Origin of the sequence: Klebsiella sp. D-Nf1 (genome assembly GCF_002810515.1) — a bacterium.
GTDB classification, from domain to species: domain Bacteria; phylum Pseudomonadota; class Gammaproteobacteria; order Enterobacterales; family Enterobacteriaceae; genus Klebsiella; species Klebsiella variicola.
In genome coordinates, this window is sequence record NZ_PIOK01000004.1 from 230687 (window position 1) to 344315 (window position 113629).

Below are 113629 nucleotides of genomic sequence, written 5' to 3' on the forward strand. Positions count from 1 at the left end.
TCGGTAAAGGCGAAGAAGACCGGCGTCATCGCGCCGACGTCCTGAATAAAGGTCGAGATATACAGCAGGTGGCTGTTGATGCGGAACAGTTCAGACAACATCACGCGGATCACGTTGACGCGATCCGGCACGGTGATCCCGGCCAGTTTTTCCACCGCCAGCACGTACGGCATCTCGTTGACGCAACCGCCGAGATATTCGATGCGGTCAGTGTACGGGATATAGCTGTGCCAGGACTGGCGTTCGCCCATCTTCTCGGCGCCACGATGGTGGTAACCGATGTCCGGCACGCAGTCGACGATCTCTTCGCCATCCAGCTGCAGAATAATACGGAATGCACCGTGGGCAGACGGGTGGTTCGGACCGAGGTTGAGGAACATGAAGTCCTCGTTGTCGGTGCTGCGCTTCATGCCCCACTCTTCCGGTTTGAAGGTCAACGCTTCCATCTCCAGATCCTGCTTGGCTTTGGTCAGCTCAAACGGATCGAATTCGGTAGCGCGCGCCGGATAGTCTTTACGCAGCGGATGGCCTTCCCAGGTCGGCGGCATCATGATGCGGCGCAGATTCGGGTGGCCATCGAAGGTCATGCCAAACATTTCCCAGGTTTCACGCTCATACCAGTTGGCGTTGGGGAACAGTTTGGTGAAAGTCGGCAGATGCAGATCGTTTTCAGACAGCGCCACCTTGAGCATGATGTCGCGGTTGCGGTCGATAGAAATCAGATGATAGAAAACGGAAAAATCCGCGGCGGGCAGGCCATCGCGGTGCGTGCGCAGACGTTCGTCCATGCCGTGCAGGTCAAACAGCATCACGTAAGGCTTCGGCAATTTCTTCAGGAAATCACCCACCTCAAGCAGTTGCTCACGCTTCACCCACACCACTGGTACGCCGGTGCGGGTTGGCTGAACGGTAAAGGCATCCGGCCCAAAGCGGTTGCGCAGTTCGCCGATCACCGGGTCATCGAGGTGATCGCGGGTTTGCCAGGCTGGTGCGGCGTCATGCGCGGTTAAATCGGTCATATTGTTCACCATTGCAAAAGGTCCGTGGTGACTGCCGGGCGAGACTTCGCGTTGTTGTAGATTGATTTGCGAAGTGGTATTCCCGCCCGCAGGCGCAAATTAAATCTCGTCCGGCGTCCGCAGATTGGTCACTGCAATACGTTCGCCGCGTTTACGCTCGCGTTCCGACTGCATATTGGCGCGATAAACGCCCTGATCGCCAACCACCCATGAGAGCGGACGACGTTCTTTACCAATGGACTCCTGCAGCAGCATCAGCGCCTGCATATAGGCCTCCGGACGCGGCGGGCAGCCCGGGATGTACACGTCGACCGGAATGAATTTATCCACGCCCTGGACGACAGAATAGATGTCGTACATGCCGCCGGAGTTAGCGCAGGCGCCCATGGAGATCACCCACTTCGGCTCCAGCATCTGATCGTACAGACGCTGAATAACCGGCGCCATTTTGGTAAAGCAGGTTCCAGCGACCACCATCAGGTCCGCCTGACGCGGAGAGGCGCGCAGAACTTCTGCCCCAAAACGCGCAACGTCATGCACCGCAGTGAATGACGTCACCATTTCCACATAACAGCAAGAAAGGCCGAAGTTATACGGCCAAATTGAGTTCTTACGGCCCCAGTTCACCATGTCATGCAGCGCGTGCTCGAGTTTCCCCATATACACGCTTTTGTTGACTTCCTGCTCCAGGGGGTCGGTGACGATCTCCTGTTTCTGCAGGGGGTAACGGTCGTTCTCACCGTTAGGATCTATGCGGGTGAGCGTATAATCCATCTTATTGCCTCGCTTTTACTGCATATGACGGTTAGTGGGACTGTCTGTTTCCGGATTAACCAGCGTGCGACGGGAACGCGCAGGCGTCCAGTCCAGTGCGCCGATGCGAACGAGATAAACCAGACCAGCCAGTAGCACTAAAATGAAAATTGCGGCTTCCACAAAGCCGACCCAGCCGCTCTCGCGGATAGAAGTCGACCATGCGTAGAGATACAGGGCTTCCACGTCGAAGATAACGAAGAACATGGCAACCAGATAAAACTTCGCAGAAAGACGTAAGCGGGCCGAACCAACGGAGTCGATCCCCGATTCAAACGGCGTGTTTTTGCTACGCGCGCGCGCGCGACCGCCAAGGTACCAGCCGCCGACGAGCATGAGGCAGCACAGGCCGATAGCGATGATGAGAAATATAGCGAATGCCCAATGATGAGCGATGACTTCAGTGGATGTTGACATACGCATTGCTTAACCAAAAAAGTGTAGCGCCAAAACCCTCTGCTCTTACTGGCAGATGAACGCCACAGCGTTTCACGGGAGGAGTAAAAAAAACCGTGCAAAAAAGCGTCCCTGGTTGATGTGAGAAGCCCAGATGCCGTGGCTTTTTACCCCTTTCTTTAACCTTTTGTCAACTTTAACAAAAGTTTTCATAACATTAATTTACATTGGAATCTTTTCATTAACATTAAATGCCCTTTTATGCGAAATAACCTTGCATACTGTTCGGTTTTAGTGTTGTTGAATCGTGTCCGTTTCCGTCGTAAATCAAAAATCCCTTCTATTTTGACAGGATTTAGCCTCGATTCCTCCCCCCAAAGAGGGGTATTTTCTTGATCTGTGACACGGTTTTGTTAATTACCCCAGGAAATCGGCAACAATCCGTCCGGTTTTTTAACATTAGCAGGAAGTGTTGAAAGTGCAGGGAAAAGTCGACAAGGTGAGCGCTCGGTCACGCCAATACGCTGATTTTTCAGGAAAGAAATAAAAAAAACATTCAAAACATCAATAATAGTGCAAAAAAAAGAGCCACCAGGCGGGAAACCCTCCCCGGAGGCTCTTTTTGCCCACTTACATTCTGTTACCAGTTTTTGTGATCTTTGTTAGCAAAATTGCCCTCACAAAATGAAGGTGTTATCTCCCTCTTCCGGGGTAAGTGCCGGCCCCGTTCGCCAGGGGTCGCTCTCCTGACTCAGCGACTGAAAAATCACCTGCGGCAGCTCGCTCGCTGTCTGTGGATTGCAACTCACCACATACCGGGTATCCGGCAGGCTCGGCAATCCATCGCTGATGCCAGCCACGCGCAAATCGGGGCTCATCATTTCGACGGGTCGCGCGGTGACGCCCAGCCCAGCTTTGACCGCCGCTTTCACCCCGGAGAGAGACGAAGCGCCATGGGCCAGATGCCACGAGACGCGGGCAGCCTCCAGCGCGGCAATAATATCCTGGCGGAATGGACCTGGCTCTTCGAGCAGGATCAGGGGAATAGACTCCCCCTTCGCCAGCACATATTCCGCCGCACAGTACCAGAGGGTCGGTGACGTTCTCAGGGTGAAAGAGGTAAAGCCGGGAGGCTGATGGGTGGTCAACGCCAGATCAATCAGCCCCTCGGCCAGCATCGTCATAATTGCGGCATGAGGATGGACTTTGATCTCCAGCGTCATTCTGGGATAGAAGCAGCCGATGCGGTTTAACAAAAACGGCAGGATGGTATCAGCCGTTTCTTCCGAGGCACCGATGGTCAGTCCCCCCTGCAGGCTGCCATACATTAACGACATGCAGGCCTCATCGTTAAAGCGCAGGATTTTGCGAGCATACCCCAGCAGCTGGATCCCCTGCTCAGTGAGCAGTTTATTGCGGCCGTGACGGGCGAAAAGCTCTTTGCCAACCAGTTGCTCGAGGCGTTGCATTTGCTGGCTGACCGCGGACTGGGTACGACACACTGCGGCGGCGGCGGCGGCGAAGGTGTTCAAATCAGCGACTGCCACAAAGGTGCGCAGCAGATCGAGATCAAGGTTGAGTATCGGACGTGTTGTATTAATCATATTTCTTCACTTACAGGTGGCTAACGCTGACCTGCCTTGTTGATGCTTTACGCCAGGTTTCCGGCTATTCCCTGAGCCTCGTGCTCACCGTCAGATGGCGGATAAACAACTGGACGAACGTTATTACATGCTAAAGTACTCGTCTGGGCAAATGCGCAGAACCACGGAGTAATATATTGTTCGTATTTCTCATTGTTATTTATTACCACGGTCAGTCAGGCGTCATACGTCGCGCCGAAAGACTGGCCAGTGGTGGTGAGAAAGCCTCTCTTCCACCGCACGTTTACGCAGGGAAGGATGAACAACAAAATTCTGCAATAACAATATATTAAGTATCAATCCAACCGGAGTGCTTACCGGATACCACTGATATTAACGGCGATATTCTAACCGATTCCCGTCCTTTTTATAAGCCTAAATAAGGATTAACTCAGATAATTTTAAATTTTTTTCAACATTTTATATAAATTAACAAACCTCAGATTATTACCTGTCAAAAATAATAATAATGCACTCGTACGCTGTTTTTTATTGATATTATTTAACATCCAAATTACAAATGAGCCGATATTGCATTAAGGATAGCGTTTTTTAGCCCACCAACATTCTTCGTTCGCCCCTCTCCCTCACAAACAAACCAGATAAATGATGGCAAAAACGGCATATCGTCTACATATACGACCAAAAAACCACCATAAACAGGTAGAACATACAATCTAAAACCGTAAGCGGCAGATAAATCAATTACGCTTAAAATCCTGTGTTAGCAAAATCTTCTCCTGCAAAGCCTTCAAAACAGCGGGGATGCGGAGTACATTGTTCCGTGCTGACTTCCACGGCAGGGAGTGGCGATAACAGCTAAAAGGTCAAGATTCATGTCCCCCATCGAAAAATCCAGCAAGTTAGAGAACGTCTGTTACGACATCCGTGGCCCGGTTCTGAAAGAAGCGAAACGTCTTGAGGAAGAAGGCAATAAAGTTCTGAAACTGAACATCGGCAACCCGGCGCCATTCGGCTTCGAGGCCCCTGACGAGATCCTCGTCGACGTCATCCGCAATCTGCCTACTGCCCAGGGTTACTGCGATTCGAAAGGGTTGTACTCGGCGCGCAAAGCCATCATGCAGCATTACCAGGCCCGGGGAATGCGTGATGTCACGGTAGAAGATATTTACATCGGCAACGGCGTGTCCGAACTGATTGTGCAGGCGATGCAGGCGCTGTTAAACAGCGGCGATGAGATGCTGGTTCCCGCGCCGGACTACCCGCTGTGGACGGCGGCGGTGTCGCTTTCCAGTGGCAAAGCGGTCCACTATCTGTGTGACGAATCCGCTGACTGGTTCCCGGATCTTGACGATATCCGCGCAAAAATCACGCCGCGCACCCGCGGGATCGTGATCATTAACCCCAACAACCCCACCGGCGCGGTCTATTCCAAAGAACTGCTGCAAGAGATCGTCGAGATCGCCCGGCAGCATAACCTGATTATTTTCGCCGATGAGATCTACGATAAGATCCTCTACGACGAAGCCCAGCATCACTCGATTGCTGCTCTGGCACCGGATCTGCTGACCGTGACCTTTAACGGACTGTCGAAAACCTACCGTGTTGCCGGCTTCCGTCAGGGGTGGATGGTGCTGAATGGCCCGAAAAAACACGCTAAGGGCTATATCGAAGGCCTGGAGATGCTGGCGTCGATGCGTCTGTGCGCCAACGTGCCGGCACAACATGCTATCCAGACGGCGCTGGGCGGCTACCAGAGTATCAGCGAATTCATCATCCCCGGCGGGCGCCTGTATGAACAACGCAACCGCGCCTGGGAGCTGATCAACGATATTCCGGGCGTCTCCTGCATGAAGCCAAAAGGCGCGCTGTACATGTTCCCGAAAATTGACGCCAAACGCTTCAATATTCACGACGACCAGAAAATGGTGCTCGACTTCCTGCTACAGGAGAAAGTACTGCTGGTACAGGGCACCGCGTTCAACTGGCCGTGGCCGGATCATGTGCGCATTGTGACGCTGCCTCGTGAAGACGACCTGGAGATGGCGATCTCCCGCTTTGGCCGCTTCCTCTCCGGCTACCACCAGCTTTAATCGCTCCGCCGCCGGCATTTGCATCCGGCGGCGATCCCTGCGCACAATGGAACCCGATGTTGTCACTGATTAAGGGTTCCTATGAGTCAGAGTCATTTCTTTGCCCACCTCTCCCGCCTGAAACTGATCAACCGCTGGCCACTGATGCGCAACGTGCGCACCGAAAATGTCTCCGAACACAGTCTGCAGGTGGCGATGGTCGCCCATGCGCTGGCGGCAATTAAAAACCGCAAATTTGGCGGCCAGGTCAACGCCGAACGTATTGCCCTGCTGGCGATGTACCATGACGCCTCCGAAGTATTAACTGGCGACCTCCCTACCCCGGTGAAATATTTCAATTCCCAGATTGCCCAGGAATATAAGGCGATTGAGAAAATTGCTCAGCAAAAGCTGGTGGATATGGTCCCTGACGAGCTGCGCGATATTTTCGAGCCGCTGATTGATGAGCATCACTACAGTGAGGAAGAGCAGTCGATCGTTAAACAGGCTGACGCCCTCTGCGCTTACCTGAAGTGCCTCGAAGAGCTGTCTGCGGGTAACAACGAATTTCTGCTGGCCAAAGGCCGTCTGGAAAAGACGCTGGCGTCGCGGCGAAGCGCAGAGATGGATTACTTTATGCAGGTGTTTGTCCCGAGCTTCCAGCTGTCGCTGGATGAAATAAGTCAGGATTCGCCACTGTAATTTTTCAGGCCGGGCAGCGGTTGCGCCCTACCCGGCCTGACACCCTTAAAACGGAAACAGCACCGGGATCAGCAGTACGCAGACCACCATCACCAGTACGGTGAAGGGCACGCCAATCTTCACAAAGTCGCTGAAGGAATACTTACCCGGGCCAAGCACCAGGGTGTTGACCGGCGAGGAAACCGGAGTCATAAACGCCGCCGAAGCCGCCATCGCCACCACCATGGCAAAAGGATAGGGCGACACCCCCATCGACTTCGCCGCTGCCAGGGCTATGGGCGCCATCAGGACCGCGGTCGCGGTATTAGAGATGAACAGGCCTATCGCCGCGCACATTACAAACAGGCAGCCGAGCATCAGATAAGGCCCCTCGCTTCCGGCGACGTCCATCAGTCCCTTGACCACCAGATCTACCCCACCGGTTTTCTGCAGCGCCAGGGCAAACGGCATCATCCCGACAATCAAAATAATGCTCGGCCAGTGGATCGCCTTATAGGCGCTTTCGGCGTTGATGCAGCGGAATTTCCCCATCAGCAGGCAGGCGATGATCGCGGCAATCGGATTGGGAATTTCATCGGTGAGCATCAGGGCTACCATCAGCACCAGACAGAAAATCGCGTGCGGAGCCTGGCTGTGCGCCGGCGAAGCGTCATCCACTTCAACCGGCATATTGAGCACCACGAAATCCCGCCCACGCTTCGCCAGCAGGGCAATTTGCCGCCAGTTACCGACCACCAGCAGGATATCGCCGAGCTGCAGCGGCTCATCGACCACGGAACCATCCATCGCCTCGCCATCGCGCTTCATGCCGACGATATTGAGACCAAACCGGGTGCGGAACGCTATCTCACGCACCGTTTTCCCAATCATCTCCGAATCCGGGATCAGCGACACCTCCGCCATGCCCACATCCAGCGCCTGATCGGCAAAATACTCGCCGCGCAGCACCATCGGCTCGAGCATCTGCTCACCACAGAACTGGCGTAAGTCGATATCGGAGGCGGACATATCGATCAGCAGGACGTCACGGGCGCGGAATTCCGATACCCCGTTGACGTTAACAATCACCCGACGGAACCGCCGCCAGCGTTCGACGCCGATGACGTTGGCACAGTACCGCTCACGCAGTTTTAAATCATCAAGACGCTGGCCGATCATCGGCGAACCAGGACGGATCGCCAGCCGGCGGGCGCGGCCAGTGAGGTGATATTCGCGGATCAGATCGCGGAAGGTGCTTCTTTTACGGCCATCACGCGCGGATTCGCCATTCTCTGTCTTCAGCATAAAGCGCACCGCCAGCATATAGACGATGCCAAGGATCAGCACCACCAGGCCAATCGGCGTGACGCTGAAAAAGCTGAAGCCGTGCAGCCCTTCGCGCAGCAGTTCACTGTTGACCACCAGATTGGGGGGCGTTGCGACCAGGGTCATCATCCCGCTGATAAGCCCGGCAAAGCTGAGCGGCATCATCAGCCGCGAGGGAGAGGTATTCATCCGCGCCGACACGCTGAGCACCACCGGAATGAAAATGGCGACCACCCCGGTTGAACTCATAAACGCACCCAGCCCGGCGACGGTGAGCATCAGGTAAACCAGCATCTTGGTTTCGCTGTTGCCCGCCACACTCACCAGCCACGCCCCCATCTTGGTGGCCACCCCGGTACGAACCAGGCCATCACCGATAATAAACAGGGCGGCAATCAGGATCACGTTAGGATCGCTGAACCCGGAAAACGCTTCATTCAGCGTCAGCGTGCCGCTGAGGACGAAGGCGACAATGACCATCAGGGCGATAGCATCCATGCGCACCTTGCCGGTAGCAAACAGCACAACCGCGATAGCCAGAAGGGATAAAACCCAAATCAATTCACCGTTCACAACGTTTCCTTGTCACAAGTGGGAGTCGACATAGTGGCATAAAAAAGCCCCGGCAACGCGGGGCGAAATCATACGTTTACGCTTTAAGACGCACATTAACATAGCCGTCCGCCTGGCGTTCGATCACCAGATCGTCCAGGCTGCTTAGCACGAGGTCGGCGTCATCCAGTCGAGGGGCATCGGCAGGCACGTTGACCGCGATGGTGCGACACCCCGCCGCCAGGCCGGAGAGCAGCCCCGCCGGCGCATCTTCTACCACCGCGCACTGGTCAGCCGGCAGCCCCAGCCGCTCGGCGCCCAGCAGATAGGCATCCGGCGCCGGTTTTCCGTGTTTTACCTGCTCAGCGGTGATGAAGACCTCCGGCATTGGCAGGCCTGCCGCGCGATGACGCGCGTGGGCAACCGGCACCGACCCGGAAGTGACAATCGCCCATGGGATCCCGGTCTCATTGAGGGTATTCAGCAGGGTTAACGCCCCCGGCAGAGCGACAATGCCCTCGATATCAGTGGCTTCAATCTGCTCGAGGAAGCGGAATTCGGCCTGGATATCCTCCTCGCTGCGACCCGGCATGAAATGGCGAATAGAGGTAATGGCCTGCTTGCCGTGAATAAAACTGAGAATTTCATCATGGTCAATGGCGAAACGATCGCCCCACTTACACCATGAACGCTCCACCACCGGCAAGGAATCCACCAGCGTCCCGTCTAAATCGAACAGGAAACCTTTACACTGCACGGGCACCTCCCTCAGGCATTGATAATTTGGTTAATTTCATTACTGCTCAGGTGATACTGGCGCGGGCAGGCGTGCCAGACGCTCAGCATCCGCTGATATTTCTCCCACATCGGGGTCTGCGAGTTAAAGCCATGAGTGCCGGCGTCAAAATGGCTGTAACGGCCTTCAATATTGACCATAAAGCGTACATAGCCGAGAAAACGCGCTTCGGTGGCGGCATCAAATCCGAGGAAAGTGACGCGACGCTCATCGATACCCGCCGCGTCTTTCAGGTTGGTCCAGGAGACGTGTAGCGCGTGGTACATCTCCATGATATCGATAACGGTACGGCAGGTTTCTTCCGTCAGTTGGCCAAACTCGCGGTCCAGTTCGCGCATCTGCAACCCATACCCACGCTCAATGATGGTTTGCAGACGACGGTAGCGTTCCGCATTGTCCGGGTCGAGCATCGTCATCATTTTGTACTGATTGGATAAAATCAGACGCTGCGCATTGGTCATTTCCATGTTGTGACTCCTGTAGCACGGTAGGGCGTGAAATAAAGAAGGCGCATAAATCATGCGCCTTCTTTTATATGCGTTTTCCGTAGTGAATTACAAATCATCAAGGAAAGTTTTATCCAGTTGTTTGAAGGCGCGCTTAAGCGTGTCAGCCAGCGCCTGATAATCGGGCTTGCCTTCGACCGGCGCCAGCGCCTGTCCCGCCTCCTGCAGTTTGCCGCGCACTTCGTAGAACCAGTTAAGAATGGAGGGTGGCAACGGCGTGACCGAACGCTTACCCAACCACCATAGTCCCTGCATCGGCAGGCTCAGCGCAAATAGCGCGGTGGCGACCGCAGGACCCAGTTGGCCCCCCAGAGCTATCTGCCAGCACAGCGTAAAAATGGCGATCGGCGGCATGATGCGGGTCGCATAGCGGGTGGCACGAATAATGCGGTTTTCGATAAACACCGGCGCGAGGCGCTTGTCGAGAGGCCAGGTCTTTGCGTAATGCTGCCCGCGGTTGAACAAGCGAAAGAAGCTAACGGGGCGTTTCTCAGGGGTCGACATGGCTTTACCTCAACTTTACATATAAAACTTAAAAAATTCGTGCAAAACACCAACTATGCATGACAACGTTCAAAAGATTTTGGCAAAGGATGCCGCAATCAGGTATCCTGTGCCCGCCTGAAAGGGCGGATAGACTCTTTTGCCAGGCTAGTCAAATTATCGCATATTCTGCCATTGGCTGAAAATTATGCAAAATGGCATAAAATCAAATGTACTTCTCTCATCGTGCCCGAAAACAGAACAAGGCATGATGTTAATCATAAATGTCGAGGTCATCCTGCGCTACGCTAATGACACACTGACGTTTTTTTAGCCACGTATCATAAAAAGGTACTTCCATGTCGAGTAAGTTAGTACTGGTTCTGAACTGCGGTAGCTCCTCTCTGAAATTTGCTATCCTTGATGCCGTTAACGGCGACGAATATCTGTCCGGTTTAGCGGAATGCTTCCACCTGCCGGAAGCCCGTATCAAATGGAAAATTGACGGCGGCAAACAAGAAGCTGAATTAGGCGCCGGTGCCGCGCACAGTGAAGCACTGAACTTTATCGTTAACACTATTCTGGCACAAAAACCAGAACTGTCTGCTCAGCTGACCGCAATCGGCCACCGTATCGTACACGGCGGTGAAAAATACACCAGCTCCGTGGTGATCGACGAGTCTGTGATTCAGGGTATTAAAGACGCTGCGTCCTTCGCACCGCTGCATAACCCGGCACACCTGATCGGCATCGCTGAAGCGCTGAAATCCTTCCCGCACCTGAAAGACAAAAACGTGGCAGTATTCGATACGGCATTCCACCAGACCATGCCGGAAGAATCCTACCTCTACGCCCTGCCGTACAGCCTGTATAAAGATCACGGCGTTCGTCGTTACGGCGCGCACGGCACCAGCCATTTCTATGTCACTCAGGAAGCCGCTAAGATCCTGAACAAGCCAGTGGAAGAACTGAACATCATCACCTGCCACCTCGGCAACGGTGGTTCTGTTTCCGCTATCCGTAACGGTAAATGCGTTGATACCTCCATGGGCCTGACGCCGCTGGAAGGTCTGGTGATGGGTACCCGCTCCGGCGACATCGACCCGGCAATCATCTTCCATCTGCACGACACCCTGGGCATGAGCGTTGACGCGATCAACAAAATGCTGACCAAAGAGTCCGGCCTGCTGGGTCTGACCGAAGTCACCAGCGACTGCCGCTACGTGGAAGACAACTACCAGGAAAAAGCCGACGCTAAACGCGCGATGGACGTCTACTGCCACCGCCTGGCGAAATACATCGGCTCCTACACCGCGCTGATGGACGGTCGTCTCGACGCCGTTATCTTCACCGGCGGTATCGGTGAAAACGCCGCGATGGTGCGTGAACTGTCGCTGGGCAAACTGGGCGTACTGGGCTTCGAAGTTGACCACGAACGTAACCTGGCTGCCCGTTTCGGCAAGTCTGGCTTCATCAACAAAGAAGGCACCCGTCCTGCCGTGGTTATCCCGACCAACGAAGAACTGGTTATCGCGCAAGACGCCAGCCGTCTGACCGCTTAATTCCACACCGCCAGCCATAACCTTCAATAATTCGAGCTGCAGGAAGGCGGCGACGCAGCAAATCCCCGGTCACGTACACAGCGTACGCGACCGGGGTGAGCAAGTAGAGCCAACGCGCATGCAACTTGAAGTATGACGGGTAGCTGGTGGTGCTGTTTTGTATCCCGCCTGATACTGGCGGAAACGAAAGAGGATATACCGTGTCCCGTACTATCATGTTAATTCCTACCGGTACCAGCGTAGGCCTGACCAGCGTCAGCCTCGGTGTGATCCGTGCTATGGAACGCAAAGGCGTTCGTCTGAGCGTCTTTAAACCTATCGCTCAGCCGCGTTCCGGTGGCGATGCGCCAGACCAGACCACCACCATCGTTCGTGCCAGCTCCTCCACCACCACCGCCGCTGAACCGCTGAAGATGAGCCACGTTGAATCTCTGCTCTCCAGCAATCAGAAAGATGTGCTGATGGAAGAGATCATCGCCAACTATCACGCGAACACCCAGGACGCGGAAGTGGTACTGGTGGAAGGTCTGGTGCCGACCCGTAAGCATCAGTTCGCCCAGGCGCTGAACTTTGAAATCGCCAAAACGCTGAACGCGGAGATCGTCTTCGTGATGTCGCAGGGCACCGATACGCCAGAACAGCTGAACGAGCGTATTGAACTGACCCGCAACAGCTTTGGCGGCGCGAAAAACACCAGCATTACCGGCGTTATCGTCAACAAACTGAATGCACCGGTCGACGAGCAGGGCCGTACCCGTCCTGACCTGTCCGAAATCTTCGACGACTCGTCGAAAGCGAAAGTCGTGAAGATCGATCCGGCTCAGCTGCAGAAAGGCAGCTCCCTGCCGGTGCTGGGCGCGGTGCCGTGGAGCTTCGATCTGATCGCCACCCGCGCGATCGACATGGCGCATCACCTGAATGCCACCATCATCAACGAAGGCGACATCAACACCCGTCGCGTGAAATCCGTGACCTTCTGTGCGCGCAGCATCCCGCACATGCTGGAGCACTTCCGCGCAGGCTCGCTGCTGGTCACCTCGGCAGACCGTCCTGACGTGCTGGTCGCGGCCTGCCTGGCCGCGATGAACGGCGTGGAAATCGGCGCCATCCTGCTGACCGGCGGCTATGAAATGGACGCGCGCATCAGCAAGCTGTGCGAACGTGCCTTCGCCACCGGCCTGCCGGTGTTTATGGTCAATACCAATACCTGGCAGACCTCCCTGAGCCTGCAGAGCTTCAACCTCGAAGTACCGGTTGACGATCACGAGCGCATCGAGAAAGTTCAGGAATACGTGGCCAACTACATCAACGCCGACTGGATCGAATCGCTGACCGCGACCTCCGAGCGCAGCCGTCGTCTCTCCCCGCCAGCCTTCCGCTACCAGCTGACCGAGCTGGCGCGCAAAGCCGGCAAACGGGTTGTCCTGCCGGAAGGCGACGAACCGCGTACGGTGAAAGCCGCCGCTATCTGTGCGGAACGCGGCATCGCCACCTGTGTGCTGCTGGGTAACCCGGATGAGATCAACCGCGTTGCCGCAGCGCAGGGCGTTGAGCTGGGTGCGGGTATCGAAATCGTCGACCCGGAAGTGGTTCGCGAAAGCTACGTGGCTCGCCTGGTCGAACTGCGTAAGAGCAAGGGCATGACCGAAGCCGTCGCTCGCGAGCAGCTGGAAGACAACGTGGTTCTCGGCACCCTGATGCTGGAACAAGACGAAGTCGACGGTCTGGTGTCCGGCGCGGTTCACACCACCGCCAACACCATTCGTCCGCCGCTGCAGCTGATCAAAACCGCACCGGGCAGCTCGCTGGTCTCTTCCGTATTCTTCATGCTGCTGCCGGAACAGGTTTATGTCTACGGCGACTGCGCGATCAACCCGGATCCGACCGCAGAACAGCTGGCGGAAATCGCCATTCAGTCCGCTGACTCCGCGATTGCCTTCGGGATCGAACCGCGCGTAGCGATGCTCTCCTACTCCACCGGTACCTCCGGCGCGGGTAGTGATGTTGAGAAAGTCCGCGAAGCGACCCGTCTGGCGCAGGAAAAACGTCCTGACCTGATGATCGATGGCCCGCTGCAGTACGACGCCGCCGTCATGGCTGACGTGGCGAAATCCAAAGCGCCGAATTCGCCGGTTGCTGGCCGCGCGACCGTGTTCATCTTCCCGGATCTGAACACCGGTAACACCACGTACAAAGCGGTACAGCGCTCTGCCGACCTGATCTCCATCGGGCCGATGCTGCAGGGTATGCGCAAGCCGGTCAACGACCTGTCTCGTGGCGCGCTGGTTGACGATATCGTCTATACCATCGCTCTGACCGCGATCCAGTCAGCTCAGCAGCAGAATTAATTCCCCGCTGAGATAAAAGCAAAAGGCAGCCAGATGGCTGCCTTTTTTCATCACGAGGCGAGCAGCTATTGCTGCTGCGCGATAGCGAAATTACTCGCCCTCTTCCGCGTCGTCATACTCATTACCCGCGTTACGGGTCATCCACAGCGCCAGCGCTTTCAGCGAGTCCGGCGTGAACTCATCGCAGCGGGCAGTGATCTCTTCCGGCGTTAACCAACACACCTCGCTTACCTCTTCTTCCTGCAGCGCAAATGGCCCATGCGAGACGCAGCTGAACAGGCTTCCCCAGACGCGACAGAACTTATCTTCGTAATAAAACTGACCGTGATCGGCAAACGGTACTCCCGCGATGCCTAACTCTTCTTCGGCCTCGCGACGGGCAGACTCCAGCAGTTGCTCATCAGCCTGAACGACGCCGCCGGCGGTCGCATCCAGCATGCCCGGATGAAAGTCTTTTGTCTCGGTGCGTCGCTGCACCAGAATTTTTCCCATTCCGTCGTGAACGACGATATAGGTCGCCCGGTGACGCAGGCACTGCGCGCGCATCTGCTCGCGGCTAGATTGTGCTATCACCTCATTGTTTTCATTAACAATATCGACCCATTCTGTGCTTGCCAAATGATTCTGTTCCGCCATCAGGAAACCTTACTTTGAAAGCGCTCTCGCGGCGCGTCTTTATGATTGAGGGCTAAATTACGGGTAAATTGCGACCTCTGCAATAACCTGATTATCATTGAGTGCTAAAACCTGCAGACGCCCCTCATCCAGCAACCCATAGCTGGCGGAATATCCCCCTTTCGGGATACTCACTGAGCCAGGATTAAACAGGTAGATCGCACCGCGTTTTTCCGCGACCGGAATATGAGTATGGCCATAAGCCAGAACATCACCAGCGTCCAGCGGCGGCAAATTTTCCGGGCTATACAGATGGCCATGGGTCAGAAACAGGCGGTAGCGTTCGCTGAGCACCTGTTGCCAGGGCGTGGTCATTGGAAAACGAAGTAGCATCTGATCCACTTCGCTGTCGCAATTGCCGCGAACGGCAATAATGCGCTCCGCCACGCTGTTAAGCCGCTCGGCCACCTCCGCCGGCGCATACCCTTCCGGCAGCGCATTGCGTGGCCCGTGATTGAGCACATCGCCGAGAATAATAAGCCACCTGGCGCCGCTTTGCGCGAACCGTTCAAGCACGCGTTCCGTAGCGGGCAGCGAACCATGAATATCGGAGGCAAACATCAGTTTCATAGATTCCATCTCCACTGGTTACGATGCCACTATGATAGCGGAAGCGCAGCGGGCGATCAGCCTGCGCGTTTGGCGGAAAGCGCCACGTAACGCTGGATTGAAGCCCGTTGCCACTGGAAAGTCGCGTAATCGGCCAGCGCCTCCGGCACCTCATCGCCATTGAGAACCAGACGATTGAGCATCAGCGCCAGGTCGGCGTCGGCAATAGACCATTCGCCAAATAAATTTTGCCCGCCGTGGGCCAGTAGCGTGGCGGCGGTAGCAAACAGTTTTTCCGCAGATTGCTTGCCTGCCTCGCTGAGGGCCGGCATTTTCACCCCGCCAAACACCACGGCGGTGGATCGCTCTTCACGAATCGGCACCAGATCGCTGCGCAGCCAGGCCTGGATCTGCCGGGCGCGGGCGCGTTTTTGCAGGTCATGCGGGTAAATGCGCTCCCACTCCGGCGGGGCGAAACGCTCATCCAGATACTCGGTAATCGCCGAGGACTCGCTCAGCGCGAAATCATCAACCTCCAGCAGCGGTACGCGACGGGTGGCGGCATAGCCCGTCCAGCCAGCCTGCAGATGTTCGCCGCGGTTCAGATCGACGGTTTTAAGGCTAAAAGGCAGGCTTTTTTCCTGCAGAGCGACATAGACAGACATCACATACGGTGAGAAAAAATCGGCATCGGACCACAGGGTAATCACTGGCTGGCTCATGGCTTCCTCAAAGGGGGTAGACAGGACAATAAGCCAACATAGCCTGGCTTGCCGGCGATGTCACTGCTCGTTCGCGCGTCAGCATCAAGTGGCTGCCTCCAGAGCGACGCACCGCTCGCGGATTTCCTCCCGGGTTGCGCAGCTTCACCTATACTCGAACAGTTTGCGACCCACGACGGCGGGAAATATTATGATCGATCTCTACTATGCACCCACCCCAAACGGCCACAAAATCACCCTGTTTCTCGAAGAGGCGCAGTTGGCCTATCGGCTAATTCGGGTCGATATCGGCAAAGGGGAACAGTTTCATCCGCAGTTTCTGGCGATTTCGCCGAATAACAAAATCCCGGCGATTGTCGACCACATGCCTGCCGATGGTGGAGCGCCGTTGAGCGTCTTCGAATCCGGTGCCATCCTGCTCTATCTGGCGGAGAAAAGCGGCAAACTGCTGAGCGGTGAACTGCGGACGCGCTATATCACCCTGCAATGGCTATTCTGGCAGGTCGCCGGTCTTGGGCCGATGCTGGGGCAAAATCAGCATTTTACCCACTCGGCACCGCAAACAGTGCCCTACGCCATTGAACGTTTTCAGGTGGAAACCCAGCGACTGTACAGGGTTCTCAATCACCGCCTTGAAGCCAGTCCGTGGCTTGGCGGCGACCATTACAGCATCGCCGATATTGCCGCCTGGCCCTGGGTCAACAGCCATGTCCGACAGCGTATCGATCTGGCGAACTATCCGGCGGTACATAACTGGTATGAGCGCATTAAGCAGCGGCCGGCGACGATTGAAGCAATGCTAAAAATTCAGCCTTATTAACCCCCTGCTCGCCCGTCGCGCTTTGTTGTATGATTGCAGGACTTACAACACGGAGGAAGCCTGCAATGTCTCAACCAGACGCCATTATTCGTATTAAGAACCTGCGCCTGCGTACTTTTATTGGAATTAAAGAGGAAGAGATCGCCAACCGCCAGGACGTGGTGGTGAATGTTGCGATTCACTATCCCGCCGATAAGGCACGCGACAGCGAAGACATCAATGATGCGCTGAACTACCGCACCATTACCAAGCGCATCATCAGTCATCTTGAGAATGGCCGTTTCTCGCTACTGGAAAAATTAACTCAGGATGTGCTGAATATCGCATGCGAACATCACTGGGTCACATATGCTGAAGTGGAGATCGATAAACTTCATGCGCTGCGCTATGCCGACTCGGTGTCGATGACCATGAGCTGGCGGCGATAACGATGTCAGGGAGGTGGTATGAAGATCCTGCTTACGGGTGGCACCGGCCTGATTGGCCGACATCTGATACCCCGGTTGCTGGAGCTGGGGCATAGCGTCACGGTATCCACACGGCATCCGGATACCGCCCGCGCCCGCCTCGATCCGCGCGTCACGCTGTGGCGCGATTTCGAAGGCCATCACCACCTCAACGATATTGATGCCGTCATCAATCTGGCAGGCGAGCCCATTGCTGATAAACGCTGGACAGCCGAGCAGAAACAACGCTTGTGCCATAGCCGCTGGGATCTCACTCAGCGGCTGGTTGGCCTGATCCACGCCAGCGACACGCCTCCCTCCGTGCTGATCAGCGGTTCCGCCACCGGCTACTATGGCGATCTCGGCGAGGTGGTGGTGACCGAAGAAGAGCCACCGCACAATGAGTTTACCCATAAGCTTTGCGCCCGCTGGGAACAAATTGCCTGCGAAGCGCAAAGCGAACAGACCCGCGTCTGCCTGCTGCGCACCGGTGTGGTACTGGCCCCGCGGGGTGGTATTCTCGGCAAAATGACGCCCGCCTTTAAGCTCGGCCTCGGCGGGCCCATCGGCAGCGGCAGACAGTACCTGGCCTGGATCCATATCGACGATATGGTTAACGGCATTCTGTGGCTGCTGGATAACGATTTACGCGGCCCGTTCAATATGGTTTCTCCCTATCCGGTGCATAACGAACAGTTCGCCCACGCGCTGGGTCATGCGCTCAATCGACCAGCCATTTTCCGCGTTCCTGCCGCCGCTATCCGCCTGCTGATGGGTGAATCCGCCGTCCTGGTGCTCGGTGGCCAGCGCGCGCTGCCTAAGCGTCTGGAAGCCGCTGGCTTCGCCTTCCGCTGGTACGATCTGGACGAAGCGCTCAAGGATGTGCTGAGCTAATGGCTAAACGGGGGAGCATTGGCTCCCCTGATTCCATTCTGCTGGCTCATGCTCCACGCCTGGATGGCCTCACCCAGGCGCTGCAGCATCGCCATATTCAGGACAACCAGCGCCCTTAATCGCCTGAATTCACCGCCAGCCGGCCGGTTCACCGATGTTACCTGGCGAAGCAAAGTGCTAAGGTAGGCTTTTCTTTCTGCGTATTGACTGCTTTATGACAACCATCACCACACCACGCCTTTCGCTTACCCGCTTTGTTACCGATGACTGGCCCTTTTTTCTGCGCCTGCGCCAGGATCCGCTGGTGATGCGTTTTATGGGGGAAGTGTTAAGCGAGACGGCGCTGCGCAGCGTGTTTGCCAGCCGCTGTGCCGATCCCGGGGTGTTTGTTTTGCGTGATAAACGCGGCGACGCGCTGGGCGATATTGGGCTACGCATCAGTCCGAAAAATCCGCACGAGGCTGACGTCGGCTACGCCCTGCTACCGCAGGCTCAGGGAAGAGGCTATGCCAGCGAAGCGCTGCGCGCGATCTGCGATTATGGTTTCAGCACGCTGGGGGTGCAGGCCATCAATGCCTGGGTGCTGAGTGAAAATCATGGCTCATCGCGCCTGCTGGAGAAGCAAGGCTTTGTGCGCACCCAGGTGCTGGAGAAAGCCTATCATCTGAACGGCATCGATTACGATGACTGGATCTATCGGCTGGAGCGGGAAGTTCACCCGACGCCTACAGACGCCGGGTGAGCCGGTTATTTCAGCGACCCTTTCAGAAACTGCTGCAGGCGCGGGCTTTTCGGCGCGCCAAACAGCGCGTCCGGATGCCCTTCTTCTTCAATTTTGCCCTGATGCAGGAAAATAACATGCGAAGAGACGTGGCGGGCAAAGCCCATTTCGTGGGTCACCACCACCATGGTTTTTCCCTCTTCCGCCAGCTGCTGCATGATACGCAACACTTCGCCCACCAGTTCCGGATCCAGAGCGGACGTTGGCTCATCAAACAGCAGCACTTCCGGCTCCATCGCCAGCGCGCGGGCAATCGAGACACGCTGCTGCTGGCCGCCGGAGAGATGCACCGGGTATTTCGCCTGCTGACGTTCGTCAATCCCGACCTTGGCCAGGTATTTTACCGCGCGATCGCGCGCTTCCTGTTTGCTTAAGCCCAGCACCTGAATCGGCGCCTCCATGACGTTCTCCAGCACCGTCATATGGCTCCACAGATTGAAATGCTGGAACACCATGGTCAGGCGAGTACGCAGCAGACGCAGTTGGTTCTTGTCAGCCACCTTCAGCTGGCCGTCTTTATCCCGCACCAGGCCAATATTCTGGCCACTGACGACGATCGTGCCCTCGCTCGGTTTTTCGAGGAAGTTAATACAGCGCAAAAAGGTGCTTTTCCCGGAACCCGATGAACCGATGATACTGATCACGTCCCCGGCTTTCGCCTGCAGGGAGACGCCCTTCAGCACCTCGTGTTCTCCATAGCGTTTGTGCAGATCGATAACGTTTAATTTATTGTCGGACATGGCGTTCTCAATGCGTCGAAGAAGGTTTGATATGCTGCAACCAGCGCTTTTCCGCTTTACGGAACAAGCTAATCAGCACATACGAGATAATTAAATAGAGCACCGCGGCGATGCCAAAGGCAGTGAACGGCTGATAGGTCGCGGAGTTAATATCGCGGGCGATTTTCAGCAGATCCGGCACCGTAGCGGTAAACGCCAGCGCGGTGGAGTGCAGCATCAGGATCACTTCGTTACTGTAGGCCGGTAGCGCAATGCGCAGCGCGGAAGGCAGAATAATGCAGCGGTACAGTTTGACGGACGAGAAGCCGTAGGCCCGCGCCGCTTCAATTTCTCCGGCGGGTACTGAGCGGATCGCCCCAGCGAAAATTTCAGTGGTATAGGCGCAGGTATTCAGGGTTAACGCCAGCACCGTGCAGTTTAGCCCGCTGCGGAAAAAAGCGTTCAGCAGCTCCGTGCCTTTGACGATTTCCAGGGTATACATGCCGGAGTAAAAAACCAGCAGTTGCACATACAGCGGCGTGCCGCGAAAGATGTAAGTGAACAGCCAGATGGGAAACTGAATAAATTTATTGCTTGAGACGCGGCCGATCGCCAGAAACACCGCCATAACGCCGCCCATCACCACCGAGGCGATCAGCAACCATAAGGTTATTGCCACGCCGGTAAAGCGATAGCCGTCGGTCCACAGCAGTGATTTCCAGTACTCCTGAATAATTTCAATCACAGGTCAGCCCTCTTCACGCCAACGGTATAGCGGCGTTCGAGCAGCAGCAGTACGCCATTAGAAAGGGTGGTAAACACCAGATAAATCAGGCCGCAGACGATGGCGAAGTAGAACGGCTGCCAGGTGCTTTTCCCGGCCAGCTGGGTGGCTTTGACCACATCCTCCAGACCCAGCAGCGAGACCAGCGCCGTTGCCTTGAGGATAACCTGCCAGTTGTTGCCGATCCCCGGCAGCGCGTAGCGCATCATCGCCGGGAACAGAATACGCCGGAACGTCTGCCCGCCGCTAAAGCCGAAGGCGGTAGCCGCTTCGATATGCCCCTTTGGTACCGCAAGGTAGGCGCCGCGGAAGGTTTCCGTAAAATAGGCGCCATAGATAAAGCCGAGGGTGATAATCCCGGCGATCATCGGATCGATATCAAACTGCGTCATGCCCAGCGCATCGGTGACGCTGTTTAGCGCAATCTGCAGGCCGTAGAAAATTAGCAGCATCAGCACCAGGTCGGGGACGCCGCGAATCAGTGTGGTATAGCCTTCAAACACCAGCGCCAGAGGACGATTGCTCGATAGCTTCGCGCCAGCGCCGGCCAGCCCGATCAGGATCGCAATAACGACCGAGCTGAGCGCAAGCTCCAGGGTGACGAGCGCACCCTGCAAAATAACCTGTGAAAACCCATACAGCATGCTGCCTACCCTGTCTGTCATTCACCACTGCGCGTGAAACGCACGCGCAGTGGTGAGGCGTGAGAATTATTCGCCGTATACGTTAAAATCGAAGTATTTTTTCGCCAGTTTGTCGTAGGTGCCGTCCTTACGCATCTCTGCAAACGCCTTATTCAGCGCTTCACGCAGTTCGTTGTCTTCCTTACGCAGCCCCATACCGGTGCCGACGCCGAACAGCTTCTCATCTTTAATCGATGGTCCGCCAAACTGGTAATCTTTACCGATAGGCTGTTTCAGGAACCCTTCACTGGCCGCGACCTCATCCTGGAACGCGGCGTCGATACGGCCGGCGGTCAGGTCGGAATAGATATTGTCCTGCCCCTGATAGGAGACAATTTCGATACCTTTCGGCGCCCAGTGCTCATTACCATAGGTTTCCTGAGTCGTCCCCTGCAGCACACCCACGCGCTTACCTTTCAGCGTGGTCAGATCCGGCGTTACCGGGCTGCCCTTTTTCACCACCAGACGCGAATCTGCCGCGTACAGCTTGTCGGTGAAGGCAATTTCCTGCTGGCGCTTTTCGGTAATCGACAGCGAAGACATAATCGCGTCGATTTTCTTGGCTTTTAAGGAGGGGATCAGTGCATCCAGCGGGTTTTCAACAAAGGTACATTGGGTATTAATACGCTTACACAGCTCTTTTGCCAGATCGATATCAAAACCCACCAATTCCCCCTGCGCATTCTTCGATTCGAAGGGGGCATAAGTCGGATCGGTGCCAATACGAATTTTTTGCGGAATGGCGGCAAAGACCGTGGAAACGCTGGAAAGGGCCAGCGCTAAAGAGAGAGACAACGCCAGTTTTTTCATAACTATCCTCGACAGACTGTCATTCTAACGGGTTTATTAGAACTATTTACGCCAGTTATCGTGCCATTATTCGCCCCTTGAGGGCAAAGATTTATGCACCAGAAAGGCCGATTTTTTGCATCAGAAACGCTTAACTATGCATTTTTTAGCCAAAAAACTGGCTGCTTTTGCACTGAAATGATCCACAGCGTTTTTTGTTGCACCGTTCTGGGGCAGGGTCACGAGTATGGCGTCAGGCCCACACTATCGTGCGGGCCTGCAGCAGTCTTAGTCGCCGTAAACGTTAAAATCGAAGTATTTCTTCGCCATTTTGTCGTAGGTGCCGTCTTTACGTATCTCGCCCAGCGCTTTATCAAACGCAGCTTTCAGTTCGACGTCGGCCTTACGCAGACCGATACCGGTGCCGTCGCCAAAGTACTTTTTGTCTTTAACGGACGGGCCGGCGAAGGCAAAATCTTTCCCGGCAGGCTGTTTCAGGAAGCCTTCGCTGGCGGCGACTTCATCCTGCAGCGCCGCATCCAGACGGCCAGCTGCGAGATCTGAATAGATCAGGTCCTGGTTCTGGTAAGCCACCACGTCAACGCCCTGGCTGCGCCAGCGGTCGTTAGCATAGGCTTCCTGAGTCGAACCTTGCAGCACCCCGACGTGCTTGCCTTTCAGCGCCTCCAGCGTCGGCTGGATCGGCGACCCTTTGGCAGCGATCAGACGCGAGTCAGCGGCATAAAGCTTGTCAGAGAAGGCGATCTCTTGCTGACGCTTCTCGGTGATGGAGAGCGAAGAGATGATGGCGTCAATTTTCTTCGCTTTGAGGGAGGGGATCAGGGAGTCAAAATCACTGCCGACCCAGGTACATTTCACCTTAATTCGGGAGCACAGCTCATTGCCTAAATCGATATCAAAACCCACAAAGTCCCCTTTTGCGTCTTTCGACGAAAATGGCGCATAGGTCGCGTCAGTGCCAATGCGAATGCTCTGCGGCAGAGCAGCAAACACGCTCGCCGTGCTGCTCATTCCCACGAGTAAAGAGAGAGCCAGAATCGTCTTCTTCATACAGTACCCTTAAGTGTCGTGATGTGGTGCGTTGCTTGTTATGGTGATTGCCGATCAATCCTGCAGTTTTTGTGCCATCTTCCCGGTGCGTGCCGGGAACAGGGTTAAATTTGTTAAAATAAAGTTGCAGGATTGTCTTGGAAGGGAAGATACCAGCATTACTGGCGAAACCGCAGTGCCTCAGCGCAAAAAGACGAAATAAATGTCGAGGATTTGATCGGGACGACAAATTTGCACCACAGCGGCGCAAGCGTACATTGGACGCACTTATTTAGTGCAATCCAGTGTCCCCTGCCAGCGGGTAAACAGGTCTTGAGACAGGCTAATATCGAACTGATCGAGCACCCGATTGACGGTCTGGTTGATGACATCATCCAGGCTTTGCGGCCGGTGATAAAAGGCCGGCACCGGCGGCATAATGACCGCCCCGAGCTCCGCGGCCTGAACCAGCAGTCGCAGATGGCCGAGATGGAACGGCGTTTCCCGCACGCAGAGCACCAGCGGACGACGCTCCTTCAGCACGACATCGGCCGCCCGCGTCAGCAGGCCATCCGTATAGCTATGGACAATGCCAGAGAGCGTTTTCATTGAGCAGGGTAAAATCACCATCCCGGCGGTTTTAAACGAACCGGAAGAGATACTGGCGGCGATATCGCGGGCGTCATGCACCACATCGGCCAGCGCCTGCACGTCGCGCACGCTGAAGTCCGTCTCGAGGGCCAGCGTTTGCCGCGCCGCCTGGCTGAGGATCAGATGGGTTTCAATCTCCGGCACACCCCGCAGCACCTGCAGCATCCGCACGCCATAGATAGCGCCGCTGGCGCCAGAAATGCCAATAATCAGTCGTTTCACGTTCTGTTACCCCTTGCGCGTGTGCCGCAGACTTTGCCGGATTATAGCCTCTGGCGCAACCATTGAGGCACCGCCAATGGGATAAAAAAAGGCCCGCCGTCCCTCAGGAACGGCAGGCCCGCGATGCGCGAAGGGGTTAACCCTCGTTGTGCATCTCCAGATTTTCGACTTCGTTCTGCAGCTGTACCGCTTTGGCATCATCGTTACGCAGGGAGTCAAGGTAGTCGAGGTACTGTTGGTCGACATCCCGGGTGACGTACACGCCGTTGAACACCGAGCATTCAAACTGTTGAATATCCGGGTTCTCCGCGCGCACCGCGTCGATCAGATCGTTAAGATCCTGGAAAATCAGGCCATCGGCGCCGATGATCTGGCGGATCTCATCCACTTCGCGGCCATGGGCGATCAGTTCGTTGGCGGTCGGCATATCGATACCATAAACGTTCGGGAAACGAATTTCCGGCGCAGCGGAGGCCAGATAAACCTTTTTCGCCCCAGCTTCGCGCGCCATCTCAATGATCTGCTCAGAGGTGGTGCCGCGTACAATGGAATCATCGACCAGCAGCACGTTCTTATCGCGGAATTCCGCACGGTTGGCGTTGAGCTTACGACGAACAGATTTACGACGCAGCTGCTGACCCGGCATGATAAACGTCCGGCCGACGTAGCGGTTCTTCACGAAGCCCTGACGATAAGGTTTGTCGAGAATGCGGGCGATTTCCAGAGCGATATCGCAGGAGGTCTCCGGGATCGGGATAACGACGTCAATATCCAGATCTTCCCACTCACGGGCAATCTTTTCGCCCAGCTTAGTCCCCATGTTGACGCGGGCGCTGTAGACGGAAATTTTGTCGATAAACGAGTCCGGACGGGCAAAATAGACGTACTCGAACAGGCACGGGTTGCTGACCGGATTATCGGCACACTGACGGGTAAACAGCTGGCCTTTCTCGGTAATATAGACCGCTTCGCCCGGTGCGACATCGCGCAGGAATTCAAAACCAAGCGTATCGAGCGCCACGCTTTCGGACGCCACCATATACTCGGTGCGGCCGTCGCCAACGTCACGTTTACCCAGCACCAGCGGACGAATGCCGTTGGGGTCGCGGAAGGCCACCATGCCATGACCGATAATCATCGCCACGCACGCATACGCGCCGCGGATCTGGCGGTTGGTCGCCGCAATCGCAGCGAAGATGTTGTCCGCTTCCAGCGGGTAGTGGCGGAAGTTATCCAGCTCACTGGCGAAAATATTGAGGAGGATTTCGGAATCAGAGGTGGTATTGATATGGCGGCGTTTTTCTTCAAACAGCTTTTTACGCAGCTCGTGTGCGTTAGTCAGGTTGCCGTTATGCGCCAATGTGATGCCATACGGCGAGTTAACGTAAAACGGCTGTGCCTCGGAGGCGCTGGAGCTGCCCGCCGTAGGATAACGCACGTGGCCAATACCCATATTGCCCTGCATACGCTGCATGTGGCGGGCTTCGAATACGTCGCTTACCAGCCCGTTAGCCTTACGCAACCGGAAGCAGTTGTTGGCATCAATGGTGATGATGCCAGCGGCATCCTGTCCACGGTGCTGGAGCACCGTTAGCGCATCATAAATCGACTGGTTAACCGGCATAACACCGGCGATACCGACAATACCGCACATACGTCTTTTCCTCGTTCAGCAACGACCCAAAGTCTATACTTTAGGCAAGAAACTTGACGAGCTTTGCAGGTATTCAAAAAACCATCTGATGACGGGGGTAAAATAGGGAATAAACTGCGACTGATGCCAGTCATCGCTCTTCGCCATCCCGGTAAAAGTGTCAAGGAAGAACAAGATAGCGGCGATGATCAGCACCCCACGTAGCGCGCCGAAGCAGATCCCCAATACCCTGTCGGTACCTGACAAACCGGTCTTCTCCACCAGCTGACCTATCACATAGTTCACGATAGCGCCAACGATGAGCGTCACGATAAACAGCGCCGCAATAGCAATCCCATTTCGAACCCGTTCATCCTCAAAGCCCGTAAACCAGACAGACAGGTCAGCGTAGTAATGGCTGGCGACATAAAACGCGCAACCCCACGTCACTAACGATAAAGCTTCGCGAACAAAGCCGCGGATCAGGCTGACCAGGCAAGAAAGACCCAGCACCGCCATAATGGCGTAATCAATCCAGACCATATACGTCCCACGATTTACGCCCTGTCGTCCAGTTCGGGGCGCATTCTAACAGAAAAAGAAAACGTTTGCGTAGGGATTTCCATGCCCTACAGAAATAAAAATGGCGCTGAAAAAACATTCAACGCCAGACTGCCTTTCGCCTCTTCAGGGCGGCTGAGACAGGGTTTGCGGGGCGTTTCTCCCCGCAACGTTCTCTCCGCATTGCGAAAAAAACAATCAGTTTGGGGTGAAGCCCATCACGACCCCGCTGAGTCCGGAGATCTGTTGCAGATCGCCCAGTTGGCCTTTCAGCTTGTCTTTTGACGCATCCGGGCCGACGAGGATGCGGGTAATTTTACCCTGTACCGGCGTCGAAGGCGACGTATAGACTTTGAAACCCGAGGCCCGTAGTTTACCGACAATCTCATTCACTTTATCGGCGTTCTTCAACGCGCCCAGTTGAACCACATAGGCTTTGCCGGTCGGCGCCGGCAGGGCCGCCTGCTGCTGCGGTGGCTGTTGCTGCTGCGGCTTAACCGGCGGCGGCGTTGGCGTCGCGGCCTGCTGTTGCGGCTGTGGCTGTGGCTGTGGCTGTGGTTTCGGCTGCGGCTTGGGTTGCGGTTTCGCGGCCACCACCGGCTCCTGAACGTCATCGAAGCTGTTGCTGTTCACCGGAATACGCGACGGATCTAACGATGGCGCGGCGGCATCGCCCGCCCGCACCTCTTCCGCCGCCCCTTCCGGCGGTTGCGAAGGCAACGCCTGGGTCGCCGCTGGCAACATATCCGGTTCATCGCGATCGCCCGGTTTCGGCACCAGTGGGATCGCGGCAAACTCATCCTGGTAATGCTTTTTCTGCCCGTCCAGCAGCCCTGGCAGGATAATCACCCCCAGCGCCACCAGCACGATTGTCCCGACTAAACGGTTCTGAAACTTACTCGCCACCGATTCTCCCCGCGTCTATCTCTTCCATAACCTGCGCTACGGTGTGAAACGAACCACACACCAGCACGGTATCTTCCACTTTAGCGTCAGCCATGGCCGCATGCCATGCCTGCGCCACGCTGGTATAGACTGTGCCGCCACGCAAATGTTCCACCAGTTGCTCCGCCGTCGCGCCGCGCGGGCCTTCCAGCGGCGCACAGTACCAGGCATCGACTTCCGGGGCCAGATTGGCCAGCGTGCCGGCAATATCTTTATCATGCAGCATACCAATAACCGCCAGCACGCGTCCCGTTTTCGCTAGCGTTTTGAGACGCCCGGCGAGATAGGCCGCTGCGTGTGGGTTATGCGCTACATCGAGGATCACCCGCGGGGCGTCGCTGATTATCTGAAAGCGTCCCGGCAGCATCGCATCGCGGATCCCATCGCGGAGGATAGTCTCATCGACAGCAAGCCCGCTGGCGCGCAGCGCCGCCACGGCCGTCGCCGCATTCGGCAACGGCACCTGAGGCAGCGGCAGGCGGCTTAACGCCCCGGCCCCGTCGTGGAAGGACCATGTTTCGCCCTCCACCTCATAGCGCCAGTCGACGCCGCGGCGCTTGAGCAGCGCGCCTTTCTCGCTGGCCACGTCGGCAATGGTGTGCGGCATATCCGGCTCACCCACCACTGCCGGTTTACCGGCACGAAAGATACCCGCTTTTTCCCGGCCGATACTTTCGCGATCCGGCCCCAGCCAGTCGGTATGATCGAGGGCGATGCTGGTGACCACCGCCACGTCAGCATCCACGATGTTAGTGGCGTCGAGACGGCCACCCAGCCCTACCTCAAGGATCACCACGTCCAGCTGCGCCTGCTTAAACAGCCACAGCGCCGAGAGCGTGCCGTACTCAAAATAGGTCAACGAGATGTCACCGCGCGCCGCTTCGATTTCAGCAAACGAGGCCGTATGCGCCGCCTCCGGTAGTTCAGCTCCCTGAATGCGCACGCGTTCGGTGTAGCGCACCAGGTGCGGGGAGCTGTAAACCCCCACTTTATAGCCGGCCGCCATCAGGACGGTTTCCAGGGTACGGCAGGTGGTGCCTTTGCCATTGGTGCCAGCAACCGTAAAGACAAACGGCGCCGGTTTGACGATAGCCATCTGCCCGGCGACCTCGCTGACGCGCGCCAGCCCCAGGTCGATGGTTTTACTGTGCAGATGTTCCAGATAAGAAAGCCACGTAGCCAGGGGCGACGTGGCCTGAGGAATAGGATCTTTTTCCATGATGCCCGCAAGAATTGACGGTTAACGCGTATGAATAAAAAAGGGCAGCGCCGCCAGGCCCTGCCCTCTGCTTTATCAGGCCTCTGGTTCCTGATCCGGTGCCGGCGGCACCACCACGCCTTCATTAGGCGCTTCCGAAGCGGGAACCGGCGCCGGCAGGTTCATCAGCTTCGCCAGAATGCTGGCCAGCTTGAGACGCATTTCCGGGCGGCGAACGATCATATCAATCGCCCCTTTTTCAATCAGGAACTCACTGCGCTGGAATCCCGGCGGCAGCTTCTCGCGTACGGTCTGCTCAATTACGCGAGGACCGGCAAAGCCGATCAGCGCTTTCGGCTCGGCAATGTTCAGATCGCCCAGCATCGCAAAGCTCGCCGATACGCCGCCCATGGTCGGGTCGGTCAGCACGGAGATGTACGGTAATCCGCGCTCCTGCATTTTTGCCAGCGCGGCGGAGGTTTTCGCCATCTGCATCAGCGACATCAGCGCTTCCTGCATACGGGCACCACCGGAGGCGGAGAAGCAGATCAGCGGGCAGTTGTCTTCCAGCGCCTGCTCCACCGCGCGCACAAAGCGTGCACCGACGACGGAACCCATCGAGCCCCCCATAAAGGAGAACTCAAAGGCGGCGGCAACCACCGGCATCTCATAGAGCGTACCTTTCATCACCACCAGCGCGTCTTTCTCGCCCGTCTCTTTCTGAGCGGACGCCAGGCGGTCTTTGTATTTTTTTGAATCGCGGAACTTCAGCACATCTTTTGGCTCAAGTTCGCTACCCAGTTCTACCAGAGAACCTTCATCCAACAGGCTATGCAGGCGATTACGCGCCGACATGCGCATATGGTGATCGCACTTAGGACAAACCTCCAGGTTGCGCTCCAGCTCGGCGCGGTAGAGTACCTGACCGCAGCTGTCGCACTTGGTCCATACACCCTCAGGAATGCTCGCCTTGCGGGTGGGAGTGATGTTGCTTTTAATTCGTTCAATCCAGCTCATTGATAACCTTTCTGCCTGAACCTGGTCGATGCCAGTTTTGTCGTAAGGGGCGCATAATGCCATTTTTGCCTCTTACAGACCATGAATGTTGCACATTAAATCATATCATCCCAGAACATGGGATAAAAAAGTGGTCAAACCGCTGCGCGTGACGACACATGGCCGTCACGCGCAGCGCAGGGTGAGCTACTTCGCCTGCTTTGACGCCGCCCGCTTATGGCGGATGATTTCAATCACGCCGGGCAGGACGGAGAGGACGATGATCGCCACAATCAGCAGCTTCAGGTTCTCCTGCACCACCGGCAGATCGCCAAACAGGTAGCCGGCGTAGGTGAACAGCAACACCCACAGCAGCGCCCCGACCACGTTATAGGCTGCAAAATGACGATAGGACATATGCCCCATTCCCGCCACAAACGGCGCGAAGGTTCGGACTATCGGCACAAAGCGCGCCAGGATAATGGTTTTTCCGCCGTGACGTTCATAGAAGCTATGGGTTTTATCCAGATAGCTACGACGGAAAATCTTCGAGTTCGGATTACTGAACAGCTTCTCGCCGAACAGCCGGCCAATAGTGTAGTTAACCGCATCACCGACGATGGCCGCGATAATCATCAGCAATACCATCAGGTGAACATTGAGATCGTTGGTCGGCAGCGCCGAGAGCGCGCCCGCCACGAACAGCAGGGAATCGCCCGGCAGGAACGGCGTCACCACCAGCCCGGTTTCGCAGAACAGAATCAAAAACAGAATGGCATAAACCCAGACGCCGTACTGGGCAACCAGTTCGGCAAGGTGCACATCAATATGCAGGATGAAATCAATTAAAAAGTGAATCAAGTCCATATTTGTCTTTACCCTTAATGACCCTATTAGTCCGCCAGAAACAGCGGGCCCATTGGCAGCACCGGTAAATCATAGTGGGCCGGGTAATCAACCGACACCAGATACAACCCTTCCGCTTTTGCCGTTGCCGCAGCGAGCGTCCTGTCTTTTGCTGCCAGCAGTTCTGCCATCCAGCTCTCCGGCTGGTTTCCGGCGCCGACTTCCATCAGGCTGCCCACAATATTCCTGACCATATGATGTACAAAGGCGTTTGCTTTGATATCCACCACCACATAAGCACCGTAGCGGGTAACGTTAATATGCATCACGTTTCGCCACGGGGTGCGCGACTGACACTGCACCGCGCGAAACGAGGTAAAGTCATTCTCCCCCAGCAGACACTGCGCAGCGCGCTGCATACGCCCGGCGTCGAGCGGCTGGTGAAAATGCGTGACGCCCTGGCTCAACACCGCCGGGCGCAGGCGATGATTATAGATAACGTAACGATAGCGTCGCGCTGTGGCGCTGAACCGGGCGTGAAAATCCGCCGGCACATGTTTAACCCAACGCACCGCGATGTCACCAGGTAAATTCGCATTTACCCCCAGCGTCCAGGCGGCATCTTTACGCTGCGCCCGGGTTTCGAAATGCACCACCTGGCCGGTGCCATGGACACCGGCGTCGGTGCGACCGGCGCAAAATACGCTTACCGGTTCGTTAGCCACCTGCGACAACGCCTTTTCCAGCTTCTCCTGCACGCTGCGCACTTCGTTTTGCCGCTGCCAGCCATAATATTTGCTGCCGTCGTACTCGATGCCCAGCGCGATTTTATAGATCGGCTGTTGCTCCATCTCAGACATCAGTACAGGTACTCCTCAATCAGCTTCTCGGCGATCTTCACCGCCATCAGCGCGCCACCGAAGCGGACGTTATCCGCGACGGACCAGAACTGAATCTGCTCCGGCATGCCGTAATCGTTATGCACACAGCCGATGGAGAGACGGGCATTGCCGGAAGCGTCGCCAACCTGAGTTGGGAATTCGCCCTCTTCAGAAAGCTCAATTTCCTCGCCGCGAGTAAAGGCGTCGCGCGCCTCTTCCGCTGCCAGCGGACGCATCGCTTCAAAGTTCACCATCTGCGCATGGCCGTAGAAGACCGGCGACTGAACGACGCTGGCGGAAATCATCAGCCCGTCATCCTGAAGGATTTTGCGCGCTTCATCGACGATACGCCGCTCTTCGCGCACGCTCCCTTCACGATCCGGCAGCAGCGGTAGCATATTAAATGCCAGCTGGCGGCCAAAGAAATCGTCTTCATCGACGGGGATCCCATTCAGCAGCTTGGCGCTCTGCCCTGCCAGCGCATCCACCGCTTTTTTCCCGCGTCCCGAGGCGGAGAGCAGGTTGGTGACGCTGATGCGCGACAATCCGCCCTGATCGATAAGTGGCTTGAGTGCCGTCAGCAGCTGGCTGGTCAGACTATTGGGCACCGCGATCAGGTTGCGATTGCGGTAGTCGCCCAGAACGAACGGGTTCACGTCCGGCACCACCAGCGGCACGTCCGGCTCCAGCGCGAACAGGCCGCTGAGATCGATAACCAGACACCCGGCGTTGGTGGCGTCTTCGATATACGCCGCGCTGGCTTCGACGCCGGCAGCGAAGAAGGCCAGCTGGGCCTGGGTCCAGTCAAACTCGGCGGCGTCCTTGACGATCACCGACTTGCCACCAAAACGCAGATGTTCGCCCGCGCTTTCATTGCGCGCCAGAGCAAAAATCTCCCCCACCGGGAACTGGCGTTCAGCAAGAGTTTCGAGCAGGGCTTCGCCTACGGCGCCCGTTGCGCCCAGTACGGCAATATTCCAGCCTTCAGACATGGTGGTTTACTCCAGAAATAAAGCGGCCCTGCCGGAGTATCCGGCAGAGGCATTAAGAAGACATTAACGAACAGAATGATGCACGGCGTTAAAACCGAGCTGGCGCAACAACGTCGCCGCCTGCGCATCGCTGCACTGCACATACAGCGAAGACCATTCGCGGCGTTCCTGATAGTTTTTACGCAGCTTGTCGAATTCACCGGCGACGCCCGCCACCTTCCGCAGCGGCGCATCATCGCGGCGCACATCATACACCAAATGGACCAGTCTTTTCAGCGTCGGCTGATCGAGCGGGCCATGCAGGGTGATGCGGCCAAATTCCGGCGCCGGCAGCAGGGTATCCAGCGCCACCTGCTGCGGATGGCCAATAAAGGCGCTGTAGGCTTCAAAAACCTGCGTCGTCCCGCGCGCTTTCCCTTCGAGGGTGTAGCCTGCGATATGCGCGGTACCGATATCCACTCGCTTAAGAAGCTCTACGTTAAGATCCGGCTCCGGCTCCCAGACGTCCAGCACCACGCTCAGTGGCTGTCCAGCTTCCAGCCGTTTCAGCAGCGCGGCGTTATCGACCACCGGTCCGCGGCAGGCGTTAATTAAAATCGTTCCAGGCTTCAGACGGCTAATCAGCGCTTCATCCGCCAGATGCAGGGTTTTATACGGTCCTTCTTTATACAGCGGAGTATGGAAGGTCAGTACATCGGCTTCCTGAACCAGCGCATCGAGGGAGCGGAAATCGCCTTCGTCTCCGCGATCGGCGCGCGGCGGATCGCAGAGCAGCGTTTTGATCCCCAGCGCTTCCAGCCGTTTTTGCAGTCGTCCACCGACGTTGCCGACGCCAACGATCCCGACGGTACGATCGCGCAGCGCGAAACCGTCGCGTTCGGCCAGCATCAGTAGCGATGAAAAGACATACTCCACCACCGCAATGGCGTTGCAGCCGGGCGCCGCGGAGAAACCAATCCCTGCCTGCTGCAGCCACGCCTGATCGACGTGATCGGTGCCTGCGGTAGCGGTACCGACGAACTTAATGGCCTTGCCGGAGAGCAATGCTTCATTGACCCGGGTGACCGATCGCACCATTAATGCATCCGCATTGGTCAGAGCATCGGCCGGAACCGGACGGCCTGGAACCGCTTGCACATCGCCTAAACGGCTAAAAAGCTCACGGGCATAGGGCATATTTTCATCAACGAGGATTTTCACAGTTCAGTACCTGTCTGAGAACGAGAGTTAACCGGGGAAGTGTGCCATAATCTGGCCGCCAGGCATACTCATCACCTGGTTCCAGCACCGCGATATCGAAAGGATGAATCATGACGCACCCCCTTGCAGATATGCCAGACCGTCCTCCGGGGCGAGGTCCATCAGGCACTGCCGCCACCGGCGAACCTTCGCTTTCCATGCAGCAACGCACCGTCCTGGAGCGACTGATCACGCGCCTGGTGGCGCTGACCTCGCAGCAGAATGCGGAAGTGTGGGCCTGCGTCAAGCATGACCTCGGACTGAAAGGCGATACCCCCCTGCTGGCCCGCCATTTCAACGCCGCGGAGACGAGTCTCAATCAGCGTTTAACCACGGCTCAGGATAATCATCATCATCGCCAGACGCTGGCACAGCTCAGCGATCTGCTGGGTCAAGGCAATAACCGTCAGGCGGTCAGCGATTATATTCGTCAACATTATGGGCAAACGGCGCTGCATGCGCTAAGCCAGCCGCAGCTGGAGAACATTCTGCACCTGCTGCAGCGCGGCCAGCTCTCGATCCCGCAACCGCAGCAGCGTCCCGCGACCCTGCGCCCGCTCTTGCCGGCGGAGCACAACACGCTTAATCAGCTGGTGACTAAGCTGGCGGCTGCCACCGGCGAACCGAGCAAGCTGATTTGGCAGTCCATGCTGGAACTTTGCGGCGTCAAATCCGGAGAGCTGATCCCGGCGACGCACTTCACGCCGCTTTCATACTGGCTTCAGGCGCGACAAACGCTGAGTGCGCAAAGCTCGCCCACGCTCACCTCGCTGCAGGGAGCGCTCAAGCAGCCGCTGGAGGCCGCAGAGTGGCAAAAGATTGTCGACTTTGCTCGTCGCAGCTGGCAGGTCACCCCGCAGACGACGCTGAGCCCAGCGCAGATCCTGGCGCTGTTGAATAAGGTGTTTGTGCTGCGGGTAGCCCGCGCTCAGGAGACGCTGGCCATCCCGCAGGAGAAGCCCGCGCCGAAACGAGCGTGGGCCGCTAAGCCGTGGCAGCTGGCGCTGGGCGGTGTGCTGATCCTGCTCCTTCTGCTGTGGTGGCTGCTGTAGCCCACGCCGCAGGAAAGCGCGCCCGCCTCATGCGGGCGCCCGTTAAGTGATTTGCCGGTTACCACCACACCTCGGCCTGAACGCCAATCATAAACTCATCTTTGCTTTCGTCGTTGAACGCAAACTGCGACAACTGGTTATCGAGAATATTGATATACGTTCCATAGAAGCGAATTTCAGGACGTGACCCCAGCAGGCTCGGCCCAACCTTCAGCGCATGGTACAGCGTCGTTTTATACGCTGACTCCTTCAGATCGTCGCCCTGACGGGTGTTGTTTTTCTGGGTAAACCACCCCAGCTCGACCCCGGTCTGGTTCCAGGTGTCCCATATCCACGCCGGGCGGATCACCGCGCGCAGGCTGTCGAAATCGCTGTGCGCCCCGCTTTCATAGCTATACACATCATTGCCATGGGCCCACACCAGCGAATTGGCCATGATAATGCGATCGGCGAGATACATTTCCCCCTGTGAAATCAGGCGCCAGGCCACGCCGTTGGTATGATCGCCATAGTAATAGCGGCCGCTGGCCATGGAGTTACTGGCGCCGGAGAAATTGGCGAAACTGCTGGCGTACGAGTTGTTCGCCACCTGCAGCGTAAATTCGTTAAAGCCCTTGCGCTCTAGTTCCTGACGAATAATGGCGGTGGCCATCCAGGTATCTTTGAACCGGAAGTAGCTGTTGTTATCTTCGTTTCTCTCCTGCTCGTCATTTTTATTAGCGAACGCATATTTGCCCATTAGCGACAAAGAACCCGACTGCCACAGGGGAATATTACGATAGCGCAGGTCGACTGAGTTGGTGTTCATCTGGGTGGTTTGCGTAAAATCACGAGAATACACGTCGACATCGTTCCGGCTGACGGAAGCATCCAGCTGGCCAACCCCCAGCGCCCAGTTCTGGATCCCGACCCCGGCCGCAACGTCGGTGGTCAGTGACTTCCAGTCCAGCATCTGAATTTCATACTCGGGCAGTTTATGTTTGCCGACCCAGAAATCTGCCTCTGGCGCGAACGGCAGGAAACCTTTGGTGGTCAAATAAATATCACTAAACTGCAAAATGCTGTCGTTATCTTTGCCACCAAACCAGGCGTCGTTATACTGCTCGCCGACGTTACCGTCGTAAGTCACGACGGCATTCGCCGTTTTGCCATCCTGGTTATAGACCCGCTGATTCAACGTTAAGTCGAACCAGCCACTCATTTCATTACCAAAACGGCCCAGCGAGCCCGGGGCGTAGGTCTGCGACGATCCGTGATTTGACGTTCCCCAGCCGGAACGGAAGTATCCCTGGTAGCTAAAGCCGATATCGTCTTTAACAAATTTGCTGATGTCCTTCAGGGTGACGCTTTCCAGTTTCGGTTTCTGGCCTTCGGTATCAATAACCGCCACCTGCTGAGTGGCTTTGACCTGCACCGGGGCCGCTTTTTTACTCAGTTCATTATTTTCATTGGCTATATTTTCTGCAACCGGCGACGTTGCTGTCGGATAACCCGTCGTGACATGGCGTTTTTCATTATCCTTAATACTTTTTTGTAATTCGGCCACCTTGCCTTTATAGGTCGATAATTGTGATTGCGTTTTTTGTAGCTCTTTTTTATTCGCCGAAAGTTCAGACTCCAGTAATTCCAGACGCTGTTCAATGGTTAATTTAGCCGCCATCACATCACTTGTCGAAATAGCCAGCAGTACCGATAAAGACAATAAGCTCACCTTCAATTGACTTGAATACATAGGGTACCTTTACATATTGTTATAATTGGCCTTCAGCCAGAACGGCTGAAGGCGGGTAAATCAGGCGGAGCGCTCCTGGCGCAGGGCAATAATTTCTTTGGCTAAATCCTGGCACAGCATCGCGGTCATTAAGTGATCCTGCGCGTGCACCAGAATAAGGTTAACGGTGATTTTTCCGCAGCCTTCGTCCTGACCTATCAACGCCGTTTGGATCTTATGCGCAGCCCGACAGGCCGCTTCCGAGCTGGCCATCAAATCCGCTGCCCGCTCCCATTCCCGCTGCCGGGAGGCGGCAATCGCCTCCATGGCGTCTGAGCGCGCCTGACCGGCATAAATCAGCAACTCCATGACCGTACTTTCATCTGCAAACATCGCCATCCTCCTGATCCGTCGCGGCCGCGGTATTGACCTTGTTAGCGGCAATCACAAACGGTAAGTAAACCAATGTTGAAACCGCGAGACACAGAATGCCGACAAACAGCGCCAGCCAGTTGCCGCCAGTGCCAAAGAAGGCGATAAGCGGCCCGGGCGTGGTCCAGGGTACGGCGTAAGCAATCGGCGGAATAAACTCCATGCTAATAAAGAAATAACCGATCAGTGAATTCACAAATGGCACCAGAATAAACGGGATCACCAGGATAGGGTTAAGCACAATCGGCAGGCCAAACATCACCGGTTCATTGATGTTAAACAGGCCCGGCACGAAGGCCATTTTTGCCAGGTCACGGTAATCTTTGCGTCGGGAGGCAATAAAGATGGCCAGTAACAGGCCCAGCGTCATACCCGACCCGCCGCAGTTAGCAAACGCATCATTGATGCCGGTCCAGGTAATGGGGTACGGCGCTCCCCAGGTGCTGCCATGCGAGGCGGCATAGGAGAGATTTTCGAGGTTGGCTTCCGAGAAGATGGTCTCGCGGATGGCAGCCACGGTATTCGGCCCATGGATCCCCAGCACCCAGAGGAAATTCGCCACCAGTCCCAGCACCAGAACGGTCACAATGTTGGTCCCCATATCCTTCAGTGGCGCCTGAATAAGGGTATAAATCAGATCATTAAGACCATTCGGCGAAATACGCGTCAACAGATAGTTGAGGATCGAAAAGAAGATCATCACGAAGAAAATCGGCAACAACACCTTAAAGGAACGCGCCACCGCCGGCGGCACCGCTGCTGGCATCGTGATGGTCACCCTTGGGTTGCGCGCCAGGCGGCAAAAGACTTCGCTGGAAATCAGCGCGACGATAATCGCCACAAACAACCCCTGCGGGCCAAGATATTTGGTCGCCAGATAGGCCTGGCCATCAATGATGGTATAAGGGGTGTACACCACGAAAAAGGCGCCGATCGCCGTCAGGCCGCACAGGAGATCGTCCTGCTGATAGCTGATCGCCATATTGCGCGCCACCAGAAAGGTGATCAATATCGCCATGATATTGACCGAACCGTTCATTACCGGGGTGAAAATCTGCTGCGCCTCCGCGAGATGGGGGAATATCGACCCTAAATGCAGAATACTGGCGATAAATCCGTCAGGCGACAAAATAGCAAAGTTGATAAGAATAATCAGCGAACTGGCCATGACGATGGGAAACGAAAGAATAAACGCATCGCGAATCGCTGAAACGTGGATCTGAGAATTTAACTTAATCGCGACAGGCACGAGGATTTTTTCCATGCCACGCTCAAAGGTATCCATGAAACTCATGACGAACCCTTATTCATAATAATTTATTAACGTCATCGTGTTTTTTAGCCGCAGCAGCCCAGGGCAGCAACAAAAGTACCCACACGATAACGGGGATAAATGAGAAAACTATCGGTTTGCCAATAATGCCAGCGCACTTTCCAGAACGGCTTTACCGTCCATTTGCCCATAATATTTCATGTCAATCACCGCCACCGGCATTTTCCCCTGAGCCACCTCTTCTATTTCCTTTTTTTGAAAACGGACCTGCGGCCCTAAAAGGACGACGTCCACTTCATTGTCCTTAATCTTTTCTTTGGCTTCAGAAATAGCCAGCGCATTGATATTAACCTGAGCCTGGATATTTTCAGCCTACTCCTGCATTCTTTTCACCAGCATACTGGTCGACATTCCCGCCGCACACACTAACAATATATTTTGCATTACCCCTTCCTGTTTTACTGATGACCTCAATTGACGAGCACTTTAATAATTGTTAATTTTCTTAACCGCGGTTTTGATCACAGTTAGCCATCCTGAAGTGGTGCAGAAGCAAAGCAAAAAATGAACGTCTTGCCCTGTATTTAACAACATACGATAGCAAGGCCATGTTTCCAAAGGGATTATGGAGGTTCAAAAGTGGTTTACAAAAATATCGTCAATTTGCTTAAAAACAAAATTAATAGCCCGTTCTACAACATTGGCGATCTTCTGCCGGCCGAAAAAGAGTTGGCAGAACTTTATGATGTTTCACGCAATACGTTACGTAAAGCGCTGAAAACGCTGGAAGAGGATGGTTTAATCGAACGCCGACATGGCTCAGGCACATGGATTAGAAATAAGCATTTCCAGGCGTCGGTGACGCATTTAGACAGTTTTACCGAAATTGCCCGTAATCAGGGAAAAACGCCCTCCAGCCAGATCCTCAAATTTGAGTTACAGCCAGCGTCGGAGGAAATTGCCCGTGGACTGCAATTGCAGCATGGCGAAGCGGTATATTATGCTAAAAGATTGCGTTTTATCGATAATATCGCCATGCAATTAGAGGAAACCTGGCTCTCCGCGACCCGTTTTCCCGACCTGACCATCGCACATATGAAGAAATCGAAGTTTTCATATATAGAAAACGAATGCGGAGTAAGAATAAATGGATGTTACGAATCAATAGTGCCGGTGCTCCCAACGCCTGAGCTGGCAACTCTCCTGCATATCAGCGCCAAAGATCCGATTATCCGCATGCAGACGCAGGCGATTGATGAACACCACCAGCCTATCGATTACTCCATTCTGTATACTAATATGTTCGAATTCCAGGTGAAGTATTACCTGCCGCGGCAGACGGCGCCCGGCCTGCCCGCGGGCAAGGCCGGACAATAACCTAACCCTGGCGGCGGAAAGAGACGAGGGTGACGATAATCCCCAGCGCCGCGCAGAGAGCACCAGCAAGGAACACCGACGAGTAACCCAGCGAGGTCGCCAGCAGGCCGGTCAGCGGCCCGGTCAGGCCATAGGAGATATCCTGAAAGGCCGCATAGCCGCCGAGCGCGGTGCCGCGCACCTGCGCCGGGACGCGCTTCACCACCTCCACGCCGAGTGACGGGAAAATCAGTGAGCAACCGCATCCGGTTAGCGCCGCGCCAGCCAGCGCCAGCCAGGCATTCGGCGCCAGCCCCAGCAGCGTCAGACCAACCGCCTCTATCAGTAACGAGACCATCGCCACCCTGACGCCGCCAAACCGGTCCGGCATCCAGCCGAACAGAATACGCATCAGCACAAAGGCACCGCCAAACGCCGTCAGGGTAAAGCCGGCCATCGGCCAGTTATGACTGGCGAAATAGAGGGAAACGAAGGTGCCGATCACCGCAAAACCAACGCCCTGCAGGCCCAGACCAATGCCTGGCCGCCAGATCATACCGATGACGCCCCATAATGAAGGGCGCTCGCCACCGTGAGCCGCCACTTTGCGTACGGTTCCGTTAATGAGCCAGGCGACGAGCGGTAATCCCATGGTGACGCAGGCCAGCACCGCCACGCCAAAATGGCTATAGATCAATAACCCCAGTGGGGCGCCCACCGCCAGCGAGCCATACATCGCCATGCCGTTCCATGACATCACTTTGCCGGAGCGAGCCGGCCCCACCAGCCCCATCCCCCAGCTCAGGTTACCGGTCAGCAGCTGGCTTTCGCCAAACCCGAGGATCAGGCGGCCCAGCAGCAGCAGGCCAAGCCTGGCGAGCACCGGCAGCGGCAGTAGCGCAGCGGCAAGCCATGCCGCGCCGGCCAGGGCACAGGCCAGCATCCCTTGCAGGACGGAGCGTTTGGCGCCGTACTGGTCTGCCAGGCGCCCGGCGTAGCCGCGGGTCAGAACGGTAGCGAGGAACTGGATCCCGACCGCCACGCCAACCACGGTGTTGCCAAATCCCAGCTCCTGATGGACAAAGAGCGGGATCACCGGCAGCGGCAAACCAACGGTCATGTAGGTCAAAAAGACGGCAAACGTAATACGGAAAAGCGAAAAATTCGCTGAGGAATGGGATGTTGTTTCAGTAACTGCGGACATGCATTACTCCAGATTCGCAGAGTAAGGCGAGCAAAGCGACACGCCCCCTCCACCTGATTATCAGGGTTAAGGCGCGTTGGTTGACGTTAAACGCTTACGCATTAGTGGAGAGACTAATGGATCCGCCAGCAGTGTGCCTGCAGGCCCTTACCCTGTCAAGATAACAAAAAAGGGGAGCCGGTGGCTCCCCTCTGCACTTCGCATGCTGATTAGGCGTTGTATTTACGCATCACCAGCGTGGCGTTGGTGCCGCCGAAGCCGAAGCTGTTGGACATCACGGTGGTCAGTGTAGCGTCAGTCGGCTTGGTGACGATGTTCAGGCCGGCAGCCTGCTCGTCCAGCTCTTCGACGTTGATGCTCGGCGCGATAAAGCCGTGCTCCAGCATCAGCAGGGAGTAGATGGCTTCCTGTACGCCCGCCGCGCCCAGCGAGTGGCCGGTCATCGCTTTGGTTGCCGAGATAGCCGGGCTGTTGTCGCCGAACACTTCACGGATAGCACCCAGCTCTTTCACGTCGCCGACCGGAGTAGACGTACCGTGGGAGTTCAGGTAGTCAATCGGGGTATCAACGCCGTGCATCGCCATCTGCATGCAGCGCACTGCGCCTTCGCCAGACGGGGCTACCATGTCAGCGCCATCGGAGGTTGCGCCGTAGCCGACGATTTCGGCATAGATGTGCGCGCCACGCGCCAGGGCGTGTTCCAGTTCTTCCACGACGACCATACCGCCGCCGCCGGCGATAACGAAGCCATCACGGTTCGCATCATAGGTACGGGACGCTTTTTCCGGGGTGTCGTTGTATTTGGTGGACAGTGCGCCCATGGCGTCGAATTCGCAAGCCATTTCCCAGCACAGCTCTTCGCCGCCGCCGGCAAAGACGATATCCTGTTTGCCCAGCTGGATCTGCTCTACCGCGTTACCGATGCAGTGGGCGGAAGTGGCGCAGGCCGAGCTGATGGAGTAGTTAACGCCGTGGATTTTGAACGGCGTGGCGAGGCAGGCGGAAACACCGGAAGCCATCGCTTTGGTGACCACATACGGGCCCACGGCTTTCAGACCACGCGGGCTACGCATGGCATCAGCGCCGAAGACCTGGAATTTCGGGGAGCCGCCGCCGGAGCCTGCAATCAGGCCAACACGCGGGTTGCTCTGGTATGCTTCCGGCGCCAGACCTGCGTCGGCAACGGCCTGTTCCATGGACAGGTAAGCATAGATGGAAGCGTCGCTCATAAAGCGCACTACTTTGCGGTCAATGAGGCCAGTGGTATCCAGTTTGACGTTGCCCCATACGTGGCTGCGCATCCCTGAATCTTTAAGCTCCTGAGAGAAAGTGATCCCTGAACGTCCTTCACGCAGAGATGCCAGGACTTCCTGCTGGTTATTACCGATGCTGGAAACGATGCCCAAGCCAGTAATCACTGCACGTTTCATTCAATACCTCTGTAAGTCGCACTATTTTAAGTTTCGTGTCGCACGATAGCGTACACTTGTACGCCGAACAAGTCCGATCAGACAATTTATGTATAAATTTGCGCCCTCAGGCACACATCGTTAAGATCGTGCTACGCCTTGTGATTCGAGTAACTTACGTGAAACAAAACGTCATACAACCAGCCAACCTGGAATTCAACGCTGAGGGTACACCTGTTTCCCGAGATTTCGACGATGTTTACTTTTCCAATGACAATGGTCTGGAAGAGACGCGCTACGTTTTTCTCGGTGGAAATCACCTGCCGGAGCGCTTCGCCAGCCACTCTCGGCCACTGTTTATCGTCGCGGAGAGCGGCTTCGGCACCGGTCTCAATTTCCTGACCCTCTGGCAGGCGTTTGACGTTTTTGTTCGTGATAACCCGGACGTTACCCTGCAAAGGTTACATTTCATCAGTTTTGAAAAATATCCACTGAAGGCTGAAGATCTCCGCCTGGCGCACCAGCGCTGGCCAGAGCTGGCTCCGTGGGCGGAGCAACTGCAGGCGCAATGGCCGTCGGCCTTCGGCGGATGCCATCGTCTTCTGCTCGACGGCGGACGGGTGACGCTCGATCTGTGGTTTGGCGATATCAACGAGCTGACCAGGGAACTGGATGAGTCACTGAACCAGCAGGTGGACGCCTGGTTTCTTGACGGCTTTGCCCCGGCCAAAAATCCCGATATGTGGACTCAGGATCTGTTTAACGCCATGGCGCGCCTGGCGCGGTCTGGCGGGACACTGGCTACCTTCACTTCCGCTGGTTTTGTCCGTCGCGGTTTGCAGGAGGCCGGCTTTACCATGCGTAAAAGCAAAGGCTTCGGCCGCAAACGGGAGATGCTGACCGGTGAGATGGCGCAAGCGCTGAGCTTTCCTGCGCGCGCGCCCTGGTTCGCTCGCAGGAGCAGCGATGCCCGCGAGGCAGCCATCATCGGTGGAGGGATCGCCAGCGCCCTGCTCTCCCTCGCGCTGCTGCGCCGAGGCTGGCAGGTGACCCTCTACTGCGCCGACGACGCCCCGGCACAGGGCGCCTCCGGCAATCGCCAGGGCGCACTGTATCCGCTGTTAAGCCAGCACGATCCGGCGCTGGCTCGCTTTTTCCCGGCGGCCTTTACCTTCGCCCGCCGAATGTATGACGCGCTACCGGTGATGTTCGATCATCAATGGTGCGGCGTCACCCAGCTCGGCTGGGATGAAAAAAGCGCGCACAAAATCGCCCAGATGCTGGCGCTGAATTTACCCCCGGACATCGCCTGCGCGGTGACGGCGGAACAGGTTGTCGGGCTGACCGGCGTCGATACCGGCTGCGGCGGCATCACCTATCCGGCCGGCGGCTGGCTGTGCCCGCAGCAGCTCACCGCCGAGCTGCTGGCGCTGGCGGCAACTCGCGGCCTGCACGTGCGCTATGGTTATCACGTCGAAACGCTCAGCATGGAGGGCGATGGCTGGCTGCTCAATCAGCAGCGCTATCATCAGGCGGTGGTGCTGGCGAACGGCTACAGCATCGCGGATTTTGCGCAAACCGCCCAGCTGCCGGTCTACCCTGTTGGCGGCCAGGTCAGTCATATTCCCACCACCCCGCAGCTTTCCGCCCTGCGCCAGGTGCTGTGCTACGATGGCTACCTGACACCGCAGAATCCGCACAATCAGCAGCACTGCATTGGCGCCAGCTACCATCGCGGGAAGACCGACACCACCTTCAGTGAGGAAGATCAGCAGCACAACCGGCAACGGTTGATCGACTGCTTCCCGGAGGCGGACTGGGCGCAGGACGTGGATATCAGCGCCAATGACGCCCGCTGCGGTGTACGCTGCGCCACCCGCGATCACCTGCCAATGGTCGGTAACGTGCCGGACTATCAGGCAACATTGACGCAATACGCCAGCCTCCACGAACAGCAGGATAACGCCGGTCGCGCGCCGGTCTGTCACAACCTGTTTATGCTTGGCGCGCTCGGATCGCGGGGTCTCTGCACCGCGCCGTTAAGCGCTGAGCTGCTGGCGGCGCAGATGAGCGCTGAACCGCTGCCGCTGGATAGCGATACCCTGGCGGCGCTGAATCCGAATCGTCTGTGGGTGAGAAAACTGCTGAAGGGAAAAGCGGTGAAATAAAACCATGAGGGCAGGCAATTTCCCGGGTACGGCTGACGCCTGACCCGGGCTACAACATGGCTCAGGCCTGATTTTTCGCCTGTTGATACAGGTTATGCCACATCCCCTGCACCAGAATTTGGTCCGGCGGCGACAGTTCGCCAGCGCTGATGGCCTTCTCCAGGCTCTGGCTGACCTTACTGTTTACCGCTTCAGCAGAATGCTCGCCCTCCCCTTCCAGCTCAGCCACCGCCAGCGTCAGGTGGCCGCGCAGATAACCGCCGGCAAACAGTTCATCATCACTGGCGTGGTCTACCATGTTGTCAATCAGCGCCAGAATGCGTGATTCAAACTCCGCGATCATCATCTTACCTCTTGTCATGTAATGTGTGGCCTTAGTGCAGGTCTTCCGGCCACGGAAAGTGTTCCGCCGTCAATGTCGGCGTTTGATAATAATGTTGCAATGCGCGAATAAAACGCGCCGGACGTTCGGGGATCCCTTGTTCAAGCAAAGTCATCACCCGAGCATGGACCCGGCGCTGGAAGGCGATGCGATCGGGCTCAACGTCTCCTTCCAGATTGTCACAGCTGACGTTAAACGGAAATCCCGCCGCCACGCAGAACAGCCACTCATAGGCCTGCGGTTTCACCTCGACGTCCTCAAACTGGCTTTGAGTCACCGCATCGCGGCCGTCCGGGCAGTACCAGTAGCCAAAATCGACTTGTTCGCGGCGCGCTTTGCCGGCGACACACCAGTGAGAAATCTCGTGCAGGGCGCTGGCAAAAAAACCGTGCGCAAACACGATACGGTGATAGAGCGTGTCGTCATCGGCCGGAAGGTAGATCGGCTCATCGTCGCCTTTTACCAGGCGAGTATTAAAATCTTCGGCAAAGCAGCTGTCGAAGAGGTCAATCAGCTGCTGATAATGGTGTTGCTGTTGCATTAATGAATTCCCAACCACTGCAAAATCTCAGCCCCGTGGCTGTCATAGAGGAGCTTCGCGCTCATCACCGCCGAGACGATAACGATCATCGGCCGGATCAGCGACTGCCCTTTACTCAGCACCAGCCGGGAGCCGGCGCGAGCGCCAATAAACTGGCCGGCCATCATCACAAAGCCGGTGGCCCAGATGACCTTCCCGCCGATGATAAACAGCAGCAGACCGCCGAGGTTTGAGGTCGCGTTCAGCAGTTTGGCATGGGCCGTCGACTTCGCCAGGTTAAACCCGGCCAGGGTGACAAAAGCCAGCGCATAAAACGAACCGGCGCCGGGGCCAAAAAAGCCGTCATAGAATCCTACGCTGCCGCCAGCGACCAGCGCAAACGGCAGACCGTACAGTCGACGCTGACGATCCGCTTCGCCCAGTTTCGGCATCAGCAGGAAATAGAGGCCAATCCCGATAACCAACAACGGCAGGATCTGCTTCAGAATATCGGTCTGGACGTGCTGTACCAGCAGCGCACCGGCGGTTGAGCCGATAAAGGTCATCAGAATATTCAGCTTCTGGTCGGCGAGGCTGACCACCTTACGGCGGACAAAATAGAGGGTCGCTGATAGCGACCCGCCGCAGGCCTGCAGCTTATTGGTCGCCAGCGCCTGGGCCGGCGGCATTCCTGCCGCCATCAGCGCCGGCACGGTCAGTAAGCCCCCGCCTCCGGCCAGTGAATCAATAAAACCGGCCAGGATGGCGACAAAGAAAAGCACAACCAGCACCAGCGGCGATACGGCAAACAACTCGATAAAACTATCCATTACAGCACATGCTCATCCAGTAGCGCCTGACAGGAAGGCGGCAACGGCGGCGGCGTCTTCTTCACAGGTGGGGTAGACCCGGGTTTAGGTGGTTCGAACCAGCTTTGTAGCTCCGCCCCGCAGCCATCTCCAGCCGGCGGCGGCGCCTGCTCTTCACATTCAAGGCTCCCTGCCGGACAGCGCAGACGAACATGCATATGGGCGCGATGCTGGAACCAGGGACGGACTTTACGCAACCACTGACGGTCGCTGCCCGCGTCCAGGCACAGCTGCTGTTTAATCGCCGGGTTGACGAAAATACGGGTGACCTCGCTATCTTCCGCCGCCAGCTTGATCAGCTGGCTGATTTGCGGGCTCCACAGCGACGGTACTACGCGCTTGCCGTCGCTGGCGACCAGATCCAGCGCCTGCGGCTTCAGCAACTGAGACGATGTCCAGCGCGTTTGCGGCAGCTGGAGGAAGATATCGACATCCAGGCCCGTCTGGTGACTGGCGTGACCGCCGTTGAAGCGCCCACCCGCCGGCATCCCCATGTCGCCAATCAGCACGGTTCCCATTCCTTTATTGTGCACCTGATTACTCAGGCGCTGAATAAACTGAACCAGATCCGGATGACCGAAATAGCGACGCTGATCGGTACGCATCACCTGATAGCCGGTGGCGCTCAGAGGGAGCGCCTCGGCGCCCACGATACAGCCATTAGAAAATGCGCCAATCGACTGGGCACTGCCGCCGATCGGCTGAGATATTTTCTGCCACGGCGTCGCGGCCAGGCTGCTGGCGCTGGCCAGCAGCGCGAGCAGTGCGATAACGGTGTTTTTCATGGTTACCAGCGTGGAATTGTCGTCGTCACATCGCCATTCTGCGCGCGCTGACGCATAAAGTGATCCATCAGGACGATCGCCAGCATCGCCTCAGCGATCGGTACGGCGCGAATGCCGACGCACGGATCGTGACGCCCTTTGGTGATCATCTCCACTTCTTCGCCAAAGCGGTTAATCGTATGACCGGGAACGGTAATACTGGAGGTAGGTTTCAGCGCGATATGGGCAACGATCTGCTGTCCGCTACTGATGCCGCCAAGAATGCCGCCGGCGTGGTTGCTCTGGAATCCATCTTTGGTGATTTCATCGCGGTTTTCGCTGCCGCGCAGCTTCACCACGTCGAAGCCGTCGCCAATTTCCACCCCTTTCACGGCGTTGATGCTCATTAGCGCGTGGGCAATATCGGCATCCAGGCGATCGAAGACCGGCTCGCCGAGGCCCGGCGGTACACCGTCAGCCACCACCGTCACTTTCGCGCCAATGGAGTCACCCTCTTTTTTCAGGCCGCGCATCAGTTCATCCAGGGCGTCGATTTTATCCGGGTCCGGGCAGAAGAACGGGTTCTGCTCGACCTGATCCCAGTCTTTGATGGCCAGCGGAATATCACCCATCTGCGTCAGGCAGCCGCGAATGACAATGCCGAACTTCGCGGCGAGGAATTTTTTGGCAATCGCCCCGGCCGCCACGCGCATCGCCGTTTCACGGGCGGAGGAACGACCGCCGCCGCGATAGTCACGCAGACCATACTTTTGCTCGTAGGTGTAATCGGCGTGGCCCGGACGAAACAGGTCCTTGATCGCGCCGTAATCCTGCGAACGCTGATCGGTGTTCTCAATCAGCAGACCGATACTGGTCCCGGTGGTAACCCCTTCGAAGACGCCGGAGAGAATTTTGACCTGATCCGGCTCGCGACGCTGCGTGGTGTAACGCGAGGTGCCCGGGCGACGACGATCGAGGTCGTGCTGCAGGTCGGCTTCGGTCAGCGGGATGCCCGGCGGCACGCCGTCGACGATGCAGCCCAGCGCCAGGCCGTGCGATTCGCCGAAGGTAGTGACGCGAAAGAGTTGTCCAATTGTATTTCCTGCCATCACGGCTCCAATCTTTTTCGTTATGTTGGCGTGTTGTTTTTTTAGTCTTTATAAATACCGAAGTGCGCGCGGGCGTCAATCAGCTGCTGTTTGGTCAGCATAAAGACGCCGTCGCCGCCGTTATCAAACTCAAGCCAGGTAAACGGCACGTCCGGATATTGCTCCATCAGATGTACCATGCTGTTACCGACTTCACAAATCAGAATCCCGTCATCGCTGAGATAATCCGGCGCGTTGCCGAGGATGCGGCGCGTCAGCTTCAGGCCGTCGCTACCAGAGGCCAGACCCAGCACGGGCTCATGCTCATACTCTTCCGGCAGATCGGCCATATCCTCTTCATCCACGTACGGCGGATTGGTGACGATCAGATCGTACTGCAGCTTCGGCAGATCGCGGAACAGGTCGGAGCGGATCGGCGTCACCTGATGGATCAGCCCGTGGGACTCAACGTTATGCTCGGCGACGGCCAGCGCGTCCAGGGAGATATCCACAGCGTCGACTTCGGCTTCCGGGAAGGCATAGGCGCAGGCGATGGCGATGCAGCCGCTGCCGGTGCACATATCAAGGATATGCTGTGGCTTATGGTTAATCAGCCCGGCAAACTGGTTGTTGATCAGTTCGCCAATCGGGGAGCGCGGCACCAGCACCCGCTCATCGACGTAAAACTCATGCCCACAGAACCACGCTTTGTTGGTCAGATAGGCGACAGGAATGCGCTCGTTCACGCGACGGATCACCCGCTCAACGATGCGGTGTTTCTCGCTGGAGGTCAGACGCGCAGTGCGCATATCTTCCGGGATATCCAGCGGCAGGTAGAGCGACGGTAGCACCAGCTGTACTGCCTCGTCCCACGGGTTATCAGTGCCGTGACCGTACCAGATATTAGCGGCGCTGAAACGGCTTACCGCCCAGCGCAGCATGTCCTGAATGGTATGCAGCTCATTGACTGCCTCATCAACAAAAATTTTATCCACGACAACCTCCAGGGCACACTCTGCTATAAATTCGGCGGCTAGTGTGCCATGAAGACGGCGATAAATCAGCATTCTTGCGTAGGGTGGCCGGGGAAAAAACAGGTTTTCCTTGCCCGAAGGGATATTGAGTCGGGTAAACTAGCGCAAAGTATTAATGAGAGCGGACAATGAAAAAGAAGACATCGCTAAGCGAGGAGGATCAGGCGCTGTTCCGTCAGCTGATGACCGGCACGCGAAAGATCAAGCAGGACACCATCGTTCACCGCCCGCAGCGCAAGAAAATCACCGAGGTTGCCCCGAAGCGTTTGCTGCAGGAACAGGCCGATAACAGCCACTATTTCTCCGATGAGTTTCAGCCGCTACTGAATACCGAAGGCTCAACGAAATATGTCCGCGCCGACGTCAGCCATTTTGAGCTGAAAAAGCTGCGCCGTGGGGATTATTCGCCGGAACTGTTTCTCGATCTGCATGGGCTCACCCAGCAGCAGGCCAAACAGGAGCTGGGCGCGCTGATTGCCGCCTGCCGCCGCGAACATGTGTTTTGCGCCTGTGTGATGCACGGGCACGGCAAACATATTCTCAAACAGCAAACCCCGCTGTGGCTGGCGCAACACCCGCATATTATGGCGTTTCACCAGGCACCAAAAGAGTACGGCGGTGACGCCGCACTGCTGATACTGATTGAGGTAGAGGAGTGGCAACCGCCGGAGCTGCCTTAACGGCGGGCTCCGGGGCCGTCAGATGGCGTTGGCCATCTTGAGATTGCAGGGGCTTTTCTGCCAGAGGTATTCACCCTTGCCGTCGGCGTCCAGCGTCACGCAGGCGATAGCCGAGGTGGTGAACATCGGAGGCGTTTCCCCCGGACACAGCTCTGAGACCAGGTACCCCACCAGCGGCAGGTGGGAGACGACCAGCGCCGTCGCCACGCCTTCATTCGCCAGCGCCTGCAGATAGGCGCTAACCAGGCCTACGTCGCCGCACGGCGTGAGTTCCGGCATCACGTCGACATGTTTCGGCAGGTTCATGCACTCCCCAACAATATCCAGCGTCTGTTCTGCACGCAGATAGGGACTGACAAGAACGCGCTCAATATCCACTTTTTGACCTTTCAGCCAGGTTGCCATCTGACGAGACTCATCACAACCGCATACGGTTAATGGACGAACTGAGTCGCTGGCTGCATCGAGGGCAGCGTCGCCGTGACGCATAATAAAAACTTGCATATTGCACCGCTTTTGTTAACCAGAAGCACCGTAGTTTGGCCTGCGAAGACAATACGCAGGTGACCCGGTGGCCGGGCATTGTGCCTGATCCATTCAACGAATGAAACGCTGTTTTTTACCTCAATGGCGTAAGTATAGTCAATCATTGTTTACAAAACAGCCAATCAACAGCGTCATCCGCAGCCGGATTTATCTTCTTTGACCACAACTTAGGTCAGCCGTTCATCCGCTGGCCAAAAGGTTGTCCCCTGTTCGGCCATGCGTAATAAAGTGTCACAGGGTGTAAAACGTGGGCCGTACTGGGCGGCCAGGCGCTGCAGGATCGCGGCTACTTCACCCGCGCCGATAGTATCCATATACCGGAACGGGCCGCCAAGAAATGGCGGAAACCCTATACCAAAGACGGCGCCGATATCGCCATCGCGCGCGCTACGGATAATCAGCTCATCAAAACAGCGCGCCGCCTCGTTAAGCATCATCATCACACAGCGTTCCGCCACCTGCTGCGCGGACAGCCGCGACTGGGGGCGGTCGATGCCGAGCAGCGAATAGACTGCCGGGTCGGGCCGTTTTTTGCTTTTACGCCCTTTTGTCTCATAAAGATAGAAACCACGATTATTTTTTCTACCTTTGCGATCGTCCTTCAAAATCGCGTCAATGATGTTTGCAGGTGGGCTAAAACGTTCTCCAAACGCGCTCTCCAGCACGGGGATAATTTTGGTGCCGGTATCGATACCAACCTCATCCAGTAGCTGGATTGGCCCTACCGGGAAACCGAATTTAACCAGGGCCTTATCAATCTCTTCAACCGGTTCGCCCTCCACCAGCAGGCGCATCGCTTCATTGATATAGGGCGCGAGGATGCGGTTCACATAGAAGCCCGCTTTATCCGCGACAACAATCGGCGTTTTCCCCTGACGTTTAGCCAGTTGCACCACGGTGGCGATAGCCTGCGGATCGGTTCCCTTATGCGGGATCACTTCAACCAGCGGCATTTTTTCCACCGGACTGAAGAAATGCAGGCCGATCACCCGCCCGGGGCGACGTGCCTGGGCGGCAATATCGCCTATCGGTAACGATGAGGTGTTCGACGCAAAGATGGTCTGCGGCCCGCAATATTGCTCCACTTCGCTGACCATCCGCTGCTTCAGGGCCAGGTCCTCAAATACCGCCTCGATCACCACGTCGCGATGAGCAAAGCCCTGATAGTCGGTGGCGCCGGAGATCATCGCCATCTGGCGATCGCGCTCACTGGGGCGCAGACGACGCTGGCGGACCTGTTTATTCAGCAGATCCCAGCTGTACTTTAAGGCATGGTTAATGCCACGCGGCTGGATATCTTTAATGCGCACCGGCAGCCCGCCCTTACAGGCGGTCACATAGGCGATCCCCCCGCCCATCAGGCCGCCGCCCAGCACCGCAATGCTCGTCAGCGGTCCGGGCTCGGCTTCAGCGCCACGGTCTTTTTTCAGATCGGTACTGGCAAAGAAGATCGATCGCAGCGCTTGCGACTGCGGGGTCATCGCCAGTTCGCCAAACGCGCGAGCTTCTTCGGCGTAACCGCTGCTGCAACCGTGGGCCAGGCCATTCTCGACAACCTGCAGAATTCGCTTCACCGCCGGATAGTTCCCCTGGGTCTTGCGCTGCGTTTGTTTGCCAACGAAATGGAATAACAGATGGCGGCCCAAAGGCCCCGCCAGCACGCGTTCGCGTACGGGCATATCCCGGCTGGCCGGTCGCCCCTTCAGCGCCAGCGCCACCGCCGCCTGCAATAAAATCGCCTGCGGAACCACCTCGTCCACCAGACCGGCCTTCAGCGCCTGGCGCGCACGCAGTTGCCTGCCGGTAAGCATCATATCCAGCGCCGTACTGACGCCAATCAGCCGCGGTAAACGCTGCGTCCCCCCGGAGCCCGGCAGCAGGCCAAGCTGCACTTCCGGCAAACCGAGTCGGGTTTTTTCGTCATCGCTGCAGATCCGGCCATGGCAGGCCAGCGCCAGCTCCAGACCGCCGCCGAGGCAGGCACCGTGGATGGCGGCAATCACCGGGATCGACAAGCCATGGATCTCAGCCATAATCTGCTGTCCCTGGCGCGCCAGCGCTTCCGCTTCCTGCGCGCTGCGGCAGCGGGCAATCATGTTAATGTCTGCGCCGGCGATAAAGTTATCCGCTTTGGCGGAGATAAACACCACGCCGCGCACCGACTTATCATCACGAACCTGACGTATCAGCCCCCGCACCTGATTGCCGAACTCAGCTTTCAGGGTATTCATTTTCTCACCTGGGGCATCGATGGTGATCACCGCGATCTTGTCCGCACGGACCTCAAGCTTAAAAGCGGAAACAGCATCCATTATTCAGCCTCCACGATCATCGCCGCACCCAGACCACCTGCCGCGCAGGCCGTCACCAGACCGAATCCCCCGCCCCGTCGCCGCAACTCATGCAGCGTCTGGGTGATCATCCGCGCGCCGGTGGCAGCAAAAGGATGACCATAAGCAATAGATCCGCCGAGGACGTTAAACTTGCTCTCATCCACCTCACCGGTGGCCTGCGAGCGTCCCAGCACTTCACGAGCAAAGCGCTCGCTTGCCAGACACTGGAGATTGGCCAGCGTCTGCGCAGCAAAAGCTTCGTGCATATCAATAAGCGTCAGATCCGCCAGCGTCAGACCTGCCCGCTCCAGCGCCAGCGGCGTGGACCATGCGGGCCCCAGCAGCATATCCTGCCAGACGTCGATGGCGGTAAAGGCATAGCTGCGCAGATAACCCAGCGGCGTCAGACCCAGCTCTTTGGCCCTGGACTCGGTCATCAGGATCACCGCCGCCGCGCCGTCCGTCAGCGGCGTGCTGTTGGCTGCGGTGACGGTGCCATGTTTGCGGTCAAAGGCAGGGCGTAACTTTTGGTAATCTGCGAGGGTTGAATTTTTACGAATATTGTTGTCCTGCTCCAGCGGCTCGCGAAAGGGGGGCGCGTAGGCGGTCATCACCTCGGCTGACAACTTTCCCTCTTCCCAGGCTTTGGCCGCCAGTTGGTGCGACCGATGCGCCAGCGCATCCTGTTGTTCCCGGGTGATTCCCCAGCTTTTCGCCATCTGCTCGGCGGTATCGCCCATCCGCAAACCGGTTGAATATTCCGCCACTGCCGGGGGGACCGGCAGCAGGTCGCGCGGCCGCAGACGTGAAAATAGCTTCAGTTTCTGGCTCAGCGTGCGGGCCTTATTGGCATCCACCAGCGTGCGGGCCAGCGTTTTACTGACCCCAATGGGCAACACAGAGGAGGAGTCGGCGCCGCCGGCGATACCGGCGCGGATGGTGCCGGCCATCAGGCTTTCAGCGACGTTCGCCACGGCCTGGAAGCTGGTGGCGCAGGCGCGACTGACGCTATAGGCATCGGTGTGTACGCTCATTCCAGTGCCGAGCACGATTTCCCGGGCGATATTCGGCGCTTCCGGCATCTGCACCACCTGACCAAATACCAGCTGCTCAATGACGTCCGCGGGAATGTCACTCCGGGCGAGCATTTCGCCAACGACCATTTTTCCTAAATCAACGGCCGGAACGCCATGAAAAACCGTTGCCTGGCGCGCAAATGGCGTGCGTAAACCCCTGACAATGGCAATGCGATCGCCCTGACGGGTGATAAGCGGTAATGCCTGACTCATAACGCTCCCCTGTTAAGCAAAACAATCAAGTGGTCTGACCTGATAACAGTCTTAACTAATTTTTTACATTAAGCCAATCGGGGAAGCGAAAAATTGCGAGCCAAAACACATTGAATAGAAAGGTAACGCCCCTTCTACGGGGCGTTAAACGGAGGGATTAACGTAATCCTAACTGGAAGATCAGCGATTCGGCTTCGCAGCTAAAAATAAAATCGATATCCAGCTGTACGCCGCCGTCAACGTCGGTGAAGGTCGGGTTGATTTTGCACGGTTCAGATTGCACATTACGCGCTTTCTCGCTCAGCGCAGCGAGCGTTTGCTCCGCTTCAGCGCGGTTGGCGAACACGCGGCTGTATGAGGCGGTGCAGTCGGTGTTGTCCACAATGGTGCCAACATCCATACAGCAGCATACCGGGGTTTCATCAGCGCTACATTTACTCATCGTAGATTTCCTCTGTATAGGCACCTTCGGTGCCAGACAAATAATGTGCCTATTTTACGCCCTGCCCCCGGTGAGCCTCCAGCCGAGAATCGCCATCACCGCGTTAAGTGACAGAAATCACACTTAAAAATGATCTAAAACAAAAATCACCCTTTCTGGCTCTTACTCCCCCCGACAATTTTGCCAGCTGGATCGCGTTTCTGTTATCACAATTGAAAAACTTCATAAACAAACTTGCAACAACTCATCTGGTCAGACCTATACTCAGCGCACTGGTCTGATTTCTCTGTTGTAACACAGACCCTACACTTCCGCGCTTCTGTTACGGCATGTAACATAGTTTAAAAAAAAATAACTCAATGAGGTTATGGGCATGAGCCAGAAAACCCGCTTTACCCAATCTGCCCTTGCAGTGGCTGTAGCACTTGTTTCTACCCAGGCCTGGTCAGCAGGCTTCCAGCTCAACGAATTCTCTTCATCAGGGCTGGGTCGGGCCTATTCCGGTGAAGGGGCTATCGCAGACGATGCAGGCAATGCCAGTCGTAACCCGGCATTAATTATGATGTTTGACCGTCCAACTATGTCGGCGGGCGCCGTTTTTGTTGACCCGGGTGTCAATGTCTCCGGCACCTCTCCCACCGGCAAGAGCCTGAATGCGGACAATATCGCCCCGACGGCGTGGGTACCCAACTTCCACTTTGTCGCGCCGATTAACGATCAATTCGGTTGGGGGGCATCCATTACCTCTAACTACGGTCTGGCAACGGAATACAACGACGACTATGCGGCTGGCAGCATGGGCGGTAAAACCGACCTGACCACCGCTAACTTCAACCTGAGCGGAGCCTACCGTCTCGACAGCAACTGGAGCTTTGGCTTAGGTTTTGACGCGGTCTACGCCAAGGCGAAGATCGAGCGCTATGCAGGTGACCTGGGTCAGATTGTCGCTGGTTCTGGCGCTCTGCCGCCGGCGCTGGCAGGCCAGGTGGCGAAGATCCCTGCCGACACGCAGATCGCCCATCTTAACGGCAACGCCTGGGGCTTTGGCTGGAACGCCGGTATTCTCTATGAGCTGGATAAGAACAACCGCTACGGTTTTACCTACCGTTCCGAGGTGAAGATCGACTTCGACGGTAACTACCGCAGCAGCCTGCCGGCGGCCTATAACCAAATCCTCGGCAACTTCGGTCTGCCAGCGGGCACTAACGGCCAGACCACCGGCGGTTCACTGACCCTTAACCTGCCGGAAATGTGGGAGCTGTCGGGCTATAACCGCGTGGCGCCGCAGTGGGCGGTCCACTATAGCCTGACCTACACCAGCTGGAGTCAGTTCCAGGAGCTGAAAGCCACCGGCAGCAACGGCCAGACGCTGTTCTATAAAGAGGAAGGCTTTAAGGATGCCTACCGCATCGCGCTGGGAACCACTTATTATTACGACGATAACTGGACCTTCCGCACCGGTATCGCCTTCGATGACAGCCCGGTGCCGGCCAACAACCGCTCCATCTCCATTCCTGACCAGGATCGCCTGTGGCTGAGCGCGGGTACTACTTACGCGTTCAACAAGGATGCGTCGGTTGACGTCGGTCTTTCCTATATGCACGGCCAACACGTTGAAATTAAGGAAGGTCCGTATACCTTCCGTTCCGAAGGGACCGCCTGGCTGTACGGCGCCAACTTCAACTACCGCTTCTGATAAGCCGCGCGCAACAAAAAAGGGTGAACAACATGTTCACCCTTTTTTTATCGTTCGCAGATTACTGTGAATCAATGTCTTTCAGTTCATCCTGAATAGCCTGGGCATTCGGGTTGTCCGCCGGGGTCAGCTTACCGCCGTTGGCGATAAAGTCATGACGCTGGAAGTAAGCTTCACGCACCAAAATGTAAGGATCTGAAGACTGACGCAGCAGACCGTCGGAATCCAACAGCTGAGCACGCGTTTCAATCCCTTCGACAGCCCATTTGCCAATCGACATCGGCCAGGTCAACCAGGAGAGCACCGGGTACAGGCCATCGGCCATATCACCGCCTTCATCGCGCAGCGTAAAGCTACCGTAGAATGGCAGTTGCACATACGGACCATAGCCGACGCCATAATGGCCGAGCGTGCTGCCGAAACGATGTGGTTCAACGCGCTGCAGCTGCGGATTCGCCATGCCCGCGACATCGATCAGACCGCCCATCCCGAGGATAGTGTTCAGGAAGAAACGGGTAAAGTGCACCATACCTTTATAGGGGTCACCCTGCAGGAAGGAGTTCACCATTACCGCCGGCTCTTCCAGGTTGCTGGTGAAGTTGCTTAAACCATTACGCGCCGGCTGCGGAACATAGTCACGCCATGCCACTGCCACCGGGCGAAGCACGTAAGGATCAACCACGTTAAAGTTGAAATTGAACATCGTGCGGTTAAACCCTTCTAACGGGTCTGAACGCCCCTGCGGCTGATCGCCAGAGCTGGAACTGGCACATCCCACCAGCAATGTGGCGCCAAGCGCAAGCGCCGACAGGCGATAATTCATAGGTGTCTCCCTGGTTTTTATGGCTATCGCGAGTTGCCATCCATGACGGAAAGACAACGTTTCCGCCCGTATAGATGTGAGCGATTGTAACAGCACGTTGAACGATGTCTATATCACCCAAGTTGTTGATTTGATCATAGCCTGGGAATAACGAGATCGCGGGGCTCCTATTCTACCGGAGCAACAAAAATCTGACGTTACCATTTTTGCGATTTCAGAGTATGCCCAGCCAGACGGCAGGGAAAGCCGCTACGCTATAACTATATAGATTGATAGCGAGGGCCACGAAATGGATGAACTAGACAATAACAAATTAAAACCAGCGGATGACGAACGAGAAGTCGAAAGTGAAGAAAAACAGCGCGGAGAGGAAATAGAAGTGGATGAAGATCGCCTGCCCTCGCGGGCGATGGCCATCCATGAACATATTCGCCAGGAAGGGGAAAAAGAGATGGAGCGCGATGCGCTGGCCCTGCTGTGGTCAGCCATTGCGGCCGGTCTGTCGATGGGCGCCTCCCTGCTGGCAAAAGGCATTTTTCACGTCAAACTGGAGGGGCTCCCGGGCGGGTTTTTACTGGAGAATCTCGGGTATACCTTCGGCTTTATTATCGTGATCATGGCCCGCCAGCAGCTGTTCACGGAAAATACGGTTACCGCCGTACTGCCGGTGATGCACAATCCCACCCCAGGTAACGTCGGTTTGCTAATGCGGTTATGGTCAGTGGTTCTGGCTGGCAACCTCATCGGTACCGCAGTGGCCGCATGGGCCTTCAATTTTATGCCCGTCTTTGATGAACCAACTCGTCAGGCCTTTGTCAGCATCGCCGAAGACGTAATGAAAAACGGCCCGACGGAGATGTTCGCTAATGCGATTATTTCCGGCTGGCTGGTCGCCACCATGGTCTGGATGTTTCCTGTCGCCGGTGCGGCCAAGATCGTGGTGATTATTCTCATGACCTGGCTTATCGCCCTGGCGGATACGACTCATATCGTGGTGGGATCGGTCGAGATCCTTTATCTGGTGTTTAACGGAAGCCTGCCCTGGAGCGACTTTATCTGGCCGTTCGCCCTGCCGACGCTGGCGGGAAATATCTGCGGCGGGACCTTCATCTTCGCACTGCTGAGCCATGCGCAGATCCGTAACGATATGAGCAGCAAGCGAAAAGCGGAAGCCCGCGCCCAGGCGGCGGAGAACGCCAAAAACGCCGACCGGGCATAAAAAAGCGCCCTGAGTGGCGAGGGTTTAAGCAGTCAGACGGTATGGCTCTTACTCAGGCGGGCAAAAAACGCTATACTCGCACCGCCTTGTCCCCTTAGTTAAATGGATATAACGAGCCCCTCCTAAGGGCTAGTTGCAGGTTCGATTCCTGCAGGGGACACCATATAAACGTTGCCCGCTATTTCCCACCATTACCTAAACGCCAGCCATGGCATATTCTTCTCGCCATCATAATTTGCCGAAATTATCCACGTGTGGATTAGCCAGGACAGGAAGGGGCGCCCCAGTCAATCGCACAGACAATAAACCGACAAAAACGCGCATTCTGCGTACAATACCCTTTGGCTTACGCCTTAATAAGCCACTATCCCATTGCAACCTTCTCTGGACGATACAGGAGCCAGGCGTTGATATGAAACAGATTACCCTCAGCGATATGCAGCAGCAGAGCGAAGCGGCGGCCAGTGCCCCGCGCTTGCGTGCCCATCGCAATTTTCATCCCGAACTAAATGACCCGGTACAACGCCTCGCTATTGCGATGGAACCCGGTACCTATATCCGTCCGCACCGGCACAGACATACTTTCGAACTTTTGCTGCCGCTGAAAGGCCGCTTTGTGGTACTGAATTTTGATGATAATGGCGTAGTCACCCGCCGGGTGGTGCTGGGTGAAACCTGTACAGCGCTGGAAATGGAAGCCGGTACCTGGCATACGGTGCTCTCGCTCGACCCGGGCGGGATGGTTTTTGAAGTTAAGCAAGGTGCTTATCAACCGCTTGCCGAAGTTGACACCATGGCCTGGGCGCCTGCCGAAGGCCAACCGGGCACCGCAGAGATGATGGCATGGTATGCCATCGCTCAGCCGGGTGACCGTTTCCTGTCAACGCCGCAATAACATCAGATATATCAAACAGATGCCACAGTCGTCTGTTTGATTCTCCCCATCCGGCCATAAAGTTTGTCGAATTGACCGCGACTTTCTTCACACTTCGCGCATACTCACCTTCCGCATTCCTGCTAAAAAGAGAGAAATGGTTATAGTCAGTAAACTATTTTTCTCTACGAATAAGAGATGATAAGATAACGGGATAAAGTAAATACCTGGCAGAACAATAACAGTAGTCAATTTATCGATATATTATTCTCAATGTGAATGGATTTTATTAATCAGCTAAAGGACGTCAGCGGAAAGAATAAATCATTGTAATCGGCTCACTGTTGCTGACCATGACAATTTATTTTTCATCGACATACAATTTTTATGAATATAACAGAACGGAACATCTGGAAGCTAAATAATTTACCGCCAATGGAGTATTGTTCTCTTGCCCGGGCGCAAAAATTATTAAACTGCGAACTTGAAGACATTCTTCACTGGCATGATATTGGCGCGATCAATCTCTGTCTGAAACTCAACCCGACGCGGGGAACCTTAAAAATAGCCGTCCTTTCTCACCAGGAAAAAGACGTGACCGCCGCGCTGAATCCGCTTGCCGCCGAGGCTGTGGAGACTTTCTGGTCACCCCACTCCCATATCCGCAGCATTCTGCGGCTTGATGGCGATATTCCGATGATGGAAACATTACGCGGAAATACGGTGACGCAGTTTAACGTAAAAGTGTCCGCCTCCGGACTTTGGCACCCACATTGTCGGAATTTAATGGCGCTACTGGAGGCGCCTGATGATATTCTTTACGAAAACAGACTCAGCATGATGCTGCCCGACAAACCGTTTGTCTATTGTCATTTCATTCCGGATGAAGACGAATACACTGCTATATCATTGAACCGCATCTATATCACCAGCCAGGTCATTGAGAAAATATACGCTCACAGTATTAGCGCCCGGCCTATGGACGTGACAAAAAATTCGCTGCTGGAACAAACCAGTTACATCCATCAGGAATTAACCGTCCTGCCGCAAAATGAGGTATTGCTGGAATTTATCCATTATCTTATTCAGTCTCATACCGTATTTAATGAGAAGTTGCAGAATATGGCCGAGCCAGATAAGACCCAGCTCTTTCATCACGTACTGGAAAGGCTCAAAGAAGAGGGCATGCTCCGGGAGAATACCCTGCCCAATGAGGCCGATATCCTCAGCGAAGCCGATCGTTACTCCAGGCTCGCCGGCAAGTGACGCAGGTCCTCATACAGGGGCCTGGCGGTTTTCCAGCTCAAGCGTTACCGCGATCTCCCGCGCCAGCGCGATGAATTCACGCGCCGCAGCGCTCTGCCACGCCCCCTGGCGCTGGAGCAAACAGGCCGTTCGCTGCAGCAGCGCGGGTTTAAGCTCAATAGCCACGAGGTCATCATACTGTCCGGCGATCGCCGCCGGCAGTAGCGTCGCGAGCGGCGTGCCGCGAATAACCGTTAGCACGGCGCCGATCGAATTCGCCTCCATCCGCACGTCAGGTTCGAGCCGATGACGGCGACAATAGCGGTCGATTTGTTCCCGGGTGGCAAACTCGCTGCTCAGTAAAATCAGCGGCTGTGCGTCAAGAGCCTGTAGCTGCAGGTGGCTCTCCTGAGCCAGCGGATGTGCGCGGCTCACCACCAGCGCGAGGGTTTCCGTCAGCAGCGGCTGAACCACAATATCCCGCGAGAGGCTCTCGTCAAAGGCAATTCCCACATCCAGTTCATCCTCCAGGAGCATCGTTTCCATCCGCTCCTGGTTCATCTCCTGGATAAGCAATTTCACTCCAGGGTAGCGTCGATAGTACGCCTCCACCAGCGGCCCCAGCATGTAAGTGGTAAAGGTCGGCGTCATGGCGATGCGGAGTTTACCACGCTGCAGATCTTCTGCGTCGTGCAGGGCGCGCCGCCCCTCCTCAAGATCGCGTAACGCGCGGCGGGCATACTCCAGCCAGATCTCTCCGGCATCGGTCAGGCGGGTATAACGACCAGAGCGGTCGAAGAGCTGAACCTCCAGCATCGCTTCCAGCTGGCGGATCTGCTGTGACAGCGCAGGCTGGGAGACATGGAGCGCCGCGGCGGCGCGGGTAAATCCACGATGTTCTGCCACGGCGATAAAGTAGGAAAGATGGCGCAAGAGCATCTGCTTACCTATAAGTAATTCAAATAGGGTTAATCATAAATAAGTCTTTTAACTTATGAAATAAGATACGTACCCTCTGGTTACCATCCTCTGCGTTTTTCACCATCAACATCATCTTGTGCAGGAGTGACTATGTCGGCTCACGATCGCTATCTCCAGCGCGCATTAGCGCTGGCAAACCAAAACATTGCTGACGGTGGCCGCCCCTTCGGCGCCGTGCTGGTGCGGCATGATGAGATTGTCGCCGAAGGCGTCAATACTTTTCATCTGAACGGTGACCCAACGGCGCATGCCGAACTGAACGCCGTTCGCGATCTTGCCGCCAGACTGGGAAGCGAGGTGCTGCGCGAATGCGTTATCTATGCCAGCGGGCAACCTTGTCCTATGTGCCTGAGTGCACTCTATTTAACCGGCGTGCGGGAAGTATTTTTCGCCAACAGTAATCAGGATGGCGAACCCTTTCAGCTCTCAACCACCGCGATTTATCAGCAACTGCAGCAGCCGCTGTCCCGGCAGACGCTGCCAATCCACCACTGCCCGCAGCCGGAGGGGCCGGCACTTTATCAGCGCTGGGCGGAACAGCAACCATGACGCCCATGCTGCGACAGAATCTGACGCTGTGTGTCCTGGTACTCATTGGGATAAACATGCGTCCGCTGCTCACCTCGATAGGTCCCTTGCTGCCGGATATCCGCGCCGCCAGCGGGATGAGCTATACCCTGGTCGCGCTCCTCACCGCCCTGCCGGTCATCGCGATGGGCGTGCTGGCGCTGGCCGCTGGCTGGGTCGATCGCACTGTCGGTCAAAACCGCAGCATTGCATTGAGCCTGCTGATTATCGCGGCGGGCGCCCTGCTGCGTGAAATCGCCCCACATAGCGGCTTGCTGCTCAGCAGCGCCCTTGCGGGGGGAATTGGCATCGGCATTATCCAGGCCGCCATCCCGGCGGTGATTAAGCGCCTGTACGCCCGGCGTACGCCGCTGGTAATGGGACTATGGTCGGCGGCGCTGATGGGCGGCGGCGGGTTAGGCGCCGCGTTCACCCCATGGCTGGCGTCGCACAGTGCGGCCTGGCACCAGGCACTGGCCTGGTGGGCGCTCCCTGCCCTGCTGGCCCTGCTCGGCTGGCTGGCGATTTGCCGGCAATTGCCCCGCGCACCGCATCAGACCAGCGCTTCCCCCCGGGTCGCGATTATTGGCCAGCGCCGCGCCTGGACGCTGGGACTCTATTTCGGACTGATTAATGCCGGCTACGCCAGTCTGATCGCCTGGCTGCCGCCCTACTATATCCAGCTTGGCGACAGCGCCCAGTACAGCGGCTCGCTGCTGGCGCTGCTGACCGTTGGGCAAACCGCGGGGGCGCTACTGCTGCCAGCACTGGCTCGTCAGGATGATCGACGCCAGCTTCTGCTGTTCGCTCTGGCGCTACAGCTCATTGGCTTCTGCGGCTTCATCTGGCTGCCGCAGCAGGTCCCAGCGCTGTGGGCCATCGCCTGTGGAGTGGGTCTGGGTGGCGCCTTTCCCCTGTGCCTGGTGCTGGCGCTGGATCACGCCGGACAACCGGCGGTAGCCGGCCGGCTGGTGGCGTTTATGCAGGGTATCGGATTTATCATCGCAGGCCTCTCCCCCTGGCTTTCCGGCCTGTTGCGTAGCCTGAGCGGGAACTACACGCTTGACTGGACCTGGCATGCGCTCTGCGTCCTGCTACTCATGGCGCTCACACTGCGCTTTATCCCGGCTCACTACCCGGCCGAGTGGCGGCTGCGCGCCTCTGACCAGCAGTAAATCGGCGGCGGCGCGTGGCAAAGAATTTGCGCGCGCCCTCGCTGGCCATCCTCCATTTTGCCCATCGCCAAAATCCGTTTTGACAGCGTCGCTGGCGTGAAATTTATTACCGAGTGAAATTAATGTGTCGCCGAATCACGACACTCGTAAGTAACTAAAAATTAATAAAAAAATGCCCCTTGTTTCCCTCATTTTTTAGGCGTACATTAGCGCCATCTGGAGCACAAAGCGCACAGAATTGCGAGCTGCCGCAGCGTGATTTTTCACCCGCGACAGCCCAGGAAAAACAGAACAATTAATTCATTTGAACGTCGCATAAGCGCGTGGAGTGATGAATCGTGAAATACTTCTTTATGGGCCTCTCTTTTATGGTCATCGTTTGGGCCGGTACTTTTGCCCTGATGATCTAGACTGCAGCGGTGTCAAAAAAAACGGGAGCCCACTGGCTCCCGTTTTTGTTATGGCGTATTCGCCGAAGTGCTAGCTCGCGGCGGGCAGCAAACCATCTGCGCGGAACATCGCTTTGATGCCGCGGATTGCCTGGCGCGTACGGTCCCGGTTTTCAATCAGCGCGAAGCGGACGTGAGTATCGCCATAGTCGCCAAAGCCTATCCCCGGCGAGACGCAGACCTTCGCTTCATTAAGCAACTTTTTCGCAAACTCCAGCGAGCCCATGGCGGCGTAAGGTTCCGGTATTTTCGCCCAGACGTACATGGACGCTTTCGGACACTCCACCATCCAGCCAGCTTCGTGGAGCCCTTTCACCAGCACATCGCGACGGCGCTTATATTGTTCGGCGATTTCACGCACGCACTGCTGATCGCCCTCAAGGGCAGCGATCGCCGCCACCTGCAGCGGCGTGAACGTGCCATAGTCGTGATAGCTTTTGATGCGAGCGAGGGCATTCACCAGGGTCTTATTGCCGACCATAAAGCCAATGCGCCAGCCGGCCATGTTATAGCTTTTCGACAGGGTAAAGAACTCGACGGCGACATCACGCGCGCCGGGCACCTGCATGATGGAGGGCGCTTTCCAGCCGTCATACACGATATCGGCATAGGCCAGATCGTGGACGACCAGGATGTCATACTGCTTCGCCAGGGCGACGACCTTTTCAAAGAAGTCCAGCTCGACGCACTGCGCGGTCGGATTCGAGGGAAAGCCAAGGATCATCATCTTCGGCTTCGGATAGCTCTCGCGGATGGCACGTTCCAGCTCGTTAAAGAAATCCACCCCTTCCACCAGCGGCACCGAGCGCACCTGCGCCCCGGCAATCACCGCGCCATAGATGTGAATCGGATAGCTGGGGTTTGGCACCAGCACCGTGTCGCCATGATCCAGAGTCGCCAGCATCAGGTGCGCCAGCCCCTCTTTCGAACCAATGGTGACGATCGCTTCCGATTCCGGATCGATGTCAACGTTATAGCGTTCTTCATACCAGCGTGAAATGGCGCGACGCAGGCGCGGGATCCCCCGCGAGGTAGAGTAACCATGGGTGTCAGGCCGTTGAGCAACGGTGCAAAGTTTTTCCACGATATGCGGCGGCGTCGCGCCATCGGGATTGCCCATGCTGAAATCAATAATATCTTCGCCGCGCCGGCGCGCAGCCATTTTCAGTTCAGCAGTAATATTAAAAACGTACGGAGGGAGACGATCGATACGCGTAAAACGGCGTTCAGGACTGGATTCAGCCATAGGTTCCTCTAAGTAACGTTAGCGCCCGGACCGTCCGAGCGACGCTGCCGCTGTTGCGGCTCGTTTAGAAAATAACCTGAAAAAAATCATGTTGTCGAGAGGCATGATGAAAAATATTCTCTGGCGAAAAAAACGGGTATCGACCGCAGTAAATGCGGCTGTGCGTCGCCGGAATAATTCAGAGTTGCATAAGTGTGATAACACATTGATATCTTTCTTATCACAGATATTTTTCGTTAAAAGGCAAGACTGCGGCTATCGCGGTGCTCACCCATTAATCCCCTTTAAAAAGCATGCCTTTTCCTCATTATATTTCTGCGGCTGGTCTTCTGCCGTCAGGTTTTTTATCATGTTCTTTTCTGGCCACTGACGCGGCGCACCCATGCACGAAATTTTTACGATGATGCTGGCGGTCTATGATCGTGCGGCCCTGATGCTTATTTGCCTGTTTTTCCTCATTCGCCTGCGCCTGTTCCGCGAACTGTTGCATAAGTCGGCCCATACGCCGAAAGAGCTGCTGGCCGTAACCGCCATTTTCTCGCTGTTCGCCCTGTTCAGCACCTGGTCCGGCGTCCCGGTGGAAGGTTCGCTGGTGAATGTGCGCATTATCGCCGTCATGTCTGGCGGGATCCTGTTTGGTCCGTGGGTAGGGGCAATTGTCGGGGTAATTGCCGGCGTACACCGCTACCTGATTGATATCGATGGCGTCACCGCCGTGCCCTGCTTTATCACCAGCATTGTCGCAGGCCTGCTGTCAGGATTGATTAACCGTAAAGTGGCCCGCGATCAACGGTGGAAAATCGGTATTCTGGCCGGCATGGTGTGCGAGACCCTGACCATGATCCTGGTGGTGGTCTGGGCACCTTCCCTAAACCTCGGCCTGGATATCGTCTCTAAAATTGGTATCCCGATGATCCTCGGCAGCGTCTGCATCGGTTTTATCGTGCTGCTGGTACAGAGCGTGGAAGGGGAAAAGGAGGCCAGTGCGGCGCGGCAGGCAAAACTGGCGCTCGATATCGCCAACAAAACCCTGCCGCTGTTTCGTCATGTTAACAGCGATTCTTTGCGCCAGGTATGCGAGATTATCCGCCGCGACATTACCGCCGACGCGGTGGCGATCACTAATACCGAACACGTACTGGCCTACGTGGGCGTGGGGGAAGCCAACTATCAACACCACGACGATGTCATCAGCCCTACCACCCGGCAAGCGATTCGTTATGGGAAAATCATTATAAAAAACAATGACGAAGCCCACCGCACGCCGGAGATCCACTCCTTGATGGTCATTCCGCTGTGGGAAAAAGGGGTGGTGACCGGCACGCTAAAAATTTATTACTGCCACGCCCATCGCATCACCTCAACACTGCAGGAGATGGCGATTGGCCTGTCGCAAATTATCTCCACCCAGCTGGAGGTCTCCCGCGCCGAACAGCTGCGGGAGATGGCCAATAAAGCGGAGCTGCGCGCCCTGCAAAGCAAGATTAACCCGCATTTTTTATTTAATGCGCTGAACGCGATCTCCTCCTCGATTCGCCTTAATCCGGACACCGCGCGCCAGCTCATTTTTAATCTGTCGCGCTACCTGCGCTATAACATCGAATTAAAAGACGATGAGCAGATTGATATCAAACGAGAGCTGTATCAGATCAAAGATTATATCGCCATTGAACAGGCACGATTCGGCGACAAGCTGACGGTCATCTATGATATTGACGACGACGTCAGCTGCGTGATCCCGAGCCTGCTTATCCAGCCGCTGGTGGAGAATGCCATCGTTCATGGTATCCAGCCCTGTAAAGGCAAGGGGGTGGTGACGATCGGCATTAACGAGTGCGGAAATCGGGTACGCATCAGCGTTCGCGACACCGGCAACGGCATCGATCCCGCCGTGGTCGCTCGCGTGGAAGCCGACGAAATGCCGGGAAATAAAATCGGCCTGCTTAACGTTCATCACCGGGTGAAGCTCCTCTACGGCGAGGGGTTGCATATCCGCACCCTGACGCCAGGAACAGAAATCGCCTTTTATGTCCCCAATCACCACACGCCGCAGGCGCTGACGGAGTCTCTGTTGTCATGAGCGGAGAAAAGATGAAAGTTATTATTGTGGAAGATGAGTTTCTGGCTCAGCAGGAACTCTCCTGGCTTATCAACACCCACAGCCAGATGGAGATCGTCGGCAGCTTTGACGACGGGCTGGACGTGCTGAAATTTCTCCAGCACAACAAGGTCGATGCCATTTTTCTCGATATCAATATTCCGTCGCTGGACGGGGTTTTGCTGGCGCAAAACATCAGCCAGTTTGCCCATAAGCCTTTTATCGTCTTTATCACTGCGTGGAAAGAGCACGCCGTGGAAGCCTTTGAGCTGGAGGCGTTTGACTACATCCTGAAGCCCTATCAGGAGTCACGCATCATCAATATGCTACAAAAGCTAACCGCCGCCTGGCAGCAGCAAAATAACGTCGCTGCGGGAGCGACCAGCGCGGCGCCACGAGAAAACGACACCATCAATCTGATAAAAGATGAACGAATAATCGTCACCAGCATTCATGATATTTATTATGCCGAGGCGCATGAAAAGATGACGTTCGTCTATACCCGCCGGGAGTCATTCGTCATGCCGATGAACATCACCGAATTCTGCAGCAAACTACCCACCGCACATTTCTTTCGCTGCCACCGCTCGTACTGCGTGAATCTCAGCAAGATCCGCGAAATTGAGCCGTGGTTTAACAATACCTATGTGCTGCGCCTGCGCGATCTTGAATTTCAGGTGCCGGTGAGCCGCAGTAAAGTGAAAGAGTTTCGCCAGCTGATGAATCTGTAGAGGCGGGAAGTCCCGCCATCCGGGCTACGACGGTAGCCCGGGAGGGATGCGCTTATAACACCTGGCCCAGCGTCTGACGCAGATGCGCGCCGGAGCCCAGCAGGCCCGGGTTTTCATGCACGATCAGGTAAACCGGAATATCCTGAACATAAGCTTTGAAACGGCCTTTGTCTTCAAAACCACCGCGGAAGCCGGAGGCTTTAAAGAACTCCAGGAAGCGCGGCACGATGCCCCCGGCGATATACACGCCGCCAAAGGTCCCGAGAGTCAGCGCCAGGTTTCCGCCGAAGCGGCCCATAATGACGCAGAACAGCGATAGCGCCCGGCGACAGTCGGTACAACTGTCCGCCAGCGCTCGCTCGGTGACCTCGCGCGGCTGCAGGTTTTCCGGCAGGCGGCCATCAGATTTCACAATCGCGCGGTACAAATTGACCAGTCCGGGACCCGAGAGCACGCGTTCTGCGGAAACATGCCCCAGCTCGGCGCGCAGCTCCTCCAGAATAATCCCCTCTTCTTCGCTGTTCGGCGCAAAATCGACATGACCGCCTTCGCCCGGCAGGCTGACCCAGCGCTTGTCAACGTGCACCAGATGCGCCACGCCAAGCCCGGTTCCGGCGCCATAAACGGCGATCGGTTTGCCCGCTACCGGAGCGCTGCCGCCAAACTGAATGAGGTGCTCGGCTTTCAGCATCGGAATGGCCATGGAAACGGCGGTAAAATCGTTAATTATCTCCAGATGGGCAAAGCCAAGGTTGCGCTTCATTTCAGCGATGGAGAAGGCCCAGGTATGGTTGGTCATCGCTACCCAGTCGCCGGTGATCGGGCAGGCAATGGCGATACAGCCTTCGTTGACGGTCACCTGGTGCTCCTCCAGATAGACGCGCACCACCGCCTCCAGACTGGGATAATCGAGCCCGGAATAGGTCTTAGCACGAGAGATCTCTCCGCTCGCCAGGTCACATAGCGCCAGGCGGGCGTTGGTCCCCCCGACATCTCCTACTAAAGCAAATTTTGTCATTCCGTTACGGCTCCGCTAAAGTCAAAATAATTCTTTTGGCACACTGTAAATTCATGGCGGCTTAACAACAACGTCCAACGCGCAGACGCCCCTTGTTTAGCGACACAGGTCACATTTAGTTTGTAATCTATGCAAGGTAGTCTGTAAACGATGCCTCGGATATCAGACGCCGCCTTAACTTTATCGTTTCAGCACCATTTGCATCGACGGCCCCTACCGACGAAGGCAAAGTAGTGCTTCAGAACTTTGACAAGGACATTTTCATGCTCCATCCTCGCGCCAGAACAATGCTGATCCTGTCGGTGCCGGCCATCCTGATAGGTATCGCCTGCAGTCTGATCCTGATCGGCGCGATGAAGGTTGCCGCGCTGCTACAGCGCGTGCTGTGGAGCAATCTGCCCACCCAGTTGGGGATGAGCGCTGACAGCCAGCTATGGATTATCGCCATGCTCACGGCGACAGGGATCGCCGTGGGCCTGGTCGTCCGCTACAGCCCGGGACACGCCGGGCCGGATCCGGCCACCGAATCGCTCATTGGCGCCCCCATTGCCACCGGCGCGCTGCCCGGGCTGCTGGCCGCGCTGATCCTCGGCCTTGCCGGCGGCGTCAGTCTCGGCCCGGAGCATCCGATTATGGTGGTGAATATTGCGCTGGCCGTCGCCGTCGGTTCACGGCTGTTTCCGCGCGTCAGCTCGCTGGACTGGACCATCCTAGCGGCCTCAGGCACTATTGGCGCCCTCTTCGGCACCCCGGTGGCCGCCGCGCTGATTTTTTCGCAAACCCTCAACAGCAGCAACGAGTCGCCGCTGTGGGATCGCCTTTTTGCGCCGCTGCTTGCCGCCGCCGCGGGCGCGCTGACGACCGGGCTGTTTTTCCACCCGCATTTCACGCTGCCGATCCCCCATTATGGCCAGATGCACTTCGTCGATATCATCAGCGGCATGATCGTCGCTCTGATTGCTATCGCCGTCGGCATGGTGGCCGTCTGGTGTCTGCCGCGCCTGCACGCCCTGATGCATCGCCTGAAAAATCCCATCCTGACGCTGGGCATCGGCGGGCTGCTGCTGGGGATCCTGGGGACTATTGGCGGGCCCTTAACGCTGTTTAAGGGGCTGGATGAGATGCAGCAGCTGGCTTTCAGCCAGACGCTAACCGCCGCGGATTTTCTGCTCATCGCGCTGGTCAAACTGGCTGCCCTGGTGCTCGCCTCCGCCAGCGGTTTCCGTGGTGGGCGGATTTTCCCGGCGGTCTTCGTCGGGGTGGCGCTGGGGCTGATGCTGCATGCCCACGTGGACGCTGTACCAGCGGCGATCACCGTCTCCTGCGCGATCCTCGGCATGGTGCTGGTCGTCACCCGCGACGGCTGGCTTAGCCTGTTTATGGCCGCCGTGGTGGTCCCGGATACGACGCTGCTACCGCTGCTGTGCATTGTGATGCTCCCGGCCTGGCTGCTGCTGGCCGGGAGGCCGTTGATGATTGCCAAACGCCATACCGACTAAACGCGGCTGTTTCGTTCCTCCAGCGCCTGCGTCACCGCACGCAGGAAATCGGGGATATCCATTTTCGGTAGCATCACTTCGACCAGGGTAAGGGTATCGGAGGTGATGCTTTCCGCCATCGCTTCCCGTAGCTCAGCCGTGTGCGTGACCCGCCAGCAGCGAGAAACAACGTCCGGGGCGAAGGCTTCCGGCAGTCGCTGCCAGTCCCACAGGGCGATGTCATTGTAGCGCTGCTCAGGGCCATGAATCGCCCGCTCCACGGTATACCCTTCGTTATTCAGCAACAGAATAAGCGGTTTTTGCTTATCGCGAAGCATAGAGCCCATCTCCTGAATCGTGAGTTGGGCGGCGCCATCGCCGACGATCAGCACCACCCGCCGCTCTGCCGCCGCGGTTTGCGCGCCATAGGCGGCCGGGAGGGTAAAACCAATCGACCCCCACAGCGGCTGAACGATCAGCGATGCCTCAGAGGGAAGCTTCAGCGCCGCGATGCCAAACGCCGCCGTCCCCTGATCGGCGAGGATAATATCGCCGGGGCGCAGCGCATCCTGCACCGTCGACCAGAAATTCTTCTGGGTTAACTCACCTTCGGCCTCCTCTTCCACTTCCGGCGCCACGACCTGAGGCGCCGCCCACTCCGCCGCCAGCGGGGCGGAAAGCGTCATTAATGCAGCCAGAGCTTGATCCATCGGCACGCCGCTGAACCAGTGGTCGCCCACCCTGACGGCGAAGGGCTGGATCTCTATGGTCTTCTCCCGCGCCAGATGCTGGGTGAATCCCGCGGTGATAGTGTCGGTGAAGCGCGTGCCAATGCAGATGATGGTGTCGGCGTTTTCAATCGCCTCCCGGGTCTGTGGGGCGCTGGCGATCCCGCTGTAGGTCCCGACAAACCCGCGCTGCTGCTCATCAAACAGCCCCTTTCCCATTAGCATGGTGGCATGGGAGATGGGGGTTTTCGCCACCCACTCCCGGAGCGTGTTCTGCAGGCCATAGCGTTGCGCCAGGAAATCAGCCAGCAGAGAAATGCGTCGGCTGCCCCGCAGCAGGCGGCTGGCATGATCGCGGAACCCCGCGAGCTGGTTTTCATCCGCCGTAGCGGCCTCCACCAGCAAGCGCTGGGCTGGGGCAATCGCTGCCGCTCTGGCGACATCGGCCGGCAGCATCAGATAGCCCGGCCGATGATGCGTCAGCATGTCGCGCAGGACACGGTCGATTTCATGGCAGGCATTGCCGGCGGTCAGCAGCGCCTGGCTGCAGGTGATCTGCTCGCTCATGCGGGCGAAATGGCGAAAATCCCCATCGCCGAGGGTATGGTGCAACAGTTCGCCGCGCTGCTGGGCGCCGGTAGAGGGCGCGCCGACGATATGCAATACCGGAATATGTTCCGCATAGCTACCCGCAATGCCGTTTAGCGCGCTCAGTTCGCCGACGCCGTAGGTGGTCAGCAGCGCACCGGCCCCTTTGATGCGCGCATATCCGTCAGCGGCATAGGCCGCATTCAGCTCGTTGGCGCAGCCGACCCAGCCTAATGCGCTGTGCGCGATGACGCGATCGAGAAACTGTAAGTTGTAATCTCCCGGCACGCCGAACAAGCGGTCAATACCGCAGTCGACGAGGCGATCCAGCAGATAATCCCCAATAGTGTAGGTCGGTTGCATGTCCATTATCCTCATTTTGGTGCAGGTGTAATTTGAGTATTGAATAAGCGATCCGCCTGTCCAGAAGGGGGACGATAAAGCCGGTGTAAAGCAATAGTTACGCCCAAAAAGCAGTGTACTCCATGCAGAACATTGATTAGTGTAAACGTATACACACCCTGTTTTATCTGCGGAGGAAGAATGGTTTACCAGGCAAGCACCACGCGATATCAAACGATGGAATATCGTCGCTGCGGTCGCAGCGGCCTTCAGCTCCCGGCGATTTCTCTCGGCCTGTGGCACAACTTTGGCGACGAAACGCGGGTGGAGACCAGCCGGCAGATGCTCCTGCACGCGTTTGACCTTGGCATCACTCATTTCGACCTGGCCAACAACTATGGGCCGCCGCCGGGTTCAGCAGAGAGCAATTTTGGCCGCATTCTGAAAGAGGCGTTCCTGCCCTATCGCGATGAGTTGATTATCTCCACCAAAGCGGGCTACACCATGTGGGACGGCCCTTACGGCGATTGGGGTTCACGTAAATATCTGGTGGCCAGTCTTAACCAGAGCCTGCAACGCATGGGGCTGGAGTATGTCGATATTTTTTATCATCACCGTCCGGACCCACAGACCCCCCTGACGGAAACGATGCGTGCGCTCGATCACCTTGTACGCCAGGGGAAAGCGCTTTACGTCGGGATCTCCAACTATCCGCTGGCCCAGGCGCAGGAAGCGGTGAAGATCCTTAACGACCTCGGTACGCCCTGCATCATTCACCAGCCCCGTTACTCGATGTTCGAACGCAGTGCGGAAGAGGGGTTGCTGGATTTTCTGCAGACGGAAGGGGTGGGAAGTATAGCGTTTTCACCGCTGGCCGGCGGACAGCTTACCGATCGCTATCTGAACGGTATCCCGGCCGACTCTCGCGCCGCCAGCAGCAGTCGTTTTCTGCAGCCGGAGCAACTGACCGCCGCCCGATTAGAAAAAATTCGTCAGCTAAATACGATGGCGGAAGAGCGCGGGCAGAAGCTGTCGCAGATGGCGCTGGCCTGGGTACTGCGCAAGGAGAAAGTGACCTCCGTGCTGATCGGCGCCAGCAAAACCACGCAGCTGGATGATGCTGTCGGGATGCTGCAGAATCGTCACTTCAGTGCCGAGGAATGCGCGGCCATCGATGCCATCCTTGCGCTGTAAAGCAAATGTTACTTTAGCAAAAAGTGCTCTTTTCGGCGCTTTCGGAGTTCGTCCGATGCGGCGGGTCTTTACCGGCCCGTAATATCAGGTTAACAGGCCGCTTACGGCCCCGATCGTGAAGGAGAAGAGTATGTTCAGGTCACTGATTCTGGCAGCAGTACTGCTGGCCGCAGCGCCACTAGTTGCTAACGCTGGTGAAATCACCCTGCTGCCATCGATAAAATTACAAATTGGCGATCGTGACAATTACGGTAACTACTGGGACGGTGGCGGCTGGCGCGACCGTGATTACTGGCGTCGTCACTATGAATGGCGTGATAACCGTTGGCATCGTCATGACAACGGCTGGCACCGCGGCTGGGACAAGGGCAAAGATAAAGCCTGGGAGCGCGGCTATCGTGCTGGCTGGAGCGACCGCGACGACCGCCGTGGCGGCTGGGGACGAGGCCCGGGCGGACGTGGGCATGGACATGGACATGGCCATCACTAGCAGACTTAAAGGGGAGCCCATTGGCTCCCCTTAATGTTATCCAGCACGGGTAATGAACTACGCCACGCCGAGCAACGATCCCACGATTAACCAGCCGTTCAGGCTCACGACAATAGCGACAATTGCCCAGCCAGTGCCTCTCACCCAGCGAGTGTTCACCAAATCCCCCATGAGTTTCGCATCGTTGGTGAATATCAGCAGCGGCACCAGGGCAAGCGCAATACCAAAACTCAGCAGCACCTGACTCATCACCAGGATACGCGTAGGATCCAGCCCCAGCAGGATCACCACAAACGACGGCAGCATGGTGACCGCCCGACGAAACCACAGCGGGATATGAAAGCGGATAAACCCCTGCATGACGACCTGCCCTGCCAGGGTACCCACTACCGTCGACGACAAACCGGCTGCGACCAGGCTGAGACCAAAGATGGTCGCCGCCGCGTGACTCAACAGTGGCTCCAGCGTTCTGTATGCCTGATCGAGATCGGCGACGCCGGTATGGCCGTTGAAATGGAATGCCGCCGCGGCGGTCGCCATCATCGCCAGATTGACAAACCCGGCAATGGTCATGGCAATCGCCACATCCCAGCGGGTCGCGTTATAACGTTCTTTCCGCGTACCGCCGTGCAGATGCTGGGTAAGCGAGGAATGTAAGTAGATCACGTGCGGCATAATGGTCGCCCCCAGCACCCCGGCGGCTAAGAATACCGCCTCGCCGTTGGGCAGCGTAGGGATCACCAGCCCTTTTGTCAGGGGGGCCAGCGCGGGCTGAGAAAAGATCAACTCCACGACATAGGCCACGGCGACAAACAGCAGCAGCCCGCCAATCACCTTCTCCAGCGGTTTTTGCCCGCGCCGCTGCAGCATCAGGATCAGGAAGGTCGCCACCCCGGTCAGCACCGCCCCCTGCAGAAGCGACACGCCCAGTACCAGCTTAAAGCCAATCGCGGCGCCGATAAATTCAGCCAGGTCGGTGGCCATCGCAATGATTTCCGCTTGCACCCAATAGAACCACACCACCGGGCGCGGGTAATGGTCACGGATCTGCTCGGCCAGATTTTTGCCGGTGGCAATGCCCAGTTTGGCAGAGAGCACCTGGATCAGCATCGCCATCAGGTTGGCCCATACCACGACCCACAGCAGCTGATAGCCAAAGCTGGCGCCAGCCTGAATATTAGTGGCGAAATTACCGGGATCGATATAGCCAATGGCAGCGACGAAAGCGGGCCCCATGAGGGCGAGCTTCACCTTGCGCGCGGCGCGACTACTGCTATTCTCAACGCGACTGCTAGTCATCTTCTGCCTCTGGAAATATAGCCTTTGCTATGTTTCATGCTATCAAAATGCGAATGATTATCAAGTTCATTTAAAATGGAGATAATGATTGCTGTGATAGGCGGGAACAATAGCTGGCCGGAAATGAAAAACGGGCGTTAGAACACGCGAGCGTGCCCAGTACTAAGAGTAGTACAAGAATGCAACTTTTAAAACCTTTACGTAACATAACAAAAGTGGATGTTTGATCACTATTTTTGCCATTGGTCACAGTTCCTTGCAATAGTGTGCAATTGATCTCGTTTTCTTTAAAGCCGTTGCATAGAATGTGCACGGAAATTTAACCTGCCTCATATTTGGAGCAACTATGGACCGCGTCTTGCATTTTGTCCTCGCGATCGTTGTGGTGGCTATACTGGCCCTGTTGGTCAGTCACGACCGTAAAAAGATCCGTATTCGTTATGTTGTTCAACTGCTTGTCATCGAAGTCCTGCTGGCCTGGTTCTTCCTGAACTCCGATATTGGTCTGGGTTTTGTGAAAGGCTTTTCTGAGATGTTTGAAAAACTTCTCGGATTTGCCAACGAAGGGACAAACTTCGTGTTCGGCAGCATGAACGATAAAGGTCTGGCCTTCTTCTTCCTTAAGGTTCTGTGCCCTATCGTCTTCATTTCCGCGTTGATCGGTATTTTGCAGCATATTCGTATCCTGCCGATTGTCATCCGCGCCATCGGTACCGTCCTGTCGAAAATCAACGGTATGGGCAAGCTGGAGTCCTTCAACGCCGTGAGCTCGCTGATCCTCGGTCAGTCGGAAAACTTCATCGCCTATAAAGATATTCTCGGCAAAATGTCGCGCAACCGCATGTACACCATGGCGGCGACGGCGATGTCCACCGTGTCGATGTCCATCGTAGGCGCGTACATGACCATGCTGCAGCCGAAGTATGTCGTCGCGGCGCTGGTGCTCAACATGTTCAGCACCTTTATCGTTCTGTCATTGATTAACCCGTACCGTGTGGAAGAGAGCGAAGAAAATCTGCAGATGTCGAATCTGCACGAAGGTCAGAGCTTCTTCGAAATGCTGGGCGAATACATTCTGGCGGGCTTTAAAGTCGCGATTATTGTGGCGGCGATGCTGATCGGCTTCATCGCGCTGATCTCGGCGCTGAATGCCCTGTTCGCCACCGTGACCGGCTGGTTCGGCTACAGCATCTCCTTCCAGGGGATCCTCGGCTATATCTTCTACCCGGTTGCCTGGGTGATGGGTGTGCCGGCAAGCGAAGCGCTGCAAGTGGGCAGTATTATGGCCACCAAACTGGTCTCCAACGAATTCGTCGCCATGATGGATCTGCAGAAAATCGCCTCGACGCTCTCTCCGCGCGCGGAAGGCATTATCTCTATCTTCCTGGTCTCCTTCGCCAACTTCTCGTCTATCGGCATCATCGCCGGGGCGATCAAAGGTTTGAACGAAGAACAGGGCAACGTGGTTTCTCGCTTCGGTCTGAAGCTGGTCTACGGCTCCACGCTGGTTAGCGTGCTGTCCGCCTCGATTGCGGCACTGGTTCTGTAACAGGCGCCAGTCATCTGAGCCGGGCAATGCCCGGCTTTTTTTTACCCGTCATTCGCCCAACGGCTGAGGCTTACCAACCAGGTAACCCTGCAGATAATTCACGCCCAGTTCCAGCAAGCGCGCTTTTTGCGGTTCGCTTTCGACGTATTCCGCCACCACGCTCATCTGTTTCGCCCGCGCCATCTCGACAATTGATTTCACCATGATAGCATCCAGCGGGTCCGTCAGAATGTCGCGGACGAAGCAGCCGTCAATCTTAATGATATCGGCCTGCAGATGCTTCAGTCGTTCATAGTTCGCATAACCGGTGCCAAAGTCATCAATGGCGATAGCGCAGCCAAACGCGCGCAGCGCTTCGAGATTTTGCTGGCTGGTGTCGGCATTGGAGAAGGCCTGCTCTTCGGTCACCTCAATGGTGATAAGATCTGGCGAAATGCGATAGCGTTGAAACAGCGCGATAATCTGCGCTGCGCTGTCCTTTTGCATCAGGGTTGAAGGCAGCAGGTTAACCGAGAATCGCTGGCCAGGATGCAGATGGAGCGCACTGAACAGGGTCTCCAGCACCAGCATGTCAAAACGCTGGCTGAGGTTAAACTGCACAATCAGCGGGATAAACTGATCCGGCATAATGACGCTATCGCCACAGCGCATGCGCGTGAGGATTTCATGATAGCCCTCCCCCTCCGCATTTTGAATCGGTTGCGCATAGAGCACCAGCGCCCGCTCTTTGAGAACCTGCTTGACGCGCATCAGGAGGCGTACCTGCTCGGTGGTTTGATCCACCACCAGTTCCTGCTCCTCATCCAGCGCCAGCACCCGACGTTCACTGCCCGCCTGTTCGGAAAGCCAGCTGAGCTGACCCAGCATCTGGTGCAACGTCTCACCCTGGCCGTCGTCACGGCTCCATGCCGCGCCAAACTCCAGATCCAGCGGCTGATTATGCCAGCTGAACTTTTTATGGTTGAGGATCGCGACCATATGGTTCAGCCGCGCAGCAGGGTCCGGTCCGTCGAGTACGAGGATCAATTCGCTGCCGGGCACCTGGAAGACTTTATCCGTTGCCCCCAACAGCGGCTGCAGCGCCCGGATGATTTGCCGTTTACAGTCCACACCCATCATCAGACCATAATGCCGGCTAAGAAAATCGAGATTATCGATACGCAAGCTGCAGATAGCCTGCAGAGGACCGCTCTGCAAATGACTCACCAGTGCACGAAGGTTAGGTAAACCCGTCAGCGGATCCTCCTCTGCCTGGCTACGCCAGCGGCGTTTATTACGGTCGCTGCGCGCATAGATGTCGGCCATATAAAACAAACAGATAGTGAAGGAGATCAGGACCGACAGCACAAAGGATAATGAATACTCGCTCTGGACACCCTGGAGAAAGTTTTTATTATATACCACCAGCAAAAAGGCCGAGACAGACCATGAAATACGCAGCAATGCATGACCAATCCGGCTAATCCCGATGAAATAGACAATAAAAATGACCGGAACTAAATAACCGGCAATAAATTCAGACTGATACGGCGCGCACAGTAACGTTAATAACACTGCCAGCGAGATAAACCAATATAGGGTAAAGGAACGATGTTTGGGTGCCAGCCACGGTAAACATTCCTGTCGCCAAAAGCGGCGAGCATAGCGCGGATTGATAACCATCCGCATTGGATAATAAAGAAACGTCGTAAAAATTAATGCCGCGCTGATTAAACTTTGGATATCTATTACGGTATAAATCAACGGCATACTACCAAAGTAACTGGTAATAGATAATGGAAACGCAAAATATTGCCCGGCGAGGTACATGGTGATTTTCAGCAGCACCGGCGCGAAGAAGCCGCCCCAGAAGATCCGTGCCCCCATATGTTTCGCCGTGGGACCACAGCGCCAGCGCTTGCCCACCATCAGGCGTAAAACAGCGCAGGAGACAAACACAGCAAACAGCTGACAAAAGAGCAGAATAAGCGCCTGCGGTAGCGTTAATTCAATGAGAAAGCTATTGGTGATAGCAAATGCGAGAATTAATGGTGCAATCGCATAGCGGCCAAAAATAAAAATAACGGAAAACATCACACTGATTGGCAGCCAGGCAATATAAATAGAATTGCCCTCAATAACCGTTTGCGGTGAAATAAAACGGGCCAGTGGAATGGCAGCTAAACAGATGATAAAGGCCAGCAGAGTTTTTTTGATATTAATGTTAATTTTATCAAGCATTATTGTTAATTAAAACTCCGGCAACCGCATTACGTTTAATGGGGAAATGTTATGTTGCTTATTTAGGGCAGGCAAGGTGAATTATCAGGAAAAAGTCTGAAATTACTTTCGATTTTAATAGCTGGAGATTAACTGACTTAACCAGAAAGTGCTTTACAAGAAAACAGCTAAAAGCAAAAACCCCCGCCGAGGCGAGGGTTCTGAATTTTGGTGGAGCTAAGCGGGATCGAACCGCTGACCTCTTGCATGCCATGCAAGCGCTCTCCCAGCTGAGCTATAGCCCCACAGGACCTCTTTACGAACCAAATCTGCTGGGTGCAGAATTTGGTGGAGCTAAGCGGGATCGAACCGCTGACCTCTTGCATGCCATGCAAGCGCTCTCCCAGCTGAGCTATAGCCCCGTAACGTAAAGCGTGTCGTGTTGACGGGCGGCATAATATGAATTCCTCGCTCAGGTGTCAACGGCAAAATTATCCTTCGCTATTCAATCGCTGAAAAAGCAGGCAACTCGCTGACATTGCGAGCCTTATCGCAGCCAGAAGTTAAACAGGTCACTTTTTCACGTAAAAGGATGCTATAACATGGGCAGCTAATTCCCATACATTTACTCAGGAAATAGTATGCTCAAGGAACGAATGACACCTGAAGAAATCGCCCATCTGACCGGCTACAGCCGGCAAACCATCAATAAGTGGGTGCGGAAAGAAGGATGGCAAACCTCTCCGCGGCCTGGCGTCCAGGGTGGCAAAGCGCGGCTGGTCCATGTCAATGAGCAAGTCAGGGAGTTTATCCGCAGCGCTCAGCGCGTGGCAGAGACACCGGGCGCCTATTCTACCCATGACAGCGATCTGGAATCGCTGCTGCTGACCCTTAGCAAAGAGCTCACTCCCAGCGAGCAGAAGCAGCTTATGTCACTGTTGCTACGCGAAGGGATCACCGGGTTACTGCTTCGGTTAGGGCTCCGCGATCGGTAAACCATGATGAAACTGAAAGATAAAATGACACCCGCAGAGCTCGCCGACTGCCTGGGACTAGCCAGACAAACGATCAATCGCTGGGTTCGCCAGCAAAAATGGCGCACGGAAGCGATACCCGGCGTCAAAGGAGGACGCGCGCGACTGGTGGTCATCGACAAACCAGTGCTCGAATTTCTGACCAATGCGCCTGCCAGGCGCCATCTGTTTACCGACAGTCATTTGGCGGAATCGCCAGGCGCGTATCTGGTCAATGAGGCTGACGTGGTCTGGCGGCAAATCACGGAAACCCTGCAACTGATGACCCCGGCCGAACAGCTGCAGCTTCGCGATCTTCTGGCCCGGGAAGGGATTAGCGGCTTTCTTGCCCGCCTCGGCATCACCAGCCCGGCGTAACAGACAAAAAAAACGGCAGGAGTAACCTGCCGTTGTTTCATCCACGTCCCAATCAGGACGCCTGACCTTCACGTTCAGCGATAAAAGCCAGCGCTTTGTTGATACGCTCAACGCTACGGGATTTACCGATAGCGTGGACGGTGACGTCAAGCGCAGGAGACTGCCCTGCCCCGGTAACCGCCACGCGCAGCGGCATGCCGACTTTACCCATGCCGACTTCCAGCTCATCAGCGGTTGCCTGAATTGCATGGTGGACGTTCTCCGCTGTCCAGTCGCCGATCGCCGCCAGCTTGTCGCGAACCACTTCCAGCGGCTGACGCGCCACCGGACGCAGATGTTTCTTCGCCGCATCGGCGTCGAACTCAGCGAACTCTTCATAGAAGTAGCGGCAGCTCTGAGCAATCTCTTTCAGCGTTTTGCAACGCTCGCCCAGCAGTTTCACCAGCTCGGCCAGCTGTGGGCCATTACGGGTATCGATATTTTCCTGCTCGATGTGCCACTGCAGATGCGTCGCCACGTATTCCGCCGGCAGCGTATTGATGTAGTGATGGTTCAGCCACAGCAGTTTGTCGGTATTGAACGCACTCGCAGATTTGCTGACTGCGCCCAGCGAGAAGAACTCGATCATCTCTTCACGGGTGAAGATCTCCTGATCGCCATGGGACCAGCCCAGACGTACCAGATAGTTAAGCAGCGCTTCCGGCAGATAACCGTCGTCACGATACTGCATCACGCTCACTGCGCCGTGACGTTTGGACAGTTTTTTACCGTCATCACCGTTGATCATCGACACGTGCGCGTATACCGGAACCGGCGCATTCAGCGCTTTGAGGATGTTGATCTGGCGCGGCGTGTTGTTGATATGATCTTCACCACGGATCACGTGGGTGATCGCCATATCCCAGTCATCCACCACGACGCAGAAGTTGTAGGTCGGGGAGCCATCGGTACGGCGAATGATCAGATCGTCCAGCTCCTGGTTGCTGAACTCAATCGGTCCGCGGATCTGGTCGTCGAAAATAACCGATCCTTCCTGCGGGTTGGCGAAACGCACGACACACGGCTCATCATCAGCATGATGCTCGTGGCTATGGCGGCAGCGGCCATCGTAACGCGGCTTCTCACCGTTCGCCATTTGCTCTTCGCGCAGCGCTTCCAGACGCTCCTTCGAGCAATAGCATTTATAGGCGGTGCCGGCTTCCAGCATCTCATCAATCACGTTGTTATAACGATCGAAACGTTTGGTCTGGAAATACGGGCCTTCATCCCATTCCAGATTCAGCCAGTTCATGCCATCCATGATGGCTTCAATTGCTTCCGGGGTGGAGCGTTCGAGATCGGTGTCTTCAATACGCAGCACAAACTCACCGCCGTGGTTACGAGCAAAAAGCCAGGAATAGAGAGCAGTACGCGCACCGCCAACGTGCAGATAGCCTGTTGGGCTTGGCGCGAAGCGAGTTTTGATTTTCATGAATTGGCCTTACGTTTAATAAAGATGCCGATAGCCGGCAATGTCCGGTGGAAATTATGGGTCAATATTCTAACACCGTGGGCTGATTCCTCAATGTTGTTCCCGTCGGAACGTCACGGTTTGCCATTTTTGTTTATAAATCATGCTATGCCGCCGGTTTTGCGATCGCTTTGTTTAATTTTACGACGAACGAACGAATTCTTTAGAAAAGGCGTTGACTCATTTTCAACTCTCCCTATAATGCGACTCCACACAGCGGGGGTGATTAGCTCAGCTGGGAGAGCACCTCCCTTACAAGGAGGGGGTCGGCGGTTCGATCCCGTCATCACCCACCACTACTTAACGTAGTCTCCGCCGTGTAGAACAGAAAATTGAGAAGTGGGTGATTAGCTCAGCTGGGAGAGCACCTCCCTTACAAGGAGGGGGTCGGCGGTTCGATCCCGTCATCACCCACCACTTTCTCGCCAGCTGGATTTTCTGTCAAAATGTGAAGTACCGAAGTGGGTGATTAGCTCAGCTGGGAGAGCACCTCCCTTACAAGGAGGGGGTCGGCGGTTCGATCCCGTCATCACCCACCACTTCGGGTCGTTAGCTCAGTTGGTAGAGCAGTTGACTTTTAATCAATTGGTCGCAGGTTCGAATCCTGCACGACCCACCAATGTAAAAAGGCGCCCTAAAGGCGCCTTTTTGCTATGCGCCGAACATGGCCCTGCCACGAGTTCCCCCGCAGCACTCCCCCTGTCAGCGCTGATACAGCGGATCTTCCACCCTCGCAGCGGTTAAGTTTGCCCCTTCTTCACGCACAATTTCCCATAACGCCTGAGCGGCGGTCGACAGCGAGCGATTTTTCCGGCATGCCAGCATCAGCTGCCGCTCCATCACCGGGGTCAGCCGCTTCACCGTCAGATGGCTCCCCTGCGGTAACGGCAGCGCCAGCGCCGGCAGAACGCTGATGCCAATTCCCGATTCTACCATCGGAAACAGCGTTGCCGGGTGACCAATCTCCTGCACAATGTTCGCCCGGATAGCCAGCCTGCTAAGGGCCGCATCAATCAGCGGACGGCTGCCGGAGGCATAGTCCTGCAGGATCAGTCTCTCATCCTGCAGCGCCTGCCACGGCACCTCCGTCAGGCTGGCAAAAGGATGATCCTCCCGGCAGAGCAGCAAAAAGGGTTCCGCGAGGACCACTTCACATTGCAGATCTGCCGCCGGGCCGGGGTCAATCACAATGCCGAAATCCACTTCCCCATGGCGAATACTCTCCAGCACCCACTGCTGGGGCCGGTCGTGCAACACGAAATCGATATCAGGATAACGACGGTTGCTGTGAGCAATACACTGCGGAATAAGGTGGGCGGAAATCGTCTGACTGGCGGCGACCTTGACGGTACCGCTCATCTGCTGGCCGACGCGCCCGGCGTCACGCAGGGTAATCGTCAACTCATCAAGCAAACGCTCCAGCCGCCCCGCCAGCTGCTGACCCGCTTCGGTGAGCACGACTTCGCGAGTGGTACGGTCGAGTAGCCTGACGCCGGTCTGATGCTCCAGCTCCTTGACGCTATGGCTGACGGCCGACTGACTTAAGCCAATCATCTCCCCTGCCCGGCTGAAGCTTCTGGCCCGGGCGACGGTGACGAATACTTTTAACTGACGCAGAGAGTAATTCATCTTTTTTATTCATGAATAGATGCAATAAATCAATTTTATTTCTCAAATGAAAAAAAGCACAATAGCGCATCTCTTTTCAGGAGCGTTTATGAAACTTTTCCGCATTCTCGATCCGTTTACGGCAACCCTGGTCACCGTTGTCCTGCTGGCCTCATTCTTCCCCGCCCGTGGCGCTTTCGTTCCCTTCTTTGAACATCTGACCACCGCCGCCATTGCCCTGCTGTTCTTTATGCACGGCGCTAAACTCTCCCGGGAAGCGATTATCGCCGGCGGCAGCCACTGGCGTTTGCATCTGTGGGTGATGTGCAGCACCTTTATTCTCTTCCCGGTACTCGGGGTTCTGTTTGCCTGGTGGGCGCCGGTGAATGTCGATCCGATGCTCTACAGCGGCTTTATCTATCTGTGCATTCTGCCGGCCACCGTGCAATCCGCTATTGCCTTTACTTCGCTGGCCGGAGGCAACGTCGCGGCGGCGGTTTGCTCAGCCTCGGCCTCCAGCCTGCTGGGGATCTTTGTTTCACCGCTGCTGGTGGGCGTCCTGATGAACCTTCATGGCGCAGGCGGCAGCCTGGAGCAGGTCGGTAAAATCATGCTGCAGCTGCTGCTGCCTTTCGTACTCGGTCACTTATCGCGGCCGTGGATTGGCAACTGGGTGGCGAAGCATAAGAAGTGGATTGGTAAGACCGACCAGACCTCGATTCTGCTGGTGGTTTACTCCGCCTTTAGCGAGGCGGTGGTGAATGGCATCTGGCATAAAGTCGGTCTGGGATCGCTGCTGTTTATCGTGGTGGTCAGCCTGGTGCTGCTGGCCATTGTCATCGCCGTTAACGTGTTCGTCGCCCGCCGCTGCGGCTTTAACAAAGCCGATGAGATTACTATCGTCTTTTGCGGTTCTAAAAAGAGTCTGGCCAACGGCATCCCGATGGCCAATATTCTCTTCCCGACCTCCATCCTCGGCATCATGGTGCTGCCGCTGATGATCTTCCACCAAATCCAGCTGATGGTCTGCGCGGTGCTGGCGCGGCGCTACAAGCAGCAAACCGATGCGCGTCTCGCTGAGGAAAAGGCCAACGCCGCCAAAGCTTAACGCGCTTTCTTCAGGGGCTGAACCAGATCGCTCAGCCCCTCTGTTTTAATCAGCAGGGTCAACGCCATCAGCTCGCCGAGATGGCCGGCAGGAAACTGATCCTTACGCGCAAACCACAGTAAATACTCTTCCGGGACATCGATTAAACGACGTCCCTTGTATTTACCGAACGGCATCTCGGTATTGGCTATTTCGACCAACTGCGCTTTATCCACGTTATTCTCCCAGCAGGCGCATCATTTCGGCTTCATCAATCACCTCAATGCCCAGCTCCTGCGCTTTCGCCAGCTTAGAACCCGCCGCTTCGCCGGCAATTACCAGGTCAGTTTTCTTCGACACGCTACCTGCCACCTTCGCCCCCAGCGCGACGAGACGCGCTTTGGCGTCATCCCGCGACAGCTGACTCAGGCTGCCGGTCAGGACCACGGTTTTACCCGCAAACGGGCTATCAATCTCTTCCGCTTTCACCACGACTGGCGCTGGCCAGTGAACGCCTTCGGCCAGCAGCTGTGCGATGACATCGCGGTTGCTCTCTTCGGCAAAGAAGTTGAAGGTATGGGTGGCAACCACGATGCCAACATCAGGGACTTTTTGCAGCTCCTCAATGGAAGCCTGCTCCAGGGCTTCAAGAGTGCCGAAATGCGCCGCCAGGGCCGCCGCCGTCGCTTCGCCTACCTCGCGAATCCCCAGAGCGTATAGGAAGCGTGCGAAGGTCGTCTCTTTGGCTTTTTCCAGAGCATTGACCACATTTTGCGCGGACTTCGGCCCCATCCGATCCAGCCCGGTGAGTTTCCCGGCGCTCAGGCGAAACAGATCCGCCGGAGTATGGACGTACTCTTTCTCCACCAACTGGTCGATGATCTTGTCGCCCATGCCGTCAACGTCGAGCGCGCGACGGGAGACGAAGTGCTTAAGCGACTCTTTACGCTGCGCGCCGCAGATAAGGCCGCCCGTACAGCGGGCTACCGCCTCGCCTTCCACTCGCTCAACGTCGGACTGACATACCGGGCAGTGGGTCGGGAAGACAACATCCCGGGCATCCGCCGGACGCTCGGAAAGCACCACATTGACCACCTGCGGGATCACGTCGCCAGCCCGGCGAATCACTACCTTGTCGCCGATTTTCAGACCTAAGCGTTCGATTTCATCGGCGTTATGCAGGGTGGCATTGCTCACCAGCACGCCGGCGACATGGACCGGCTCCAGGCGCGCCACTGGCGTGATCGCCCCGGTGCGCCCTACCTGGAACTCCACATCCCGGACGAAAGTCATCTGCTCTTGTGCCGGGAATTTAAAGGCCACGGCCCAGCGCGGCGCGCGGGCCACAAAACCCAACTGCTCCTGCAGCGCCAGCGAATCGACTTTGATCACCACGCCATCAATGTCAAAGCCCAGATGAGGACGATCTTCCTCGACTTTACGATAGTAAGTGAGCACTTCCTCGGGAGTATGGCACAGGGTGACGCGATCGCTCACCGGCAGTCCCCAGACTTTGAACTGCTGCAAACGGGCCGAGTGGCTGGCCGGCAGCTCACCGCCCTCCAGCACGCCAACGCCGTAGCAGAAGAAAGTAAGCGGTCGCTTCGCCGTGATGCGCGGATCGAGCTGGCGCAACGAACCCGCCGCCGCATTACGCGGGTTAGCAAACACTTTTCCGCCGGTGCGGCGCGCTTCTTCATTGATTTTTTCAAACCCGGCCTGCGGAAGGAAAACCTCACCACGCACCTCAAGACGTGCCGGGATATTCTCACCATGCAGCTTGAGGGGGATAGTGCGAATGGTACGCACATTGGAGGTAATATCCTCGCCGGTGGTACCGTCGCCGCGGGTCGCGGCCTGCATCAGTACGCCGTTTTCGTAGAGAATACTCACCGCGAGGCCGTCGAGCTTAAGCTCGCAGCAGTAGGTGAGATCGTCAGTGCTTTTCAGGCGATCCTGTACCCGCTTGTTGAAGGCGAGAAAGCTCTCTTCATCAAACACGTTGTCCAGAGACAGCATCGGCACTTCATGGCGGATCTGGCTGAAGGCAGTCAGTGGCGCCGCCCCCACCCGCTGAGTCGGCGAGTCCGGGGTAATCAGCTCCGGATGTTGACTCTCCAGCGCGCGCAGCTCGCGCATCAGGCGGTCATATTCCGCATCGGGCACTTCCGGCGCGTCCATAACGTGGTACAGATATTCATGATGGCGAAGCGTGGTTCGCAGTTCAGTCAGTTGTTGTTCGATCGGTTCCATATCACACCATCAATGATAAAAAACCCCCGACAGGCGGGGGTTGAGAAGGAGTTGAGATAACGCGGGACGTCAGGCGTTCGCGTCTTTCACTTCGCGAATACGATCCTGGTATTCACGCAGTTTTTGCGGCGTCATCATGCGACGCTGATCGTCAAGCACCACGCCGCCCACTTCATCAGCGATATACTGCGCAGACTGCAGCATCAGCTTGAAGTTCTGCAGTTCATCACCGTAGGAAGGGACCTGCATAAAAATAGTCACCCCAGGGGTCATCATATCCGCCATGCTGTCCGGATTGAAGGTCCCCGGCTTCACCATGTTGGCCAGGCTGAACAGCACCGGGCCGCTGCCATCCGGGCTCAGATGGCGGTGGAAAATATTCATTTCACCAAACTTGAAGCCGGCCTGCTGGATGCTGTTGATCAGCACCTCGCCGTTAAGCTGTGCGCCGTGATGGGCGGCGACGTTCATCACAATGACCGTCTCTTTACGCTCTTTCGGCTGCGGCGCGGCAGGCTGCTGCGGCTCTACCGGCTGCGGTTCGGCGACGGCGGGCTGCGGCGCGGCAACAGGCTGTGGCGCAGGCTGCTGCGGGGCGGCAGGCTGCGGCTGAGCGACGGTCGGCGTCACCGGCTGCGGTGCGACAGTCTGCTGCACAACGGGCTGCGGCTGATGTTGGGGTTGCACGGGCGGCTGCGCGGGCTGCGGCTGTTGCCAGCCAGGCTGCGCAGCCACATGCGGCGCAGGCTGCTGTCCCTGCGGTTGAACCGGGGCCTGACGCGGCGATTGCTGCGGCTGGCGAACCGGTTCTTCAGGACGCACAGGCTGCTGCATCTGGCGCTCGTAAGGCGGCTGGTACTGGTGCTGCGGCGCCTGACGAGGGGCTTCATGCTCCCCATGCGCGCCGTGCGGGGCGTGAGTGGCCGGATGAACGCGGACTTCACCTACGCCTTCAACATTATCATCAAAGTCGTCGTTTTCCGACTCATCGTCGCGCGACTTCATACGTTTCAGTGGGCGATCGCGAAACATCGAAGAACGTTCTTTACGGCTGGTCCAGAAACCATGTACCAGTAAAGCGATTATGGCGATCGCGCCAACAATGATTAATATCAGACGCAAATCCTGCATCATTATATTCTCTGTTGTTCTAACACCTTGCCACCACGGCAAACATTTACTCACTAAGAGTATTTGCCGATTACCTCAAGTGCAAGTGCGTCGGTGGCTTTCACCACATAAAGATGAACTAAATCGTGCTTTTTGCTGTTTTTTCGAACATTTCCTAACTGGTTATTGTCTGGCGACCCGATAAAATAAGCGAGCATTCACACTGGATGTTAAAAAAGGAGCATTGCCTGGCTATGGTTTCATCATCCGCACCGACCCCGCGTAGCGGCGTTTACTATTTTTCGCAGGGCTGGAAACTCATCGGGCTGCCGGGCATACGGCGTTATGTCTTTTTGCCTTTGCTGGTTAACGTGCTGCTGATGGGCGGAGCCTTCTGGTGGCTGTTTACCCGTCTCGACAGTTGGATCCCGTCGCTGATGAGCCATGTGCCGGACTGGCTGCAGTGGCTTAATTACCTGCTGTGGCCGGTGGTGGTGCTCTCGATTCTGCTGGTGTTTGGTTACTTCTTTTCGACTATCGCCAACTGGATAGCTGCGCCGTTCAGCGGCCTGCTGGCGGAACAGCTGGAAGCGCGTCTGACTGGCGCCACCCCGCCGGACGTCGGCGTCTTTGGCATCATGAAGGATATTCCGCGCATCATGAAGCGTGAGTGGCAGAAGCTGGCCTGGTACCTGCCCCGCGCCATCGTGCTGTTGCTGCTCTACTTTATTCCCGGCGTGGGGCAGACCGTCGCGCCGGTACTCTGGTTCCTGTTCAGCGCATGGATGCTGGCGATTCAATACTGCGATTATCCCTTTGATAATCATAAGGTCCCCTTCAAGACCATGCGCGAAGCGCTGCGCAGCCGCAAAGTGATAAATATGCAGTTTGGGGCGCTCACCAGCCTGTTTACCATGATCCCGGTGTTAAACCTGGTGATCCTGCCGGTGGCCATCTGCGGCGCCACCGCGATGTGGGTCGATTGCTATCGCGATAAGCACGCGGTCTGGAAGTAGCGTCACGCGTCCGTCCGGGAGCGGCTGAGGCCGCTCCTTATATCTCGCTTATTCCTTCTTGCTTATCATTATTTCCCTTCCGCATATAGATATGCTAAATCCTTACTTCCGCATATTCTTTAAGCGGGTATGCTGATGCCGTACCCCCAAATTTCATACAGTTAAGGACGGGCCATGAGTAAGATTTTTGAAGACAACTCCCTGACTATCGGTCACACGCCGCTGGTACGACTGAACCGCATTGGTAACGGCCGTATCCTGGCAAAGGTAGAATCTCGTAACCCGAGCTTTAGCGTAAAATGCCGTATCGGCGCCAATATGATCTGGGATGCTGAAAAGCGCGGCGTTCTGAAACCTGGCGTGGAACTGGTCGAACCGACCAGCGGCAACACCGGTATCGCCCTCGCCTACGTGGCGGCGGCCCGTGGTTACAAGCTAACGCTAACCATGCCGGAAACCATGAGCATCGAGCGCCGCAAGCTGCTGAAAGCGCTGGGCGCCAACCTGGTACTGACCGAAGGCGCAAAAGGCATGAAAGGCGCCATTCAGAAAGCGGAAGAGATCGTCGCCAGCAACCCGGAAAAATTCCTGCTGCTGCAGCAGTTCAGCAACCCGGCTAACCCGGAAATCCACGAAAAGACCACTGGCCCGGAAATCTGGGAAGACACCGATGGTCAGGTGGATGTCTTTATCTCTGGCGTAGGCACCGGCGGTACGCTGACCGGCGTCAGCCGCTACATTAAAAACACCAAGGGCAAAAAAGATCTGATCACCGTCGCGGTCGAACCGACCGATTCGCCGGTCATCTCCCAGGCGCTGGCGGGTGAAGAGCTCAAGCCGGGCCCGCACAAAATTCAGGGTATCGGCGCCGGCTTCATTCCTGGCAACCTGGATCTGAAGCTGGTGGACAAAGTGATCGGCATTACCAACGAGGAAGCTATCTCCACGGCGCGCCGTCTGATGGAAGAAGAAGGCATCCTGGCGGGTATCTCTTCCGGGGCCGCCGTTGCCGCCGCGCTGAAGCTGCAGCAAGATGAGGCCTTTACCAATAAGAATATTGTGGTTATCCTGCCTTCCTCTGGTGAGCGTTATTTAAGCACTGCGCTATTTGCCGATCTCTTCACTGAGAAAGAACTGCAACAGTAGTGCCAGCTTGTAAATAATGTGTAAAAAAGCACCTTTTCAGGTGCTTTTTTGTGGCACACGTCAAAGTTTTACCCCTCCTGGCATTGATTCACCTCGTAGGGTCTGGTATTTAACCAGCACATTTATTTTGATGCGCGAAATTATTCAGAAGAGGATTTCCGCCAGCTGAATCGATTTTATGATTTGGTTCAAGTCTTCCTTTCGCGGCATAATGTTTAATGACGTGCTAGACGTCAATGGCCCGCAGGTCTTCGCAGCGCCAGGCGCTGCCGACGCCAAGGCCGGAAACGTAACGCCGGCGCTAACAATACAGGCTAAAGTCGAGTCGTTAGACTAGACTTTAGGTCCACAACACTAAACCTATAAGTTGGGGAAATATAATGTTCCAGCAAGAAGTTACCATTACCGCTCCGAACGGTCTGCACACCCGCCCTGCTGCTCAGTTTGTTAAAGAAGCTAAAGGCTTCACTTCTGAGATCACTGTAACCTCCAACGGCAAAAGCGCCAGCGCCAAAAGCCTGTTCAAACTGCAGACTCTGGGCCTGACCCAGGGCACCGTAGTGACCCTCTCCGCTGAAGGCGAAGATGAGCAGAAAGCTGTTGAGCATCTGGTTAAACTGATGGCTGAACTCGAGTAAGTTCACGGGTTCTTTTTCATATCAGTCACAAGTAAGGTAGGGTTATGATTTCAGGCATTTTAGCATCCCCGGGTATCGCCTTCGGCAAAGCACTGCTGCTGAAGGAAGATGAAATTGTCATCGACCGGAAGAAAATTTCTGCCGATAAGGTTGATCAGGAAGTCGAACGTTTCCTGAGCGGCCGCGCCAAGGCCTCCGCCCAGCTGGAGGTCATCAAAACCAAAGCTGGTGAAACTTTCGGTGAAGAAAAAGAAGCCATCTTCGAAGGGCATATCATGCTGCTGGAAGATGAGGAGCTTGAGCAGGAAATCATAGCCCTGATTAAAGATAAGCACATGACTGCCGACGCGGCAGCCAATGAAGTTATCGAAGGTCAGGCCACTGCCCTGGAAGAGCTGGACGATGAATACCTGAAAGAACGTGCGGCTGACGTACGCGACATCGGTAAGCGCCTGCTGCGCAACATCCTTGGTCTGTCGATTATCGATCTGAGCGCGATTCAGGATGAAGTCATCCTCGTCGCCGCCGATCTGACCCCGTCTGAAACCGCACAGCTGAACCTGAAAAAAGTGCTGGGCTTCATCACCGACGCGGGCGGCCGTACCTCTCACACCTCCATCATGGCGCGTTCCCTGGAACTGCCGGCCATCGTGGGCACCGGCAGCATCACGGCGCAGGTGAAAAACGGCGACTATCTGATTCTCGACGCGGTGAACAACCAGGTTCTGGTCAACCCGTCTAACGAGCAAATTGAAGCGCTGCGTAATCTGCAGGCTCAGGTTGCGGAAGAAAAAGCCGAACTGGCGAAACTGAAAGATCTGCCGGCGATTACCCTCGACGGCCATCAGGTTGAAGTCTGCGCCAACATTGGTACCGTTCGCGATGTCGAAGGTGCTGAGCGCAACGGCGCCGAAGGCGTAGGCCTGTATCGTACCGAATTCCTGTTCATGGACCGTGACGCGCTGCCAACTGAAGAAGAGCAGTTTGCGGCCTATAAAGCGGTGGCTGAGGCCTGTGGCTCTCAGGCCGTTATCGTGCGTACCATGGACATTGGCGGCGACAAAGAGCTGCCATACATGAACTTCCCGAAAGAAGAGAACCCGTTCCTCGGCTGGCGTGCCGTGCGTATCGCGATGGATCGTAAAGAAATCCTGCGCGATCAGGTGCGCGCCATCCTGCGTGCCTCCGCTTTCGGTAAACTGCGCATTATGTTCCCGATGATCATCTCTGTTGAAGAAGTGCGTGCGCTGAAAAAAGAGATCGAAATCTACAAACAGGAACTGCGTGACGAAGGTAAAGCATTTGACGAATCCATTGAGATCGGCGTGATGGTGGAAACACCGGCTGCGGCGACCATTGCTCGTCATCTGGCCAAAGAAGTTGATTTCTTTAGTATCGGCACCAATGATTTAACGCAATATACTCTGGCAGTTGACCGTGGTAATGATATGATTTCACATCTTTACCAGCCGATGTCACCGTCTGTACTGAATCTGATTAAGCAAGTTATTGATGCTTCTCACGCTGAAGGTAAATGGACTGGCATGTGCGGTGAGCTTGCGGGCGATGAACGTGCTACACTTCTGTTGCTGGGTATGGGGCTGGACGAATTCTCTATGAGCGCCATTTCCATCCCGCGCATCAAGAAGATTATTCGTAATACGAACTTCGAAGATGCGAAAGTATTAGCAGAGCAGGCTCTTGCTCAACCGACAACGGACGAGTTAATGACGCTGGTTAACAAGTTCATTGAAGAAAAAACAATCTGCTAATCCAAGAGATGCGCGGCCCAAATTACTGCTTAGGAGAAGATCATGGGTTTGTTTGATAAATTGAAATCTCTGGTTTCTGATGACAAGAAAGACACCGGAACTATTGAGATTATTGCTCCCCTCTCCGGTGAGATCGTCAACATCGAAGACGTGCCGGATGTGGTTTTTGCGGAAAAAATTGTGGGCGATGGGATTGCCATCAAACCGACCGGCAACAAAATGGTCGCGCCGGTAGACGGTACCATTGGTAAAATTTTCGAAACCAACCATGCGTTCTCTATTGAATCTGATAGCGGCATCGAGCTGTTCGTTCACTTCGGTATTGATACCGTTGAACTGAAAGGCGAAGGCTTCAAGCGTATCGCTGAAGAAGGCCAGCGTGTGAAAGTCGGTGACCCGGTTATCGAATTCGATCTGCCGCTGCTGGAAGAGAAAGCCAAGTCTACCCTGACGCCGGTGGTTATCTCCAACATGGACGAGATCAAAGAACTGATCAAACTGTCCGGTAGCGTAACTGTGGGTGAAACCCCGGTTATCCGCATCAAGAAGTAATGCTTGCTGCATAAAAATGGCGCCGAAAGGCGCCATTTTTTTATATCGCACTGGTCACCGGCTGATAGCATTTCTCTCGGGACAAAATGCGCAATCCCTCCGGCGTGCTCTCCAGAATACGTCGCTCACTGTCAGAGACCAGCAGATCGCACTGATACCCTCCGGCCAGGCCGAACAGCGACCGCGCCACGCAGGCATCCTCCAGCGCAGCTTCCCCTGTGGTATCAAAATGACCGACAATGCGCCCCTGTTGGCGAATCACTAACCGATAGCTTTTCATCTGTTTTTCTCCCGTGGCGGCAGGATCAGTTCGTCACACCCCTGTGCGGCAGTCCAGTTCATGACCTCCAGCACGCGCCGGGCGGCAGCCTGCGTCGCCGCCCCCAGCGCCAGGCCGGTGAGCAGACCGCTCACCAGCTCTGCACAGAACAAATCGCCTGTTCCCTTTAAGTCCGTTTCCACCCGTGGGTGGGCCACCACCTCCACCGCATCGGCCGTCACCACCAGCACATTTATCGTCGAACGCGCCTCTCCCGGCGCGCTGGTGATCACCACCCATTTGAGGGTATCTGACAGCAGGCTTCGCGCCGCGGCGACCGCCTCCTGCTGATTGCGACAGCGCCTGCCGCTCAGCGTCTCCAGCTCAAACAGATTGGGGGTGATCCCTTGCGCCAGTGGCAGAAGATGCTGACGATAGGCGTCCGGGATCTCAGCCTTAACGTAGATGCCGCTGTCGACATCGCCGATGACCGGATCCACCAGAATGCACAGCCCGGGATGGCGGGCCCGCACCCGCGTCAGCCACTGCGCCAGACGTTCGATTTGCACGGCGTTGCCCATATAGCCGGTGGTCACCGCACGCAGTTCACGCAACGCGTCGCGCTCCTCCAGCGCCTGCAGATACCCGACAAACCACTCCTCCGGGATAATGCCGCCATAGAACGTCTCATAATGGGGCGTATTGCTGAACAGTACCGTCGGCACCGCCAGCACGCGCAAACCGTGCTGTTTAATCGCCGGAACCGCGATGCTGTTGCCAACGCTGCCATAGACTACCTGCGACTGCACGGCGACGATATCGACTTCCGACGCCCGGCTTTTGTCGTGAAAGAGCACTGATTGTATGTCATCTTGCTGGCCCATCTTTTCTCCCCCCGCTGGACAGCGGGTCACGCACTGATTATGATTCGTCCTATGCTAAATTTCATTTTGTCATAGGTCAATAATGTTTGCCGGAAAAACCGCCAGCGATATCTTCGATCATATCCGCCATCTGGTGCAGAGCGGCGGGTTGCAGCCCGGAGAGGTTCTGCCGCCGGTACGCGAGCTCGCCAGCCAGCTGGAGGTGAATCGCAATACCGTCGCCGCCGCCTATAAACGGCTGGTCACCTCCGGGCTGGCCGTCAGCCAGGGACGGAACGGCACGGCCATTAAAGCACGGGATCCGCTACCGGCGCTGGAGGGCGGTGACCCAACGACGCCGCTGAACGATATCTCCAGCGGCAATCCGGATCCCGCCAGACTGCCTGATTTAACCCGTTATCTGAGCCAGCTTGTCCGCACACCACGCCTGTATGGCGATGCTCCCATCGAGCCGCGGCTTGGTCAATGGGCCGAGGCGTGGTTTGCCAAAGAGATAGCAGTTCCCTTTGCGGTGAATCTCGCCAGCGGAGCGATTGACGCCCTGGAGCGTCTACTGTGCGCTCTGCTGCTGCCCGGCGACGGCGTGGTGGTCGAAGATCCCTGTTTTCTCAGCAGCATCAATATGGTGCGTTACGCCGGCTTTACCCCCTGCCCGGTGGCGGTGGATGCTGAGGGGATGGATCCTGACGGCCTGGAGGAGGCGTTACGCAACGGCGCGCGGGCGGTGATCTTAACCCCACGCGCGCACAATCCTACCGGCTGTAGTCTGACGGAAAATCGGGCGCATGCCCTGCGGGAGGTGCTGGCCCGCTATCCGCAGGTGCTGGCGATCGTCGATGACCATTTTGCCCTGCTGTCGGCCACGCCATGGTACTCCCCTCTTCCTGCAAGCACGCAACGCTGGGCGCTGGTGCGCTCAATGTCAAAAACCCTCGGACCAGACCTGCGGCTGGCCTTTATCGCCAGCGATACCGATACCTCAGCGGCGCTGCGCCTGCGGCTTAACGCCGGCAGCCAGTGGGTCAGCCATCTGCTGCAGGACCTGACGCTGGCGTGTCTGACCGATGAGGCGTTTATCGCCTCGATGACGGAGACCCGTCGTCACTATCGCCAGCAGAATGAGAAACTGGCGGCGGCGCTGGCCCGGCACGGCTACAGCCATGCTACGCCAGGCGATGGCCTCAATTTCTGGCTACCGCTGCCAGCGGCGAGCCAGCCCTACGCCTTACGCCTGGCCCGCGCCGGCTGGCTGGTGCGCGAGGGGGAAGTATTTGGTGTCCGGACGCCTGCGCACGGGCTGCGCCTGTCGCTGGGTCATCTGGATGCGGCTGACATTAGCCGACTGGCGGCCGATATATCGCTGGTCTTAAACCACTCCTGACGCAGGCCTTATCATTCGGCATGTTGACCCGCCGACCACATCGGTGAGTGATGGACGTCCTCCGACAAATTGACGGAAAAATGACCGGAAACAGGCGCTTTTCTGAAAGCGAAATTTGCCTGTCGCGAAGAGAGTAGACTTTACCGGACAACCCAATCAGGAAGGGACGCAAAATGAAAAACCTGCTCTGCGCGGTCATGGCGCTGTTACTCTCTTTTCCCGTCATTGCCAAACTCAATGCCTACCAGCAAGCGCGCATCAATGCGATGCTGGACGCTCTCGCGCAAAAACACGAGCTGACCTTCGTGCGCAATGGCGATCCCCACAGTTGTGAAGAGGCGGTGGCACATCTGCGGCTGAAATTAAGCAATACGCGGAACCGTATCGATACTGCAGAACAATTTATTGATAAGGTGGCATCATCGTCGTCTATCACCGGCAAGCCCTATATCGTCAGGATCCCCGGGGAAAACGATCAACAGGCGCAGTCTTACCTGCATACCCTGCTCGCCCGGACGGATAAAACAGTCCCGGTGGCGGACAAATAGCTCACAAGAAGGAGCACCAGAGATGCATCACACTGACCTGGCACTGAAAGCGGTTATTGAAGCCTGCGACCGCGCTATCTCGCAGGAAGATTACGATACCCTGATGGCCTATTACGCAGAAGACGCCGCGCTGGTCGTCAAACCGGGCATGGTGGTCAGAGGGAAAGAGAATATCCGCAAAGCCTTTATCGCCATTGCCGACTATTTCCAGCACCGACTGGTGGTGACTCAGGGGAAAATGGAGGTGATTGAAGGCGGCGGCAACGCGCTGGTGATTATGGAGACCCGGCTGGATATCCCGACGGCGGACGGGATATCCCAGGTTACGCGGCGCGCCACCTATGTCTTTCAGAAACAGGGCGGGCGCTGGCTGTGCACCGTCGATAACTCCTACGGCACCGACCTGCTCGATGCTTAGATCCCTGCCCCCTGGCTGAAGTGTTCCTCGCCGAACACGCCGGTGGAGAGGTAGCGATCGCCGCGATCGCAGACGATCGCCACCACCACCGCGCCAGGATTTTCACGGGCAATGCGTAACGCGCCCGCCACCGCGCCGCCGGAACTGACCCCGCAGAAAATGCCTTCCCGCACCGCCAGCTGACGCATGGTATTCTCGGCATCCTGCTGATGAATATCCAGCACCGCATCCACCAGCGAAGCGTTAAAGATCCCCGGCATATACTCTGCCGGCCAGCGACGGATCCCGGGAATACTGCTGCCCTCTTCCGGCTGCAGGCCGACAATGGCCACCGGTTTACTCTGTTCGCGCAAAAAGCGCGATACCCCGGTAATGGTGCCGGTGGTCCCCATGCTGGAGACAAAGTGGGTGATACGTCCCGCGGTCTGCTGCCAGATTTCCGGCCCGGTGGTAGTGTAGTGGGCGTAGGGGTTATCCGGGTTGTTAAACTGATCGAGCAGTTTGCCCTCTCCGCGCTGCGCCATCTCAAGGGCCAGGTCGCGGGCCCCCTCCATTCCCTGCTCTTTAGTGACCAGAATCAGCTCGGCACCGTAGGCACGCATCGCCGCCCGGCGCTCCTGGCTCATGTTGTCAGGCATCAGCAGCTTCATATGATAGCCTTTCAGCGCGGCGATCATCGCCAGCGCAATACCGGTGTTACCGCTGGTCGCTTCGATCAGCACGTCGCCGGGCTGAATTTCGCCGCGCTTTTCCGCTTCGACGATCATTGACAGCGCGGCGCGGTCTTTCACCGAGCCGGCCGGATTATTGCCTTCGAGTTTGACCCAAACTTCACTGCCGTTGTCCGGACCCAGACGCTGAAGCTTGACCAGAGGGGTATTGCCGATGGTGTGTTCGAGTGTATTCACGATTTTTACTCAATAAAAAAGCCGGGTGGCGCTTCGCTTACCCGGCCTACAAGACGCGTAAAAATTCCAGGCCCGGAAAGCGTAGCCTTACCGGGCGATAGACCTGCTCAATAAGCTATCAGGCCGACTCCGCCAGAGCAAGCTCGCCGCGCGGCTCGATACGCTCGGTACCGTTATACAAACGCGCGTTTTGCAGGCCAACGAACAGGCGTTCGCCGCGTGACGGCGCCTCATCGCCCGCCAGCACCACGCTCAGCGGTTCGTCATACCACCCCAGAGGCTGAACGACTAATTGGGTGTAGTGCCCTTTCGGGCTGGCTTCCAGCACCTGCACCGGCAGCGGGGAATCCAGGCTGGTCCGGCGGCTGATGTCCACTTCCCACGGACGCAGGAACAGATCCACCGGCCCCTGATATGTCGGGGTATAGCCTAACGGCCAGCGGTGCGCGCCAACGTGGAACTGTCCGCCGCGAATGGTGCCCTGCAGGCGGTTTACTTCGCCCATAAACTCCAGCACGAAACGGGTCGACGGTTCACGCCACACGCGCTCCGGGGCATCAGCTTGTTCGATGTTGCCCTGGCTCATCACCACCACCCGGTCAGCGACTTCCAGCGCCTCTTCCTGATCGTGGGTGACAAAGACGCTGGTGAATTTTAACTCTTCATGCAGCTGACGCAGCCAGCGGCGCAGTTCTTTACGCACCTGAGCATCCAGCGCGCCGAAGGGTTCATCCAGCAGCAAAATTTGCGGCTCCACCGCCAGGGCGCGCGCCAGCGCCACGCGCTGCTTCTGGCCGCCGGACAGCTGCGCCGGGTAACGTTCCGCCAGGTGGGACAGCTGCACCATCTCCAGCAGTTTGGTCACTTTGGCTTTAATCGCCGCCGCATTGGGTCGTTCACGGCGCGGCAGCACGGTCAGGCCAAAGGCGATGTTATCGAACACCGTCATATGGCGGAACAGCGCATAGTGCTGGAAAACGAAGCCCACTTTACGGTCGCGGGCGTGCAACCGGCTGACGTCGGTGCCGTGGAAGCGGATATGACCGCTGGTCTGATGCTCCAGCCCGGCGATAATCCGCAGCAAGGTGGTTTTCCCGGAGCCGGAAGGCCCCAGCAGCGCAACCATTTGTCCGGAAGGGATATCCAGCGAGATATCATTCAGCACCTGGGTGCGACCAAACGATTTCTTAATATTGGCAATCTCAATGCTCATGATTTCCCTCCTGTTGCGCGCGTTCTTTCTGATTGGCCAGACGCCATTGCAACATACTCTTTAAAAACAGGGTCAGAATAGCCATTAACGTCAGCAGGGCCGCAGCGGTAAACGATCCGACAGTATTGTAATCCTGCTCCAGTAGTTCAATTTGCAGCGGCAGCGACAGCGTTTCTCCACGAATCGAACCGGAGACTACCGACACTGCGCCAAATTCGCCGATGGCGCGGGCGTTGGTCAACACCACGCCGTACAGCAGCGCCCAGCGAATATTCGGCAACGTCACCCGGCGGAACATCTGCCAGCCGGAAGCGCCCAGCAGCACCGCAGCTTCATCTTCATGACTGCCCTGGCTCATCATCACCGGCACCAGCTCGCGCACCACAAACGGACAGGTGACAAAGATGGTCGCCAGCACCATGCCCGGCCAGGCGAACATGATCTGCAGGTTATGCGCATCAAGCCAGCCGCCCAGCGGGCCGTTAGAGCCATAAAACAGCAGATACACCAGACCGGCCACCACCGGCGAGACGGCGAACGGGATATCCAGTAACGTCAGCAGCAGCTGGCGGCCGGGGAAGGTAAAACGTGTCACCAGCCAGGCCAGCAGCGTACCGAACACCAGGTTCACCGGTACGGTAATCAACGCAATCATTACCGTCAGCCAGATGGCATGCAGCATGTCCGGGTTGGCCAGGTTTTCCAGCACCGGCATGAGCCCTTTGCTGAAGGCCTGGATAAAGATATAGAGCATCGGCACCACGAGGATGAAGGCGGAGACCACCATCCCGACGCCAATCAGAAACCATTTCCCCCAGTTGATGCGGGGCGCGTCGTAGCGTTTCAATTGAGTAACTTCCGCCATTAGTGACCTACCACGCGTCGACCAAAGCGACTCTGCAGGGTATTGATGGAAAACAGCAGCAGCAACGAGGCGGCCAGGATCACCGAGGCGATCGCGCTCGCCGCCGGATAGTCAAACTCCTGCAGACGAATAAAGATCATCAGCGAGGTCACCTCTGTCTTCCACGCGATGTTGCCAGCGATAAAAATCACCGCGCCGAATTCGCCGAGGCTACGGGTAAACGACAGGGCAATACCCGCCAGCAGCGCCGGCGACAGCTCCGGCAGCACCACTTTGCGAAAGCTCTGCAGGCGCGTCGCGCCCAGCGTTTCCGCCGCTTCCTCATACTCGGGCCCCAACTCTTCCAGCACCGGCTGCACGGTTCGTACCACGAACGGGATGCTGGTGAAGGCCATCGCCACGGCGATGCCGAGCCAGGTATAGGTCACTTTAATATCGAACTTCGCCAGCCATTCACCGTAAATTCCGTTAACCGAAAACAGCGAAGCCAGTGTCAGGCCGGCCACCGCCGTCGGCAGCGCAAACGGCAGATCCATTAAGGCATCCAGCAGCGTGCGGCCAGGAAAACGATAGCGAGTGAGGATCCAGGCCATCAGCAGACCAAAGACGCCGTTAAAAATCGAGGCCACAAACGCCGACAGCAGCGTCACCTTATAGGCCGCCACCACCTGCGGATTGGTGATCACATCCCAGTATTGCGCCCAGCTCATCTGCGCCAGCTGCATCACCAGCGCGCTGAGTGGTAATAACAAAATCAGACAGACAAACAGTAGGCTGGTGCCGAGGCTCAGGGTAAAGCCCGGCAGCACGCGCTTGGACGACACAGCAAACATTACTTACGCCCCGCCGCCAGCAGTTTGTCCAGTTCGCCGCCGCTGGCGAAGTGGGTTTTCATCACCTCAGGCCAGGAGCCAAACTTGTCCTCTACGCGGAACAGCTCGGTCTGCGGGAATTTATCCTTCAGGGCGTCCATCACTTTCGGGTTGTTTACCCGGTAGTAGTAGTCGGTAATGATGGTTTGCGCCTGCGGGCTGTAGAGCCAGTTCAGGTAGGCTTTCGCCGCCTTTTCCGTGCCATTGGCTTTGACGTTTTTATCCACCCAGGCCACCGGGAACTCCGCCAGAATGTTGGTTTTCGGGATCACCACTTCAAATCCCTGCGCCTCATACTGCTTACGAATATTGTTCACTTCCGATTCGAAGCTAATCAGCACATCGCCCAGGCCGCGTTCAGCAAAAGTGGTGGTCGCCCCGCGTCCGCCGGTATCAAAGACTTCGACGTTCTTCAGAAACTGGGTCATAAACTGTTCGGTTTTGGCTTTATCGCCGCCGTCGGCTTTATCTGCCGCGCCCCATGCCGCGAGGTAGGTGTATCGGGCGTTACCCGAGGTTTTCGGGTTCGGGAAAATCAGCTTGACGTCAGAGCGAACCAGATCGTTCCAGTCATGAATGTTTTTCGGGTTGCCTTTACGCACCAGGAAACCCATCGTCGAATAGAACGGTGAGCTGTTGTTCGGCAGGCGGCTTTGCCAGTCGGCCGGGATCAGGTTGCCTTTGTCATGCAGGATCTGCACGTCCGTCACCTGGTTGTAGGTGACCACGTCCGCCTTCAGGCCCTGCAAAATAGCCAGCGCCTGCTTGGATGAACCGGCATGCGACTGCTTAATCGTCAGCGTGTCCCCGCCATTGTCCTTCGCCCACTGCTGCTCAAAAGGCGGGTTAAGGGCGGCAAACAGCTCGCGGGAGACATCATAGGAGCTGTTCAGCAGCTCCGTCGCCTGCGCCTGCGCGACCAGCAGCATGGAAGCCGCCAGCGCCAGATATCCTTTTTTCAGTGATTTAACGGCCATTGCGCACCCTTATCAACGTTGAACATTTTCTGATGATCATCATATTTATAACGGGTACGAAAGGAGTAACGGTTTTATATACCGTTTGGCGATTTGGAAGTCGAAAAGAGAATAAGCAACTGGCAAAGCTTTGCTGAAAGCGGCTCGCAGATTAGACGTGTCATTGTGACAAACGGCAGCCAGGCGTGCACTGTGTTTATATGAAAAACACACAGATATTTGCTCGTCAGCTCAGACGTAGCTTAACGCCAACAGAACGTCGACCAGGGTACTTACTGCGCAACCGCCATTTTGCTTGCTATAAGTTTCGCCGCCAGCATCCCGTTGGCCCCTATATTCTCGATTTTGCCTGCTGCGCAACACGGCTGGCGATTGAACTGGACGGCGGCCAACACGATGAGAGGCGTGCCTACGATGTTCGCCGCACCCGCTGGCTACAGAGCCAAGGATGGCGGGTTTTACGCTTCTGGAATAATGAGTTTGAAGAGTATGAAGATGCGGTGATGGAGAGAATACTTGAAGCGCTTGAGTCGCCGATGCCCTCACCCCGCCCCTCTCCCTGAGGGAGACGGAGAAAAAGAGTCCGCACGCAGAATCCATAACCGCACCGTACCGTCCCCTCTCCCTCATTGAGAGGGAGAAAGAGAGTCCGCACGCAGATTCCATAGCCGCACCGTACCGTCCTTTCTCCCTCAGGAGAGGGAGAAAGAGAGTCCGCACGCAGATTCCATAACCGCACCGTACCGTCTCCTCTCCCTCAGGGAGAGGGTGAAAGGCGGTCCGTACTGGGGCTTGCTAACCGTACCGAACGGTTCCCTCTCCCCCTTGGGGAGAGGGTTAGGGTGAGGGGAAAAAATTACAGCGCCTGGATACGCTCCAGCGACGGCGCGAAATAATAACCGCCTGTCACCGGTTTGGTGAAGCGCAGCATCGCGTCGCGTTTACCGTCGGTATCGCCAAACATGCTCAGCAGCTGCTGCTCAATGTTATACAGGCGCGCGCAGTAGGCGCAGAAGTAGAGACCGTTAGTGCCGCTGGCCGTGCCGTACGGCAGGCTCTGACGGACAATTTTCAGTCCTTTGCCATCTTCTTTTAAGTCAACGCGGCTCAGGTGCGAGGTGACCGGACGCTCGTCGCCATCGATCTCTTCGTTGGCTTCTTTGGTACGGCCGATCATCATCTCCTGATCCGGTACGCTCATGCGGTTCAGCTGTTTGAGATTATGCTCCCAGCGCTGGACAAACACGTAGCTGCCGCCCGCATCCACGCCGTCTTTGATCACCGCCACTTCGCGGCGGGTTTCTTCCCCCGCCGGGTTTTCGGTGCCGTCGACAAAGCCGCTGAGGTCACGTTCTTCCACCCAACGGAAACCGTGGATCTCTTCTTTCACGTCGATAGCATCGCCAAAGGCGGCCATCGCGGCCTGCGCTACCGAGAAGTTAACTTCATGGCGGGCGGATAAAATATGAATCAGCAGGTCATACTGGGTGGACGGCGCCAGCCCTTTGCCGTAGACCGGAAAATCTTTTAACTCTTCCGCCCCTTCGCCGCCGCTCAGCTGACGCCAGACGTTATTGCCGAACGCCACCACCGCCCCGAGTTTGGCGTCGGGGAATTTAGCCTGGAAGGTGGCTACGTTATCAACAAAATTTTTGCTCGCTTCGCGCAGGGCGTTAACGTCCCCTTTGACATTGGCTTCAATCCAAATCGCCGCGCGGCAATGTTCCGGCATAATGCCGCTCTGAACCTGAGACATCGCTCCTCCTGAAATGATGCAACCGCAACGCTGTCGCGTTGCTAACGCGCCATTGTAACCGTTTTTCAGGGCCGTCGTGTCTCTTCAGATCAATTTAGCGACGCCAGATAATTTTGCTAACCTTCCAGTTTTTCAGGGTATCGTCGGAGGGCATCAGCTCGTCCGGGCCGCTCCAGTGGCCGGTAAAGGCGTAGCTGATATGCTGGCTCCCCTCGGCCTGACACTCGACGACCGCGCCGTTATCATTGCTGCCTTTCTGGCAGTTACCAAAGGCTTTGCTGTACAGGTCGCTAAACGGTGTGCCAATTTTCACGCCGCTGGCGGTTTTGATTTCGGCATCACGCACGTCAATCCGGTTGATGGTACCGTTGTCGCCATTGATGGTCAGCGCCACGCTGTTGTCTTTCAGCGCTTCAAAGTAGTGGACGATATTGCCCTTATCGGTCTTCATCCCGCTGCGTAAACGGTAGTCGCTCCCCAGCGCATCGCTAATAGCCTGTTCGTTGAGCGGCGTGGAAGCCGTCAGTTTACCCACTCCCTGCTCGGTCACCTCGGTGGAAGAGCCAAACCAGTTCCACGGATAGGCCGCCGACCAGTTGACTGCGCTCATCGTGGAGCAGCCGGTCAGCGCCAGCGGAAGCGCACAGAGCATTAAACGTAGCGATTTCATATCACAATCCTTTCTGAGTCATTCAACGCATGTTGGAGTTCACGATCGGCAAAAAGTGCCCTTAAAAGGTGGTCTGGCGAAAACAGGCGCCCAGACGACGGCTGGTTAACAGCCACCACAGGGCATAGCCATCCGCCACCAGCAGCCCGATGGTCAGCGAGGAGGGAGATTCGCCGCTGAGCCATAGCATCGGCTGCCACAGCAACAGCAGCACTTGCGATAGCACCAGCAGCCAGCGCATCGCCCGCCACACGCGCGGCAGGCGCTGACGATAGCCGCTAAGCAGAAAGGCCAGCACCGCCGGCACGCCGGGGAGTAAACCGAGCCAGAAGCGGTCGTGATCGGGATAGAACAGATTAAGAATCGCGTCGCCCTGCTGGCGCGATGCGCCGGCCATCAAAAACAGCACCCACGTGCGCGCCTGCAACAACAGCACGCACCAGAAGAGCAAAGGCAGACGCAGACGGCCATGGGCATCAAAATCGGCGGGGATAAACTCAGTATTCTTCATCTTCGATCAGGCGCTTGCCCAGGGTCAGGACATCGGCGTATTCATAGCCCAGCCGCTCATACATTCCCTGCACCACGTCGTTGTCTTCACGGACCATAATGTTGATTTTCGGGCAGCCGCGGGCAATCAGCTTTTTCTCGAGCCGGTTGAGCAGCGCGTTCGCGATACCCCGGCCACGATATTCCGGATGGACGCCGAGATAATAGGCCGATCCGCGATGACCGTCATATCCGCCCATCACCGTGCCGACCACTTCGCCATTCACTTCCGCCACCAGAAACAGGCTGACGTCATGATTCAGCTTGCGCTCAATATCCATCTCCGGATCGTTCCACGGGCGCAGCAGATCGCAGCGCTCCCACAGCGTCACAACCTCTTCGAAATCCTGCTGGCGAAAAACGCGAATCTCCATGGTATTCCCCACCATTGACGGTTAAAAACAGTGATTATGGCGCGAATATAACTGATAGCCAATATCAGGCGAAATCAGCGACAAAAAATGGCATAATATGACTTTGTCATGTATTGAAATGAAAAGTAAAACAATTCTTATTTTGAATGGTCGTAACGGCAAACGCGATACGATATAACATTGGACATCACTTGTTTACAATTCAGGCCGAATGAGCACTTTTAAACCCTTAAAAATACTTGCTTCGCGCCGTCAGGTGCTGAAAGCCGGGCTGGCTGCGATGACGCTGAGTGGCGTCGCCGCACAGGTCAGCGCAAAAGAGCAGCCACTGAAAACATCAAATGGACACAGCAAACCCGCCGCTAAAAAGGCCGGCGCCCGCCGCGTTGTGATGCTCGACCCGGGCCACGGCGGTATCGACACCGGGGCTATCGGCCATAACGGTTCGAAAGAGAAGCATGTGGTGCTGGCGATCGCTAAGAACGTGCGCAGCATTTTGCGCAGCAACGGCATCGACGCCCGCCTGACCCGTACCGGCGATACCTTTATCCCGCTGTACGACCGCGTGGAGATTGCCCATCAGCACGGCGCCGATCTGTTTATGTCGATCCATGCCGACGGCTTCACCAACCCAAGCGCCGCCGGCGCCTCGGTGTTTGCGCTGTCAAACCGCGGCGCCAGTAGCGCCATGGCAAAATACCTCTCCGATCGCGAAAACCGTGCCGATGAAGTTGCCGGTAAGAAAGCGACCGATAAAGATCATCTGCTACAGCAGGTGCTGTTCGATCTGGTGCAGACCGACACCATTAAAAACAGCCTGACGCTGGGCTCGCATATCCTGAAAAAGATCAAACCGGTGCATAAGCTGCACAGCCGCAATACCGAGCAGGCGGCGTTCGTGGTGCTGAAGTCGCCTTCCATTCCGTCCGTGCTGGTGGAAACCTCGTTTATCACTAACCCGAACGAGGAGAAACTGCTCGGCACCACCGCTTTCCGGCAGAAAATCGCCACCGCGATTGCCAACGGCATTATCAGTTATTTCCACTGGTTCGATAACCAGAAAGCCCATTCGAAGAGACGTTAATGAAACCCGATGCCGCGCAGGTTAAAACTTTTCTGCTCCAGCTCCAGGACAGCCTTTGCCAGCAACTGAGCGCTGTCGATGGCGCACCGTTTATTGAAGACGCCTGGCAGCGGGAAGGCGGTGGCGGTGGGCGCAGCCGGGTGTTGCGCGACGGCAAGGTGTTCGAACAGGCCGGGGTTAACTTCTCTCACGTCCATGGCGATGCGATGCCCGCCTCGGCAACTGCTCATCGCCCGGAGCTGGCGGGACGCAGCTTTGAAGCCATGGGCGTCTCGCTGGTGGTTCATCCGCTGAACCCCTATGTGCCCACCAGCCATGCCAACGTGCGGTTCTTTATTGCCGAAAAGCCAGGCGCCGACCCGGTATGGTGGTTCGGCGGCGGTTTTGATTTAACCCCCTACTACGGCTTTGAAGAGGATGCCGTCCACTGGCATCGTACCGCCCGCGATCTGTGTCTGCCGTTCGGCGAAGCCGTCTATCCGCGCTATAAAAAATGGTGCGATGATTACTTCTATCTGAAGCACCGCCAGGAGCAGCGTGGTATCGGCGGTCTGTTCTTTGACGACCTGAATACCCCAGATTTTGACCATTGCTTCGCCTTTATGCGGGCGGTTGGTAACGGCTATGCTGACGCCTATTTACCCATCGTCGAACGCCGGAAAGCCACGCCGTTCGGCGAGCGCGAGCGCCACTTTCAGCTCTATCGCCGCGGCCGCTACGTCGAGTTCAATCTGGTCTGGGACCGCGGCACCCTGTTCGGCCTGCAGACCGGCGGGCGTACGGAGTCGATTCTGATGTCGATGCCGCCGCTGGTGCGCTGGGAATATGATTATCAGCCCGAGCCCGGCAGTCCCGAGGCGGCGCTGAGCGAGTTTATTCAGGTGCGCGACTGGCTGTAACGGCCGGATGGCGGCTGGCCACCCGGCAGCGGCGTCGCTTCGCTCACACCCACTGGCGCAGGCGATGGTGTAGCGTCATCGACGGTTTCTCAGCAAACAGCTGCTGATAGTCGGTGGCGAACTGCCCCAGATGCCAGAATCCCCACTACATGGCCGCCTCCTTGACCGTCTCCCGCTCTGACCAGGGACTTATCAGCTCCCGGCGTACGGCGTTCAGACGGATCCGTTTGAGCCAGGCGTTGGGGCCAATCCCCAGAATCGCATGGAAGGCGTTATGCACGCTGAACAGGATGACGGGCAATATCGAGAACGGCATCGGTAAAGGCGTTGCAGGCGGCTTTACAGGCCACCGGGCTTCCCGTCAAAAAGGCGGCCGAATAGTTGGTTTCCGACGGCGGCGGGACGTAGGTCACCAGCCGAACGTCGGCCGACTTCATCGCCGCATCGATGCCGAACGTCGCCTCCAGCGGCGGATTAAAAAGGCAGGCTCAGCGTTTTTACTCGCCGGCCTGCCTGATATTGTGCGCGGAAAACTCTCCGCGCATTAACATGAAAAAAAGAGATTACAGCGGTTCGGTTTGCGCTTCGACAACGGCCAGCGCCACCATATTCACAATGCGGCGTACGGAGGCGATCGGCGTCAGAATATGCACCGGCTTCGCCACCCCCATCAGCACTGGCCCGACGGTCACCCCTTCCGAACTGGAGACGCGCAGCAGGTTGTAGCTGATACGGGCGGCTTCCATATTCGGCATCACCAGAATATTAGCCGACCCCTTCAGCGGGCTGTCCGGCATGCGATCGTTGCGGATGCTTTCCACCAGCGCGGCGTCGCCATGCATTTCGCCATCGATCATCAGCTCCGGGGCGCTCGCCTTCACCAGTTCAAGGGTTTTGCGCATCTTGCTGGCTGACGGGCAGTCGGCTGAACCAAAGTTGGAGTGCGACAGCAATGCCACCCGCGGCTCAATGCCGAAGCGACGCACGCTTTCCGCCGCCATCAGGGTGATCTCCGCCAGCTCTTCCGGCGAGGGATCGTGATTCACATAGGTGTCAGCGATAAAGGTGTTGCCGCTCGGCAGCAGCAGCGCATTCATCGCCCCGGCGGTGCTGACGCCATCGCGATAGCCAAACAGCGGCTGCACCACGCGGTAGTGGTCGTGGTACTCGCCGATAGTTCCGCAGATCATCGCATCCGCTTCACCGCGATGAACCATGATGGCGCCAATCACCGTGGTGTTGCTAATCACCGCCCGCTGCGCCTGCTCCTGGGTAATGCCGCGGCGCTTCATCAGCTGGTAGTACTCGCTCCAGTACTCTTTAAACCGCGGGTCGGATTCATTATTGACGATCTCAAAGTCAACGCCGGCCTTGATCTGCAGACCCAGCTTCTGGATGCGCATTTCAATCACGCTCGGGCGCCCCACCAGAATCGGTTTGGCCAGCCCCAGCGACACCAGCTCCTGAGTGGCGTGCAGTACCCGGGTCTCCTCCCCTTCCGCCAGCACCACGCGCTTCGGCTCTTTGCGCGCCTGAGAGAAGATAGGCTTCATAAACAGGTTGGTTTTATAGACGAACTCGCTCAGCTTCTCGATATAGGCGTCAAAATCGGCGATCGGGCGCGTTGCCACGCCGGAGTCCATCGCCGCCTTCGCCACTGCGGGGGCGATTTTGACGATCAGCCGCGGGTCGAACGGTTTCGGAATGATGTAGTCCGGGCCAAAGCTTAAATCCTGATCGCCGTAGGCGGAGGCCACCACTTCACTCTGCTCGGCATGGGCCAGCTCGGCAATGGCATGCACCGCCGCCAGCTTCATCTCTTCGTTGATCGCCGTCGCGCCGACGTCCAGCGCGCCGCGGAAGATGAACGGGAAGCAGAGCACGTTGTTGACCTGGTTAGGATAGTCGGAGCGGCCGGTACAGATGATGGCGTCATCGCGGACCTGCTTCGCCAGCGGCGGCAGAATTTCCGGCTCCGGGTTAGCCAGGGCGAGGATCAGCGGCGCGCGCGCCATCTTCTTCACCATCTCCGGGGTCAGCACTTTCGGACCAGAGCAGCCGAGGAAAATGTCCGCGCCGTCGATCACATCGTCGAGCGTGCGTTTGCCGTCGTCTTCCACCGCGTAGGCGGCTTTGGTTTCCGCCATGTTCGGCTCACGGTCTTTATAGATGACCCCTTTCGAATCGCAGACCACGATGTTGTGCTTTTGCATGCCCAGCGCCACCAGCAGGTTCATGCAGGCGATAGCCGCCGCGCCCGCGCCGGAGACCACCATCCGCACGTCGGACAGGTTCTTCTCGACGACGCGCAGGCCGTTGAGGATCGCCGCGGTGCTGATGATCGCCGTGCCGTGCTGATCGTCATGGAAAACCGGAATATTCATGCGCTCGCGCAGCTGCTGCTCGATGTAGAAACACTCCGGCGCTTTAATATCTTCCAGGTTGATACCGCCGAAGGTCGGCTCGAGGGCGGCGACGACGTTAATGAATTTGTCTGGATCCAGCTCATCGACTTCGATATCAAACACATCGATGCCGGCGAATTTCTTAAACAGGACGCCTTTACCCTCCATCACCGGCTTGCCGGCCAGCGCGCCGATATTGCCCAGCCCCAGCACCGCGGTGCCGTTGGAGACGACCGCCACCAGGTTGCCGCGGGCGGTGTATTTGTAGGCCGCCAGCGGATCTTTTTCGATTTCCAGACAGGGGGCCGCGACGCCCGGCGAGTAGGCCAGCGCCAGATCGCGCTGGGTGGCGAGAGGTTTGGTCGGCGAGACCTGGATTTTTCCGGGAACCGGAAATTCGTGGAAGTCGAGGGCGCTCTGTTTTAACTGCTCATCCATTTTATATTCCTTTCTTTCACGTATCGTTCGTAGGGGAAAAGCGTGATGACCATCCTGTCGTTCACCTTTCAGTGGCAGACAGTATCCCTCCTGGCGGGGCGATAAACTTTGAACACCGCCAAACTCTGCTCATCGCTATGATCTGGTTGTTATCAATTTATAGCGGTTATGTTACCCGGATTCACCGCCAATAATAGCCCCGTCTGCTATGCTTTTTGGTTATGTACCTCATCAATATTTATACCGCATACCGGCAAGCACTCATGTAACACCTTGTTCCAGGAGGACTTATCCATGAATCAGCTAGACAGCATCAAGCAATTTACTACCGTAGTCGCCGACAGCGGCGATATCGAATCCATTCGCCACTATCATCCAGAAGACGCCACCACCAACCCCTCTCTGCTGCTGAAGGCCGCCGGGCTGGCGTCCTATAGCGGACTCATTGACGACGCCATCGCCTGGGCCAAAAAGCAAGGAGGCGGACGCGAAGCGCAGGTGGCTCACGCCTGCGATAAGCTGGCGGTGAACTTTGGCGCGGAGATCCTCAAAAGTATTCCGGGCCGGGTCTCCACCGAGGTGGACGCCCGGCTCTCCTTCAACCGGGAGAAGAGTATCGAGAAAGCGCGCCACCTGGTGGCGCTGTATCAGGAGATGGGCATTGATAAGTCGCGGATCCTGATCAAGCTGGCATCCACCTGGGAGGGGATCCGCGCCGCCGAGACGCTGGAGAAAGAGGGGATCCACTGCAACCTGACGCTGCTGTTTTCTTTCGCCCAGGCCCGGGCCTGCGCCGAAGCCGGGGTCTATCTGATCTCCCCTTTCGTCGGGCGTATTTATGACTGGTATCAGGCGCGTAAACCGCTGGATCCTTACGTGGTTGAGGAAGATCCGGGGGTGAAATCGGTGCGCAATATCTATGACTACTTCAAACAGCATAAATACACCACCATCGTGATGGGCGCCAGCTTCCGCCGCACCGAACAGATCCTCGCCCTGGTCGGCTGCGACCGGCTGACCATCGCCCCGCCCTTGTTAAAAGAGCTGCAGGCCAGCGACGCCCCGGTGGTGCGCAAACTGATCCCTGCCAGCCAGATCCTGCCACGCCCGGTGCCGCTCAGCGAGGCGGAGTTCCGCTGGGAACATAATCAGGATCCGATGGCGGTCGAAAAGCTGGCGGAGGGGATCCGCCTGTTCGCCGTCGATCAACGCAAACTGGAAGATCTGCTTGCCGCCAAACTGTCACTTTAGTCTCACGGAGAAAACTATGTCCCGAAGAGAGCTTGCCAACGCCATCCGCGCCCTGAGTATGGATGCGGTGCAGAAAGCCAATTCCGGCCACCCCGGTGCGCCAATGGGGATGGCAGACATTGCCGAAGTGCTGTGGAACGATTTTCTCAAGCACAATCCGCAGAACCCTGGCTGGGTGGACCGCGACCGCTTTATTCTGTCCAACGGCCACGCGTCGATGCTGCTCTACAGCCTGCTGCACCTGACCGGCTACGATCTGCCGCTGTCAGAACTCAAGCAGTTCCGTCAGTTGCACTCTAAAACGCCGGGCCACCCCGAACATGGCTATACCCCCGGGGTGGAAACGACCACTGGCCCGCTGGGCCAGGGGCTGGCGAACGCCGTCGGCATGGCCATCGCCGAACGCACCCTGGCGGCGCAGTTTAACCGTCCTGGGCATGAGATTATTGACCATCACACCTGGGTTTTCATGGGCGATGGCTGCCTGATGGAGGGGATCTCCCATGAGGCCAGCTCGCTGGCCGGCACGCTCGGACTCGGTAAGCTGATCGGTTTTTACGATCACAACGGCATCTCCATCGACGGCAAAACCGACGGCTGGTTTACCGATGATACGGCGGAACGCTTCCGCGCCTATCACTGGCACGTTATTGGCGACATTGATGGCCACGATCCGCAGGCCATTAAACAGGCCATTGCGGAAGCACAGGCGGTGAAAGATAAGCCGTCGCTGATCATCTGCCGGACCATCATCGGCTTCGGTTCGCCCAACAAAGCGGGGTCGGAAGAGTCTCACGGCGCGGCGCTGGGCGAAAAAGAGGTGGCCCTGGCCCGCCAGCAGTTGGGCTGGAAATATCCGCCCTTTGAGATCCCGAAAGAGATCTACCAGGGCTGGGATGCGCGTCCGCGTGGCGAGAAAGCCGAGCACGCCTGGAACGAGAAATTCGCCGCCTACCAGCAGCAGTTCCCGGAGCTAGCCGCTGAGCTGACCCGCCGCATGGGTGGCGCCCTGCCGGAAGACTTTGCCGCGACGGCCCATCACTACGTGGCGAAGCTGCAGGCCGAGCCGGCGAAAATCGCCAGCCGCAAGGCCTCGCAAAACGCGCTGAACGCTTACGGCCCACATCTTCCGGAACTGCTGGGCGGTTCGGCGGATCTCGCGCCGAGTAACCTGACCATCTGGTCTGGCTCGACATCGATTAAAGACGATCCTGCGGGTAACTATATCCACTACGGGGTGCGCGAATTTGGCATGACCGCGGTGGCCAACGGTATCGCCCTGCACGGCGGTTTCATTCCGTATACCTCTACCTTCCTGATGTTCGTGGAGTACGCCCGCAACGCCGCGCGCATGGCGGCCCTGATGAAGGCCCGGCAGATCATGGTCTATACCCATGACTCCATCGGTCTTGGGGAAGACGGCCCGACCCACCAGGCGGTGGAACAGCTGGCCAGTCTGCGACTGACGCCGAACTTCAGCACCTGGCGCCCCTGCGATCAGGTGGAGACCGCCGTCGCCTGGCAGGCGGCCATTGCGCGCCAGAATGGGCCAACGGCGCTGATCCTGTCGCGACAAAACCTGGCGCAGATGCCGCGCACCCCGGATCAGGTGCAGGCTATCGCCCGGGGGGGCTACGTGCTGAAAGATGCCGGCGGTAAACCCGACCTGATCCTCATCGCCACCGGCTCGGAAGTGGAGATCACCGTGCTGGCCGCAGAAAAACTGTTGGCGAACGGGGTGAATGTGCGGGTGGTCTCGCTCCCTTCCACCGATGTGTTTGATGCCCAGGATGAGGCCTGGCGCGAGTCGGTGCTGCCGTCGGACGTCAGCGCCCGGGTGGCGGTCGAGGCCGGGATAGCAGACTACTGGTATAAATATGTCGGCTTAAAAGGCAAGATCGTCGGCATGACCGGCTATGGTGAATCCGCGCCTGCGGAGCAGCTGTTCCCGTTCTTTGGCTTTACGGTCGACCATATCGTCGCCACTGCGGAGCAGGTGCTTAACGGGTGATCCACAGCGTGGGCCAGGCGTCTGGCCCCTGCCAGTTATCACACGTCGGCTGCTGCGCGTAGCGGGAGAGACTGAACCGCTGGCCGTCAAAACGCCAGCGGGTCTGGATCCCGCAATCGCCGGCCTCGCGGCCTTTATCCAGGGTCACCAGCTCATGGCGGCGATCATCATAGCTGGCGTTGATAAGCTCGATCTCCCGCGGCGCCTCGCCCGGCGGCTGAAACGGCAGCGTCAGCCGCACCTGACGGGCGACATAGGGCCGCTGGCGGGAGACCAGCCAGGCCAGCCAGACGGTGTTGTACGCGCCGGATTCGCAGCTGGTCATCAGCAGCACTTTGTCATCCGTCAGCGCAGTAACGCGAATTTCGCGGCGGAAGGGATCGAGGGAGCAGTTACTGTTGTTCATCCGCTCATTACCGTAGTCCATCAGATCGTTGAGCTCCTCACGCCCCAGCGGCGACTGCGCTGTTTCCGCGGTCGCCACCGCGCGCAGCGCCGGGGCCGGCGGTACGCTGAGCGGTGGCTCTTCACCTTTACCGACCCAGGCCGTTTCGCTGCCTACCCGCTTTTGCCGATCGTCGATAAAAAACAGGGCCGCTTTCAGCCCCTGCAGGGAGATGCTCTGCAGGCCATTGGCCAGCGAGAGCGTTTTCCCCTCCTGAACCTGCTGGAGAAACGCATCGATCGTCACGCTGTCGCCGGTTTTAATGAGCTTATCTTCAATGTGCCAGCGCTTGTCGGTCAGGGACAACGGCTTGCCATCCAGCAGCAGGCGCGGCGCTATTGGCGCGAGCGTCGCCACCGGATTGCCGGTGCCACCCAGTTCGATACGCAGGCTGGCGTCAGTCACCGCCCCGGCGCTGCGGCTGAGGGTCATCACCAGCCCATAATGCAGCCCCACGTTGCGGGTGACGCAGAAATTTTGGTTGTTACAGGTGACCTGCCAGTCGTTGAAGCGCTGCTGCGTCGGTGCCGACCATGCCTGCGAGCAAGGCAGCACCGCCAGAAAGAGGAAATAAATGATGCGAAAAAGCATGAACCGCCCGACCCCAGATAAACCCGACCACGGCGCCTATCCTGGACAACGGCAGCCGCTTACTCAATCGGATTTGTCAGAGTTCCCCGACATCAGGCCGGAGGTTTGCAGATACTGCAGCAGAATGACCGCCTTACCGTCGCGGATCTCCCCATTAGCAACCATCTGCAGCGCCTGGCTAAAGGGCAGTTCCAGCACCTCGATGGATTCATCATCCACCCCGCCGCCGCTGGTGGTTCGCTGCGCATCGCTGTACTCAGCGATAAAGAAATGCACCACTTCGGTAACGCCACCTGGCGACATAAACAACTCAAACAGCTTACGCACCTCACCCACTTCATAGCCGGTCTCTTCCACCGCCTCTTTACGAATGCACGCTTCCGGTTCGTCGTTGTCCAGCAGCCCGGCGCAGGTTTCAATCAGCATGCCGTCATGATTACCATTGACCCAGGTGGCGACCCGAAACTGACGCACCAGGACCACCGTTTGCTTGCGGCGATTGTACAGCAGCACGGTAGCGCCGTTGCCACGATCGTAGACCTCGCGCTTATGGCGCACGACGCTGCCATCCTCGCGCGTCAGCTCATAGGTCATGTTGCGTAACACGAACCAGTTTTCAGAGAGGATTTTATCTTTAATGACGTGAATATTGAGTGACATACCGACCCCACAGCGTAAAAGGACGTCCTCATACTACGCTGCGGGGCCGGGTTTGTCGTCAGTGAAGCGGCGTCGTTTTCAGCGCCAGATAGTCAAGGATCCCCTGCGCCGCGTGACGGCCTTCCGCCATCGCCGTCACTACAAGGTCTGCGCCGCGCACGGCATCGCCGCCGGCAAAGATCTTCTCCTGACTGGTCTGGTAACGGTAACGGCTCTCGACGCCGGCTTTGATGCGCCCCTGGCTGTCCAGCGCCACGCCCGCCGCTTCCAGCCAGGGCATGCGGTGCGGGTGGAAGCCAAAGGCCATGATCAC

At 56.7% G+C, this 113629-nt stretch carries 111 protein-coding genes, 7 tRNA genes and 4 pseudogenes (2 of these 122 cut by a window edge); 47 read left to right on the forward strand and 75 right to left on the reverse strand.

Annotated elements, in window-relative coordinates:
* From nuoC to CWM54_RS17795, 4 genes are all read right to left on the reverse strand, one after another.
* Nucleotides 1-1031, reverse strand: partial view of an NADH-quinone oxidoreductase subunit C/D gene (nuoC, locus tag CWM54_RS17770; RefSeq protein ID WP_074387942.1) — the 5' portion only. 778 nt of this gene lie to the left of the window's left edge; the window shows 1031 of its 1809 coding nt (coding positions 1-1031); its start codon is at nt 1029-1031; the stop codon falls past the left edge of the window.
* A gap of 87 nt (nt 1032-1118) precedes the next feature.
* Nucleotides 1119-1793, reverse strand: coding sequence for an NADH-quinone oxidoreductase subunit NuoB (gene nuoB, locus CWM54_RS17775; protein WP_002913178.1), 675 nt, complete (start codon nt 1791-1793; stop codon nt 1119-1121).
* A gap of 15 nt (nt 1794-1808) precedes the next feature.
* The gene (nuoA, locus tag CWM54_RS17780) at nt 1809-2255 is read right to left on the reverse strand and encodes an NADH-quinone oxidoreductase subunit NuoA (protein ID WP_002913181.1); all 447 of its coding nucleotides are present in this window, start codon (nt 2253-2255) and stop codon (nt 1809-1811) included.
* 650 nt (nt 2256-2905) lie between these two features.
* Nucleotides 2906-3832: a LysR family transcriptional regulator gene (locus CWM54_RS17795; RefSeq protein ID WP_061153790.1), complete on the reverse strand. Its 927-nt coding sequence runs from the start codon at nt 3830-3832 to the stop codon at nt 2906-2908.
* 875 nt (nt 3833-4707) lie between these two features.
* On the opposite strand from CWM54_RS17795, the gene alaA reads away from it, so the two are divergent.
* Both alaA and yfbR read left to right on the forward strand, forming a co-directional pair.
* Nucleotides 4708-5925, forward strand: coding sequence for an alanine transaminase AlaA (alaA, locus tag CWM54_RS17800; protein ID WP_008803944.1), 1218 nt, complete (start codon nt 4708-4710; stop codon nt 5923-5925).
* 81 nt (nt 5926-6006) lie between these two features.
* Complete coding sequence (gene yfbR, locus CWM54_RS17805) at nt 6007-6606, forward strand: 5'-deoxynucleotidase (protein ID WP_002913188.1); 600 nt, start codon at nt 6007-6009, stop codon at nt 6604-6606.
* Nucleotides 6607-6651: 45 nt separating this feature from the next.
* Here yfbR and CWM54_RS17810 read toward each other — a convergent pair whose 3' ends face one another.
* The 4 genes from CWM54_RS17810 to yfbV form a co-directional block, all read right to left on the reverse strand.
* Entirely contained in the window at nt 6652-8484 is a 1833-nt protein-coding gene (locus CWM54_RS17810; RefSeq protein ID WP_100698015.1) for an SLC13 family permease, read from the reverse strand.
* Nucleotides 8485-8560: 76 nt separating this feature from the next.
* On the reverse strand, nt 8561-9220 hold the full coding sequence (locus CWM54_RS17815; protein ID WP_061153789.1) for a sugar phosphatase: 660 nt from the start codon (nt 9218-9220) through the stop codon (nt 8561-8563).
* 11 nt (nt 9221-9231) lie between these two features.
* On the reverse strand, nt 9232-9726 hold the full coding sequence (locus tag CWM54_RS17820) for a YfbU family protein (protein WP_012540982.1): 495 nt from the start codon (nt 9724-9726) through the stop codon (nt 9232-9234).
* A gap of 87 nt (nt 9727-9813) precedes the next feature.
* Nucleotides 9814-10269: a terminus macrodomain insulation protein YfbV gene (gene yfbV, locus CWM54_RS17825; RefSeq protein ID WP_061153788.1), complete on the reverse strand. Its 456-nt coding sequence runs from the start codon at nt 10267-10269 to the stop codon at nt 9814-9816.
* A gap of 338 nt (nt 10270-10607) precedes the next feature.
* Here yfbV and ackA point away from each other — a divergent pair, with 338 nt between their 5' ends.
* A complete protein-coding gene (ackA, locus tag CWM54_RS17830) occupies nt 10608-11810 on the forward strand; it encodes an acetate kinase (protein ID WP_061153787.1) in 1203 nt (400 codons plus the stop codon).
* A gap of 200 nt (nt 11811-12010) precedes the next feature.
* Entirely contained in the window at nt 12011-14158 is a 2148-nt protein-coding gene (gene pta / locus CWM54_RS17835; protein WP_061153786.1) for a phosphate acetyltransferase, read from the forward strand.
* Between the two features lie 90 nt (nt 14159-14248).
* Here pta and yfcD read toward each other — a convergent pair whose 3' ends face one another.
* From yfcD to yfcF, 3 genes are read right to left on the reverse strand one after another with little or no spacing between them, the layout of a single operon-like run.
* On the reverse strand, nt 14249-14794 hold the full coding sequence (gene yfcD / locus CWM54_RS17840; protein ID WP_012540981.1) for an NUDIX hydrolase YfcD: 546 nt from the start codon (nt 14792-14794) through the stop codon (nt 14249-14251).
* Between the two features lie 57 nt (nt 14795-14851).
* A complete protein-coding gene (gene yfcE, locus CWM54_RS17845; RefSeq protein ID WP_100698017.1) occupies nt 14852-15403 on the reverse strand; it encodes a phosphodiesterase in 552 nt (183 codons plus the stop codon).
* A gap of 56 nt (nt 15404-15459) precedes the next feature.
* The gene (gene yfcF, locus CWM54_RS17850; RefSeq protein WP_061153784.1) at nt 15460-16104 is read right to left on the reverse strand and encodes a glutathione transferase; all 645 of its coding nucleotides are present in this window, start codon (nt 16102-16104) and stop codon (nt 15460-15462) included.
* Nucleotides 16105-16294: 190 nt separating this feature from the next.
* On the opposite strand from yfcF, the gene yfcG reads away from it, so the two are divergent.
* The 3 genes from yfcG (at nt 16295) to CWM54_RS17865 (ending at nt 18264) form a co-directional block, all read left to right on the forward strand.
* Nucleotides 16295-16924, forward strand: a complete 630-nt coding sequence (yfcG, locus tag CWM54_RS17855) for a GSH-dependent disulfide bond oxidoreductase (protein ID WP_100681051.1) — start codon at nt 16295-16297, stop codon at nt 16922-16924.
* Between the two features lie 65 nt (nt 16925-16989).
* Complete coding sequence (gene folX / locus CWM54_RS17860) at nt 16990-17352, forward strand: dihydroneopterin triphosphate 2'-epimerase (protein ID WP_002913200.1); 363 nt, start codon at nt 16990-16992, stop codon at nt 17350-17352.
* Nucleotides 17353-17370: 18 nt separating this feature from the next.
* Nucleotides 17371-18264 carry a TIGR01777 family oxidoreductase gene (locus tag CWM54_RS17865; protein WP_061153782.1) on the forward strand — a complete coding sequence of 298 codons (894 nt, stop codon included), beginning with the start codon at nt 17371-17373 and terminating at the stop codon, nt 18262-18264.
* Here CWM54_RS17865 and CWM54_RS28725 read toward each other — a convergent pair.
* Nucleotides 18247-18359: pseudogene (locus tag CWM54_RS28725) on the reverse strand (hypothetical protein); the annotation flags it as partial. The gene CWM54_RS17865 and the pseudogene CWM54_RS28725 overlap by 18 nt on opposite strands.
* A 119-nt stretch (nt 18360-18478) precedes the next feature.
* On the opposite strand from CWM54_RS28725, the gene CWM54_RS17870 reads away from it, so the two are divergent.
* A complete protein-coding gene (locus tag CWM54_RS17870; protein ID WP_022066030.1) occupies nt 18479-19006 on the forward strand; it encodes a GNAT family N-acetyltransferase in 528 nt (175 codons plus the stop codon).
* Nucleotides 19007-19011: 5 nt separating this feature from the next.
* Here the strand turns inward: CWM54_RS17870 and hisP are convergent, their stop codons facing one another.
* From hisP to argT, 5 genes are all read right to left on the reverse strand, one after another.
* Nucleotides 19012-19785, reverse strand: a complete 774-nt coding sequence (gene hisP / locus CWM54_RS17875) for a histidine ABC transporter ATP-binding protein HisP (protein WP_008803931.1) — start codon at nt 19783-19785, stop codon at nt 19012-19014.
* A 7-nt stretch (nt 19786-19792) separates the two neighbouring features.
* On the reverse strand, nt 19793-20509 hold the full coding sequence (locus CWM54_RS17880) for an ABC transporter permease (protein WP_061153778.1): 717 nt from the start codon (nt 20507-20509) through the stop codon (nt 19793-19795).
* Nucleotides 20506-21192 (reverse strand): histidine ABC transporter permease HisQ, encoded by a 687-nt coding sequence (locus CWM54_RS17885; protein ID WP_061153777.1) that lies wholly within the window; start codon nt 21190-21192, stop codon nt 20506-20508. The genes CWM54_RS17880 and CWM54_RS17885 overlap by 4 nt, the downstream gene beginning before the upstream one ends.
* Before the next feature lie 66 nt (nt 21193-21258).
* A complete protein-coding gene (gene hisJ, locus CWM54_RS17890) occupies nt 21259-22041 on the reverse strand; it encodes a histidine ABC transporter substrate-binding protein HisJ (RefSeq protein WP_100698019.1) in 783 nt (260 codons plus the stop codon).
* Nucleotides 22042-22308: 267 nt separating this feature from the next.
* Complete coding sequence (gene argT / locus CWM54_RS17895; protein ID WP_061153776.1) at nt 22309-23091, reverse strand: lysine/arginine/ornithine ABC transporter substrate-binding protein ArgT; 783 nt, start codon at nt 23089-23091, stop codon at nt 22309-22311.
* 40 nt (nt 23092-23131) lie between these two features.
* On the opposite strand from argT, the gene CWM54_RS28730 reads away from it, so the two are divergent.
* Entirely contained in the window at nt 23132-23293 is a 162-nt protein-coding gene (locus CWM54_RS28730; RefSeq protein ID WP_012540975.1) for a hypothetical protein, read from the forward strand.
* Between the two features lie 65 nt (nt 23294-23358).
* On the opposite strand, the gene CWM54_RS17900 is transcribed toward CWM54_RS28730, so the two are convergent.
* From CWM54_RS17900 to pdxB, 10 genes are all read right to left on the reverse strand, one after another.
* Nucleotides 23359-23943 carry a UbiX family flavin prenyltransferase gene (locus CWM54_RS17900; protein ID WP_074387934.1) on the reverse strand — a complete coding sequence of 195 codons (585 nt, stop codon included), beginning with the start codon at nt 23941-23943 and terminating at the stop codon, nt 23359-23361.
* Nucleotides 23944-24079: 136 nt separating this feature from the next.
* Nucleotides 24080-25597, reverse strand: coding sequence for an amidophosphoribosyltransferase (purF, locus tag CWM54_RS17905; protein WP_100631067.1), 1518 nt, complete (start codon nt 25595-25597; stop codon nt 24080-24082).
* A gap of 33 nt (nt 25598-25630) precedes the next feature.
* A complete protein-coding gene (gene cvpA, locus CWM54_RS17910; protein WP_002913214.1) occupies nt 25631-26119 on the reverse strand; it encodes a colicin V production protein in 489 nt (162 codons plus the stop codon).
* 216 nt (nt 26120-26335) lie between these two features.
* Nucleotides 26336-27043 (reverse strand): cell division protein DedD, encoded by a 708-nt coding sequence (dedD, locus tag CWM54_RS17915; protein WP_100698021.1) that lies wholly within the window; start codon nt 27041-27043, stop codon nt 26336-26338.
* Nucleotides 27033-28301: a bifunctional tetrahydrofolate synthase/dihydrofolate synthase gene (gene folC / locus CWM54_RS17920; protein WP_100698023.1), complete on the reverse strand. Its 1269-nt coding sequence runs from the start codon at nt 28299-28301 to the stop codon at nt 27033-27035. The genes dedD and folC overlap by 11 nt, the downstream gene beginning before the upstream one ends.
* A 75-nt stretch (nt 28302-28376) precedes the next feature.
* Nucleotides 28377-29297, reverse strand: a complete 921-nt coding sequence (accD, locus tag CWM54_RS17925) for an acetyl-CoA carboxylase, carboxyltransferase subunit beta (RefSeq protein WP_061153771.1) — start codon at nt 29295-29297, stop codon at nt 28377-28379.
* 186 nt (nt 29298-29483) lie between these two features.
* Nucleotides 29484-30143: a DedA family protein gene (locus CWM54_RS17930; protein ID WP_061153770.1), complete on the reverse strand. Its 660-nt coding sequence runs from the start codon at nt 30141-30143 to the stop codon at nt 29484-29486.
* Nucleotides 30144-30169: 26 nt separating this feature from the next.
* Entirely contained in the window at nt 30170-30982 is an 813-nt protein-coding gene (gene truA / locus CWM54_RS17935; protein ID WP_100681056.1) for a tRNA pseudouridine(38-40) synthase TruA, read from the reverse strand.
* Nucleotides 30982-31995, reverse strand: coding sequence for an aspartate-semialdehyde dehydrogenase (locus tag CWM54_RS17940; protein WP_074387931.1), 1014 nt, complete (start codon nt 31993-31995; stop codon nt 30982-30984). Before CWM54_RS17940 ends, truA begins: the two co-directional genes overlap by 1 nt.
* Nucleotides 31996-32058: 63 nt before the next feature.
* Complete coding sequence (gene pdxB, locus CWM54_RS17945) at nt 32059-33195, reverse strand: 4-phosphoerythronate dehydrogenase PdxB (RefSeq protein ID WP_165785780.1); 1137 nt, start codon at nt 33193-33195, stop codon at nt 32059-32061.
* Between the two features lie 110 nt (nt 33196-33305).
* On the opposite strand from pdxB, the gene flk reads away from it, so the two are divergent.
* On the forward strand, nt 33306-34286 hold the full coding sequence (gene flk / locus CWM54_RS17950; RefSeq protein WP_100676078.1) for a flagella biosynthesis regulator Flk: 981 nt from the start codon (nt 33306-33308) through the stop codon (nt 34284-34286).
* Between the two features lie 58 nt (nt 34287-34344).
* Here the strand turns inward: flk and CWM54_RS17955 are convergent, their stop codons facing one another.
* From CWM54_RS17955 to CWM54_RS17970, 4 genes and pseudogenes are all read right to left on the reverse strand, one after another.
* Nucleotides 34345-36018, reverse strand: coding sequence for a carbohydrate porin (locus CWM54_RS17955; protein WP_100681057.1), 1674 nt, complete (start codon nt 36016-36018; stop codon nt 34345-34347).
* A gap of 60 nt (nt 36019-36078) precedes the next feature.
* Nucleotides 36079-36390 (reverse strand): PTS lactose/cellobiose transporter subunit IIA, encoded by a 312-nt coding sequence (locus tag CWM54_RS17960; RefSeq protein WP_061153764.1) that lies wholly within the window; start codon nt 36388-36390, stop codon nt 36079-36081.
* Complete coding sequence (locus CWM54_RS17965) at nt 36377-37723, reverse strand: PTS sugar transporter subunit IIC (RefSeq protein ID WP_100681058.1); 1347 nt, start codon at nt 37721-37723, stop codon at nt 36377-36379. The genes CWM54_RS17960 and CWM54_RS17965 overlap by 14 nt, the downstream gene beginning before the upstream one ends.
* Before the next feature lie 108 nt (nt 37724-37831).
* Nucleotides 37832-38146, reverse strand: a pseudogene (locus CWM54_RS17970) (PTS sugar transporter subunit IIB).
* A gap of 195 nt (nt 38147-38341) precedes the next feature.
* Between CWM54_RS17970 and CWM54_RS17975 the strand changes: the two are divergent.
* Nucleotides 38342-39079 (forward strand): GntR family transcriptional regulator, encoded by a 738-nt coding sequence (locus CWM54_RS17975; protein ID WP_061153761.1) that lies wholly within the window; start codon nt 38342-38344, stop codon nt 39077-39079.
* Nucleotide 39080: 1 nt separating this feature from the next.
* Here CWM54_RS17975 and CWM54_RS17980 read toward each other — a convergent pair whose 3' ends face one another.
* Both CWM54_RS17980 and fabB read right to left on the reverse strand, forming a co-directional pair.
* Nucleotides 39081-40262, reverse strand: coding sequence for an MFS transporter (locus CWM54_RS17980; protein WP_100631062.1), 1182 nt, complete (start codon nt 40260-40262; stop codon nt 39081-39083).
* A 209-nt stretch (nt 40263-40471) separates the two neighbouring features.
* On the reverse strand, nt 40472-41692 hold the full coding sequence (gene fabB / locus CWM54_RS17985) for a beta-ketoacyl-ACP synthase I (protein ID WP_061153759.1): 1221 nt from the start codon (nt 41690-41692) through the stop codon (nt 40472-40474).
* A 158-nt stretch (nt 41693-41850) separates the two neighbouring features.
* On the opposite strand from fabB, the gene mnmC reads away from it, so the two are divergent.
* The gene (gene mnmC / locus CWM54_RS17990) at nt 41851-43839 is read left to right on the forward strand and encodes a bifunctional tRNA (5-methylaminomethyl-2-thiouridine)(34)-methyltransferase MnmD/FAD-dependent 5-carboxymethylaminomethyl-2-thiouridine(34) oxidoreductase MnmC (protein WP_100681059.1); all 1989 of its coding nucleotides are present in this window, start codon (nt 41851-41853) and stop codon (nt 43837-43839) included.
* A 61-nt stretch (nt 43840-43900) separates the two neighbouring features.
* On the opposite strand, the gene CWM54_RS17995 is transcribed toward mnmC, so the two are convergent.
* The 6 genes from CWM54_RS17995 to prmB are packed head-to-tail and all read right to left on the reverse strand — an operon-like array spanning nt 43901 to nt 48457.
* On the reverse strand, nt 43901-44182 hold the full coding sequence (locus CWM54_RS17995) for a YfcL family protein (protein WP_008803913.1): 282 nt from the start codon (nt 44180-44182) through the stop codon (nt 43901-43903).
* Between the two features lie 31 nt (nt 44183-44213).
* Nucleotides 44214-44762 carry an elongation factor P hydroxylase gene (locus CWM54_RS18000; RefSeq protein ID WP_100698025.1) on the reverse strand — a complete coding sequence of 183 codons (549 nt, stop codon included), beginning with the start codon at nt 44760-44762 and terminating at the stop codon, nt 44214-44216.
* Nucleotides 44762-45571, reverse strand: a complete 810-nt coding sequence (locus CWM54_RS18005; protein ID WP_061153756.1) for a sulfite exporter TauE/SafE family protein — start codon at nt 45569-45571, stop codon at nt 44762-44764. The genes CWM54_RS18000 and CWM54_RS18005 overlap by 1 nt, the downstream gene beginning before the upstream one ends.
* The gene (mepA, locus tag CWM54_RS18010) at nt 45571-46395 is read right to left on the reverse strand and encodes a penicillin-insensitive murein endopeptidase (protein WP_061153755.1); all 825 of its coding nucleotides are present in this window, start codon (nt 46393-46395) and stop codon (nt 45571-45573) included. The genes CWM54_RS18005 and mepA overlap by 1 nt, the downstream gene beginning before the upstream one ends.
* Nucleotides 46396-46397: 2 nt before the next feature.
* Complete coding sequence (gene aroC / locus CWM54_RS18015; protein WP_061153754.1) at nt 46398-47483, reverse strand: chorismate synthase; 1086 nt, start codon at nt 47481-47483, stop codon at nt 46398-46400.
* A gap of 41 nt (nt 47484-47524) precedes the next feature.
* A complete protein-coding gene (prmB, locus tag CWM54_RS18020) occupies nt 47525-48457 on the reverse strand; it encodes a 50S ribosomal protein L3 N(5)-glutamine methyltransferase (RefSeq protein WP_100698027.1) in 933 nt (310 codons plus the stop codon).
* 167 nt (nt 48458-48624) lie between these two features.
* Here prmB and smrB point away from each other — a divergent pair, with 167 nt between their 5' ends.
* Complete coding sequence (smrB, locus tag CWM54_RS18025) at nt 48625-49176, forward strand: endonuclease SmrB (protein WP_004201792.1); 552 nt, start codon at nt 48625-48627, stop codon at nt 49174-49176.
* A gap of 18 nt (nt 49177-49194) precedes the next feature.
* Here the strand turns inward: smrB and sixA are convergent, their stop codons facing one another.
* From sixA to CWM54_RS18045, 4 genes are all read right to left on the reverse strand, one after another.
* Nucleotides 49195-49680 carry a phosphohistidine phosphatase SixA gene (gene sixA / locus CWM54_RS18030; RefSeq protein WP_008803906.1) on the reverse strand — a complete coding sequence of 162 codons (486 nt, stop codon included), beginning with the start codon at nt 49678-49680 and terminating at the stop codon, nt 49195-49197.
* 209 nt (nt 49681-49889) lie between these two features.
* A complete protein-coding gene (fadJ, locus tag CWM54_RS18035; protein WP_100698029.1) occupies nt 49890-52034 on the reverse strand; it encodes a fatty acid oxidation complex subunit alpha FadJ in 2145 nt (714 codons plus the stop codon).
* A complete protein-coding gene (gene fadI / locus CWM54_RS18040; RefSeq protein WP_008803904.1) occupies nt 52034-53344 on the reverse strand; it encodes an acetyl-CoA C-acyltransferase FadI in 1311 nt (436 codons plus the stop codon). The genes fadJ and fadI overlap by 1 nt, the downstream gene beginning before the upstream one ends.
* A 157-nt stretch (nt 53345-53501) precedes the next feature.
* Nucleotides 53502-53786, reverse strand: a complete 285-nt coding sequence (locus CWM54_RS18045) for a YfcZ/YiiS family protein (protein WP_012967491.1) — start codon at nt 53784-53786, stop codon at nt 53502-53504.
* Nucleotides 53787-54159: 373 nt separating this feature from the next.
* Between CWM54_RS18045 and fadL the strand changes: the two genes are divergently transcribed.
* A complete protein-coding gene (gene fadL / locus CWM54_RS18050) occupies nt 54160-55482 on the forward strand; it encodes a long-chain fatty acid transporter FadL (RefSeq protein ID WP_061153750.1) in 1323 nt (440 codons plus the stop codon).
* 61 nt (nt 55483-55543) lie between these two features.
* Here the strand turns inward: fadL and mlaA are convergent, their stop codons facing one another.
* Nucleotides 55544-56305, reverse strand: a complete 762-nt coding sequence (gene mlaA, locus CWM54_RS18055; protein ID WP_008803901.1) for a phospholipid-binding lipoprotein MlaA — start codon at nt 56303-56305, stop codon at nt 55544-55546.
* 289 nt (nt 56306-56594) lie between these two features.
* Here mlaA and CWM54_RS18060 point away from each other — a divergent pair, with 289 nt between their 5' ends.
* The 4 genes from CWM54_RS18060 to CWM54_RS18075 all read left to right on the forward strand — a co-directional run bounded on the left by CWM54_RS18060 (nt 56595) and on the right by CWM54_RS18075 (nt 59664).
* Nucleotides 56595-57524, forward strand: a complete 930-nt coding sequence (locus CWM54_RS18060) for a formate/nitrite transporter family protein (protein ID WP_100681066.1) — start codon at nt 56595-56597, stop codon at nt 57522-57524.
* Between the two features lie 88 nt (nt 57525-57612).
* Nucleotides 57613-57687 (forward strand) — tRNA-Arg (locus CWM54_RS18065).
* 249 nt (nt 57688-57936) lie between these two features.
* Complete coding sequence (locus CWM54_RS18070; RefSeq protein ID WP_061153748.1) at nt 57937-58419, forward strand: WbuC family cupin fold metalloprotein; 483 nt, start codon at nt 57937-57939, stop codon at nt 58417-58419.
* A gap of 366 nt (nt 58420-58785) precedes the next feature.
* Nucleotides 58786-59664: a hypothetical protein gene (locus CWM54_RS18075; protein WP_100698031.1), complete on the forward strand. Its 879-nt coding sequence runs from the start codon at nt 58786-58788 to the stop codon at nt 59662-59664.
* A 9-nt stretch (nt 59665-59673) separates the two neighbouring features.
* Here CWM54_RS18075 and cynR read toward each other — a convergent pair whose 3' ends face one another.
* Nucleotides 59674-60582, reverse strand: coding sequence for a transcriptional regulator CynR (gene cynR / locus CWM54_RS18080; protein WP_100698033.1), 909 nt, complete (start codon nt 60580-60582; stop codon nt 59674-59676).
* 132 nt (nt 60583-60714) lie between these two features.
* Between cynR and CWM54_RS18085 the strand changes: the two genes are divergently transcribed.
* The 3 genes from CWM54_RS18085 (at nt 60715) to ypdK (ending at nt 62776) form a co-directional block, all read left to right on the forward strand.
* Nucleotides 60715-61173 (forward strand): nucleoside deaminase, encoded by a 459-nt coding sequence (locus CWM54_RS18085; protein WP_100698035.1) that lies wholly within the window; start codon nt 60715-60717, stop codon nt 61171-61173.
* Complete coding sequence (locus CWM54_RS18090) at nt 61170-62366, forward strand: cyanate transporter (protein WP_100698037.1); 1197 nt, start codon at nt 61170-61172, stop codon at nt 62364-62366. The genes CWM54_RS18085 and CWM54_RS18090 overlap by 4 nt, the downstream gene beginning before the upstream one ends.
* Nucleotides 62367-62704: 338 nt before the next feature.
* Entirely contained in the window at nt 62705-62776 is a 72-nt protein-coding gene (gene ypdK / locus CWM54_RS18095) for a membrane protein YpdK (protein ID WP_099119320.1), read from the forward strand.
* 70 nt (nt 62777-62846) lie between these two features.
* Here the strand turns inward: ypdK and alaC are convergent, their stop codons facing one another.
* Both alaC and CWM54_RS28735 read right to left on the reverse strand, forming a co-directional pair.
* Complete coding sequence (alaC, locus tag CWM54_RS18100; RefSeq protein WP_008803894.1) at nt 62847-64061, reverse strand: alanine transaminase; 1215 nt, start codon at nt 64059-64061, stop codon at nt 62847-62849.
* A gap of 267 nt (nt 64062-64328) precedes the next feature.
* On the reverse strand, nt 64329-64445 hold the full coding sequence (locus tag CWM54_RS28735; RefSeq protein WP_162677109.1) for a hypothetical protein: 117 nt from the start codon (nt 64443-64445) through the stop codon (nt 64329-64331).
* On the opposite strand from CWM54_RS28735, the gene CWM54_RS18110 reads away from it, so the two are divergent.
* The gene (locus CWM54_RS18110; protein WP_061153743.1) at nt 64444-66141 is read left to right on the forward strand and encodes a sensor histidine kinase; all 1698 of its coding nucleotides are present in this window, start codon (nt 64444-64446) and stop codon (nt 66139-66141) included. The genes CWM54_RS28735 and CWM54_RS18110 overlap by 2 nt on opposite strands.
* An 11-nt stretch (nt 66142-66152) precedes the next feature.
* A complete protein-coding gene (locus CWM54_RS18115; RefSeq protein WP_012967486.1) occupies nt 66153-66890 on the forward strand; it encodes a LytR/AlgR family response regulator transcription factor in 738 nt (245 codons plus the stop codon).
* A gap of 52 nt (nt 66891-66942) precedes the next feature.
* Here CWM54_RS18115 and glk read toward each other — a convergent pair whose 3' ends face one another.
* Nucleotides 66943-67908, reverse strand: a complete 966-nt coding sequence (gene glk, locus CWM54_RS18120; RefSeq protein ID WP_012540954.1) for a glucokinase — start codon at nt 67906-67908, stop codon at nt 66943-66945.
* 263 nt (nt 67909-68171) lie between these two features.
* On the opposite strand from glk, the gene CWM54_RS18125 reads away from it, so the two are divergent.
* Complete coding sequence (locus tag CWM54_RS18125) at nt 68172-69407, forward strand: ion channel protein (RefSeq protein ID WP_100681125.1); 1236 nt, start codon at nt 68172-68174, stop codon at nt 69405-69407.
* Here the strand turns inward: CWM54_RS18125 and CWM54_RS18130 are convergent.
* Nucleotides 69404-71065: an alpha-keto acid decarboxylase family protein gene (locus CWM54_RS18130; protein ID WP_100681070.1), complete on the reverse strand. Its 1662-nt coding sequence runs from the start codon at nt 71063-71065 to the stop codon at nt 69404-69406. The genes CWM54_RS18125 and CWM54_RS18130 overlap by 4 nt on opposite strands.
* Before the next feature lie 180 nt (nt 71066-71245).
* Here CWM54_RS18130 and mgrA point away from each other — a divergent pair, with 180 nt between their 5' ends.
* Together mgrA and CWM54_RS18140 are read left to right on the forward strand one after the other, a co-directional pair.
* Nucleotides 71246-72238, forward strand: a complete 993-nt coding sequence (gene mgrA / locus CWM54_RS18135; protein WP_100698039.1) for an L-glyceraldehyde 3-phosphate reductase — start codon at nt 71246-71248, stop codon at nt 72236-72238.
* Nucleotides 72239-72368: 130 nt separating this feature from the next.
* A complete protein-coding gene (locus tag CWM54_RS18140) occupies nt 72369-72728 on the forward strand; it encodes a DUF2502 domain-containing protein (RefSeq protein WP_061153739.1) in 360 nt (119 codons plus the stop codon).
* Nucleotides 72729-72785: 57 nt separating this feature from the next.
* Here CWM54_RS18140 and CWM54_RS18145 read toward each other — a convergent pair whose 3' ends face one another.
* The gene (locus CWM54_RS18145; RefSeq protein WP_061153738.1) at nt 72786-74027 is read right to left on the reverse strand and encodes an Nramp family divalent metal transporter; all 1242 of its coding nucleotides are present in this window, start codon (nt 74025-74027) and stop codon (nt 72786-72788) included.
* Nucleotides 74028-74373: 346 nt separating this feature from the next.
* On the opposite strand from CWM54_RS18145, the gene nupC reads away from it, so the two are divergent.
* Nucleotides 74374-75576: a nucleoside permease NupC gene (gene nupC / locus CWM54_RS18150; protein WP_012540950.1), complete on the forward strand. Its 1203-nt coding sequence runs from the start codon at nt 74374-74376 to the stop codon at nt 75574-75576.
* Nucleotides 75577-75624: 48 nt separating this feature from the next.
* Here nupC and CWM54_RS18155 read toward each other — a convergent pair whose 3' ends face one another.
* The 3 genes from CWM54_RS18155 to CWM54_RS18165 all read right to left on the reverse strand — a co-directional run bounded on the left by CWM54_RS18155 (nt 75625) and on the right by CWM54_RS18165 (nt 78197).
* Nucleotides 75625-77796 carry an EAL domain-containing protein gene (locus CWM54_RS18155; protein WP_100681073.1) on the reverse strand — a complete coding sequence of 724 codons (2172 nt, stop codon included), beginning with the start codon at nt 77794-77796 and terminating at the stop codon, nt 75625-75627.
* Nucleotides 77797-78004: 208 nt separating this feature from the next.
* Nucleotides 78005-78080, reverse strand: a tRNA-Ala gene (locus tag CWM54_RS18160).
* 41 nt (nt 78081-78121) lie between these two features.
* Nucleotides 78122-78197, reverse strand: a tRNA-Ala gene (locus CWM54_RS18165).
* 219 nt (nt 78198-78416) lie between these two features.
* On the opposite strand from CWM54_RS18165, the gene CWM54_RS18170 reads away from it, so the two are divergent.
* Together CWM54_RS18170 and CWM54_RS18175 are read left to right on the forward strand one after the other, a co-directional pair.
* Nucleotides 78417-78770, forward strand: a complete 354-nt coding sequence (locus tag CWM54_RS18170; protein WP_061153736.1) for a YfeC-like transcriptional regulator — start codon at nt 78417-78419, stop codon at nt 78768-78770.
* Nucleotides 78771-78773: 3 nt separating this feature from the next.
* The gene (locus tag CWM54_RS18175; RefSeq protein ID WP_100698041.1) at nt 78774-79166 is read left to right on the forward strand and encodes a MerR family transcriptional regulator; all 393 of its coding nucleotides are present in this window, start codon (nt 78774-78776) and stop codon (nt 79164-79166) included.
* Nucleotides 79167-79218: 52 nt separating this feature from the next.
* Here CWM54_RS18175 and gltX read toward each other — a convergent pair whose 3' ends face one another.
* The gene (gene gltX / locus CWM54_RS18180; protein WP_100681074.1) at nt 79219-80637 is read right to left on the reverse strand and encodes a glutamate--tRNA ligase; all 1419 of its coding nucleotides are present in this window, start codon (nt 80635-80637) and stop codon (nt 79219-79221) included.
* A 259-nt stretch (nt 80638-80896) separates the two neighbouring features.
* Here gltX and CWM54_RS18190 point away from each other — a divergent pair.
* From CWM54_RS18190 to CWM54_RS18205, 4 genes are all read left to right on the forward strand, one after another.
* Nucleotides 80897-80972, forward strand: a tRNA-Val gene (locus tag CWM54_RS18190).
* A gap of 45 nt (nt 80973-81017) precedes the next feature.
* A tRNA-Val gene (locus CWM54_RS18195) sits at nt 81018-81093 on the forward strand.
* 46 nt (nt 81094-81139) lie between these two features.
* Nucleotides 81140-81215 (forward strand) — tRNA-Val (locus CWM54_RS18200).
* A 4-nt stretch (nt 81216-81219) separates the two neighbouring features.
* Nucleotides 81220-81295, forward strand: a tRNA-Lys gene (locus tag CWM54_RS18205).
* Nucleotides 81296-81378: 83 nt separating this feature from the next.
* Here CWM54_RS18205 and CWM54_RS18210 read toward each other — a convergent pair.
* Nucleotides 81379-82305, reverse strand: coding sequence for a LysR family transcriptional regulator (locus CWM54_RS18210; RefSeq protein WP_049152906.1), 927 nt, complete (start codon nt 82303-82305; stop codon nt 81379-81381).
* Between the two features lie 88 nt (nt 82306-82393).
* Here CWM54_RS18210 and CWM54_RS18215 point away from each other — a divergent pair, with 88 nt between their 5' ends.
* Nucleotides 82394-83392 carry a bile acid:sodium symporter family protein gene (locus CWM54_RS18215; RefSeq protein ID WP_008803879.1) on the forward strand — a complete coding sequence of 333 codons (999 nt, stop codon included), beginning with the start codon at nt 82394-82396 and terminating at the stop codon, nt 83390-83392.
* Here the strand turns inward: CWM54_RS18215 and CWM54_RS18220 are convergent.
* From CWM54_RS18220 to zipA, 3 genes are all read right to left on the reverse strand, one after another.
* Nucleotides 83389-83607 carry a DUF3820 family protein gene (locus CWM54_RS18220; RefSeq protein WP_002913440.1) on the reverse strand — a complete coding sequence of 73 codons (219 nt, stop codon included), beginning with the start codon at nt 83605-83607 and terminating at the stop codon, nt 83389-83391. The genes CWM54_RS18215 and CWM54_RS18220 overlap by 4 nt on opposite strands.
* A 1-nt stretch (nt 83608) precedes the next feature.
* The gene (ligA, locus tag CWM54_RS18225) at nt 83609-85624 is read right to left on the reverse strand and encodes an NAD-dependent DNA ligase LigA (protein ID WP_100681075.1); all 2016 of its coding nucleotides are present in this window, start codon (nt 85622-85624) and stop codon (nt 83609-83611) included.
* Nucleotides 85625-85693: 69 nt separating this feature from the next.
* Nucleotides 85694-86758, reverse strand: a complete 1065-nt coding sequence (gene zipA / locus CWM54_RS18230) for a cell division protein ZipA (protein WP_165785943.1) — start codon at nt 86756-86758, stop codon at nt 85694-85696.
* 230 nt (nt 86759-86988) lie between these two features.
* On the opposite strand from zipA, the gene cysZ reads away from it, so the two are divergent.
* The 5 genes from cysZ to crr all read left to right on the forward strand — a co-directional run bounded on the left by cysZ (nt 86989) and on the right by crr (nt 91858).
* Nucleotides 86989-87750: a sulfate transporter CysZ gene (gene cysZ, locus CWM54_RS18235; RefSeq protein WP_061153732.1), complete on the forward strand. Its 762-nt coding sequence runs from the start codon at nt 86989-86991 to the stop codon at nt 87748-87750.
* Nucleotides 87751-87924: 174 nt separating this feature from the next.
* Nucleotides 87925-88896, forward strand: coding sequence for a cysteine synthase A (cysK, locus tag CWM54_RS18240; RefSeq protein ID WP_012967478.1), 972 nt, complete (start codon nt 87925-87927; stop codon nt 88894-88896).
* A gap of 380 nt (nt 88897-89276) precedes the next feature.
* Nucleotides 89277-89534 (forward strand): phosphocarrier protein Hpr, encoded by a 258-nt coding sequence (gene ptsH, locus CWM54_RS18245; RefSeq protein WP_002913505.1) that lies wholly within the window; start codon nt 89277-89279, stop codon nt 89532-89534.
* Between the two features lie 44 nt (nt 89535-89578).
* The gene (gene ptsI / locus CWM54_RS18250) at nt 89579-91306 is read left to right on the forward strand and encodes a phosphoenolpyruvate-protein phosphotransferase PtsI (protein ID WP_008803874.1); all 1728 of its coding nucleotides are present in this window, start codon (nt 89579-89581) and stop codon (nt 91304-91306) included.
* A gap of 42 nt (nt 91307-91348) precedes the next feature.
* Complete coding sequence (gene crr / locus CWM54_RS18255) at nt 91349-91858, forward strand: PTS glucose transporter subunit IIA (protein WP_008803873.1); 510 nt, start codon at nt 91349-91351, stop codon at nt 91856-91858.
* A gap of 40 nt (nt 91859-91898) precedes the next feature.
* On the opposite strand, the gene CWM54_RS18260 is transcribed toward crr, so the two are convergent.
* Together CWM54_RS18260 and pdxK are read right to left on the reverse strand one after the other, a co-directional pair.
* On the reverse strand, nt 91899-92138 hold the full coding sequence (locus CWM54_RS18260; RefSeq protein ID WP_012540941.1) for a hypothetical protein: 240 nt from the start codon (nt 92136-92138) through the stop codon (nt 91899-91901).
* Nucleotides 92135-93001: a pyridoxine/pyridoxal/pyridoxamine kinase gene (gene pdxK, locus CWM54_RS18265; protein WP_100698043.1), complete on the reverse strand. Its 867-nt coding sequence runs from the start codon at nt 92999-93001 to the stop codon at nt 92135-92137. The genes CWM54_RS18260 and pdxK overlap by 4 nt, the downstream gene beginning before the upstream one ends.
* Before the next feature lie 82 nt (nt 93002-93083).
* On the opposite strand from pdxK, the gene ptsJ reads away from it, so the two are divergent.
* From ptsJ to CWM54_RS18280, 3 genes are all read left to right on the forward strand, one after another.
* On the forward strand, nt 93084-94382 hold the full coding sequence (gene ptsJ, locus CWM54_RS18270; protein ID WP_100698045.1) for a transcriptional regulator PtsJ: 1299 nt from the start codon (nt 93084-93086) through the stop codon (nt 94380-94382).
* 173 nt (nt 94383-94555) lie between these two features.
* Nucleotides 94556-94930, forward strand: a complete 375-nt coding sequence (locus CWM54_RS18275; protein WP_061153728.1) for a YfeK family protein — start codon at nt 94556-94558, stop codon at nt 94928-94930.
* A gap of 22 nt (nt 94931-94952) precedes the next feature.
* Nucleotides 94953-95348 carry a YybH family protein gene (locus CWM54_RS18280; protein WP_100681078.1) on the forward strand — a complete coding sequence of 132 codons (396 nt, stop codon included), beginning with the start codon at nt 94953-94955 and terminating at the stop codon, nt 95346-95348.
* Here CWM54_RS18280 and cysM read toward each other — a convergent pair.
* From cysM to cysP, 5 genes are all read right to left on the reverse strand, one after another.
* Complete coding sequence (cysM, locus tag CWM54_RS18285; RefSeq protein ID WP_012540938.1) at nt 95345-96256, reverse strand: cysteine synthase CysM; 912 nt, start codon at nt 96254-96256, stop codon at nt 95345-95347. The two genes, CWM54_RS18280 and cysM, sit on opposite strands and share 4 nt — an antisense overlap.
* Before the next feature lie 118 nt (nt 96257-96374).
* Complete coding sequence (gene cysA, locus CWM54_RS18290; RefSeq protein WP_100681079.1) at nt 96375-97469, reverse strand: sulfate/thiosulfate ABC transporter ATP-binding protein CysA; 1095 nt, start codon at nt 97467-97469, stop codon at nt 96375-96377.
* The gene (cysW, locus tag CWM54_RS18295; protein ID WP_008803867.1) at nt 97459-98334 is read right to left on the reverse strand and encodes a sulfate/thiosulfate ABC transporter permease CysW; all 876 of its coding nucleotides are present in this window, start codon (nt 98332-98334) and stop codon (nt 97459-97461) included. Before cysW ends, cysA begins: the two co-directional genes overlap by 11 nt.
* Nucleotides 98334-99167, reverse strand: coding sequence for a sulfate/thiosulfate ABC transporter permease CysT (gene cysT, locus CWM54_RS18300; RefSeq protein ID WP_100681080.1), 834 nt, complete (start codon nt 99165-99167; stop codon nt 98334-98336). The genes cysW and cysT overlap by 1 nt, the downstream gene beginning before the upstream one ends.
* On the reverse strand, nt 99167-100183 hold the full coding sequence (cysP, locus tag CWM54_RS18305; RefSeq protein WP_061153723.1) for a thiosulfate/sulfate ABC transporter substrate-binding protein CysP: 1017 nt from the start codon (nt 100181-100183) through the stop codon (nt 99167-99169). Before cysP ends, cysT begins: the two co-directional genes overlap by 1 nt.
* A 200-nt stretch (nt 100184-100383) precedes the next feature.
* Here cysP and CWM54_RS18310 point away from each other — a divergent pair, with 200 nt between their 5' ends.
* On the forward strand, nt 100384-100746 hold the full coding sequence (locus CWM54_RS18310) for an endonuclease domain-containing protein (RefSeq protein ID WP_100698047.1): 363 nt from the start codon (nt 100384-100386) through the stop codon (nt 100744-100746).
* A gap of 293 nt (nt 100747-101039) precedes the next feature.
* Here CWM54_RS18310 and CWM54_RS18315 read toward each other — a convergent pair whose 3' ends face one another.
* The 4 genes from CWM54_RS18315 to CWM54_RS18330 all read right to left on the reverse strand — a co-directional run bounded on the left by CWM54_RS18315 (nt 101040) and on the right by CWM54_RS18330 (nt 103532).
* Nucleotides 101040-101939: a Dyp-type peroxidase gene (locus tag CWM54_RS18315; protein WP_100698049.1), complete on the reverse strand. Its 900-nt coding sequence runs from the start codon at nt 101937-101939 to the stop codon at nt 101040-101042.
* Nucleotides 101940-102033: 94 nt separating this feature from the next.
* Complete coding sequence (locus CWM54_RS18320; protein WP_100698051.1) at nt 102034-102609, reverse strand: RpoE-regulated lipoprotein; 576 nt, start codon at nt 102607-102609, stop codon at nt 102034-102036.
* A gap of 61 nt (nt 102610-102670) precedes the next feature.
* The gene (locus CWM54_RS18325; protein ID WP_061153720.1) at nt 102671-103120 is read right to left on the reverse strand and encodes a DUF2919 domain-containing protein; all 450 of its coding nucleotides are present in this window, start codon (nt 103118-103120) and stop codon (nt 102671-102673) included.
* Nucleotides 103107-103532, reverse strand: a complete 426-nt coding sequence (locus tag CWM54_RS18330) for a GNAT family acetyltransferase (protein WP_002913637.1) — start codon at nt 103530-103532, stop codon at nt 103107-103109. Before CWM54_RS18330 ends, CWM54_RS18325 begins: the two co-directional genes overlap by 14 nt.
* 211 nt (nt 103533-103743) lie before the next feature.
* Here CWM54_RS18330 and amiA point away from each other — a divergent pair, with 211 nt between their 5' ends.
* Together amiA and hemF are read left to right on the forward strand one after the other, a co-directional pair.
* Nucleotides 103744-104616, forward strand: coding sequence for an N-acetylmuramoyl-L-alanine amidase AmiA (gene amiA, locus CWM54_RS18335; RefSeq protein WP_008803861.1), 873 nt, complete (start codon nt 103744-103746; stop codon nt 104614-104616).
* A complete protein-coding gene (gene hemF / locus CWM54_RS18340) occupies nt 104616-105515 on the forward strand; it encodes an oxygen-dependent coproporphyrinogen oxidase (protein WP_100698053.1) in 900 nt (299 codons plus the stop codon). The genes amiA and hemF overlap by 1 nt, the downstream gene beginning before the upstream one ends.
* A gap of 43 nt (nt 105516-105558) precedes the next feature.
* Here the strand turns inward: hemF and CWM54_RS18345 are convergent.
* The 3 genes and pseudogenes from CWM54_RS18345 to maeB form a co-directional block, all read right to left on the reverse strand.
* Nucleotides 105559-105798 (reverse strand): annotated as a pseudogene (locus CWM54_RS18345) (helix-turn-helix domain-containing protein); the annotation flags it as partial.
* Nucleotides 105788-106003: pseudogene (locus CWM54_RS18350) on the reverse strand (BMC domain-containing protein); the annotation flags it as partial. The pseudogenes CWM54_RS18350 and CWM54_RS18345, both read right to left, overlap by 11 nt.
* Before the next feature lie 75 nt (nt 106004-106078).
* Entirely contained in the window at nt 106079-108358 is a 2280-nt protein-coding gene (gene maeB, locus CWM54_RS18355) for an NADP-dependent oxaloacetate-decarboxylating malate dehydrogenase (protein WP_008803844.1), read from the reverse strand.
* Between the two features lie 294 nt (nt 108359-108652).
* Between maeB and tal the strand changes: the two genes are divergently transcribed.
* A complete protein-coding gene (tal, locus tag CWM54_RS18360) occupies nt 108653-109609 on the forward strand; it encodes a transaldolase (RefSeq protein ID WP_061153706.1) in 957 nt (318 codons plus the stop codon).
* 16 nt (nt 109610-109625) lie between these two features.
* Entirely contained in the window at nt 109626-111620 is a 1995-nt protein-coding gene (gene tkt, locus CWM54_RS18365; protein WP_100698057.1) for a transketolase, read from the forward strand.
* Here tkt and CWM54_RS18370 read toward each other — a convergent pair.
* The 3 genes from CWM54_RS18370 to aegA form a co-directional block, all read right to left on the reverse strand.
* Complete coding sequence (locus tag CWM54_RS18370; RefSeq protein ID WP_061153704.1) at nt 111610-112656, reverse strand: DUF1176 domain-containing protein; 1047 nt, start codon at nt 112654-112656, stop codon at nt 111610-111612. The genes tkt and CWM54_RS18370 overlap by 11 nt on opposite strands.
* Before the next feature lie 63 nt (nt 112657-112719).
* Entirely contained in the window at nt 112720-113316 is a 597-nt protein-coding gene (gene nudK / locus CWM54_RS18375; RefSeq protein WP_061153703.1) for a GDP-mannose pyrophosphatase NudK, read from the reverse strand.
* A 58-nt stretch (nt 113317-113374) separates the two neighbouring features.
* Nucleotides 113375-113629: the 3' end of a formate-dependent uric acid utilization protein AegA gene (aegA, locus tag CWM54_RS18380; protein ID WP_100698059.1), read on the reverse strand. The gene runs 1728 nt beyond the window's last position; only the last 255 of its 1983 coding nucleotides appear in the window; its start codon lies off the right edge, out of view; its stop codon occupies nt 113375-113377.

Bases quoted from the DNA above. Each gene is read 5' to 3' on its own strand.
- nuoA (WP_002913181.1), bottom strand. From the start codon at position 2,255: ATGCGTATGTCAACATCCACTGAAGTCATCGCTCATCATTGGGCATTC.
- fadL (WP_061153750.1), top strand. From the start codon at position 54,160: ATGAGCCAGAAAACCCGCTTTACCCAATCTGCCCTTGCAGTGGCTGTA.
- CWM54_RS17965 (WP_100681058.1), bottom strand. From the start codon at position 37,723: ATGAGTTTCATGGATACCTTTGAGCGTGGCATGGAAAAAATCCTCGTG.
- CWM54_RS18090 (WP_100698037.1), top strand. From the start codon at position 61,170: ATGACGCCCATGCTGCGACAGAATCTGACGCTGTGTGTCCTGGTACTC.
- zipA (WP_165785943.1), bottom strand. From the start codon at position 86,758: ATGATGCAGGATTTGCGTCTGATATTAATCATTGTTGGCGCGATCGCC.
- CWM54_RS18330 (WP_002913637.1), bottom strand. From the start codon at position 103,532: ATGGAGATTCGCGTTTTTCGCCAGCAGGATTTCGAAGAGGTTGTGACG.
- CWM54_RS18115 (WP_012967486.1), top strand. From the start codon at position 66,153: ATGAAAGTTATTATTGTGGAAGATGAGTTTCTGGCTCAGCAGGAACTC.
- CWM54_RS18060 (WP_100681066.1), top strand. From the start codon at position 56,595: ATGGATGAACTAGACAATAACAAATTAAAACCAGCGGATGACGAACGA.
- CWM54_RS18370 (WP_061153704.1), bottom strand. From the start codon at position 112,656: ATGCTTTTTCGCATCATTTATTTCCTCTTTCTGGCGGTGCTGCCTTGC.
- yfcF (WP_061153784.1), bottom strand. From the start codon at position 16,104: ATGAGCCAGCCAGTGATTACCCTGTGGTCCGATGCCGATTTTTTCTCA.
- CWM54_RS18075 (WP_100698031.1), top strand. From the start codon at position 58,786: ATGAATATAACAGAACGGAACATCTGGAAGCTAAATAATTTACCGCCA.
- cysT (WP_100681080.1), bottom strand. From the start codon at position 99,167: ATGTTTGCTGTGTCGTCCAAGCGCGTGCTGCCGGGCTTTACCCTGAGC.
- glk (WP_012540954.1), bottom strand. From the start codon at position 67,908: ATGACAAAATTTGCTTTAGTAGGAGATGTCGGGGGGACCAACGCCCGC.
- ptsI (WP_008803874.1), top strand. From the start codon at position 89,579: ATGATTTCAGGCATTTTAGCATCCCCGGGTATCGCCTTCGGCAAAGCA.
- cysK (WP_012967478.1), top strand. From the start codon at position 87,925: ATGAGTAAGATTTTTGAAGACAACTCCCTGACTATCGGTCACACGCCG.
- yfcG (WP_100681051.1), top strand. From the start codon at position 16,295: ATGATCGATCTCTACTATGCACCCACCCCAAACGGCCACAAAATCACC.
- CWM54_RS17870 (WP_022066030.1), top strand. From the start codon at position 18,479: ATGACAACCATCACCACACCACGCCTTTCGCTTACCCGCTTTGTTACC.
- CWM54_RS18155 (WP_100681073.1), bottom strand. From the start codon at position 77,796: ATGCTTGATAAAATTAACATTAATATCAAAAAAACTCTGCTGGCCTTT.
- ptsH (WP_002913505.1), top strand. From the start codon at position 89,277: ATGTTCCAGCAAGAAGTTACCATTACCGCTCCGAACGGTCTGCACACC.
- yfcD (WP_012540981.1), bottom strand. From the start codon at position 14,794: ATGGCGGAACAGAATCATTTGGCAAGCACAGAATGGGTCGATATTGTT.
- mepA (WP_061153755.1), bottom strand. From the start codon at position 46,395: ATGAAAAACACCGTTATCGCACTGCTCGCGCTGCTGGCCAGCGCCAGC.
- alaC (WP_008803894.1), bottom strand. From the start codon at position 64,061: ATGGCTGAATCCAGTCCTGAACGCCGTTTTACGCGTATCGATCGTCTC.
- cysW (WP_008803867.1), bottom strand. From the start codon at position 98,334: ATGGCGGAAGTTACTCAATTGAAACGCTACGACGCGCCCCGCATCAAC.
- maeB (WP_008803844.1), bottom strand. From the start codon at position 108,358: ATGGATGAGCAGTTAAAACAGAGCGCCCTCGACTTCCACGAATTTCCG.
- yfbR (WP_002913188.1), top strand. From the start codon at position 6,007: ATGAGTCAGAGTCATTTCTTTGCCCACCTCTCCCGCCTGAAACTGATC.
- CWM54_RS18130 (WP_100681070.1), bottom strand. From the start codon at position 71,065: ATGCAACCGACCTACACTATTGGGGATTATCTGCTGGATCGCCTCGTC.
- cysP (WP_061153723.1), bottom strand. From the start codon at position 100,183: ATGGCCGTTAAATCACTGAAAAAAGGATATCTGGCGCTGGCGGCTTCC.
- CWM54_RS17795 (WP_061153790.1), bottom strand. From the start codon at position 3,832: ATGATTAATACAACACGTCCGATACTCAACCTTGATCTCGATCTGCTG.
- CWM54_RS18310 (WP_100698047.1), top strand. From the start codon at position 100,384: ATGAAAAACACACAGATATTTGCTCGTCAGCTCAGACGTAGCTTAACG.
- amiA (WP_008803861.1), top strand. From the start codon at position 103,744: ATGAGCACTTTTAAACCCTTAAAAATACTTGCTTCGCGCCGTCAGGTG.
- CWM54_RS17960 (WP_061153764.1), bottom strand. From the start codon at position 36,390: ATGTTTGCAGATGAAAGTACGGTCATGGAGTTGCTGATTTATGCCGGT.
- pdxK (WP_100698043.1), bottom strand. From the start codon at position 93,001: ATGGGCCAGCAAGATGACATACAATCAGTGCTCTTTCACGACAAAAGC.
- CWM54_RS18315 (WP_100698049.1), bottom strand. From the start codon at position 101,939: ATGTCTCAGGTTCAGAGCGGCATTATGCCGGAACATTGCCGCGCGGCG.
- CWM54_RS18275 (WP_061153728.1), top strand. From the start codon at position 94,556: ATGAAAAACCTGCTCTGCGCGGTCATGGCGCTGTTACTCTCTTTTCCC.
- CWM54_RS18175 (WP_100698041.1), top strand. From the start codon at position 78,774: ATGATGAAACTGAAAGATAAAATGACACCCGCAGAGCTCGCCGACTGC.
- aroC (WP_061153754.1), bottom strand. From the start codon at position 47,483: ATGGCAGGAAATACAATTGGACAACTCTTTCGCGTCACTACCTTCGGC.
- fadI (WP_008803904.1), bottom strand. From the start codon at position 53,344: ATGAGTCAGGCATTACCGCTTATCACCCGTCAGGGCGATCGCATTGCC.
- CWM54_RS28730 (WP_012540975.1), top strand. From the start codon at position 23,132: ATGGTGATTGCCGATCAATCCTGCAGTTTTTGTGCCATCTTCCCGGTG.
- CWM54_RS28735 (WP_162677109.1), bottom strand. From the start codon at position 64,445: ATGGGTGCGCCGCGTCAGTGGCCAGAAAAGAACATGATAAAAAACCTG.
- ackA (WP_061153787.1), top strand. From the start codon at position 10,608: ATGTCGAGTAAGTTAGTACTGGTTCTGAACTGCGGTAGCTCCTCTCTG.
- CWM54_RS18125 (WP_100681125.1), top strand. From the start codon at position 68,172: ATGCTCCATCCTCGCGCCAGAACAATGCTGATCCTGTCGGTGCCGGCC.
- CWM54_RS18070 (WP_061153748.1), top strand. From the start codon at position 57,937: ATGAAACAGATTACCCTCAGCGATATGCAGCAGCAGAGCGAAGCGGCG.
- CWM54_RS18110 (WP_061153743.1), top strand. From the start codon at position 64,444: ATGCACGAAATTTTTACGATGATGCTGGCGGTCTATGATCGTGCGGCC.
- nuoB (WP_002913178.1), bottom strand. From the start codon at position 1,793: ATGGATTATACGCTCACCCGCATAGATCCTAACGGTGAGAACGACCGT.
- cvpA (WP_002913214.1), bottom strand. From the start codon at position 26,119: ATGGTCTGGATTGATTACGCCATTATGGCGGTGCTGGGTCTTTCTTGC.
- purF (WP_100631067.1), bottom strand. From the start codon at position 25,597: ATGTGCGGTATTGTCGGTATCGCCGGTGTTATGCCGGTTAACCAGTCG.
- CWM54_RS18140 (WP_061153739.1), top strand. From the start codon at position 72,369: ATGTTCAGGTCACTGATTCTGGCAGCAGTACTGCTGGCCGCAGCGCCA.
- CWM54_RS18320 (WP_100698051.1), bottom strand. From the start codon at position 102,609: ATGAAATCGCTACGTTTAATGCTCTGTGCGCTTCCGCTGGCGCTGACC.
- CWM54_RS17865 (WP_061153782.1), top strand. From the start codon at position 17,371: ATGAAGATCCTGCTTACGGGTGGCACCGGCCTGATTGGCCGACATCTG.
- cynR (WP_100698033.1), bottom strand. From the start codon at position 60,582: ATGCTCTTGCGCCATCTTTCCTACTTTATCGCCGTGGCAGAACATCGT.
- CWM54_RS17885 (WP_061153777.1), bottom strand. From the start codon at position 21,192: ATGCTGTATGGGTTTTCACAGGTTATTTTGCAGGGTGCGCTCGTCACC.
- CWM54_RS17930 (WP_061153770.1), bottom strand. From the start codon at position 30,143: ATGGACTTGATTCACTTTTTAATTGATTTCATCCTGCATATTGATGTG.
- CWM54_RS18085 (WP_100698035.1), top strand. From the start codon at position 60,715: ATGTCGGCTCACGATCGCTATCTCCAGCGCGCATTAGCGCTGGCAAAC.
- ptsJ (WP_100698045.1), top strand. From the start codon at position 93,084: ATGTTTGCCGGAAAAACCGCCAGCGATATCTTCGATCATATCCGCCAT.
- tkt (WP_100698057.1), top strand. From the start codon at position 109,626: ATGTCCCGAAGAGAGCTTGCCAACGCCATCCGCGCCCTGAGTATGGAT.
- CWM54_RS17980 (WP_100631062.1), bottom strand. From the start codon at position 40,262: ATGTCCGCAGTTACTGAAACAACATCCCATTCCTCAGCGAATTTTTCG.
- yfbV (WP_061153788.1), bottom strand. From the start codon at position 10,269: ATGTCGACCCCTGAGAAACGCCCCGTTAGCTTCTTTCGCTTGTTCAAC.
- ligA (WP_100681075.1), bottom strand. From the start codon at position 85,624: ATGGAACCGATCGAACAACAACTGACTGAACTGCGAACCACGCTTCGC.
- CWM54_RS18260 (WP_012540941.1), bottom strand. From the start codon at position 92,138: ATGAAAAGCTATCGGTTAGTGATTCGCCAACAGGGGCGCATTGTCGGT.
- sixA (WP_008803906.1), bottom strand. From the start codon at position 49,680: ATGCAAGTTTTTATTATGCGTCACGGCGACGCTGCCCTCGATGCAGCC.
- CWM54_RS18000 (WP_100698025.1), bottom strand. From the start codon at position 44,762: ATGCAACAGCAACACCATTATCAGCAGCTGATTGACCTCTTCGACAGC.
- nupC (WP_012540950.1), top strand. From the start codon at position 74,374: ATGGACCGCGTCTTGCATTTTGTCCTCGCGATCGTTGTGGTGGCTATA.
- gltX (WP_100681074.1), bottom strand. From the start codon at position 80,637: ATGAAAATCAAAACTCGCTTCGCGCCAAGCCCAACAGGCTATCTGCAC.
- CWM54_RS18280 (WP_100681078.1), top strand. From the start codon at position 94,953: ATGCATCACACTGACCTGGCACTGAAAGCGGTTATTGAAGCCTGCGAC.
- tal (WP_061153706.1), top strand. From the start codon at position 108,653: ATGAATCAGCTAGACAGCATCAAGCAATTTACTACCGTAGTCGCCGAC.
- alaA (WP_008803944.1), top strand. From the start codon at position 4,708: ATGTCCCCCATCGAAAAATCCAGCAAGTTAGAGAACGTCTGTTACGAC.
- folC (WP_100698023.1), bottom strand. From the start codon at position 28,301: ATGGAAAAAGATCCTATTCCTCAGGCCACGTCGCCCCTGGCTACGTGG.
- CWM54_RS17995 (WP_008803913.1), bottom strand. From the start codon at position 44,182: ATGATCGCGGAGTTTGAATCACGCATTCTGGCGCTGATTGACAACATG.
- CWM54_RS18210 (WP_049152906.1), bottom strand. From the start codon at position 82,305: ATGAATTACTCTCTGCGTCAGTTAAAAGTATTCGTCACCGTCGCCCGG.
- flk (WP_100676078.1), top strand. From the start codon at position 33,306: ATGACGCACCCCCTTGCAGATATGCCAGACCGTCCTCCGGGGCGAGGT.
- CWM54_RS17820 (WP_012540982.1), bottom strand. From the start codon at position 9,726: ATGGAAATGACCAATGCGCAGCGTCTGATTTTATCCAATCAGTACAAA.
- hemF (WP_100698053.1), top strand. From the start codon at position 104,616: ATGAAACCCGATGCCGCGCAGGTTAAAACTTTTCTGCTCCAGCTCCAG.
- hisP (WP_008803931.1), bottom strand. From the start codon at position 19,785: ATGTCCGACAATAAATTAAACGTTATCGATCTGCACAAACGCTATGGA.
- argT (WP_061153776.1), bottom strand. From the start codon at position 23,091: ATGAAGAAGACGATTCTGGCTCTCTCTTTACTCGTGGGAATGAGCAGC.
- fadJ (WP_100698029.1), bottom strand. From the start codon at position 52,034: ATGGATGCTGTTTCCGCTTTTAAGCTTGAGGTCCGTGCGGACAAGATC.
- CWM54_RS18215 (WP_008803879.1), top strand. From the start codon at position 82,394: ATGAAACTTTTCCGCATTCTCGATCCGTTTACGGCAACCCTGGTCACC.
- nudK (WP_061153703.1), bottom strand. From the start codon at position 113,316: ATGTCACTCAATATTCACGTCATTAAAGATAAAATCCTCTCTGAAAAC.
- CWM54_RS18325 (WP_061153720.1), bottom strand. From the start codon at position 103,120: ATGAAGAATACTGAGTTTATCCCCGCCGATTTTGATGCCCATGGCCGT.
- mgrA (WP_100698039.1), top strand. From the start codon at position 71,246: ATGGTTTACCAGGCAAGCACCACGCGATATCAAACGATGGAATATCGT.
- mlaA (WP_008803901.1), bottom strand. From the start codon at position 56,305: ATGAATTATCGCCTGTCGGCGCTTGCGCTTGGCGCCACATTGCTGGTG.
- yfcE (WP_100698017.1), bottom strand. From the start codon at position 15,403: ATGAAACTGATGTTTGCCTCCGATATTCATGGTTCGCTGCCCGCTACG.
- CWM54_RS18145 (WP_061153738.1), bottom strand. From the start codon at position 74,027: ATGACTAGCAGTCGCGTTGAGAATAGCAGTAGTCGCGCCGCGCGCAAG.
- cysZ (WP_061153732.1), top strand. From the start codon at position 86,989: ATGGTTTCATCATCCGCACCGACCCCGCGTAGCGGCGTTTACTATTTT.
- CWM54_RS17955 (WP_100681057.1), bottom strand. From the start codon at position 36,018: ATGTATTCAAGTCAATTGAAGGTGAGCTTATTGTCTTTATCGGTACTG.
- folX (WP_002913200.1), top strand. From the start codon at position 16,990: ATGTCTCAACCAGACGCCATTATTCGTATTAAGAACCTGCGCCTGCGT.
- CWM54_RS18005 (WP_061153756.1), bottom strand. From the start codon at position 45,571: ATGGATAGTTTTATCGAGTTGTTTGCCGTATCGCCGCTGGTGCTGGTT.
- CWM54_RS18170 (WP_061153736.1), top strand. From the start codon at position 78,417: ATGCTCAAGGAACGAATGACACCTGAAGAAATCGCCCATCTGACCGGC.
- CWM54_RS17940 (WP_074387931.1), bottom strand. From the start codon at position 31,995: ATGTCTGAAGGCTGGAATATTGCCGTACTGGGCGCAACGGGCGCCGTA.
- truA (WP_100681056.1), bottom strand. From the start codon at position 30,982: ATGTCTGAGATGGAGCAACAGCCGATCTATAAAATCGCGCTGGGCATC.
- CWM54_RS18045 (WP_012967491.1), bottom strand. From the start codon at position 53,786: ATGAGTAAATGTAGCGCTGATGAAACCCCGGTATGCTGCTGTATGGAT.
- hisJ (WP_100698019.1), bottom strand. From the start codon at position 22,041: ATGAAAAAACTGGCGTTGTCTCTCTCTTTAGCGCTGGCCCTTTCCAGC.
- accD (WP_061153771.1), bottom strand. From the start codon at position 29,297: ATGAGCTGGATTGAACGAATTAAAAGCAACATCACTCCCACCCGCAAG.
- crr (WP_008803873.1), top strand. From the start codon at position 91,349: ATGGGTTTGTTTGATAAATTGAAATCTCTGGTTTCTGATGACAAGAAA.
- smrB (WP_004201792.1), top strand. From the start codon at position 48,625: ATGAAAAAGAAGACATCGCTAAGCGAGGAGGATCAGGCGCTGTTCCGT.
- cysA (WP_100681079.1), bottom strand. From the start codon at position 97,469: ATGAGCATTGAGATTGCCAATATTAAGAAATCGTTTGGTCGCACCCAG.
- fabB (WP_061153759.1), bottom strand. From the start codon at position 41,692: ATGAAACGTGCAGTGATTACTGGCTTGGGCATCGTTTCCAGCATCGGT.